At 72.3% G+C, this 95,786-nt stretch carries 88 protein-coding genes, 2 tRNA genes, 1 pseudogene and 1 riboswitch; of the genes and pseudogenes, 40 read left to right on the top strand and 51 right to left on the bottom strand.

Translation table 11 applies throughout. The features are described 5' to 3' along the window. Positions 1 to 144 precede the first annotated feature (144 nt). Complete coding sequence (locus DVR05_RS05100) at positions 145 to 774, bottom strand: transposase family protein (protein ID WP_232831989.1); 630 nt, start codon at positions 772 to 774, stop codon at positions 145 to 147. A gap of 162 nt (positions 775 to 936) precedes the next feature. Here DVR05_RS05100 and DVR05_RS05095 point away from each other — a divergent pair, with 162 nt between their 5' ends. Continuing rightward, the gene (locus tag DVR05_RS05095) at positions 937 to 2,064 is read left to right on the top strand and encodes a site-specific integrase (protein WP_116244644.1); all 1,128 of its coding nucleotides are present in this window, start codon (positions 937 to 939) and stop codon (positions 2,062 to 2,064) included. A gap of 202 nt (positions 2,065 to 2,266) precedes the next feature. On the opposite strand, the gene DVR05_RS05090 is transcribed toward DVR05_RS05095, so the two are convergent. The 3 genes from DVR05_RS05090 to DVR05_RS05080 all read right to left on the bottom strand — a co-directional run bounded on the left by DVR05_RS05090 (position 2,267) and on the right by DVR05_RS05080 (position 4,957). Then, a tRNA-Arg gene (locus tag DVR05_RS05090) sits at positions 2,267 to 2,342 on the bottom strand. A gap of 138 nt (positions 2,343 to 2,480) precedes the next feature. Further along, positions 2,481 to 3,623, bottom strand: coding sequence for a hypothetical protein (locus DVR05_RS05085; RefSeq protein ID WP_232831988.1), 1,143 nt, complete (start codon positions 3,621 to 3,623; stop codon positions 2,481 to 2,483). A gap of 77 nt (positions 3,624 to 3,700) precedes the next feature. Beyond that, positions 3,701 to 4,957 carry an aspartate aminotransferase family protein gene (locus DVR05_RS05080; RefSeq protein ID WP_116244643.1) on the bottom strand — a complete coding sequence of 419 codons (1,257 nt, stop codon included), beginning with the start codon at positions 4,955 to 4,957 and terminating at the stop codon, positions 3,701 to 3,703. A 159-nt stretch (positions 4,958 to 5,116) separates the two neighbouring features. On the opposite strand from DVR05_RS05080, the gene DVR05_RS05075 reads away from it, so the two are divergent. Beyond that, positions 5,117 to 6,580 carry an NAD-dependent succinate-semialdehyde dehydrogenase gene (locus DVR05_RS05075; protein ID WP_116244642.1) on the top strand — a complete coding sequence of 488 codons (1,464 nt, stop codon included), beginning with the start codon at positions 5,117 to 5,119 and terminating at the stop codon, positions 6,578 to 6,580. Positions 6,581 to 6,706: 126 nt separating this feature from the next. On the opposite strand, the gene DVR05_RS05070 is transcribed toward DVR05_RS05075, so the two are convergent. The 5 genes from DVR05_RS05070 to DVR05_RS05050 form a co-directional block, all read right to left on the bottom strand. Next, entirely contained in the window at positions 6,707 to 7,132 is a 426-nt protein-coding gene (locus tag DVR05_RS05070; RefSeq protein ID WP_116244641.1) for an Hsp20/alpha crystallin family protein, read from the bottom strand. A 193-nt stretch (positions 7,133 to 7,325) separates the two neighbouring features. Then, positions 7,326 to 8,003 (bottom strand): GntR family transcriptional regulator, encoded by a 678-nt coding sequence (locus tag DVR05_RS05065; RefSeq protein ID WP_116244640.1) that lies wholly within the window; start codon positions 8,001 to 8,003, stop codon positions 7,326 to 7,328. Positions 8,004 to 8,054: 51 nt separating this feature from the next. Next, complete coding sequence (locus DVR05_RS05060; RefSeq protein WP_116244639.1) at positions 8,055 to 8,804, bottom strand: maleate cis-trans isomerase; 750 nt, start codon at positions 8,802 to 8,804, stop codon at positions 8,055 to 8,057. 29 nt (positions 8,805 to 8,833) lie between these two features. Next, positions 8,834 to 9,640, bottom strand: a complete 807-nt coding sequence (locus DVR05_RS05055) for an Asp/Glu racemase (protein WP_116244638.1) — start codon at positions 9,638 to 9,640, stop codon at positions 8,834 to 8,836. Positions 9,641 to 9,718: 78 nt separating this feature from the next. After that, positions 9,719 to 10,201, bottom strand: coding sequence for a DUF3830 family protein (locus DVR05_RS05050; RefSeq protein WP_116244637.1), 483 nt, complete (start codon positions 10,199 to 10,201; stop codon positions 9,719 to 9,721). Between the two features lie 313 nt (positions 10,202 to 10,514). Here DVR05_RS05050 and DVR05_RS05045 point away from each other — a divergent pair, with 313 nt between their 5' ends. From DVR05_RS05045 to DVR05_RS05030, 4 genes are all read left to right on the top strand, one after another. After that, a complete protein-coding gene (locus DVR05_RS05045) occupies positions 10,515 to 11,534 on the top strand; it encodes a D-2-hydroxyacid dehydrogenase (protein WP_116244636.1) in 1,020 nt (339 codons plus the stop codon). A gap of 32 nt (positions 11,535 to 11,566) precedes the next feature. Then, positions 11,567 to 13,072: an amidase gene (locus DVR05_RS05040; RefSeq protein ID WP_116244635.1), complete on the top strand. Its 1,506-nt coding sequence runs from the start codon at positions 11,567 to 11,569 to the stop codon at positions 13,070 to 13,072. 178 nt (positions 13,073 to 13,250) lie between these two features. After that, entirely contained in the window at positions 13,251 to 13,922 is a 672-nt protein-coding gene (locus tag DVR05_RS05035; protein ID WP_116244634.1) for a response regulator transcription factor, read from the top strand. Between the two features lie 53 nt (positions 13,923 to 13,975). Further along, entirely contained in the window at positions 13,976 to 14,335 is a 360-nt protein-coding gene (locus DVR05_RS05030; RefSeq protein ID WP_116244633.1) for a VOC family protein, read from the top strand. Between the two features lie 372 nt (positions 14,336 to 14,707). Here the strand turns inward: DVR05_RS05030 and DVR05_RS05025 are convergent, their stop codons facing one another. Continuing rightward, the gene (locus tag DVR05_RS05025) at positions 14,708 to 16,456 is read right to left on the bottom strand and encodes a GAF domain-containing protein (protein WP_116244632.1); all 1,749 of its coding nucleotides are present in this window, start codon (positions 16,454 to 16,456) and stop codon (positions 14,708 to 14,710) included. A gap of 324 nt (positions 16,457 to 16,780) precedes the next feature. On the opposite strand from DVR05_RS05025, the gene DVR05_RS05020 reads away from it, so the two are divergent. Beyond that, positions 16,781 to 17,746 carry a hypothetical protein gene (locus DVR05_RS05020; RefSeq protein WP_116244631.1) on the top strand — a complete coding sequence of 322 codons (966 nt, stop codon included), beginning with the start codon at positions 16,781 to 16,783 and terminating at the stop codon, positions 17,744 to 17,746. A 349-nt stretch (positions 17,747 to 18,095) separates the two neighbouring features. Continuing rightward, the gene (locus tag DVR05_RS05015) at positions 18,096 to 19,040 is read left to right on the top strand and encodes a hypothetical protein (protein ID WP_116244630.1); all 945 of its coding nucleotides are present in this window, start codon (positions 18,096 to 18,098) and stop codon (positions 19,038 to 19,040) included. A gap of 209 nt (positions 19,041 to 19,249) precedes the next feature. Here DVR05_RS05015 and DVR05_RS05010 read toward each other — a convergent pair whose 3' ends face one another. The 3 genes from DVR05_RS05010 to DVR05_RS05000 all read right to left on the bottom strand — a co-directional run bounded on the left by DVR05_RS05010 (position 19,250) and on the right by DVR05_RS05000 (position 23,103). Then, entirely contained in the window at positions 19,250 to 20,494 is a 1,245-nt protein-coding gene (locus tag DVR05_RS05010) for an LCP family protein (RefSeq protein ID WP_116244629.1), read from the bottom strand. A gap of 459 nt (positions 20,495 to 20,953) precedes the next feature. Further along, positions 20,954 to 21,619: a hypothetical protein gene (locus DVR05_RS05005; protein ID WP_116244628.1), complete on the bottom strand. Its 666-nt coding sequence runs from the start codon at positions 21,617 to 21,619 to the stop codon at positions 20,954 to 20,956. Positions 21,620 to 21,915: 296 nt separating this feature from the next. Beyond that, positions 21,916 to 23,103: an ROK family transcriptional regulator gene (locus DVR05_RS05000; RefSeq protein WP_116244627.1), complete on the bottom strand. Its 1,188-nt coding sequence runs from the start codon at positions 23,101 to 23,103 to the stop codon at positions 21,916 to 21,918. Positions 23,104 to 23,315: 212 nt separating this feature from the next. Here DVR05_RS05000 and zwf point away from each other — a divergent pair, with 212 nt between their 5' ends. The 3 genes from zwf (at position 23,316) to eda (ending at position 27,338) form a co-directional block, all read left to right on the top strand. Continuing rightward, a complete protein-coding gene (gene zwf / locus DVR05_RS04995) occupies positions 23,316 to 24,797 on the top strand; it encodes a glucose-6-phosphate dehydrogenase (protein WP_116244626.1) in 1,482 nt (493 codons plus the stop codon). Continuing rightward, complete coding sequence (edd, locus tag DVR05_RS04990; RefSeq protein WP_116244625.1) at positions 24,794 to 26,614, top strand: phosphogluconate dehydratase; 1,821 nt, start codon at positions 24,794 to 24,796, stop codon at positions 26,612 to 26,614. Before zwf ends, edd begins: the two co-directional genes overlap by 4 nt. Positions 26,615 to 26,699: 85 nt before the next feature. Then, complete coding sequence (gene eda, locus DVR05_RS04985) at positions 26,700 to 27,338, top strand: bifunctional 4-hydroxy-2-oxoglutarate aldolase/2-dehydro-3-deoxy-phosphogluconate aldolase (protein WP_116244624.1); 639 nt, start codon at positions 26,700 to 26,702, stop codon at positions 27,336 to 27,338. 169 nt (positions 27,339 to 27,507) lie between these two features. On the opposite strand, the gene DVR05_RS26910 is transcribed toward eda, so the two are convergent. Together DVR05_RS26910 and DVR05_RS04975 are read right to left on the bottom strand one after the other, a co-directional pair. Further along, on the bottom strand, positions 27,508 to 27,684 hold the full coding sequence (locus tag DVR05_RS26910) for a hypothetical protein (protein ID WP_198659044.1): 177 nt from the start codon (positions 27,682 to 27,684) through the stop codon (positions 27,508 to 27,510). A 745-nt stretch (positions 27,685 to 28,429) separates the two neighbouring features. After that, positions 28,430 to 29,011 carry a DNA-3-methyladenine glycosylase I gene (locus tag DVR05_RS04975; RefSeq protein WP_116244623.1) on the bottom strand — a complete coding sequence of 194 codons (582 nt, stop codon included), beginning with the start codon at positions 29,009 to 29,011 and terminating at the stop codon, positions 28,430 to 28,432. 114 nt (positions 29,012 to 29,125) lie between these two features. Between DVR05_RS04975 and DVR05_RS04970 the strand changes: the two genes are divergently transcribed. Beyond that, the gene (locus DVR05_RS04970) at positions 29,126 to 29,707 is read left to right on the top strand and encodes a GNAT family N-acetyltransferase (RefSeq protein ID WP_232831987.1); all 582 of its coding nucleotides are present in this window, start codon (positions 29,126 to 29,128) and stop codon (positions 29,705 to 29,707) included. A gap of 36 nt (positions 29,708 to 29,743) precedes the next feature. Continuing rightward, positions 29,744 to 30,145 (top strand): glyoxalase, encoded by a 402-nt coding sequence (locus DVR05_RS04965; protein WP_116244621.1) that lies wholly within the window; start codon positions 29,744 to 29,746, stop codon positions 30,143 to 30,145. A 68-nt stretch (positions 30,146 to 30,213) separates the two neighbouring features. Here the strand turns inward: DVR05_RS04965 and DVR05_RS04960 are convergent, their stop codons facing one another. Both DVR05_RS04960 and DVR05_RS04955 read right to left on the bottom strand, forming a co-directional pair. After that, positions 30,214 to 32,196 (bottom strand): cell wall metabolism sensor histidine kinase WalK, encoded by a 1,983-nt coding sequence (locus DVR05_RS04960; protein WP_116244620.1) that lies wholly within the window; start codon positions 32,194 to 32,196, stop codon positions 30,214 to 30,216. Beyond that, entirely contained in the window at positions 32,183 to 32,884 is a 702-nt protein-coding gene (locus DVR05_RS04955) for a response regulator transcription factor (RefSeq protein ID WP_116244619.1), read from the bottom strand. The genes DVR05_RS04960 and DVR05_RS04955 overlap by 14 nt, the downstream gene beginning before the upstream one ends. 256 nt (positions 32,885 to 33,140) lie before the next feature. On the opposite strand from DVR05_RS04955, the gene DVR05_RS04950 reads away from it, so the two are divergent. Continuing rightward, the gene (locus tag DVR05_RS04950; protein WP_198659047.1) at positions 33,141 to 33,923 is read left to right on the top strand and encodes a L,D-transpeptidase; all 783 of its coding nucleotides are present in this window, start codon (positions 33,141 to 33,143) and stop codon (positions 33,921 to 33,923) included. 110 nt (positions 33,924 to 34,033) lie between these two features. Continuing rightward, positions 34,034 to 34,336, top strand: a complete 303-nt coding sequence (locus tag DVR05_RS04945) for a hypothetical protein (protein ID WP_116244618.1) — start codon at positions 34,034 to 34,036, stop codon at positions 34,334 to 34,336. Positions 34,337 to 34,469: 133 nt separating this feature from the next. Here DVR05_RS04945 and DVR05_RS04940 read toward each other — a convergent pair whose 3' ends face one another. The 4 genes from DVR05_RS04940 to DVR05_RS04925 form a co-directional block, all read right to left on the bottom strand. Then, on the bottom strand, positions 34,470 to 35,555 hold the full coding sequence (locus DVR05_RS04940) for an S-(hydroxymethyl)mycothiol dehydrogenase (protein WP_116244617.1): 1,086 nt from the start codon (positions 35,553 to 35,555) through the stop codon (positions 34,470 to 34,472). Between the two features lie 206 nt (positions 35,556 to 35,761). Beyond that, positions 35,762 to 36,460, bottom strand: coding sequence for a Crp/Fnr family transcriptional regulator (locus DVR05_RS04935; protein ID WP_116244651.1), 699 nt, complete (start codon positions 36,458 to 36,460; stop codon positions 35,762 to 35,764). Between the two features lie 55 nt (positions 36,461 to 36,515). Then, complete coding sequence (locus DVR05_RS04930; protein WP_116244616.1) at positions 36,516 to 36,950, bottom strand: hypothetical protein; 435 nt, start codon at positions 36,948 to 36,950, stop codon at positions 36,516 to 36,518. Positions 36,951 to 37,168: 218 nt separating this feature from the next. Further along, complete coding sequence (locus DVR05_RS04925; RefSeq protein WP_304598588.1) at positions 37,169 to 37,903, bottom strand: Crp/Fnr family transcriptional regulator; 735 nt, start codon at positions 37,901 to 37,903, stop codon at positions 37,169 to 37,171. Between the two features lie 223 nt (positions 37,904 to 38,126). Here DVR05_RS04925 and DVR05_RS04920 point away from each other — a divergent pair, with 223 nt between their 5' ends. Both DVR05_RS04920 and DVR05_RS04915 read left to right on the top strand, forming a co-directional pair. Next, complete coding sequence (locus tag DVR05_RS04920) at positions 38,127 to 38,561, top strand: hypothetical protein (protein ID WP_116244615.1); 435 nt, start codon at positions 38,127 to 38,129, stop codon at positions 38,559 to 38,561. Positions 38,562 to 38,563: 2 nt separating this feature from the next. Further along, complete coding sequence (locus tag DVR05_RS04915) at positions 38,564 to 38,824, top strand: thioredoxin family protein (protein ID WP_116244614.1); 261 nt, start codon at positions 38,564 to 38,566, stop codon at positions 38,822 to 38,824. Between the two features lie 35 nt (positions 38,825 to 38,859). On the opposite strand, the gene DVR05_RS04910 is transcribed toward DVR05_RS04915, so the two are convergent. The 3 genes and pseudogenes from DVR05_RS04910 to DVR05_RS04900 all read right to left on the bottom strand — a co-directional run bounded on the left by DVR05_RS04910 (position 38,860) and on the right by DVR05_RS04900 (position 41,492). Next, positions 38,860 to 39,750, bottom strand: coding sequence for a cytochrome c biogenesis CcdA family protein (locus DVR05_RS04910; protein ID WP_116244613.1), 891 nt, complete (start codon positions 39,748 to 39,750; stop codon positions 38,860 to 38,862). Next, positions 39,750 to 40,287: pseudogene (locus DVR05_RS04905) on the bottom strand (redoxin domain-containing protein). The gene DVR05_RS04910 and the pseudogene DVR05_RS04905 overlap by 1 nt, the downstream one beginning before the upstream one ends. A 2-nt stretch (positions 40,288 to 40,289) precedes the next feature. Then, positions 40,290 to 41,492, bottom strand: a complete 1,203-nt coding sequence (locus DVR05_RS04900) for a DUF3179 domain-containing protein (protein ID WP_232831985.1) — start codon at positions 41,490 to 41,492, stop codon at positions 40,290 to 40,292. A gap of 203 nt (positions 41,493 to 41,695) precedes the next feature. Here DVR05_RS04900 and DVR05_RS04895 point away from each other — a divergent pair, with 203 nt between their 5' ends. Both DVR05_RS04895 and DVR05_RS04890 read left to right on the top strand, forming a co-directional pair. Then, a complete protein-coding gene (locus tag DVR05_RS04895) occupies positions 41,696 to 43,306 on the top strand; it encodes a radical SAM protein (protein ID WP_198659043.1) in 1,611 nt (536 codons plus the stop codon). Beyond that, on the top strand, positions 43,303 to 44,136 hold the full coding sequence (locus DVR05_RS04890; protein ID WP_116244611.1) for a class I SAM-dependent methyltransferase: 834 nt from the start codon (positions 43,303 to 43,305) through the stop codon (positions 44,134 to 44,136). Before DVR05_RS04895 ends, DVR05_RS04890 begins: the two co-directional genes overlap by 4 nt. A gap of 94 nt (positions 44,137 to 44,230) precedes the next feature. Here DVR05_RS04890 and DVR05_RS04885 read toward each other — a convergent pair whose 3' ends face one another. Further along, complete coding sequence (locus tag DVR05_RS04885) at positions 44,231 to 44,626, bottom strand: hypothetical protein (protein WP_116244610.1); 396 nt, start codon at positions 44,624 to 44,626, stop codon at positions 44,231 to 44,233. Continuing rightward, positions 44,623 to 44,919: a DUF427 domain-containing protein gene (locus DVR05_RS04880; RefSeq protein ID WP_116244609.1), complete on the bottom strand. Its 297-nt coding sequence runs from the start codon at positions 44,917 to 44,919 to the stop codon at positions 44,623 to 44,625. Before DVR05_RS04880 ends, DVR05_RS04885 begins: the two co-directional genes overlap by 4 nt. Here DVR05_RS04880 and DVR05_RS04875 point away from each other — a divergent pair. Further along, positions 44,838 to 45,338: a zinc-binding dehydrogenase gene (locus tag DVR05_RS04875; protein ID WP_369974498.1), complete on the top strand. Its 501-nt coding sequence runs from the start codon at positions 44,838 to 44,840 to the stop codon at positions 45,336 to 45,338. The two genes, DVR05_RS04880 and DVR05_RS04875, sit on opposite strands and share 82 nt — an antisense overlap. After that, entirely contained in the window at positions 45,290 to 45,466 is a 177-nt protein-coding gene (locus tag DVR05_RS26905; protein WP_198659048.1) for a hypothetical protein, read from the top strand. The genes DVR05_RS04875 and DVR05_RS26905 overlap by 49 nt, the downstream gene beginning before the upstream one ends. Here DVR05_RS26905 and DVR05_RS04870 read toward each other — a convergent pair. The 3 genes from DVR05_RS04870 to DVR05_RS04860 form a co-directional block, all read right to left on the bottom strand. Beyond that, positions 45,453 to 45,755: a DsbA family protein gene (locus DVR05_RS04870; RefSeq protein ID WP_116244608.1), complete on the bottom strand. Its 303-nt coding sequence runs from the start codon at positions 45,753 to 45,755 to the stop codon at positions 45,453 to 45,455. The two genes, DVR05_RS26905 and DVR05_RS04870, sit on opposite strands and share 14 nt — an antisense overlap. A 557-nt stretch (positions 45,756 to 46,312) precedes the next feature. Further along, positions 46,313 to 46,401, bottom strand: a tRNA-Ser gene (locus DVR05_RS04865). Positions 46,402 to 46,469: 68 nt separating this feature from the next. Then, complete coding sequence (locus DVR05_RS04860; RefSeq protein ID WP_116244607.1) at positions 46,470 to 46,997, bottom strand: SigE family RNA polymerase sigma factor; 528 nt, start codon at positions 46,995 to 46,997, stop codon at positions 46,470 to 46,472. A gap of 307 nt (positions 46,998 to 47,304) precedes the next feature. Between DVR05_RS04860 and DVR05_RS04855 the strand changes: the two genes are divergently transcribed. Together DVR05_RS04855 and DVR05_RS04850 are read left to right on the top strand one after the other, a co-directional pair. Then, entirely contained in the window at positions 47,305 to 48,276 is a 972-nt protein-coding gene (locus DVR05_RS04855; protein ID WP_116244606.1) for a hypothetical protein, read from the top strand. Between the two features lie 2 nt (positions 48,277 to 48,278). After that, positions 48,279 to 49,268: a MauE/DoxX family redox-associated membrane protein gene (locus tag DVR05_RS04850; RefSeq protein ID WP_232831990.1), complete on the top strand. Its 990-nt coding sequence runs from the start codon at positions 48,279 to 48,281 to the stop codon at positions 49,266 to 49,268. Between the two features lie 27 nt (positions 49,269 to 49,295). On the opposite strand, the gene DVR05_RS04845 is transcribed toward DVR05_RS04850, so the two are convergent. After that, positions 49,296 to 49,964 carry a hypothetical protein gene (locus DVR05_RS04845; protein ID WP_116244604.1) on the bottom strand — a complete coding sequence of 223 codons (669 nt, stop codon included), beginning with the start codon at positions 49,962 to 49,964 and terminating at the stop codon, positions 49,296 to 49,298. A gap of 211 nt (positions 49,965 to 50,175) precedes the next feature. Between DVR05_RS04845 and hisC the strand changes: the two genes are divergently transcribed. After that, on the top strand, positions 50,176 to 51,258 hold the full coding sequence (hisC, locus tag DVR05_RS04840) for a histidinol-phosphate transaminase (protein ID WP_116244603.1): 1,083 nt from the start codon (positions 50,176 to 50,178) through the stop codon (positions 51,256 to 51,258). Positions 51,259 to 51,325: 67 nt separating this feature from the next. On the opposite strand, the gene DVR05_RS04835 is transcribed toward hisC, so the two are convergent. From DVR05_RS04835 to fbaA, 11 genes are all read right to left on the bottom strand, one after another. Further along, the gene (locus DVR05_RS04835; protein WP_116244602.1) at positions 51,326 to 52,591 is read right to left on the bottom strand and encodes a transcriptional regulator; all 1,266 of its coding nucleotides are present in this window, start codon (positions 52,589 to 52,591) and stop codon (positions 51,326 to 51,328) included. Between the two features lie 249 nt (positions 52,592 to 52,840). Continuing rightward, entirely contained in the window at positions 52,841 to 54,136 is a 1,296-nt protein-coding gene (murA, locus tag DVR05_RS04830; RefSeq protein ID WP_116244601.1) for a UDP-N-acetylglucosamine 1-carboxyvinyltransferase, read from the bottom strand. Between the two features lie 371 nt (positions 54,137 to 54,507). After that, the gene (locus DVR05_RS04825; RefSeq protein WP_116244600.1) at positions 54,508 to 55,413 is read right to left on the bottom strand and encodes a phosphoribosylaminoimidazolesuccinocarboxamide synthase; all 906 of its coding nucleotides are present in this window, start codon (positions 55,411 to 55,413) and stop codon (positions 54,508 to 54,510) included. A gap of 12 nt (positions 55,414 to 55,425) precedes the next feature. Next, complete coding sequence (gene purD, locus DVR05_RS04820) at positions 55,426 to 56,676, bottom strand: phosphoribosylamine--glycine ligase (RefSeq protein WP_116244599.1); 1,251 nt, start codon at positions 56,674 to 56,676, stop codon at positions 55,426 to 55,428. 48 nt (positions 56,677 to 56,724) lie between these two features. Beyond that, positions 56,725 to 58,008 carry an adenylosuccinate synthase gene (locus DVR05_RS04815; protein WP_116244598.1) on the bottom strand — a complete coding sequence of 428 codons (1,284 nt, stop codon included), beginning with the start codon at positions 58,006 to 58,008 and terminating at the stop codon, positions 56,725 to 56,727. 197 nt (positions 58,009 to 58,205) lie between these two features. Further along, complete coding sequence (locus DVR05_RS04810) at positions 58,206 to 58,622, bottom strand: DUF3151 domain-containing protein (protein ID WP_116244597.1); 417 nt, start codon at positions 58,620 to 58,622, stop codon at positions 58,206 to 58,208. Between the two features lie 234 nt (positions 58,623 to 58,856). Next, on the bottom strand, positions 58,857 to 59,516 hold the full coding sequence (locus tag DVR05_RS04805; protein ID WP_116244596.1) for a hypothetical protein: 660 nt from the start codon (positions 59,514 to 59,516) through the stop codon (positions 58,857 to 58,859). Next, positions 59,504 to 60,820: an ABC transporter permease gene (locus DVR05_RS04800; RefSeq protein ID WP_116244595.1), complete on the bottom strand. Its 1,317-nt coding sequence runs from the start codon at positions 60,818 to 60,820 to the stop codon at positions 59,504 to 59,506. Before DVR05_RS04800 ends, DVR05_RS04805 begins: the two co-directional genes overlap by 13 nt. Next, the gene (locus tag DVR05_RS04795) at positions 60,817 to 61,578 is read right to left on the bottom strand and encodes an ATP-binding cassette domain-containing protein (protein ID WP_116244594.1); all 762 of its coding nucleotides are present in this window, start codon (positions 61,576 to 61,578) and stop codon (positions 60,817 to 60,819) included. Before DVR05_RS04795 ends, DVR05_RS04800 begins: the two co-directional genes overlap by 4 nt. 63 nt (positions 61,579 to 61,641) lie before the next feature. Next, entirely contained in the window at positions 61,642 to 62,046 is a 405-nt protein-coding gene (locus DVR05_RS04790) for a hypothetical protein (RefSeq protein WP_232831983.1), read from the bottom strand. Positions 62,047 to 62,304: 258 nt separating this feature from the next. Beyond that, positions 62,305 to 63,327 (bottom strand): class II fructose-bisphosphate aldolase, encoded by a 1,023-nt coding sequence (gene fbaA, locus DVR05_RS04785; RefSeq protein WP_116244593.1) that lies wholly within the window; start codon positions 63,325 to 63,327, stop codon positions 62,305 to 62,307. A gap of 407 nt (positions 63,328 to 63,734) precedes the next feature. On the opposite strand from fbaA, the gene DVR05_RS04780 reads away from it, so the two are divergent. Then, positions 63,735 to 64,121 carry a RodZ domain-containing protein gene (locus DVR05_RS04780; RefSeq protein ID WP_116244592.1) on the top strand — a complete coding sequence of 129 codons (387 nt, stop codon included), beginning with the start codon at positions 63,735 to 63,737 and terminating at the stop codon, positions 64,119 to 64,121. 113 nt (positions 64,122 to 64,234) lie between these two features. Here the strand turns inward: DVR05_RS04780 and pyrE are convergent, their stop codons facing one another. Continuing rightward, positions 64,235 to 64,768, bottom strand: a complete 534-nt coding sequence (gene pyrE, locus DVR05_RS04775; protein WP_116244591.1) for an orotate phosphoribosyltransferase — start codon at positions 64,766 to 64,768, stop codon at positions 64,235 to 64,237. Between the two features lie 68 nt (positions 64,769 to 64,836). On the opposite strand from pyrE, the gene cutA reads away from it, so the two are divergent. From cutA to DVR05_RS04760, 3 genes are all read left to right on the top strand, one after another. Further along, positions 64,837 to 65,175 (top strand): divalent-cation tolerance protein CutA, encoded by a 339-nt coding sequence (gene cutA / locus DVR05_RS04770; RefSeq protein ID WP_116244647.1) that lies wholly within the window; start codon positions 64,837 to 64,839, stop codon positions 65,173 to 65,175. After that, on the top strand, positions 65,172 to 65,774 hold the full coding sequence (locus tag DVR05_RS04765; RefSeq protein WP_116244590.1) for a hypothetical protein: 603 nt from the start codon (positions 65,172 to 65,174) through the stop codon (positions 65,772 to 65,774). Before cutA ends, DVR05_RS04765 begins: the two co-directional genes overlap by 4 nt. An 83-nt stretch (positions 65,775 to 65,857) precedes the next feature. After that, the gene (locus DVR05_RS04760) at positions 65,858 to 66,511 is read left to right on the top strand and encodes a GNAT family N-acetyltransferase (protein WP_116244589.1); all 654 of its coding nucleotides are present in this window, start codon (positions 65,858 to 65,860) and stop codon (positions 66,509 to 66,511) included. Positions 66,512 to 66,562: 51 nt separating this feature from the next. Here the strand turns inward: DVR05_RS04760 and eccCa are convergent, their stop codons facing one another. The 8 genes from eccCa to DVR05_RS04720 all read right to left on the bottom strand — a co-directional run bounded on the left by eccCa (position 66,563) and on the right by DVR05_RS04720 (position 77,477). Further along, positions 66,563 to 70,561 (bottom strand): type VII secretion protein EccCa, encoded by a 3,999-nt coding sequence (gene eccCa / locus DVR05_RS04755; protein WP_116244588.1) that lies wholly within the window; start codon positions 70,559 to 70,561, stop codon positions 66,563 to 66,565. An 89-nt stretch (positions 70,562 to 70,650) separates the two neighbouring features. Continuing rightward, complete coding sequence (locus DVR05_RS04750; protein WP_116244587.1) at positions 70,651 to 72,105, bottom strand: DUF6177 family protein; 1,455 nt, start codon at positions 72,103 to 72,105, stop codon at positions 70,651 to 70,653. A 116-nt stretch (positions 72,106 to 72,221) separates the two neighbouring features. After that, the gene (locus DVR05_RS27275) at positions 72,222 to 72,683 is read right to left on the bottom strand and encodes a hypothetical protein (RefSeq protein WP_232831982.1); all 462 of its coding nucleotides are present in this window, start codon (positions 72,681 to 72,683) and stop codon (positions 72,222 to 72,224) included. A gap of 2 nt (positions 72,684 to 72,685) precedes the next feature. Continuing rightward, entirely contained in the window at positions 72,686 to 72,880 is a 195-nt protein-coding gene (locus DVR05_RS04740; protein WP_116244586.1) for a hypothetical protein, read from the bottom strand. 254 nt (positions 72,881 to 73,134) lie between these two features. Further along, a complete protein-coding gene (locus tag DVR05_RS04735; RefSeq protein WP_116244585.1) occupies positions 73,135 to 73,548 on the bottom strand; it encodes a toxin-antitoxin system YwqK family antitoxin in 414 nt (137 codons plus the stop codon). Between the two features lie 128 nt (positions 73,549 to 73,676). Next, positions 73,677 to 74,084 carry a toxin-antitoxin system YwqK family antitoxin gene (locus DVR05_RS04730; RefSeq protein ID WP_116244584.1) on the bottom strand — a complete coding sequence of 136 codons (408 nt, stop codon included), beginning with the start codon at positions 74,082 to 74,084 and terminating at the stop codon, positions 73,677 to 73,679. Beyond that, positions 74,084 to 76,921 carry a hypothetical protein gene (locus tag DVR05_RS04725; protein WP_116244583.1) on the bottom strand — a complete coding sequence of 946 codons (2,838 nt, stop codon included), beginning with the start codon at positions 76,919 to 76,921 and terminating at the stop codon, positions 74,084 to 74,086. Before DVR05_RS04725 ends, DVR05_RS04730 begins: the two co-directional genes overlap by 1 nt. Before the next feature lie 181 nt (positions 76,922 to 77,102). Next, the gene (locus DVR05_RS04720; RefSeq protein ID WP_116244582.1) at positions 77,103 to 77,477 is read right to left on the bottom strand and encodes a DUF6507 family protein; all 375 of its coding nucleotides are present in this window, start codon (positions 77,475 to 77,477) and stop codon (positions 77,103 to 77,105) included. A 362-nt stretch (positions 77,478 to 77,839) separates the two neighbouring features. Here DVR05_RS04720 and DVR05_RS04715 point away from each other — a divergent pair, with 362 nt between their 5' ends. The 6 genes from DVR05_RS04715 to DVR05_RS04690 all read left to right on the top strand — a co-directional run bounded on the left by DVR05_RS04715 (position 77,840) and on the right by DVR05_RS04690 (position 83,571). After that, the gene (locus DVR05_RS04715) at positions 77,840 to 78,169 is read left to right on the top strand and encodes a hypothetical protein (RefSeq protein WP_116244581.1); all 330 of its coding nucleotides are present in this window, start codon (positions 77,840 to 77,842) and stop codon (positions 78,167 to 78,169) included. Positions 78,170 to 78,196: 27 nt separating this feature from the next. Then, a complete protein-coding gene (locus DVR05_RS04710; RefSeq protein WP_116244580.1) occupies positions 78,197 to 78,499 on the top strand; it encodes a pore-forming ESAT-6 family protein in 303 nt (100 codons plus the stop codon). A gap of 80 nt (positions 78,500 to 78,579) precedes the next feature. After that, positions 78,580 to 79,557 (top strand): TNT domain-containing protein, encoded by a 978-nt coding sequence (locus DVR05_RS04705; RefSeq protein WP_116244645.1) that lies wholly within the window; start codon positions 78,580 to 78,582, stop codon positions 79,555 to 79,557. 66 nt (positions 79,558 to 79,623) lie between these two features. Next, entirely contained in the window at positions 79,624 to 80,949 is a 1,326-nt protein-coding gene (eccD, locus tag DVR05_RS04700) for a type VII secretion integral membrane protein EccD (RefSeq protein ID WP_116244579.1), read from the top strand. A 13-nt stretch (positions 80,950 to 80,962) separates the two neighbouring features. Then, on the top strand, positions 80,963 to 81,871 hold the full coding sequence (locus DVR05_RS04695) for an ATPase (RefSeq protein ID WP_116244578.1): 909 nt from the start codon (positions 80,963 to 80,965) through the stop codon (positions 81,869 to 81,871). Between the two features lie 1,202 nt (positions 81,872 to 83,073). Continuing rightward, positions 83,074 to 83,571, top strand: coding sequence for a hypothetical protein (locus DVR05_RS04690; RefSeq protein WP_157982386.1), 498 nt, complete (start codon positions 83,074 to 83,076; stop codon positions 83,569 to 83,571). 257 nt (positions 83,572 to 83,828) lie between these two features. Here DVR05_RS04690 and DVR05_RS04685 read toward each other — a convergent pair whose 3' ends face one another. Then, positions 83,829 to 84,572, bottom strand: a complete 744-nt coding sequence (locus DVR05_RS04685) for a hypothetical protein (protein ID WP_116244576.1) — start codon at positions 84,570 to 84,572, stop codon at positions 83,829 to 83,831. A gap of 210 nt (positions 84,573 to 84,782) precedes the next feature. Between DVR05_RS04685 and DVR05_RS04680 the strand changes: the two genes are divergently transcribed. From DVR05_RS04680 to DVR05_RS04655, 6 genes are all read left to right on the top strand, one after another. Beyond that, positions 84,783 to 87,716, top strand: coding sequence for a sigma-70 family RNA polymerase sigma factor (locus DVR05_RS04680; protein WP_116244575.1), 2,934 nt, complete (start codon positions 84,783 to 84,785; stop codon positions 87,714 to 87,716). Between the two features lie 198 nt (positions 87,717 to 87,914). Next, positions 87,915 to 89,666, top strand: coding sequence for an NYN domain-containing protein (locus tag DVR05_RS04675; protein ID WP_116244574.1), 1,752 nt, complete (start codon positions 87,915 to 87,917; stop codon positions 89,664 to 89,666). A gap of 26 nt (positions 89,667 to 89,692) precedes the next feature. Next, complete coding sequence (locus tag DVR05_RS04670; protein ID WP_116244573.1) at positions 89,693 to 90,265, top strand: hypothetical protein; 573 nt, start codon at positions 89,693 to 89,695, stop codon at positions 90,263 to 90,265. 303 nt (positions 90,266 to 90,568) lie between these two features. Further along, a riboswitch (cobalamin riboswitch) is annotated at positions 90,569 to 90,761 on the top strand. Positions 90,762 to 90,912: 151 nt separating this feature from the next. Further along, entirely contained in the window at positions 90,913 to 93,462 is a 2,550-nt protein-coding gene (locus DVR05_RS04665) for a ribonucleoside-diphosphate reductase subunit alpha (RefSeq protein ID WP_116244572.1), read from the top strand. Between the two features lie 128 nt (positions 93,463 to 93,590). Continuing rightward, entirely contained in the window at positions 93,591 to 94,673 is a 1,083-nt protein-coding gene (locus DVR05_RS04660) for a ribonucleotide-diphosphate reductase subunit beta (RefSeq protein ID WP_116244571.1), read from the top strand. Positions 94,674 to 95,473: 800 nt separating this feature from the next. Next, the gene (locus DVR05_RS04655) at positions 95,474 to 95,758 is read left to right on the top strand and encodes a DUF6507 family protein (RefSeq protein ID WP_157982385.1); all 285 of its coding nucleotides are present in this window, start codon (positions 95,474 to 95,476) and stop codon (positions 95,756 to 95,758) included. The last annotated feature ends 28 nt before the right edge of the window (positions 95,759 to 95,786 follow it).

Below are 95,786 nucleotides of genomic sequence, written 5' to 3'. Positions count from 1 at the left end.
GGAGAGATCACCCGGGCTGTGCTCGTGCTTCAACTCCGCGAGGCAGGATGAAAAACGCTCAGTGCGAACCCGCGCTCGCCCAGACAGCGCACGCCCCGTTGGAGCGTGTTGAGGGTGCGGTTGTCCAGGGCCAGCGGTGGCCCGTCACTCGGCTGCTTGACGGGGGTGATGATGCCGATGCCAGCACCCTGGTATCCCAGATCGGCCAGCGTTGGGCAGGCCTTGGGCCGCCCAGGCGTAGAGCGCGCCAAGCACGTGGGCACGGGCCGCGGGCAGATCATTCACTGATCCGGGCTCGACGTGGCTGATGAACACGGGAAACCCGTCCGGTTCCATGACGCCTTGGACGTTGCCTCCGTGGTGGTGGGCCTTTCCCGAATACCAGAGGTCGATGCTCTGGCCCCTGACGCTGGTCGTCTTCTCCGAACAGCGGTCGGTCGGGATCACCATGCCGTCGAGCACGAGGTGGGACACACCCGTGTCGTGGGCGTTGTTCAGTGCGTGGTGCAGGTCCGGGGCCTGGGCGGCCAGGACGTCGGTGGCTTCGTCGATGTAGCGGTAGCTGGTGGAGCGGCCGATGCCGTGGTCGCGGGCCAAGGTGGCGGGGTCGGTTCCGTCGCGGAAGTGGCGCAGGGCCAGCACTGCCTGGTGGAAGCAGGTCAGGGCACGGGTTCCCTTGCGGGTGCCGCGTAGCCTGCGTTCGGTGGCCAGGAGGTGGGAGAGGAAGAGAACGGCTTCCCTGGGGACGTCGAGGATGGCACGATAGGTGACCACGTGGAGCCTTTCACGGTAGCCCGGCAAGATTCGACACCTCGCCTTCTACCTGGGGCTCCACGTCTATGTCTGCGGAACGGACGTTCCTCCTCTCAGGTTCGGTTTGCCGTTTTCATCCAGCTTCAAAGTCGTTGGGATCACCTCAGTGGGAAGCGCAAGCCTGTGTACGGCAAGACGCAGGCAAAAGCGCGCGCGAAGCTCAAGGAGCTCCAGGCGAAGATCGATTCCGGAAAACCCATCATCACCGGCAAGGGCGTCACCCTGGAACGGTGGCTCACCAAGGAGTGGGTCGCCAAGATCCTGCCCGCGCGGGTGAAGGCCGAGAAGATCTCGCAGAACACGATGAACTCGTATGCGGACAACGTCCGGCTGCACATCGTCCCCCACCTCGGTCAGCACGAGATCGGCAAGCTCGCGCCCGCGCACCTGCGCACCTGGTTGAAGGAGCTGGAGACCAAGCCGTCCGGGCGCCAGAAGAAGCCCACCAAGGACAACCCCAACCCGCCCGTGGTGACCCTGTTCTCCCGCGCCCAGGCCTACGCGCACACCGTCCTGCGGATCGCCCTCAACGACGCGATGCGCGAGGAGATCGTCACCCGCAACGTCGCCACGCTCGTCGACCCCCCTTCGGGCAAGTCCTCGCGCGGCCGGGCGCTCACCCAGGAGGAGATCGACGCGGTCTTCGCCGAGGCTGCTGAGGACCGGTACGCCACGGTGTGGGTCACCATCCTCGTGCTGGGCCTTCGCCGCGGGGAAGCCCTCGCGCTGCGCTGGTCGCTGATCGATCTCGACGAGGGCCTGGCGGCCGTCGGCCCCTCCCTGCAACGTGTGCGCGACGCGGCCCCGGGCGAGGACGGGCGCCGGCGCGGCCGTCTGGAAGTCGTGAGGGGCAAGACGGAGAAGTCCGAGGCGACCATCCCCGTGCCGCCGGTCGTGGTCGACGCGCTTAAGGCGCACCGCGAAGCCCAGAAGGCCGAACGCGAGGACGCCGAGGTGTGGGTGGACGAGGACCTGGTGTTCGCCAGCGGCATCGGCACCCCGATCGAGCCGCGGAACCTGAACCGGGCGTGGACGGCGCTGTGCAAGCGGGCTGGGGTGGAGGATGCCCGGATCCACGATCTTCGGCACACGGCCGCCACGTGGCTGTACGAGGAGGGGGTGGAGCTCAAGGACATCCAGCACGCGCTGCGGCACTCGCGTTTGCAGACGACCTCGGAGGTGTACACCCACTTCACGAAGAAGACGCAGGCGCGCACGGCGACGGTGATGGCGGTGCCCTCAAGCGACTGAAGTCGTCGAAGCCGGACCCGGGCGCGGCTGCGGATTCCCCCGCCACATAGGCGTTGTGGCCTATGGCGACCCGTGGCGAACCATCACGGTTGCTACACCCGTTGCTACACCTGAGGCGCTACACTGGCCGGATGAGGCAGCACAAAAGAAAGCGCCCCGACCGCTTTCGCAGGTCAAGGGCACTTTCTCCACTGTCTCAAGGTGGCGCACTCGGGAGGACTCGAACCCCCAACCTTCTGATCCGTAGTCAGATGCTCTATCCATTGAGCTACGAGTGCAGGTCTTCAGTTGTGTGTCGCCCGGTTGGCGGTGCCTCCCTGGCGACGTCTCCGACTCTATCACGGTGTCGGGAGGGCTTCGTGCACTTTTCCGGTGTGACCCGCGACATGGGGGCGTTGCCCCGCCCGGCTCCCGACTCAGCCCCGCTCGTCGGGTTCCGGGGCCAGCGACCGTCCGGCGGCGAGCGCCCGGTCGATCAACTCGTCCCGGGCCTGTTTGGCCGCCACCGCGCCCAGCGCCTCGTCGCGCAGCGCGTTCACGTCGCCGCCGTCGGACGAGGCCCGGGCGCTCAACTCGGCGATTCGTTCCTCACGGGCCTCGGCCCGCTCGATCTGTTCCCACTCGGTGTGCGCCCGCAGTGCCTCCCCGACCGTCGTGCCGTACTCCATGATCGGCCGCACCTGAGCCGAGAGCTCCGCGAAGGCGGCTTCCTGTCGCGCCTCCTGCCCGACCAGCAGCGTTCGCACCCGATCTGAGGCGGTGGCGGCCAGTTCGTCCCGGTGTTCGGCGCGCAGACGTTGGTACCGGTACAGGGTCGATGCGATCCGCCACTCCTCGGCCCGCAGGATCTCCAGCGGCCGCGTGGCCTCGAACGAGGCGCCGAGCCGGTCCCGTGCCTCCTCCACGGCGTCGATCGTGCTCTGGACGACCAGGATCAGCTCGGCGCCGGGCCGGTCGAAGTCGTCCGGAACGAGGTAGTGCCGTGTGTGGGTCACGGCCAGCCGCTGGGGGCGGGTCCAGCCGAAGGCCACCCACAGGGGAACCGCGGCGTACACCGCGGGCTGGAGGTGCCAGACGAGGAGGAACAGCCGCTCCGGCAGGAGGCCGTAGGCGGTCCAGGCCGCCACCGTCGTCGGGATCACCGACAGGCAGAACACCGTCCACAGCGTCCGGCCGCGGGACCTGCGCAGCCAGGCGGGGAGCAGCGAGCTCGGAGCCGTGCGGACCGCGCCGAGCCCGGTGACCCCCACCAGCACGGACTGGGCCAGGACCCCGGGGAGGTAGAGGAACGGGGAGGAGAACAGCAGCGGTTCCCCGCCGGGCACGGCGCTGACCCCGACCAGCCAGAGGGTGTTGAGCGACGCGACCGCGAGACCGCCCACGAGCAGCCGCAGACGGGCCCCGGACCACGGGCGGGACGCCTCCGCCTCGGGAGGCAGGACGGACGGGTCCCGCCTCAGCCGTGCGCTGAGGCGGGACGGGAGCGCCGGGTCGAACACCGGCCTGAGACCGAGGGGACGCTCCGACGGGGGTTTGTCGCTCTTCCGGTGCCTGGCCATCCCTCACCTCCGGATACCCGGGGGCCCGTGCGGTGCCCCCGGGTACTCCGACGTAGGGGGCCGACACCCGGTTGCGGTCAGCCGCGGGTCGCCTCCTCCACGGAGGCCGCCCACAGGGAGACCGCCGTGTCGACCTGTTCGCCGTTGACCACCAGCGGGGGGATCATCCGGACGACGTTCCCGGCCGGGCCGCACGTCAGCAGGAGCAGCCCGTTCCCGGCGGCGGCCTGCTGGGCGCGCAGGGCGGTGGCCCCGTCGGGCGACCCGTCGGGCGCGGTGAACTCGTTGGCCAGCATCAGGCCGCGTCCGCGCACGTCACCGATGACCGGGTGGGCCCCCGCGACCTTCTCCAGGCCCTCCCGCAGCCGCTCACCCATCCGCGCCGCGTTCTCCACCAGGCCCTCCTCCTGGATCACGTCCAGAGTGGCGATCGCCGCCGCGCACGAGACCGCGTTGCCGCCGTAGGTGCCGCCCTGCGACCCCGGCCACGCCTTGGCCATGATCGACTCCGGCGCCGCGATCGCCGACAGCGGGAAGCCGCTCGCCAGCCCCTTGGCGGTGATGACGATGTCCGGCCGCACCCCCGAGGGCTCGTGGCCCCAGAAGGTGCCGGTCCGACCGAAACCGGTCTGCACCTCGTCCAGGACCAGCAGGAACCCGTGCTGGTCGGCGCGTTCGCGCAGCCCCTGGAGGAAGGCGTCCGGTGCGGGCAGGTAACCCCCCTCGCCCAGCACCGGCTCGATGAACACCGCCGCGGTGTCCTTCGGGGAACTCACCGTGGCCAACTGGTAGTCGAACTCCCGCAGCGCGTGGGCGACCGCCTCCTCCTCGGTCATCCCCAGGCGGTAGGCGTACGGGAACGGACTGACCACGACCCCGGGCGCGAGCGGGCCGATCCCCGCGCGGATCTTCACTCCGGAGGTGGTCAGCGACGCCGCACCCATCGTCCGCCCGTGGAAGGACCCCTGGAAGACGATCGCGTTCTGCCGCCCGGTCGCCTGCCGTGCCAGGCGGAGCGCCGCCTCGACGGCCTCGCTGCCGGAGTTGACGTAGAACAGCCGGTCGACGCCCTCGGGGAGGACGTCTCCGAGCCGCTCGGTGAGTCGCAGCAGCGGCCGGTGCATCACGGTGGTGTACTGGCCGTGGATGAGGGTGGCCACCTGCTCCTGGGCGGCGGCCACCACCCGGGGGTGGCAGTGTCCGGTGCTGGTGACGCCGATGCCCGCGGTGAAGTCGAGATAGCGGCGGTCGTCCTCGTCGTAGATGTAGGCGCCCTCGCCCCGGGCCGCGAGGACCGGGGTCGCCTGCTTGAGGATCGGGGAGAGCTCCGCCATGCGCTGGCCTCAATTCCGTGTTGCGCGTTCCGTAGGATTGTTGACAATCGACAGGGCTATGGAAACATCCGTGCCGGGCGGTGTCCAGAGGGCGCACGCCGGGCAGTTCTGACCACAGGCCGCCCGTCCGGGTCGGTGCGTGAGTGGAGAGTGGGGAACATGTCGGATCAGGAAGCACGGGTCGTCGCACAGGTGGACAAGCGGCTCTTCCTCGGGGGCCAGTGGCGTGACGCCGCGTCCGGGGCCACCTTCGCGGTGGAGGACCCCTCCACGGGGGAGGCGCTGTGCGAGGTCGCCGACGCGGGCAAGGAGGACGCCCTCGCCGCCCTCGACGTCGCCCACCGGACCCAGCGGGAGTGGGCCACGGTCGCCCCCCGCGCCCGCGGTGAGATCCTGCACCGGGGCTACGAGCTCCTGATGGAGCGACAGGAGGACCTGGCCGTCCTCATGACCCTGGAGATGGGCAAACCCCTGCCCGAGGCACGCGGCGAGATCGCCTACGCCGCCGAGTTCCTCCGGTGGTTCTCGGAGGAGGCCGTGCGGATCGAGGGCGGTTTCTCGACCTCGCCGGACGGCAAGTCGCGCTTCCTCATCATGCGGCAGCCCGTCGGCCCCTCCATGCTCATCACGCCCTGGAACTTCCCCATGGCGATGGGCACCCGCAAGATCGGGCCCGCGATCGCGGCCGGGTGCACGGCGATCCTCAAGCCCGCCCACCAGACCCCCCTGTGCGCCCTCGCCCTGGCGGGCATCCTGGCCGAGGCCGGGCTGCCCGAAGGGGTCCTCAGCGTCATCCCCACCACGTCGCCCGGGGCCGTCACCGAGCCCCTGCTGAGCGACGGCCGCATCCGCAAGCTCTCCTTCACCGGCTCCACGGCGGTCGGGCGCAAGCTCCTCGAACAGAGCGCCGGGCAGGTCCTGCGCACCTCCATGGAGCTCGGCGGCAACGCGCCGTTCCTGGTCTTCGACGACGCCGACCTCGACGCCGCCGTGGACGGCGCGATGCTCGCCAAGATGCGCAACATCGGTGAGGCGTGCACCGCCGCCAACCGCATCTACGCCCAGTCCGGGGTGGCCGCCGAGTTCGCCGCCCGGCTCAGCGAGCGGATGGGGGCGCTGCGGATGGGTCGTGGTGTGGACGAGGGCGTGCAGGTCGGTCCGCTGATCGACGACAAGGCCCGCCGGAAGGTCCAGGGGCTCGTGGACGACGCGGTCGGCAGGGGCGCGCGGGTGCTCGTCGGCGGCGGGGCCGCGGCGGGGGCCGGGCACTTCTACCAGCCCACCGTGCTCGCCGACGTACCGATGGACAGTGAGCTCTCCCGCACCGAGATCTTCGGGCCGGTCGCCCCCGTGCTCACCTTCGAGACGGAGCAGGAGGCGTTGGCCGCCGCCAACAACACCGAGTTCGGCCTGGTCAGCTACCTCTACACCCGCGACCTCAACCGGGCGCTCCGGGTCAGCGAGGAGCTGGAGGCGGGGATGGTCGGACTCAACCAGGGCATCGTCTCCAACCCCGCGGCGCCCTTCGGCGGGGTGAAGCACTCCGGGCTGGGCCGCGAGGGCGGCCGCGTGGGCATCGACGAGTTCCTCGACACGAAGTACGTGGGCATCGGCGGGATCTGACCGCGAAGCTCCGCGTTCCGCGGCCTCCGGAGGGACGGGGCCGCGGAACACGGGGGCTGAGGACACAGGGGAAGGGGCCGCACCCGCGGGTGCGGCCCCGAGTGATGGACGGTACGCCCGTTCCGGTCAGGCCTTGATGGCGGTCGCCTCCCGGTCGGCGCCGTGGCCGACGACGATCTTGCGTGCCTTGCTCTTCTCGGCCACCGGGATGCGCAGGGTGAGCACACCGTCGTCGTAGTGCGCGTCGATGTGCTCGGTGTCGAGGGCGTCGCCGAGGAAGACCTGGCGGGTGAACGTGCCGCTCGGGCGCTCGTTCACGATCGGCTCCACGTCGTCGCGGCGCGGGCCGGGGCGCTCGGCCTTGACGGTGAGCACGTTGCGCTCGACCTCCAGGTCGATGCTCTCGGGTGAGATGCCGGGCAGGTCGAAGTGGACCACGAAGTCGTCGCCCTCGCGGTAGGCGTCCATCGGCATGACCGCCGGGCGGCCGTGCTCCAGGAGCCGCTGGGCGAGACGGTCGAACTCACGGAACGAGTCGGTACGCATCAACATCACTCTTCACCTCCAGGCATCGTCGACGTCATCGTCGGTGACTTGATGCGAACACACTCAACTTTATTGATCGTTATTGCATTGTCAAGTCCTGGAGACGCGGAAGCGGGCGGGAACTTTCGAGTTCCCGCCCGCTTCCGCGTACGGTGTTCGGACACGCGCGGCCCCGGCGGCGCTCCGCCCGGGGAGGTCCCTAGACCCCCGCCACCGGAGGCTCCCCGTTGATGCGCTCGACCGTGTCCACCATGTGCGACTCGATCAGGTCGAGCAGCCGCTCCTCGGCCCCGTCGACGATGGCGTCGAGGATGCGCCGGTGCTCGTCGAGGATCTCCTCGGGCTCCGGGTACACGTCCTGCATGACCGTCAGGCACATGCGGGTCTCCACCAGCAGCGTCTGCGCCATCCGCTCCAGGCGGCTGTTGCCCGCACAGCTCACGAGCGTGTGGTGGAAGGCCTGGTCGGCGTCGCTCATCGCGTTCCGGTCCCGGCTCCGCGCGGCCTCGGCCAGCCGGTCCAGCGCGGGGGTGAGGCGGGCCAGCGCCTCTCCCCGGTTCCCCCGCATGATGAGTTCGCACGCGGTGCGCTCCACCGCGAGCCTGGCCACGTAGATGTCCCGTACGTCGTCCGCGGTGAGCTCCCGCACGAACAGGCCCCTGTGCCGTTCGCTGCGCAGGAGCCCCTCCTGGACGAGCCGCTGCATGGCCTCGCGGAGCGGACCGCGGCTCACCCCCAGCTGTCCCGCGAGTTCGGCCTCTCCGAGCTGGTCCCCCGGCGCCAGTGAGCCGTACATGATCGCCGATCTGAGCTGGTCGGCGATCAGTTCGGCGGTGGATCGCCGGGGCACGGGTCTCAGGTGACCTGGGGCGGACATGGGCGGTACTCCTCTCGTCGGGGACGGCGGGGGTCGGGTGCGTCGTCGAGGCTAACGGGCGGCCAGCGCGCTGGTGACCGCGGCGGCGCCGGAACGGAAGAGGGTGCCGGGCCCGGACCGGGCCTCCGTCACCCCCGCCAGCCGCAACCCCTCCCAGATGCTCACCTGGTTGGCGGTGAGCACGGTCTTGCCGATCAGGGCCTCCATCGGTTCGATGAGGTCGGCGCTGTGCAGCGCGGTGTCGGGGACCAGGATGGCCTCGGCCCGCGGGTGGTCGTTGGAGATGACGAAGTCCAGGACCTCGTCCGGATCGAGGTCGCCGACCTCGGCGGCGGTGACGATCCCGTGGCTGGCCAGGGAGAGCACCGTGATCCCCGCCTCGCCGAGGAAGTCGACGAAGCGCCGGGAGACGTCCTCCGGGTAGGTCGCGGCGATCGCCACCCGGGTCACCCGCAGCTGCCGGAGCGCGTGCACGAACGCGAAGGAGGTGCTCGACGACGGCACCCCGGCGGCGTTGCGCACCCCCTGCACCTGTTTGCGGGCGCCCTCCCAGCCGAAGACGAAACTGCCGCTGGTGCACGCCCAGACGACCGACTCCACGCGCGTGCGGGACAGTTCCCGCGCCCCCGTCGCCAGGACGTCCTCGCTCCCGACGTCGAGCAGGGCGTCCACCCGGTGGGCGTCCTCGCGCATGAGCGTGTGCACGACGGGAAGCTCGACCCCGCCGCCGAGCATGGCGGCGAACGCCGTGTAGTCGTCTTCGGCACTGTAGCCGGGGTAGAGGAATCCGACCCGGGTCATGGCGCTCCTTCGGTGGGTGTGGCCGGTGGTCACACGGCACTCGGTGCCGTGACGTCGAGCAGGCGCTGGCCCTGGGCGACGGCGTGTCTGTTGGCCGCACGCATCACCGCCCACATGGTCACCTGGTTGGCCGCGATGACCGGCTTGCCCAGTTCGCGCTCCAGCGGCGCGATGATGTCGTAGGTGAGGACGTTGGTGCAGCTGATGTAGACACCCTGGGCGTCGGGGCGGTCCACCGAGTGCACCGCCTGGGAGACCTCGGCGTAGGTGACCCGCCAGATGTGGCTGAGCAGCCCCAGCCCCACGCTGGACGTGACCTCGACGCCGTGCTCGCCCAGGAAGCCCAGGAGCCGGTCGGTCACGCTGTCCACGTACGGCGTGACCACGGCGATCCGGTCGAGCTCCAGCGCGCCGAGCGCCTGGACGAGCGCGCCCGAGGTCGTGACGGCGGCCGGGGCCCCGGCGGCCATCATGGTCCGGTGCAGTCGGCGTTCCCCCTCCGCTCCGTGCACGAAGCTGCCGGAGGCGCAGGCGTATCCGATGGCGAGCGGTTCGGGGGCGAGCAACGCGCGGACCGCGGGGTCGACGTTCTCCTCCATGCTCAGGGCCGCCGCCTGGTCCACCGTGACGGGAACGTGCACGTACGGCAACCGCGTGACGTGCAGCGAGACGTCGTCCGGCGTCCACCGCCAGAGCTCGCGGTCGAGGGCGAAGTCGTAGGGCGCGATGACTCCGACCCCCGACTGCCACGGGGTCAGCTTGGTCGCGGCCAGTTCGACGACCTCGTGCTCGGCGCCGGTGCCCTCAGCTGGTGTGGGTGTTCCATCGGTCCGCATCGGTCACTCACCTCCCGGAAGCGTGTTGTGTTCGTATGCGTGCGTACGGGGGAGCGGGTCGACCGGACCGTGGTCCGGTCAGCGTTCGAGACGCTCGTACAGGAGGCGTTCGCCGACGCTGCCGGAACGCCAGACGTCGTTACAGGCCTCGGCCATGGCGGGCAGGTTCTCCACGACCGTGGCGAACACGTTGCCCGGGACCCAGCCGACGTCGCCGTTGAGCAGCAGGTTGTTGCGCCCGTAGAAGAGGGCGAGGTCGATGACGCCCGGCAGGTGCTCGATGCCCTTGTCCTCCTTGAAGGCACGGTCGAGCATTCCGCCGTCGAAGGAGAAGTAGACGACGTCGCCGGGGATCGGGGTGACGGTGGGGTTCTCCTGGCCGGGCTCGGTCTCGGCGAACCGCGGCACCATGGTGTAGACCTCGTTGCGCGCGTACTTGGCGTGCTGGACGGCGTCTCCCTGGGGGAGCGCGTTCCAGACCGCGTCACAGGTGCGCGGCGCGTCCTTGTCCAGGAGTTCGGCCACGCAGGACACTCCGCGTTTGGCCAGCGTGATGGTCATGTACCTGGGCAATGTGTGGCGTCCCTTCGACGGCGGCGCTCGTGGTCGTGGTGTTGGGGACGAAGGCGCGACAACAGAGTTGTTGATTGTCGACAATCTTATGGTTTACATGTCTCATGCGGCAATAGGTGCGCGCGGGTCGGGTATCCCGACCACCTCGGGGTGGTCGAGAGGTCCTGTTTCACCGGAGAACGACCGCTTTGTGGATTGTTGACAATCCTATGTCGGCTCCCTAGCGTTTCTCGTGCGGGGCGGACCGTCACCACCTCGGACGACCACGTCCTAGCCACGTCGCCAAACGGAGTGCACGCCCGTGAACAGTCCCATCGCACCGCACCGGCCCCGACTCCTCGTCCTGCGCGGGGAGGACCTCCCGCCCGGCCACGAGCGGATCGACGACCACCCCGGCCTCGGCGGGGTCGACTACGTCACCGCCGACGAACTGCCCGCCCGCCTGCCCGGAGCGGACGCCCTCCTGGTCTGGGACCTGTTCTCCGAGGCGCTCGCCTCCGCCTGGCCCAAGGCCGACACGCTGACCTGGGTCCACGCCGCCACGACGGGGGTGGACAACCTGGTCTTCCCCGGCATCGTCGACAGCGACGTCGTGCTCACCAACTCGCGCGGCATCTTCGAGCAGCCCATCGCCGAGTACGTCGTCGGCCAGGTGATCGCCTTCGCCAAGGACTTCCACCACACGTGGGACCTGCAGCGCGCGCACCGCTGGCGGCACCGGGAGACCGAACGGGTGGCGGGGCGGCGGGCCCTGGTCGTGGGTACCGGCCCGATCGGCCGCGCCATCGCCCGCGGCCTCTCCGCGATGGGGCTGGAGGTCCACGCCTCCGGACGCCGCGCGCGTTCGGACGACCCCGACTTCCACTCCGTGGTCGAGTCCAGTCTCGCCGACCGTGGCGCCGACGGCGCCCCCACCCTGGTCTCCGCGCTGCCCGAGGCCGACTACGTGGTCATCGCGGCGCCGCTCACGGACGCCACCCGGGGCCTGGTCGACCGGCGCTTCCTGCGGCTGATGAGGCCGACCGCGCGCCTGCTGAACGTGGCGCGCGGGCCCATCGTCGTCCAGTCCGACCTCGTGTCCGCCCTCCGCGAGGGACGGATCGCGGGGGCCGCCCTGGACGTGTTCGAGGACGAGCCGCTGCCGACCGACTCCCCGCTCTGGGAGCTGCCCGGATCGGTGGTCTCGCCGCACATGTCCGGTGACGTCGTCGGCTGGCGCGACGACCTCGTCGACCTGTTCCTGGACAACCTCGCCCGCTACCTCGACGGGCGCGAACTGCTCAACGTCGTCGACAAGAGCCGCGGCTACGTGCCCGGCTGACCCCTGACCGCGGTGTGACCTGGGAGGCTGAAGTGACGATCCGTACCGATCGGACCGAGATCGACGGAAACGGTGCGGCTGTCGGCGCGAGCCGACCGTCCCCGGAGGTGCCACGCGCGCGCGGCGGCGTGCCCACCAGCCCGGCCGACCTGTCCGCCGAACAACTGCTCGCCGCCTACGCCTCCGGGGAGCTGTCCCCCGTGGAGGCCGTGGACGCGGTCCTGGAGCGCATCGAGCAGGACAACCCGGCGCTCAACGCGTTCTGCCTGGTGCTGCCGGAGGAGGCGCGGGCGGCGGCGGGGGCCTCCGCGGAGCGGTGGCGGAGGGGGGAGCCCGAGGGCGTCCTGGACGGGGTCCCGGCCTCGGTCAAGGACATCCACCTGACCCGCGGCTGGCCCACCCTCCGGGGGTCGGTCACCACCTCCCAGGCCGGGCCCTGGGACGAGGACTCCCCCGTGGTCGCCCGACTGCGCGAGCAGGGCGCCGTGTTCGTCGGCAAGACGACCACGCCGGAACTGGCGTGGAAGGGGGTCACCGACAGCCCCCTCACCGGGGTCACCCGCAACCCGTGGGACCTGTCCACCACCCCCGGCGGCTCCAGCGGGGGAGCGGCCGCGGCCGTTGCGGCCGGGATGGGACCGCTCGCCACCGGGACCGACGGGGGCGGCTCCATCCGCATCCCGGCGAGCTTCAGCGGGGTCTGCGGGATCAAGCCGACGTGGGGCCTGGTCCCGCACTACCCGGCCAGCCCGTTCGGCTCCCTCGCGCACACGGGGCCGCTGACCCGGACCGTCGGCGACATGGCCCTGATGCTGGAGTGCATCACCCGGCCCGACCCCCGTGACTGGGCCGCGCTGGCTCCCCCGGCCCCGGGCCTGGCCGACGTCCGCCTGCGCACCGACGCCGAGGAGCTCGTGCGCGGCATGCGCGTCGCCTACAGCCCCACGTTGGGCGGGCTCGACGTCGACCCGGAGGTGGCGCGGATCGTCGCGGACGCGGTGAAGGCGTTCGAGGAACTCGGCGCGCGGGTGGAGGAGGCCGACCCGGGCCTGCCGCCGTCGGTGGACGAGTTCCACGTGCTCTGGTACTCCGGGGCGGCCAAGGCGACGGAGGCGCTCACGGACCGGGAGCGCGACCTGCTCGATCCGGGGCTGCGGGAGATCGTCGAGGAGGGACTGACCTACTCCGCGCAGGACTACCTGACCGCGATGGCGCTGCGGATGTCCATGGGCGCCCGTATGGGACGCTTCCACACCGAGTACGACCTCCTCCTCACCCCTGCCACCCCGATCGTCGCCTTCGAGGCGGGGCTGGAGTCGCCGCCCGAGCTGGCCGGGCGCCGCTGGACGTCGTGGGCCGGGTTCAGCTACCCGTTCAACATGACGCAGCAGCCCGCCGCGAGCGTGCCGTGCGGCTTCTCCGAGGCGGGTCTGCCGGTCGGCCTCCAGATCGTCGGCCCCCGGCACTCCGACGCCCGGGTCCTGGCCGCCTGCCGTGCGTTCGAGCTGGCCCGCCCCTGGGCGGACCGGAGGCCGTAGCGGCGCCTTCACCGCACGTCACCAGGTGATCCGCTCCCCGAGCCGCGTGAATCGTCCCTTTCCGGGACTTTCGCCCGGGGAGTTTCGTGCCATAGGGCCCGTGCGCCGACCCCGGTAGGCGCTACCGTCTAGGTCGGAGTGGTGTCTGACCCGCGAGACGCAGGATGGGGATGGGCGGATGACGGGCGGTGGAACCGAGGGCGCTCGGGAGCGGATCAGGGTCTTCCTCGTGGACGACCACGAGGTGGTCCGCCGCGGTGTGGCGGCGCTCCTGGAGACCGAGGACGACATGACCGTGGTCGGCGAGGCGGGCACCGCCGAACAGGCGCTCTCCCGGATCCCGGTGGTCCTGCCGGACGTGGCCGTCCTCGACGTGCGGCTGCCCGGCGGATCGGGCGTCCAGGTGTGCCGGGAGATCCGCTCCGACCACCCGGAGATCGCCTGTCTCATGCTCACCTCGTTCGCCGACGAGGACGCGCTCTACGACGCGGTCATGGCGGGCGCCGCCGGGTACGTGCTCAAGCAGATTCACGGCGCCGACCTGGTCGGCGCCGTGCGGACGGTGGCCTCCGGAGGGTCGCTGCTGGACTCGGGCAGCACCGGCGCGATGCTGGAGCGCCTGCGTGGGGCCCAGGCCGAACCGGACCCCCTGGCCGAGCTGACGCCCCAGGAGCGCCAGATCCTCGACCTCATCGGCGAGGGCCTGACCAACCGGCAGATCGGGGAGCGGCTCTACCTGGCGGAGAAGACCGTCAAGAACTACGTGTCGGCGCTGCTGTCCAAGCTCGACCTCAAACGCCGCACCCAGGCCGCCGTCCTGGTCGCCGAGCTCCGGGGCAGGCGGTACTGAGCCCCTCCCCCCGGGTGGTTCCGCCCGCTCCCCGGCCGTTAGGCTCGCCTCCCATGACCGTGGGAACCGTCGACCAGTGGGTCGTGAACGCAGCAGCCCCCGCCGACCTCGCCCGGTTCTGGGCCTTCGTGCTGGGCGGTGAGCCGGTGGAGCGGAGCGACGGGTGGGCCTACGTCGAGGGCGCCGAGGGCCGCCCCCGGCTCTCGTTCCAGCCCGACCCCGCCCCCAGGACCGCGCCGAACCGCGTGCACCTCGACGTCCGCGTCGACGACATCCCCGCGGCCACCGAGGCGGTGGTCGCCAGGGGCGCCGTCGCGGTCGGCGGTGCGGTCACCGACGCTCAGGGGTCGTTCCAGGTCCTCCGTGATCCCGAGGGCAACGAGTTCTGCCTGGTGGTCCCGGCCGCCCGCTGAGGTGCCCCATCCGGTGCCGCCGGAGCCCGTTCCGTGGAACTCTGTGGAACGGTCGCCCCGGAGGGGGTCGCCGTTCGGGCGCAGGCAGGATGCTCATGGACAGGGCCGCGCCGCAGGCGTCCGTTGAGGGCGGTGGAGGGCGACGAAGTGGGGGGTGCCGCGCCGCAGGCGTCCGTTGAGGGCGGTGGAGGGCGACGAAGTGGGGGGTGCCGCGCCGCAGGCGTCCGTTGAGGGCGGTGGAGGGCGACGGGCGGGCCGAGGCGAGCCGCGTGGCGAGGAACGAGCGACAGGCGAAGCCGGGGAGGAGGCATCCCTGCCCTGAGTGCGCCCCACCCCGGTCCGAAGCGAAGCGGAGGACCCGAGAGACACTGCTCAGAAATCGTCCGGGGACCGGTCCTCGGTGTCGGGGACGGGAACCCTCCACGTGAGCACCGTGCCCGCGGTCTCCCCTCGGGCGGCGGTGAACCCCCCGCCCAGCGCCTGGGCGCGCTCGTCGAGGTTGCGCAGCCCGCTGCGGCGGCCCTCCTCGGGCAGGCCGACCCCGTTGTCGGTCACCGTCAGCGTGAGCGTGGCGGGCCGTCCGGTCGTCGCCGCCGTCTCCACGACCACGGACACGTGCACCTCCGTGGCCCGCGCGTGCCGGGCCACGTTGCTCAGCCCCTCCCCGAGCACCGCGAGCAGCTGCTCGCCGACCTCGTCGGGCACGGAGGCGTCGATCGGCCCGTCCAGACTCACCCCCGGGTGACAGCCGAGGGTGTGCGCGGAGTTCTCCGCCAGGCGCAGGATGCGTCCCCGCAACGAGGTGTCCTCGCGGCTCGGCGGGTTCTGGAGCGCGAAGATCGTCGACCGGATCTCGCGGATGGTGGAGTCCAGGTCGTCGATGGTGCGCTGGACGCGCTCCTCAGCCTCCGGCGAGTCGATCAGCCGCATGGTGCTCATCAGGGTCATGGCGGAGGCGAACAGCCGCTGGATCACCACGTCGTGCAGGTCCTTGGCGATGCGGTCGCGCTCCTCCAACACGACCAGCCGCTCGTTGTCGCCCCGCGCCTCGGCCAGCTCCAGGGCCACCCCGGCCTGGACGGAGAAGCCGTGGAGCATACGCCGTATGGTCGAGCCGAACGGCGCGCGGTCGTCCAGTTTCCCGAGCAGCAGCACGCCGCGGGTGTTGCCCGGTGTCCCCAGCGGCACCACCAACCCCGGTCCGTAACCGTGGTGGGCGAGCATCGGGCAGCCCGTCCGGGTCAGGTCGGGGACGCTCACGGGCTCGCCCGTCTCGAACACGTCGCCGTAGGGGGTGCCGTCGATCTCGACCGCGGTCCCCAGGATCTCCTGGGCGACGTGGCCGTCCGCGATCTCGGCGAACAGGTGGCCCCGCGCACGCGGGTCGGGCAGGAGGACGACGGAGACGTCGGCGTCGCCGATCTCCCGCGCCCGAGCGGCCATGTGTTCGAGGACCTCGCCGGAGTCGGCGCCCGACAGCAACCGCGTGGTGATCTCGGTCGAAGCGGCCAGCCAGCGCTCGCGCAGCCGCGCCTCCTCGTACAGCCGCGCGTTCTCGATCGCCACGCCCGCGGCGGTCGCGAGCGCCATGACGATCGTCTCGTCCTCCTCGTCGAAGGCCCCGCCGCCCGCCTTCTCCGTCAGGAACAGGTTGCCGAACACCTCGTCGCGCACCTGGATGGGGACGCCGAGGAAGCTCGTCATGGGCGGGTGCCCGTCCGGGAAGCCCGCGAAGTCGGGGTGGTCGCGCAGGTCGGCCAGGCGCAGCGGTTCGCGGTCGGCCAGGGGCGCGGCCAGTACGCCCTTCCCGTGCGGGAACCGGTGGATCCGCTCGGCCTGCTCCCGACTCATTCCCACGGGGATGAACTCGGTGAAGCCGCCGTCCTCGTCGACCACGCCCAGCCCGGCGTAGCGGGCACCGGCCAGCTCGGCCGCGGCCTCGGTGAGACGGCGGAGCACGGCGGCCAGGTCCAGGTCGCCCCCGATGGCCAGCACCGCCTGCAGGAGTGACCGTATCCGGCCCTGGGGGGACAGACCGGTGTCGAGCTGCGTGCGCACCTCGGTGAGCAGGTCGTCCAGGCGGGCGGAGGACGGCGGAGGGCTCTGGGGGATCTCGGTCATGTGGTGGTCAACCTCCGCAGAGCCGGTTCGGCGGTCTCTGTAGGCAATTGCGCGTTTCCCTTGGGCTTAATGGTCGAATTGTCGTGGGTTTTTCCCCGGTGCGCCACATCCCTCCCGTGGGATGCGGGCGCCGGGGCGGAGGAATTCCTGTGGAGTCCGGGTATCGGCCGCGCAATTCATGCTAACGTCGCGATCAGCGGACGGCAGGAGAGTCTTCCCAGACCCTGCGACGCTCGACCCGGAGTGCCCTGACCTCCGGTGTCGTACCCCATGACTCCGTTCACCCCACATACGACGGACGACCCCCTCGGCGGAAGGAACCCGGTGTCTGGATTCCACGGCTTCGCGAGCGCCCCCGGCGCTCGTTCCGCCGTGCTCTCCGCGCCGGTCCGGCGGGCTCTGCTGCTCGCCGCCCTCGTCGCCGGGGTCCTGGTCGCCACCTGGCTGGCGTCGGCCGGCCCCGCCCAGGCGGCGGCCGACCGCCCCTCCGGTGAGAGCCCGGTCGGGCAGACGGCGCGGGCCCACGGCCCCGCCGAGGCCGCCCAGAACCGGCCCGCCGCGGCCCCCCAGCAGGACCGGGGGCGTGCCGACGATCGGGCGCGGGGAGGCTCCCGGGAGCCGGCTTCGGCCCCGGCTGGCCCCGAACACGCGGGCCACACCCCCGTCGCCTCCCAGGTCGTCCCCGATCTGGCCACCCGCCCCCTGAGCGGAGCCGTCACCGGCGTGGGTGAGCGCACCTCGCAGACCGTGCGTCAGGCGTCCGACGCGGTCTCCGTGCGGACCTCCGACGGCCACGGCCGTCAGGTGGCCGAGCGGGTCCGCGAGGTGGTGCGTCCGGGCCAGCCCGAGCGCGCCCGCGGCCCCCGTTCCGTCTCCGAGGAGCAGCCGGACGGGTCCGGGGCGGACACGCCCCGGCGCGCGGCCGAGGAGACCCCGGAGGCGGACGTCGACGTCCTCCCCGAGTTCGTCGCCGACACGCACGAACACGCGGGGTCGGTGGACACCGCCGACACGGGCGGCCCCGAGGAGGCCGAGGACGCCGAGCGTCACCGCGCCGCCGAGGACGACCCCCGCCGCTCCGCCATCGACTCCGCGCGCTCGGCCGTGGCCTCGTCCACCAATGCGTCCTCCTCCGCGCCCGGCGGCGCGTTCGGCGGTACCGCCGTCGCGGGCTACCTGCCCTCCACGACGGCCCCCGCCCCCCTCCCCGGCCTGCTCCAGGCCGCCTGGCACGTCCTGCGCTCGGCTCCCGCCGACTCCGCCGACGAGCCGACCTTCTCGCCCGACTAGAGCGGCGTTCTCCGGTCGCCCAGCGATCCTCCCCTTCTGGCACCTCCTTGCCCAGACCCGGGACGTCCACCGTCGTGGACCCGGCCCCGGACACCGCTGGGGATTGACGTGAGCCGCGCACCTCGACGGCGAGGTTCACGTCAGTCAATGGTCAGCCAGACCAGGGACTGTCGACCGGCCAGCCCCTCCGCTCCCTCCATGAGCGACGGGCTCTCCGGGCACGCACGTTCGCACCACACGGAACGCGTCCCCCCGGCCAGGGGAGCGGACCGTGGGTCGGCGGGGTCCGACACCCGCTCCGCCGCCCGTCCACACAGCCGTACACCTACGTAGTTCCGGAAGGAATCCCATGTTCAAGACCGCGCGCACCACCGCCAGGACCGCGCTGATGGCCGCCAGCACCGCGGGCTTCGTCGCCCTCGGGGCCGGGATCGCGGGGGCCGACACACTCGGCGGTGTCACGGACGGGCTCCCGCTGGGCGACCTGGGCAGCCAGGTTCCCGCGCAGCTCACCGAGGGTGTCTCCTCCCCCGTCGGCGACCTGGTCAAGGTCGAGCCGGGGACGGTCTCGGCGACCCCCGAGATCGACCACCAGTCCCACCCGGTCGACACCGTCGGCGGTGTCGTCGGTGAGGGCGCCCCCGTCCACGCCCCGATCGGGGACGAGGACAACGCCGCGAACGTCGGCCCCCTGGACCTGGAGAGCGTCGAGGGCGCCGTTCCGTTGGCGAACGAGGTCGACCACCAGGCCGTTGCCGGAGACCCGGTCTCCGACCTGTTGGGCGGTGACGCGCTCGGCGGCCTGACCGGCCAGGAGGTGGTCGGCCAGGAGATGGTCGACCAGGGCACCGTCCGCCAGGCGGGCGGCGCCGTGGACCCGGTCTCCGGCCTGCTCGGCGGCGCCGGGAACCCCCTCTCCGGCCTGCTGGGCGGGGCCGGACCGCTGGAGGGCGTGGACGTGGGCGGCACCCTGCCGCTGGCGCACGCCGTCTCCGCGCCCGAGGCGCCCGCCGAGGCGCTGCCGATGGCCGGAGCCGACACCCCCGTCTCCCTGGACCCGGGAGAGAACGCGGACCTGACCGGGGGAGCCACCACCCTGCTTCCCGCGGCCGGACTGCCCGAGCCCACCGAGGTCCTGCCCATGGCGGCTCCCGAGGCCGCCTCACTGACCGACCTGGTGCCCGCGGACTCCGTCGGCGGCGACCTGGTCGGTGTCGAGGGGCTGCCCAGCGTGGGCGAGCCCGAGGTCGACCCGTCCCAGGTGACCGGACTGGTCACCGGCGGCCTGGTCTGACCCCCAGAACGTGCGCCCGTCGGTCGTGGCGGGCGCACGCGGCCTCGGGCGGTGAGCGGAACCCGTCCGCCGACGGAGGCGCCGGTCGAACTGTGGGGGTTCCCGGCGCATACCGGCGTAGACCGAGCGTTCCCGCCGTCCGAGGCGACGGCGGCCCCGGACTGGATCGTCCGGGGCCGCCCCCCGTTCCCGTCCGGGCCCGCCCCGGCTCAGCTCCGTGTGTCGGTACCGAACCCGAGGCCGTCCTCGCACGGGTCGGCGGTCGCGTCACGGCCCCCGCCGGGAGTGGGCGAGGGTTCGCCCTCCTCGCTCTCGGCCCCCCCCGAGACGCCGGACTCGTCGTCCTGTGGTGTGGGCGGCGCGGACTCGCCGGGCTGGCTCGGGGTTCCGGCCTCGTCGGCGGCGAACTGGGCGGGCAGCGAGCGGTCCTCGCGCACGGCGGTGAACAGCTCGGCGGCCCGGGCCTCGTCCCACAGGATCCGGTTGGGGTCGTAGGGCGCCGGATACCAGGGCACGGTGTGGAACCGGATGTCGGACAGATCGACGTCGGCGAGCGTGACCGCGATCGAGAGCATCCGGTCGAGGGTGAGGTCGCGGTCGGTGGCGCTGTTGTCCGCCACGGCGGTGAGGAGGTCGTTGAGCCGTGCGGGGCTGGTGAGGACCTCGCGCCGACCGACCTGGTCGGCGAGGGCGCCGAGGAACATCTGCTGTCGGTCGATGCGCCCGATGTCGCCGCCGTCGCCGATCTCGTAGCGGGCCCGTACGAAGGAGAGCGCCTCGTCACCGTCGAGGACCTGTTCCCCCGCCTCCAGGTCGAGTCCGGAGCGCCGGTCACGCATCGGCTCGGGGATGCACATCTCCACCCCGCCGATCGCGTCCACCACGTCGCGGAAGCTCATGAAGCTGAGGTGCACGAAGTGGTCGACGCGGATGTCGGTCAGCGTCTCGATCGTGTGCACCACGCAGGGCGGGCCGCCGTGGAACATCGCGGTGTTGATCATGCCGAAGTAGCCGCCGGTGCCCTCGGTCTGACCGTAGGGCGCGCACGCGGGGAGCATGACGAGGGAGTCGCGCGGGAAACTGATCACGGAGACGCGGTCGCCGTGGGGGGAGATGTGCGCGAGCATCAGCGCGTCGGAGCGCTCCCCCTCGAACTCCCGGCTGTAGGCGGTGGTGCCCTCCTCGTACCCGTCGGTCCCCATGAAGAGGATGTTGACGGCGTCGTTGAGCCGGTCGGGCCGGTCCTCCTCGTCGAGTACCGCGCCGAGATCGTGCTGGAGCATGCCGGAGCGCAGGTAGCTGTAGTAGCCGTAGGCGGTCCCCACCCCGGTGATCAGCACCAGGGCGAGCCCCGCGGCGGTCCACAGGAGGATCCGGCGCCAGCGGCGGCGCGGGCGGGTACGGACGGAGGGGGTGTCCGTCCCGGAGGCGGTGGAGGAGTCGTCGACGCGCATGGGCAACCTCGGTGAGTTCGGCCAGCGGCGGGTGTCGGGTACCCGCCCGCTGTGGGGCGCACGTCCGTGTCCGGGGGTGACGGAGAGCACACGGGAAGCGGGCGCGGGCCGCCGTGGGACTCCGGAGGGCCGTGGGGGCGGCCGACGGTCCGCAGGGAGGCGGCCGGGCCGGGCGGACGCCGGGACCCGGTGAACCCGCGCGTGGCTGAGATCCTAGGCGAAGTTTCCGTCGGTCGCGCGTTCGGGTTGTCCGCGCGCGGGAACCCTGACCACGAATGCGCCGCACAATTCCTTCACCGGGCGGTCATCCACTGACGCTTTCCGAATCCGACTTTCGCATCCGCGCCCGCAATAATCACGTCCGACCCGCCGAATGGGCGCGGGTTCGATGATCCGTGGACAGTTCCGGTGCAACGATCGGTCGCGCGGACGTCGGGTCGAGGCGTCGGCGGGCGACGCTCACTCGTCCCGGAACGAGCTCTCCTTCTCGTTCCCGGCGCCGTCGGCCGTGGTCGGGGCGGAGCCCTTGGCGGCCGAACGGGTGCCGCCGCTCCTCGCGCCGCCCTTGGTCCCCTTGCGCGCCGGTGCCGTGGAACCGGTGTGCCTCGGGCGGGAGGCGACCTGGCTCTTGGCGATCGGCTCGGTGGGCTTGGGGGTCTCGCCCGCGTGGATGCTCAGGGCCTCCTCCTCGATGGACAGCATCTTGCGGACCTGGGCGGGCACCTCGGGCAGCCGCTCGGCGCGCAGGTGGGCGCCGAGGATCTCCAGGGCGTGGTCGCACAGCAGTTGCCGGGCGCGGGCGGACCTGACGCCGCTGAGTTCCTCGACCTCGGGGAGGTCACGCTCGCGGAGCAGGCGGATGACGTCGCGGAGGCGGTCGCGCGTCTTGCGGTCGGTCATGGACATGACCGTCAGTTCGGCCTCGGCCAGGAAGCTCTGCTGGGGGTCCTGGGAGTCGCGCTCGGCGATGAACGCACTGGTCAGACTGCGTGCGGAAGCCCGGGAGGAGGCACGGACACCGTCGCGGCGGATCAGGCGGGCCTGGACGGCGGTCACGACGACACTCGTGACCAGGCTGATTCCGGCGCCCAACAGGATGAGCAGGAGCGGGTTGTCGTCGAACACGGTGGAGACCTTTCCGGGCGGGGGCCCGCGGTCACGGGGATGACGGGGGAGTGCGGGTGGGACCGGGTGCTGGGCGACTATTCGGCACGATGCGGGTCCTTGTCAAGTACCCATGCGTCGCGGACGCACGTGGTGAACGGCGTCTTCGCGGGTGAAACGGGTGGTCGCGGGGGCGGGGCGGGTGATGGAGGCGCGAGGGCGGGGGCGGGGAGCCCCTTCCTGGTGGTCTGCCCGGACGGGCGGGGGAGGCAAACCTTCCGTCCACAGCCTGTGGACGGGGGCGCGCCGGGACACGGTCACCCCGCCAGGAGTTTGTTCACCGCCTCCGGGGAGAGGATTCCCTCGATCACCATGGCGGCGCATCCGCGCACGCCCGCGTCGTCCCAGAGCGCGCTCGGCACCACGCGCAGCTGCCGGGTGGCCAGCGCCGTGCACTGCTGGAAGACGACCTCACGCACACCCGCGACCAGGTGGTCGTAGGCCTCGGACAGGTCGCCGCCCAGCACGATCACCTCCGGGTTGAGCAGGTTGACCGCCCCGGCGAGCGCCTCGCCCAGTCGGCGGCCCGCGTCCCGGACCAGGGTGACCGCCACGGGGTCGCCCTCGGCCGCCAGGGCCACCAGGTCCTTCAGACCGTTCAGTCGCCGTCCGCGCGCCGCGGCGCTCTCCAGCAGCCGTCGTCCTCCGGCGACCGCCTCCAGGCAGTCGGTGTTGCCGCAGCGGCAGGGCAGCCCGCCGCCGTCGCGGACGGGGATGTGTCCGATCTCCCCGGCCGCGCCCAGGGCGCCGCGCAGCATGTGCCCGCCGGACAGGAGCCCGGCGCCGATGCCGGTGGAGACCTTCACGAAGATCATGTCGTCGGTGTGGCCGTGCCCGCCCGCGATGTGCTCGCCCAGGGCCATCACGTTCACGTCGTTGTCCACCGTCACGGGGACGGGGAACCGTTCGGCGACCAGCGGTGCGAGGGGTACGCCGGCCCACTTGCCGAGGGAGGGCCGGTCCTCGGCGCGGCCCGCGTGGAACTCGACGGTGCCGGGCAGGCCGATGCCCACGCCGCGCACGTCGCCGGGGGCGCGCCCGAGCGCGGCGAGCTGGTCGGTCCACGTGTCGAGCAGCCAGGGCACCGTGACCTCCGGCCCCTGTTCCATGTCCGGGGAGCCGGGGGTGCGCACGAGCACCTCGCCGTCCAGGTCGCACACGGCCGCCTGGCTGCGGGCCATGCCCAGGGCGCCGGTGAGGATGAGTCCGCTCGCGGCGTTGAACTCCAGGAGCGTGGGCGGTCGGCCGCCGCTGGAGACCGCCCCCGTCCCCTCGACGACCAGGCCGCTGTCGATCAGCTCGGTGACGCGCAGGGCGACCGTCGGGCGGGAGAGCCCGGTCGCGCGCGCGATCTCCGACCGGCTGGTGGCCGTGCCGGTGCGGATCATCTCCAGGATGTGGCCGCTGGTGGCCGTCGAGGACAAGCGTCCGGGGGTTCTAGCCATGCCTCATTGAATCATTACGTTCCGGTGGCGACGGGATGGCTGGGAGGTTATGTAAAGAAGTGTTCTGAAGTGTGCTTGGTTTTTTACCATAGTCAGGCTTAAAGTCGGAAGGGCCGAGTGGAACCCGACACACGGACCACCGGAGGCCACTCCTCGCGCGCCCCGCACCGCGCGTCCACGTCCCGCCCTCCTCTCCGCTGGAGCAGCCCGAAATGTCGCAGCAGTCCGCGCCCAGACCGACCGACCTGGTGGTCTTCGGGGGTACCGGCGATCTGTCCATGCGCAAACTCCTCCCCTCCCTCTACCTGCTGGACCGCGACGGTCACCTGGACGGCGAGACACGCGTGGTCGCCGTCTCCCGCGACGGTCTCAGCGACGCCGACCTGCGCGACAAGGCCGCCGCCGCGGTACGCGGACACCACGCGGTCCAGGTCGCCGAACCCGACGTGCTCGCCCGCTTCCTCGGTCGCCTCTCCCACGTGACGGTCGACGTCGGCGGCGACCCCTCCGGCTGGTCCGACCTGGCCGACATCCTGGGCAGCGACCGCGACCGCGTCTTCTACCTCGCCGTCCCGCCGATGATCTCCGGCGCCATCTGCCGGGGCCTGGCCGACGCCGGTTTGGTCACCCCGCGCTCCCGCGTCGTCATGGAGAAGCCCCTCGGCCGCGACCTGGCCTCCTCCCAGGAGGTGAACGACGCCGTCGGCGCGGTCTTCGACGAGTCCCAGACCTACCGGATCGACCACTACCTGGGGAAGGAGACGGTACAGAACCTGCTCGTCCTGCGGTTCGCCAACGTCTTCCTCGAACCCCTGTGGAACTCCCGCTGGATCGACCACGTCCAGATCACCGCCGCCGAGACCGTCGGCGTCGGCGGGCGCCGCGGCTACTACGACACCTCCGGCGCCATGCGGGACATGGTCCAGAACCACCTGCTCCAGCTGCTGTGCCTGACCGCGATGGAGCCCCCCGCCAGCTACGACCGCGAGGCGGTCCGCGACGAGAAGCTCAAGGTCCTCCAGTCGCTGCGACCGCTCACGGGCGAGCGCGTCGCCGAGGACGCCGTCCGGGGCCAGTACGTCGCCGGCACGGTCCAGGGCGCCGAGGTTCCCGGATACCTGGACGAGCCGGGCGGATCGGCCACCAGCACCGCGGAGACCTTCGTCGCCCTGCGCGCCGAGATCGCCAACTGGCGGTGGGCGGGCGTCCCCTTCTACCTCCGCACGGGCAAGCGCCTGGCGCACAACCGCTCGGAGATCGTGATCCGCTTCCGCGAGGTCCCGCACACGATCTTCCCCGGCACCAACACCCTCCCCGGAGCGGGCAGCCTCGTCATCCGCCTCCAGCCGGACGAGGGCATACACCTCACCATGCTGGCCAAGACGCCCGGCGCCGGAGCGCTGCGGCTGCGCCCGGTCCCCCTGGAACTGAGCTTCGCCAACACCTTCGCCACCCGCTCTCCCGAGGCCTACGAGCGGCTGCTGATGGACGTGTTGGCGGGGGACTCCACCCTCTTCATGCGGCGTGACGAGGTCGAGGCCGCGTGGCGCTGGGTGGATCCCATCATCGAGGCCTGGAACGGCCAGAGCACCACCCCCGAGACCTATCCAGCCGGGAGCGCCGGCCCCGCGGGCGCGCACCGGCTCATCGGCCGCACCGGCCGGACGTGGTACGAAGAGGAGCAGCCCCGATGACCGCGCACACCCCCGCCGTACACCCCGTGATCGCCGACGTCACCGCACGCCTGGCCGAACGCAGTGCCCAGACCCGGTCGGCCTACCTGGCCAAGATCGCCGCGGCGGCCCAGGAAGGGCCCGCCCGGTCCGCCCTGGGCTGCGCGAACCTGGCGCACGGCTTCGCCGCCTGCGGTGTGTCCGACAAGCTCGCGCTCTCCGGTGACGTCACCCCCAACGTGGCGATCGTCTCCGCCTACAACGACATGCTCTCCGCGCACCAGCCGCTGGAGACCTATCCCGCGATCATCAAGGCCGCCGTGTCCGAGGCGGGCGGCGTCGCCCAGTTCGCGGGCGGGGTCCCCGCCATGTGCGACGGCGTCACCCAGGGCCGTCCGGGGATGGAGCTGTCCCTGTTCAGCCGGGACGTCATCGCGATGGCCACCGCGGTCGCGCTCTCGCACGAGATGTTCGACGCCGCCCTCATGCTGGGCGTGTGCGACAAGATCGTGCCCGGCCTGCTCATCGGAGCGCTGTCCTTCGGCCACCTGCCGGTGGCCTTCGTGCCCGCCGGACCGATGCCCTCGGGGCTGCCCAACAAGGACAAGGCCCGGGTCCGGCAGAAGTTCGCCGAGGGCAAGGTCGGCCGCAAGGAGCTGCTCCAGGCGGAGTCCGCCGCCTACCACGCGCCCGGCACCTGCACGTTCTACGGCACCGCGAACTCCAACCAGATGCTCATGGAGGTCATGGGCCTGCACCTGCCCGGGGCCAGCTTCGAGCAGCCGGGTACGCCGCTGCGCGAGGCGCTGACCGCCGAGGCCGGGCGCCGCGTCCTGGCGCACACCGCGCTCGGGGACGACTACACACCGGTCGGTGAGCAGATCGACGAGCGGGCGATCGTCAACGCCGTCGTCGCCCTGCTCGCCACGGGCGGGTCCACCAACCACACGCTGCACCTGGTGGCCATCGCCCGCGCCGCCGGGATCCAGTTGACCTGGGACGACTTCGCGGCGCTGTCCGAGGTCGTGCCGCTGCTCACCCGCATGTACCCCAACGGCGCCGCCGACGTGAACCGGTTCCACGAGGTGGGCGGGATGGCCTACCTCATCGGCTCCCTGCTGGACGCGGGGCTGCTCCACGAGGACGTGCGCACGGTGGCGGGGCCGGGCCTCGCCCGGTACCGGGAGACCCCGCGCCTGGGAGAGACCGGCCTGACCTGGGGCGAGGGCCCCAAGGAGAGCGCGGACACGACCGTCCTGCGCGGGGTGGAGGAGCCCTTCGCCCCCGACGGCGGACTGCGCATGCTGTCCGGCAACCTGGGCCGCGCCGTGATCAAGGTGTCGGCGGTCGCGCCCGAGCGCCACGTCGTCGAGGCCCCCGCCCGCGTCTTCGGTGACCAGGCCGAACTCCAGGCGGCCTTCTCCGCCGGTGAGCTGACCGGTGACTTCGTGGCCGTGGTCCGGTTCCAGGGGCCGCGCGCCAACGGCATGCCCGAACTCCACAAGCTGACCCCGCCGCTGGCGGTGCTCCAGGACCGGGGGCAGAAGGTGGCGCTGGTGACGGACGGACGGATGTCGGGCGCCTCGGGGAAGGTGCCCGCGGCCATCCACGTCTCCCCGGAGGCCGGGGCGGGCGGCGCGCTGGCACTCGTGCGCGACGGCGACGTCATCCGGCTCGACGCCGTCGCGGGCACACTGGAGGTGTTGGCCGACCTGAGCGGTCGCGAGCCCGCCCAGCCGACGGTGGACTCGTCCGTCGGGACCGGCCGTGAGCTGTTCGCCGCCCTGCGCGGCGCGGTCGGCCCGGCCGAGGCGGGCGCGGGCGTCTTCGGAGTCTGAGTCCCCCGCAGTGTCCTTCGGCGCCGCTGTCCGGCCACGGTCGGCGGCGCCGTGAACCCCGACGAACCGACCCTGGAGACGACACATGACGACGATCCCCCGCTCGGGAGCGGACGTGCTCGACCTCGCCCCGGTGATGCCGGTGGTGGTGGTCTCGGAGGCGGAGACCGCGGTGCCGCTGGCCCGCGCGCTGGTGGCGGGCGGGTTGCCCGGCATCGAGGTGACGCTGCGGACCCCGGCGGCGCTGGACGCGATCGAGCGGATCGCCGCCGAGGTGCCCGAGGCCGTGGTGGGCGCGGGCACCGTGGTCGGCGCGGAGCAGGCGGCCGCGGCCGCCGGGGCGGGGGCGCGGTTCCTCGTCAGCCCCGGCTGTACGCCCGATCTGGCGACGGCGATGGCCGACACCGGGCTGCCGTTCCTGCCCGGCGTGAGCACCGTGTCCGAGGCGATGGCGCTGCTGGAGCGCGGTGTCTCGGAGCTGAAGTTCTTCCCGGCGGAGGCGGCGGGCGGCGCGCCGTTCCTGAAGTCGCTGGGCGGCCCCCTGCCGCAGGTGCGGTTCTGCCCGACCGGCGGCATCACGGCCGCCTCGGCGCCGACCTACCTCGCCCTGCCCAACGTGGGGTGCGTGGGCGGTAGCTGGCTGACCCCGACCGACCTGGTGGCGGCCGGGAAGTGGGACGAAATCACCGCCCTGGCGCGGGAGGCCGCGGCCCTGCGCGGCTGACCCGGACGCTTCCGGGGGCGCCGCTCCCGAGGGCCCCGGTGCGCACGTGTCGCGCACCGGGGTCCGTCCGTGTGCCGTCAGCGGGTGGGCAGGCGCTCGACCGCGGCGCAGACCACGTCGAGGGCGGCTCGCGCGCGTTCCGTCTCGTCCGCGGGGTCCGTGGGGGCGATCAGATTCTGACGATCGCGTCGCAGAGCAGGTCGACGCAGGTCTGGGCGCGCCCCTGTTCGTCGAGGCTCTCCCCGACGTCCGGGGCCGCCGGGCGCACCTCGACCTCCACGATGAGGTGGTCCTGGCGGAACAGGGCGTAGCCGGCCGAGGCGCACACCGCTGAGGATCTCCGCACCGCCGGGGCAGGACGACGGGGCGACCCCGTCGTGCTCTGGCCGGTTCCCGTAGTAGAAGGTGGCGTTGACCGTGCCGTTCTCCTTCCGGACCCCGATCACCTCGGTGACGAAGCCGAGGCTGCGGAACCGCACCTCGTTCCCGGACTCGGCCTCCCAACCCGGGACGACGACGCATTCGAGCCCCTCGGCGTGGAACACGTAGTCGTGGTCCGAGTCGAAGACCTCCAGGTTGGGCCCGTTCCCGGCGATCTCGCGGGCGGTGTCGACGTCGAGGAGCTCACAGGGGTCGGGTGGGGGAGCGGCGTGGACGTCCCCCGGCCCGAACCAGCCCAGGAGGTGGGCGGCACCGGCACCGCCGCCGACGAGGGCGAGCAGGAGTACGCTCGCGCACCCGATGCCGAGCCACTTCAGGGCCTTGCCCGAGGACTTCGCCCGCGCCGTGGGCGGGTGCGGCGGCTGACCGGGATGGCCCGGTGGCGGCCCCTGGGCCCCTTGGCCGGGGTGCGTCGGCCAGGGGCCGGGCTGGCCGGGGGCGCCGTGGGGCGCGGCCCGGTGGCGGGGGTCGGGCCCCTGGCTGGGGGAAGGGGGCCGTGCTGGTGCATGGAGGTCAGCCTAACCAGTCGGTACGCGTCGTCCTCGGTCCGCTGTGCGGCGCCCCTGGGGTGACGAGTACGGCGGTGTGCTTGTTCGCACCCGTACGGGCGGACACCGGTGGACGGCGGAGACGGGCGGGGAGGCCGCGGATCAGGCGGGCTTGGCGGGGCAGCCGACCAGGTGGTCCTCGACCAGCCCGTTGGCCTGGAGGTAGGAGTAGGTGATCGTCGTGCCCACGAACGTGAACCCGAGCTTCCTCAGGTCCTTGCTGATCCGGTCGGAGAGCGGGGTGCTCGCCGGAACCTGGGAGGGGTCGGTGAAGCGGTTGACGACGGGGGTGTCGTCCACCCAGCCCCACAGGTAGTCGGCGAAGGAGCCGTACTCGTCGCGTACGCGCAGGAAGGCCCGGGCGTTGCGGACGACGGAGGCCACCTTGAGCCGGTTGCGGATGATCCCGGGGTTCTGGAGGAGGGCGTCCAGGCGGGACTGGTCGTAGGCGGCGACGGCCTCGGGGTCGAAGCCGTCGAGGGCCCGCCGGTAGTTCTCGCGCTTGTTGAGGACGGTGGCCCAGGACAGTCCGGCCTGGGCGCCCTCCAGGACGAGCATCTCGAACAGGTGCCGGTCGTCGCGGGACGGGCGGCCCCACTCGTCGTCGTGGTAGGCCGTCATCAGGTCCGACGCCCCCCGTGCCCAGGCGCAGCGCGGATCCGCGGAGGTGGTCGTGGCGGGCATGGTGCTCCTCGTCGGCGGCGGACACGGGCGTGCGGCCATTGTGCCCGAGGGGTGGGACACAGGACGGACGCGAACATCGTTGCGGGTGGTGCGGCGCGGGGGCAGGATCGGAGCGTGACGGATATCGAGACACGTTCGGCAGGCTCCGGGCCCGGTCCCCGGCGGGTGCGCCTGGTGGCCCTGACCACGCAGGTCCTGGCGGCGTTGGTCGACGGCGACCTGGTCAAGGCGGGTGAGCTGGCGGAGGTCGAGTTCGGCGCGGAGTTCCTGGCGGACCGTTGGCTGTGGGACTTCCGGCTGACCCAGCTCACGGAGGACCCCGGGAAGGCCGGATGGCTGGCCTACGCGATGGTCGACGCGGACGACACGGGCGACCAGCCGAGGGCGGTGGGCCACGGGGGGTTCCACGGGCCGCCCAACGACGACGGCATGGTCGAGATCGGGTACGCGGTCTTCCCGGAGCACCGCCGCCGCGGCTACGCGAAGGCGACCGTGGCCGAGCTGATCCGCCGTGCCGCGGCCTCCCCCGAGGTGACCACGGTGCGGGCGTCGATCCGTCCGGACAACGTCGCCTCCCTCGCCACCGTCGCCGGGTTCGGCTTCACGCACGTGGGCGAGCAGTGGGACGAGACCGACGGACTGGAGTACATCTACGAGCGCCCGGTGGCCCTTCCCCGGGGGAGGCCCGAGACATAGGATCGACTTATCTTGACATCAAGATAAGGAGCCAGCATGGCCGCCCCCGACACGACCACCGACCTCGGCTTCGCACCCCACCACGTCCTGGTGTGCATCCCCCTCGGGACCGAGAACGTCTGTCGCGCCTTCTACGTCGACACCCTCGGGCTGGTCGAGGTCCCCAAGCCGCCTGCCCTGGCCGCCCGGGGCGGACTGTGGCTCCGCGGCGACACCCTGGAGATCCACCTCGGGGTCGACCCCGAGTTCCGGCCCCAGCGCAAGGGGCACCCCGGGATCCTGGTCCGCGAGATCGACGCCCTGGCCCAGCGACTCACCGACGCCGGCCACGAGGTCGCGTGGGACCCCCACCTCCCGGGCTACCGGAGGTTCTACGTCGACGACGTCGTCGGCAACCGGCTGGAGTTCCTCGCCGCCGCCGACTCCGCGGCGGGGTGACCGCCGTCGGCCCCCGGAGGGGGACCAGCCCCGGGAACGGCCGTACGCCATCGGCGGAGGGGAGGCCCTCAGGGGCCGACCAGGGGGAGCCGGAGCGTGAACACGGTGCCCTCGCCGAGGGTGCTCTCGACCTCCGCCCGGCCACCGTGCAGCTCGGTCAGGTTGCGCACGATGGCCAGTCCCAGTCCGCTCCCGCCGGTCTGGCGGCTCCGTGACTTCTCCGCCCGCCAGAACCGGTCGAACACCTGGGGCAGGTCCTCGGCGGCGATGCCGACCCCCGTGTCGGCCACCTCGAACACCGCGTCGTCCCCGTCGGGCCGGACGCGGACGGTGACCGTGCCGGGCGCCGCCGTGTGCCGCAGGGCGTTGCCGACCAGGTTGCCCACGGCCTGGAAGAGCCGGGTGCGGTCGGCCCTGAGCACGACCTCGGCCGTCTCGGCGGCCAGCTCCAGCCCGGCCTCGTCCGCGCGGAGCCGGTAACTGGCCGCGACCTGTTCGACGAGCGCGTGGGCCTCCACCAACTCCAGGGACAGCCGCAGTCTGCCCGCGTCCGCCAACGCCAGGTCCCGCAGGTCGTCGATGATGTCCTGGAGCAGCAGGGTCTCGCCCACGAGCATCTCCATCCGCTCCGGCTCCAGCTCCGCGACACCGTCCTGGACGGCCTCCAGCCACCCGCGCAGGTTGCTCAGCGGCGTGCGCAGTTCATGGGACACGTCGCTGACCATGGCCTTGCGCTGGTCCTCCAGGCGCTCCAGGTGCTCGGACATCTCGTTGAACGCGGCGGCCAGTTCGCCGATCTCCCCGGAGTCGCTCACCTCGACCCGCGTCGCCCCCTGACCCTGGCGCATCCGCAGCACCGCGTCCGTCAGGGCGCGGACGGGACGCACCAGCCGGGTGGACACGGCCACACTCACCCCGACCGTCAACACCAGCACCAGCAGCACCACGCCGGAGACCCGCAGCAGGCCCTCGCGGTTCAGGGAGGGGCCGGACGCGGCGTCGGCGGAGGGGTCGTCGATGAAGAGCAGGGCGGCCGGTGCCACGTACGGGCGGAGCAGTTCGCGGTGGGCGGTGGCGACGCAGTCGGCGGTGTGCTGGTCGAGGACGGGCGACACCGCCCCGATGCCCGGACCCGCCGCGGGGCCGGGGCTCTCCGCCAACCGCCCCTCCGCCAGGGCCCGCTCCCGTGCGGCCCGCTCCTCCGCCTCCCCGACCGGGGCGCGTTCCTCATCGGACATCGTCGGGCCGCCGGCCGCATCCGGGGCCCACTCCTGCCCGGGGGGCGGATCCTCCTCCGGCCACCTGGGGACGGCCACGGCCGATCCCGTCGTACCGTCCATGCGGAACCGCACCTGCGGATCGTCGGTGTCCAGGCAGTCGCCGGTGAGTTCGGTCAGTCTCCCCAGGACCGTCCGCTCGCCGTCGGTGGGCTCGTCGAGCGCCGTCAGTCCGCAGTACGCCCAGAGGTACTCCTCGTTCTCCCCGGCCGCGGTCATGTCCACGTAGGGGCGTCCGCTCGGCGCGGTCTCCACCTCGGCGAGCTCTCCGAACTCGCTGAGGAGGCAGTCGACCCCCTCCTCCGCGATCTCCGTGAGGTTCTCACGCTCCGGTGGGTCGAGTTCGAACGGTCCGACCGCGCGGGCGTCCACGCGGTCGGACCCCTCCGACACCAGGGTCACGTCCACCGCGAGCGGGTCCACGACCGAGGAGGCGCGCGGGGGGAGCGGCGCCTCCGATCCGGGCTCCGAGTCGGCGAGGAGCTGACGGTTCTCCGTGGTCAGAACGATGCGCCGCCCGGTCTCCCCGGCGAGATCGTCGACGATCCCGCCGACGCCGTCCCAGTCGCGGTTGGTCGCGGCGTAGCCGACGAGCGTGTCGTGGATGCGGGTGTCGGCGGCCAGGGTCTCGCCCTGCTCCGAACCGATCGACTCCGAGGTCCCCTGCACCGCCAGCCACGCGGTCGCCGTGATGGAGCAGACCGCGACGAGCACGGAGCTCGCCAGCATGCGGGCGAGCAGGCTGTGCCGCAGCGCGCCCCTACGGCGCGCCATCGGCGGAGTTGTTCAGCTTGTACCCGACGCCGTAGACCGTGATGAGCAGAGTGGGTTCGCGGTGGTTCGGTTCGAGTTTGCGGCGCAGGTTCATCACGTGGACGTCGATCGTGCGCTCGGTGATGAAGCGGCTGACGCCGTGGATGCGCTCCAGCAGTTGCGCCCGGCTGAACACCCGCCCCGGGCGGGCGGCCAGCGCCGCGAGCAGCTGGAACTCGGCGGGGGTACAGTCGACGGGGACCCCGTGCAGGTGGACGGTGTGCTGGTCGGGGTCGATCGCGAGCGGTCCCGCGCGCATGACGCGGTCGGTCCGCTCGACGCGGCGGCGGGACCGCCGCAGCAGGGTGCGCACCCGTGCCATCAGTTCGCGCGGGCTGTAGGGCTTGGTGACGTAGTCGTCCGCACCGAGGTCGAGGCCGGTCAGCAGATCCTCCTCGGTGGAGCGGGCGGTGAGCATCAGGACCGCGACGTCCGACTCGGCGCGCAGCGCGCGGCAGGCGTCCAGCCCGCCCATGATCGGCATCATCACGTCCAGAATCACCAGGTCGGGGACATCGCGGTGGTGTTCGGCGACCGCGGCGCGGCCGTCGTGGACCACGCGCACGACGTGGCCCTCGTGCTCCAGATAACGCCGGATGAGGTCGGCCTGGTTCGCGTCGTCCTCGGCCACGAGCACATGGGCGCACACGGGGGTCCTCCGCTCGTTCGTGGGAACGCTGGCGCGGCTTGATCGTACGCCGCGCCGACCGGGGCGGGGACGCCCGCGGACGGGGCCCGGGCACGGCTCCCAGGTCAGAACACGGGTCCCACACGGCGAGCACACAGGATCCACACATTCGTGCGCCAGAGTTCATGACCGTCCGACCGGGTGACACCGGGCCGGACGAGTCCCGCACGCCTCCGGAGCGGACCACCGTCCGGGGGTGCCCGCCACACGAACCCGGATGGTTCCCATGCGTCGACCTTCGCTGCTCCCGCGCCTGGCCCGGTCCGGACCGCGCGCGGCCCCGCCGCCGCTGGTGACGACCGCGCTCCTGGTCGCCCTCACGGCGTGCTCGTCCACCGCCTCGCGGGAGGCGGGAGGGGAGTCCTCCGAGGGAGCCGTGGACACGGGTGCCGCCGAGGTGTCGGGCGTCCAGATCGCCACGGTCACCGGGGACTCGATCGACGTCCGGGTCGAACAGGGCGGGGACGAGGTGCTCGAGACGCTGGCGAACCCGAACGAGTTCGGCGCCGACCGCACCTTCCTCGTCGAGCGCGACGAGGGCCTGTGGCTGGAGGTGCTCCTGCCGGTCCGACCCAACGGCACCACCGGCTGGGTGCGCAGCGACGAGGTGACACTGACCAGCACCGACTACCGGGTGGAGGTCGACGTGTCGGAGTTCGCGTTCACCGTTCTGGAGGGAGAGGAGGAGGTGCGCTCGGGGGTCATCGGCACCGGGGAGAGCGAGACGCCCACCCCGGAGGGCCGCTACTACTTCACCGAGCTGCTCCAGCCGCCGGACCCCGAGGGGCCCTACGGCGTCTACGCCTTCGGCCTCAGCGGGTTCTCCGAGTCGCTGGAGACGTTCGCGGGCGGCCCCGGCCAGTTGGCGGTGCACGGCACCAACGACGAGAGCGCTCTGGGACAGCGGGTGAGCCACGGGTGCGTCCGCGTCTCCAACGAGGACATCACCTGGATGGCCGAGAACCTGCCGATCGGCACCCCGGTCGAGATCTCCGCGTGAGGGGCGGGACGGGTTCCGCGCGCACGGGGCGGAACCGGTCTGAGGCGGTTGGGGGAGACTCCGGCCGTCGCGAATCATCACAGACAACGCAACGTAACGAAAGGTCGATCATGCGACTGAAGTACGCCTTCCTCGCCGCCGGAGCCGCGGCGGCGACGTTCCTCGGAGCCTCCCCGGTCCTGGCCGACGCGGACGGGGTACCAGCGGAGCTCGGTGCGTGCCGGACGTCGGTCGCCTCGCTGGCGGAGTCCCTCGGCGTGGACCCCTCGAACTACGAGTTCGAGACGCTGGAGGAGTGCCAGGAGGCGGAGAGGGAACTCGACGCGGAGTACGACGAGGTGCTGGCCGAGCAAGGGGTGGATGTCGCACCGCCGGCCTCCCCCGTGCCCGCCGACCCGAACTACACCGGCTGACGCCGGTCACTCCAACGGCCGCGGTGGTCCTCTGCTCCTCCGGTCGTCGGGGGGCCTCCGCCCGAACGCCCCTCCGCCGCGGGACACGCCGTCCCGTGGCGGAGGGGCGCCGTGTCGGTCCCCGCCCGCGCGGTCACAGTCGCACCACCGACCGCAGCACCTCGCCGCGCCGCATGCGGGCGAACGCCGCCTCGACGTCGCCCAGCCCGATCTCCTCGGTGACGAACCCGTCCAGGTCCAGACGGCCCTGCAGGTAGAGGTCGACGAGCGTGGGGAAGTCGCGCGAGGGCAGGCAGTCGCCGTACCAGGAGGACTTCAGGGCGCCGCCGCGCCCGAACACGTCCGACAGCGGCAGGTCCAGGCGCGTGTCCGGGGTGGGCACGCCGACCAGGACGACGGTGCCCGCCAGGTCGCGGGCGTAGAAGGCCTGCTCGTAGGTTTCCGGCCGCCCGACGGCGTCGATGACCACGTCGGCGCCGAACCCGCCGGTGAGCTCGCGGATCGCCGCGACCGGGTCGGTGTCGCGGGCGTTGACGGTGTGTGTGGCGCCGAACCCCCGGGCCCAGTCGAGCTTGCGCTCCTCCAGGTCCACGGCGATGATCCGCGCGGCTCCGGCCAGGCGGGCCCCGGCCACCGCGGCGTTGCCCACGCCGCCGCATCCGATGACGGCCACCGAGTCGCCCCGGCCCACCCCGCCGGTGTTGACGGCGGCGCCGATGCCCGCCATGATCCCGCAGCCGAGCAGCCCGGCCGCGGCCGGGGAGGCGGCGGGATCCACCCGGGTGCACTGTCCGTCCGCCACGAGGGTCTTCTCGGCGAAGGCGCCGATCCCCAGGGCCGGGGAGAGCGCGGTGCCGTCCTCCAGGGTCATCGGCTGGGTGGCGTTGTGGGTGTCGAAGCAGTACTGGGGGTGTCCCCGGCGGCAGGCGCGGCAGTTCCCGCACACCGCCCGCCAGTTGAGGACCACGAAGTCCCCGGGGGAGACCGAGGTGACGTCCGGCCCGACGGACTCCACCACGCCGGCGGCCTCGTGGCCGAGCAAGAAGGGGAACTCGTCGTTGATACCGCCCTCGCGGTAGTGCAGGTCGGTGTGGCACACCCCGCAGGCCCGGACGGCGACCACGGCCTCGCCGGGGCCGGGGTCGGGGACGACGACCGTGGTCAGTTCGACGGGTTCTCCCCTGGTCCGGGAGATCACTCCGGGTACTCGCTGTGACATGGGCGGACGCTCCCAACGCGTGGCCGTTCCGCACGGCGCCGGTGCGCGCCGCCCGGGGCATCACCATGCATCATCCGAGGCGGGTGTGTCCATCATGTGAGACGGGTCCCGTGTCCGGGGCCGGGGGATCGGGTCGACCGGTTCGGGGAGGTTCCGCCGTGTCTCCGACGCGTCACCGACAGGCGGGACGACGAGGTCGTCGACCCTCACACCGTCCACACCTCGGAACGGTCCCGGTCGGCGAACGCCGACAGCCCCGGCCGGTCGAGGACCAGGAGCGTCCCCCGGCGCGGGCGCACCAGGCGCCGTCGCGCCAGCTCTCCCAGCGCCCGCGTGGTGCGTTCCCTGGTGGTGCCGGTCAGGCGGGCCAGCTGCTCGTGAGTCAGGCGCACCGCGACGGGACGGTGCCCGGGATCGAGCGGCTCGACGAGTCTGCACAGTGTCGCCGCGGTGCGTTCGGGGACGCTCTTGGCCACGGTGTCGGTCAGCCGCTCCTCCAGGTCCGTGATCCGCGCCCCCAGCTGTTCGATGAGCCGTACGGCCACCCGTGGATCCCACAGCAGGAGCCGCCGGACGTCGTCGGCGCTCATCACACACAGCCGGCCCTCGCCGACGGCCTCACACCACGTGCCGCTCATCCGCAGCCCCAGCAGGGCCATGTGGCCGAACACGGACCCGGGCCCGGCGATCGCGGTGGTGACGGTCCGCCCGTCCTCCAGGACCCGGAAGAGCCGGACGTGCCCGCGTTGGACGACGTAGAGGGCCTCCAACGTCTCGTCGGGGACGCGGACCACCTGGCCCGGCCAGATCGAGCGCGGGGGGACGCGGGCGCTGATCTGCTCCATCCGCTCCTGCTCCAGGTCCTGGAACAGCGCGCTCTCGGACAGGCACCAGTGGTCAGTCACGGCGGCTCCGTCCGTGTCCACCGCGGGCGGAGCCGCCGGTACGGGATCGGCCCACTCAGACCTCACTCCGGCTCAGTCCGTACAACGCCAGAGCCGCGACCAGGCCGTAGGCGAGGTGGCCCATGAGGCTCATCATCGCCGTCGCGTTCATCGGGAACAGGGGCATGCCGAGCATGGCGGGCATCAGGATCAGCGCGCCGAGGACCCACCACGCGGCGCCGTAGACCAGCCCCGCCGCGACGGTCACGCCCGCCCGGTCGGCGACGGCACCGGCCAGCAGTCCGAACACCAGACCGACGACGGCGGAGATCGCCAGGTGGACCACCGCGCCGACCAGGGCGCTCTGGCTGCCGACGAGCATGGCGACCATCGGGAGCATGCCGGACATGGCCATGAGCACGCCGAAGACCACACCTCCGGCGAGCCCGGCGACGACGCCCCGCCAGGCGTGGGTGAGCGCGTGCGAGCGCGCGTGCGCGATCGTCGACATGGCGACACCTCCATGAGTTCGGTCCGCACCAGGGGAGCGGAACGCTCACCCGCCAGCCCACCACGGCGTGCCGGGTACGGGGCGGAGGCTGTCAGCGGTCTGACACTCTCGGGCTCGCCCGCCCGGTGCCGGGCGCTCGCGCCACCATCCGGCTCAGGGGGAGGAGAGGGACACGACCGGGCACCGCCCCCGGGCCGGTGACCGCTCGGCCCCACGGGTCAGCCGCGGCCGTGCGCGCGGCGGGCCAGGGCGCGGCGGTCGACCAGGTCGATCGCCGCGTAGCGCACCCCGATCAGCCCGTCCTTCTCGAACTCCTTGAGGACCTTGTTCAACGAGGGTCGGCGCACACCCAGCATGGCGGCCAGGGTGCGCTGGGGAAGTTCGACGACGTCCCCGTCGGCCTCGTCCAGCAGCAGTTGCGCCGTCTGCTGGGTGAGGGAGCGGCCGAGCAGCCCGAGGATGCGCATGTGGCTGGTGTTGAGGCGTTCGGCCACACTCGACAGCCAGCGCCGGGCCACGGCCGGGTGCGTGGCCAGCAGGCGTTCGAACTCCTCGGGGTCCAGCTCCAGGATCTCGGCGTCCTCCAGCGCCCGGCCGGTGTAGGGCAGGGGCATGTCCAACAGGAGTTGGATGTCGCCGTCCACGTCCCCCGGGCGCAGGATCTGCACCACGACCCGGCCCGGGCCGGATCCGGCGGTCAGTTCGACGTGGCCCGAGCGCACGATCCACACCCCGGCCGTGTGCGGTTTGGCGCCGAACACCAGTCCGGCGCGGGGCACGCTGCGCCTGCGCAGGACCGACGCGAGCGCGGAGACGTCGTCGCCGCTCAGGGGCGTGGCGTGACCGCGGCCCACACAGCGGGCGACCCAGGCGGCCTGTTGCAGGCGGGGGTCCTCACGACCACCGAGCATGCTCAGCGCGCGGTTCATGGCCGCTGGTGTCTGTGGCGACATGGGGATCACGGTTCCTCGTCGTCGGAGGGCGTGCCCTTCGGCGGTGCGCGCCGTGCGGACGGTCGTCTCGGTTGGACGTTATCCCACGTTGGGGCGGCGTACGCGGTTTCCCGGGGGATTCGGCGTTGTGTGCCCGCGGGCACAGACGCGGTGCCGGCGCGGTCGGTTGTGTGGGGCCCGCAACGTTCGCTGGGGCTCTGCCCCGGACCCGACGGAGGTAGAGATGTCCACCATCGCCCAATCCCCCGCACCACTCGTGACGCGCGTGTGGCGGAGCGCCGTCTCCGGTGTCGGCGGCGGAATCGTGTTCGGAACGCTCATGGCCATGATGGGGATGCTGCCCATGATCGCCGGAATGGTGGGCAGCGACAGCGCCCTGGTCGGCATGGTGGTGCACCTGGCCATCTCGGCGATGATCGGTGCCGGGTTCGGCCTGGTCGCCGGATCGCTGGCCGACCGGGTCGGCGCGGTCCTCGCGGCCGGTGCGGGCTACGGGGTGCTGTGGTGGGTGCTCGGCCCGCTGGTGGCGATGCCCATGATGATGGGGATGCCGCTGTTCATGATCAATCAGATGACGATGATGAGCCTGATGGGCCACGTGATCTACGGTCTGGTGACGGCCGGGGTGCTGTTCGCGCTCAGCCGCCGCAAGAACTGAGGATGCCGCCGCCGCTGCGCGTGTTCGTGGCCCCGGGCTGTGCGGGCTGCGCACGCGCGCTGGAGCTGGCCGCGTTCGTGGTACGGCGACGTCCGACCCACACGGTGGAGATCGTCGATCTGAGCGACCCCCGGACTCGGGTCCCCGAAACGGTGGTGGGCACCCCCGCCTTCCTGATCGGAGACCGCCTGTTCTCCCTGGGCAACCCGGCTCCGGAACGGCTCCTGGCGGAGATCGACCGCGTCGCCGGGGCGACGGGGTGAGGTGTCCGCGCTGATCGGACCCCTCCTCGGCCCGATCAGCGCGGACCCGCCTCCTCCTCGGAGCGGTTCCGTTCCGCCGCGCGTGAGCGCCTGGTCCGGTGCGCTCCGACCACCGCGCCCAGGACCGGTACGGCCAGGGCGGCGAGGAGCCAGAGCGCACCGGCCCCCTGGAGGAGCCGGGACAGCTCGCCCTGCCAGCGCACGACGGTCTCCACTACCGGATCCGCTCCCGCCGTACCCGCCAGGACGCGCAGCTCGAACCAGCCGTAGTAGGCGACGTAGGCCCCGGCCACCACCAACAGGGCGCCGCCGGCCCGCGTCACGTAGGGCAGGGCACGGCGCAGGTGTGTGGTGACCGCGTCACGGGCCAGCGCGACCGAGACCGTCAGGACCCCGATCACCAGGGCCATCCCCAGCGCGTAGACGGCGAACACACCGAGCAGTCCGAGAACCCCGCCGCTGGCGGTGGCGCTCGTGGTCAGGGCCAGGAACGGCGCGACGGTGCACGACAGCGACGCGATCGCGTACGTGGCGCCGTAGACCGCCGCCCAGCGCAGCGACCGGGTCGGACGCCCGGGAGCGGGACGCGGCAGCAGGATCCCGACCTCGCGCCCGGTCAGGAGCCAGATCCCCAGTCCGACCAGGGCGGCGCCGATCACCAGGGTCGCCCAGGGAAGGTGCTGCTCCACCGACATCGCCAGCGGCACGACCGCCGCGCCGAAGAGCGCGAACACGGCGGTGAAGCCACCGGTCATCGCGGCGGTCGTGGCCAGGGCCCGACCGAGTGTCCGCAGCCGACCACCGGGGTGTCCGTCGGTGGAGGAGACCAGCAGACCGACGTATCCGGGCAGCATCGCGAAGCCGCACGGGTTGAGGACGGCGAGCACGCCCGCGGTCAGCGCGATGGCGTAGGGCAGTTGCTCCATCAGCCGCCGTCCCGCCCGGCCAGGACCTCCGTGCGCACGTGGTCGTCCAGATCGTCCTCGGTCAGGGTGCCGGTCACGGTGGTGAACGTGCCGTCCGGGCGCAGGAAGGCGAAGGCGGGCTGGCTGGAGACGCCGAACCCGGACCAGATGCCGCCGTCATCGTCGACGATGTGCGTCAGACCGTCCGTGGAGGTGTCGGCGGCGAACCGACGCATCGCGTCGACCTCCCCGCGTCCGGCGACGCCGACGAACTCCACCCGGCCGTCGAAGCGGTCGGCGGCCTCCAGCACGCCGGGAGCCTCGGACCGGCACACCACGCACCAGGGGGCCCAGAACCACAGCACGACCGGTTCGCCGCGCAGTTCCTCGCCCGCGAACTCATCGCCGTCCAGGGTCCGGGTCTCGAAGGCGAACGCGGATCCGGCCTCCCGTTCCGGATCCGGGCTCGGGCTCGGATCCGGTCGCCGCACAGGCGGACAGGCCCAGGGCCGCGGCGAGCACGGCCGCGGACAGGCGGAGACGCGGGGCGGTTCTCATCGTCACCTCAGAATCTCGGTCTCGGGGCTGAATCCCACCCAGGCGAACCAGAAGGTGTCCAGGTGGTCGACCGGGGTGAGCCGCCGTCCTTCGAGTTCGCCGTCCACGGCGTGTCCGAGGATGTTCCAGCGGCTGCCGGTCTGGTCGTCGGTGAAGCCGTCGCCGTCGGCCGTGAAGGTGAGCTCCCGTCCGTCCAGGTCGGGTCGGAACACGCCGGTGGCGGCGATCTCCCGCCCCTCGGCGACCAACGCGTCGTCCAGGGCCGAGGACGGGCCCGCCTGCGCCCACACGGTGACGGGTTCGCCGTCCGCCTCCGTCTCCACCACGCCCGACTCCAGGGCGCGGTCGACGGGAACGGCCAGCGCGGTGTCGTCGGAGCCGATGCCGATGACCCGCGCCTTGGCGGGCAGGCGCGGGTCGGCGTCGGTGTCGAGCAGGAAGGGGTCGGTGTCGGGGTCGTCGTAGCCGACGTAGGGGTTGTGCCCGTAGTCGCGCTCGTACCCGGTGTCCAGGCTGAGCACGGCGCCGTCGGGGTGGCTGTCCCGCCACCGGTCCCAGGAGACGACGGCCACGCTCACCCGGTCGAGTTCGGTGCCGGTCAGGGTTCCCGCCACGGCGCGGCCCTCGATCTGCGGCCACAGCGAGTGCGTCTGGCGGTCGAACATCACCAGGTCGGAGTGGTAGAGCATCCCCGACACCCCGAAGTCGAGGACCCGGTCGCCCACCCTGCGGTCGAAGGCGAGCGCCGAGTCGCACAGGGGGCAGTAGGTGACCGCCACCGGCACGCCGCCGACGGTGTCGTTGACGATCTCGTGCCAGATGAGGATCCGTACCGGGTAGGCCCGCTCCTCCCCGTTCACGGACACCCCCAGGACCGGGTCGGAGCCCTCCAGCCAGTCGACCCGGGCGACGTCCTCGAAGACGGGGTCGTTCAGCGCCGGGATCCCGTCCGGGGGAGGACCGCCGCTCATCAGCCGTTCCACGTCCACCAGGGGTTCGGGGAGTTCGGGGTCGGCGGGATCCTCCACCGCCGAGGGCACGTTCTCGTAGGGGCCCAGTCCGGGGGCGGCGGGCTCGGTGGCGGGCGGTCCGCCGTCGGACCGCTCGTCGGCGGGGCCGGTCTGGCAGGCGGTGGCCGTCAGGGCCAGGGCGACCGCCGCGGCCCACCGCCGCACCGTCGGTCTCGCCGACCCTTCACCCCGCACCGAATCCTCCTTTGGACGTCCCGTGGTCCCAGTCTGTGGAGGGGCCGGTCGATCGCCCGTGCATGTGTCAGCGCGCGGACAGTCTCGGCCGTGGGACCTCCGGTTTGGGATGGACTGCCGCGTGGCATGGGTCGGGCTGTCGTGGGGGAGAGGCGCCCGGCCCACCCCGCGCCGCATCATCGACAGGGAAGGCGGGTCCGTACGTGGCCGACCGAGCACGGGACCGGGGCGAGGTCTTCGTCGAGTACACCAAGAGCGTCTGTCCGGTGTGCAAGGTGGTGGTCGACGCCCAGGTCAACATCCGCGACAACAAGGTCTACCTGCGTAAACGCTGCAAGGAGCACGGCTGGTTCGAGGCGCTGGTCTACGGCGACGCCCAGCTGTACACGGACTCGACGCGGTTCAACAAGCCGGGTACCCTCCCGCTGGCCTTCCAGACCGAGGTCAAGGACGGGTGCCCCTCCGATTGCGGGCTGTGCCCCGAGCACAAACAGCACGCCTGCCTGGGCATCATCGAGGTCAACACCGGCTGCAACCTGGACTGTCCGATCTGCTTCGCCGACTCCGGACACCAACCGGACGGCTACTCCATCACCCGCGAACAGTGCGCGCGCATGCTCGACACCTTCGTCGAGGCCGAGGGCGAACCCGAGGTGGTGATGTTCTCCGGCGGGGAACCCACCATCCACAAGGACATCCTCACCTTCGTCGAGATGGCCACCGACCGGCCGATCAAGATCGTCAACATCAACACCAACGGCATCCGCCTGGCCACCGACAGGCGGTTCGTCGCCGCCCTGGCCGCCCTCAACGGCCGAGGCGGGACCACCGTCAACGTCTACCTCCAGTTCGACGGGTTCGACGAGGCCACCCACCGCGCCATTCGCGGCGGGGACCTGCGCGAACGCAAGAGGCGCGCCCTGGGCAACTGCGCCGAGGCCGGGCTGACCGTCACCCTGGTCGCGGCGGTCGAACGCGACCTCAACGACCACGAACTCGGCGACATCATCGAGTTCGGCATCGACCACCCCGCCGTCCACGCCGTCACGTTCCAGCCGGTCACCCACTCCGGTCGGCACGTGGAGTTCGCCCCGCTCACCCGGCTGACCAACTCCGACGTCATGGAGATGATCACCGAGCAGCGCCCCGACTGGTTCCGGCCCGGGGACTTCGTGCCCGTCCCCTGCTGCTTCCCCACCTGCCGGTCGGTCACCTACCTGCTCGTGGACCGCAAGGCCGACCGCACCGACGTCGTCCCCCTGCCGCGCCTGGTCGACGTGGACGACTACCTCGACTACGTCAGCAACCGCGTCCTGCCCGACCCCGGACTGCGCGCCTCCCTGGAACGGCTGTGGAGCGCCTCGGCGTTCATGAATGCCCCCGACACCATGGAGGGCCTGGCCGCGGCCACCGCCGACGCCGAGTGCGCGGCCTGCGGCATCGACCTTCCCCGGGCGGCCAAGGACCTGGGGGACAAGGTGTTCATGATCGTCGTCCAGGACTTCCTGGACCCCTACACCCTCAACGTCAAGCAGCTCATGAAGTGCTGCGTGGAGGAGATCACCCCGGACGGGCGGATCATCCCCTTCTGCGCCTACAACTCCGTGGGCTACCGCGAGCAGGTGCGCGCGCGGATGTCGGGGGTCGAGGTCGCCGACGTCGTCCCCAACGCCCGCCCACTGGCCGACGTCACCGTGGCGTCGCCCTACGGATCCCGGATCGCCCGTACGGAGCGCGCCCCCGAGCAGGACGACGAACCGGGTGTCGCCCCCGACCACACCAACGTCGGCCGCCGGGCGGTGGAGGAGCCGTGACCGAGCGCCCGCTCCCCGCGACACCGGCTCCCGTCTCCGACCCCGAGGAGGTGAAGTCCTGCTGTGCCACGGCCTACGGCAGCGACGCCGTGGCCCTGCTGCTCGGGGACTCCTACCACCCCGGGGGTCTCACCCTCACCCGCCGTCTCGCCGACGCCCTCGCCCTCACCGCCGGTTCCCGGGTGCTCGACGTCGCCTGCGGCCCCGGCACCACCGCCCGGCTGCTCGCCCTGGAGCACGACGCGCGGGTCGACGGCGTCGACCTCGGCGCGACCACCCTCGAAGCGGCCCGCGCGGCGACCGCGACGGTCGGGCTCTCCGACCGGGTGCGGTTCCTGCACGGGGACGCCGAGCGGCTCCCGGCCCCCGACGCCGCCTACGACGCCCTGGTGTGCGAGTGCGCCCTGTGCACCTTCCCCGACAAACCCGCCGCGGCCGCCGAGTTCGCGCGCGTGCTGCGTCCGGGCGGCCGGGTCGGGATCACGGACGTCACGGTGGCCGACGGCGGGCTCCCCGATGAGTTGGCCGGGATCGCCGGTTGGGTGGCGTGCGTCGCCGACGCCCTGCCCGCCGACGCGTACGCCGAGCTGCTGCGCGCGGCGGGGCTGCGCGTCCTGCGCGTGGCGGCCCACGACGGCGCCCTGGTGCGCATGATCGACCGGATCGACGCCCGGATCCGGCTCCTCGCCATGGCCTCGCCCGCGCGGATGGCGGAGGCGGGGGTGGACGCCGACGCGGTCGCCCCCTACCTGTCGGCGGCCCGCCGCGCCGCCGCGGCGGGGGACATCGGATACGCGCTCCTGGTCGCGGAGAGGCCCGGGCGCGGGTGATCCCTCCGCCGGGTGCGCGTCCCAGGAGCACGGGCCGTGTGCCCGGCCGACGGAGCGGAGAGCGGGGCGTCCGACCGGACCACCGCTTCGGGTCTCAGGCGAACGTCCCCAGCCAGGTGGTCACGCCGTAGAGCACACCGTAGGTGGCCACCGCGACGCCCAGCGCGAGCGCGATCTTCGCCTTGGCCCTGCGCGCGCCGTCCAGGGAGCACATCCGCTTCCGCCGCAGCGACCACCAGACCAGCGTCACCAGTACGGCCAGGCCCGCCAGCCGGAACCACCAGGCGTAGCCGTCGTAGAGGCCGGTGGCCCACACGAACGCGGTCCCGGCGCTGACCACGCCCAGGAGCGCCAGCACCGTCGGTCCCACGCAGCACAGGATCCCGACCAGCCCGGACACCAGACCGATGCGCACCGCCGCCAGCGGTCGGCGCCGCGTCCCGGTGCCGGCACCGGCACCGGGTTCCGGGCCGGGAGAGGCCGTGCTCATCGGTCACCGTCCTCCTCGACGCTCACGCCGGGCCAGAACGCCACGTGGTTCCTGATCCGGCGGGCCAACGGGCTGGGACGCGGGTAGTACCAGGCGGCGGCCTCGTAGGTCTGGCCGTGCACGGTGACGTCGTAGTAGCGCGCGACGCCCTTCCAGAGACACAGGCTCCGGGACCGGGACTCGGAGAAGTGCTCGCGGCGCAGGGACTCGGGTGGGAAGTAGTGGTTGCCCTCCACCATCACGGTGCTCGGTGCCTCGGCCAGCACCTCACCGTTCCAGACCGCTCGGATCATCTGAGCCCCTCCATGCCAGCGGAACCGGCCGCGACGGCGGCCGTGTTCCCAGTACACCCGTGGTCGCCGCGGGGGCGGCGGCGAGTGTCAGGCACGTGACAACCCGGGGAGAGGCCGGGAGGACGTCGCCCGTCGTCGACCGCGTCCACCCGCTCGATCGGGCCGCCGAGGCACTCGCCGACCAGGGCGCGGGCCACCGGCGCGGCAAGACGGTCCTGGCGGTCACCCCCGCCTCCCACCCCTCCTGGTCGCGACGCCCTTCGCCCTCCCACCACCGCAAGGAGCCCCTCATGGCGCCACCGCACGGAACACGTCCCGGGCGCACCCGACCACCGACGACAGGAGCCTCCCGCGCTGGGGCGGCCGTACCGTGGAGAACGGACCCTACCTCGCCATCCCGCTGGCGGGGCTGCTCATGATGCCGGTCGGTGTGATCCTGGTCGGCTTCGCCTGCGTCGGCTGCGCCCCCACCCCATCCCCGACCTCCGCGGGAACGGCGAGGGCCCGACCCGTACCACGGCTGGGGCGCGTGGTCACGCCTCGGTGAGCGCACGGACGAGCTGGTCCACGGTCGGGGCTCCGGCGAGCCCCTCAGATGTCGGGTAGACCCGGCAGGCGAGGCCGTGGGTCCCGCCGTGGGGAAACGGGTCGCGGCCGTTCACCCGGATCGTGGGCGAGCCGGGGAAACCCCGCTCCCGCGCCTCCTCCTCGGTGCGCACGGCGACCAGGTCGACCGCGTCGTCCAGGCGGCCGACGAGCGTGAGCGCCTGCCGCAGGCGTGCCTGGGCCAGGCGCCAGTTGGGGCAGCCGTCGAAGTAGAGCAGCGCTACGTTCATCTCCGCCTCCCTCTCTCCATCGTGCCTCGCCGTCCGCCGGTGTCGGCCGCGCGCACGCGGGCGATCGGCGGGGCGATCCGCCCAGAGGAGGGCGGCGCCGGGGTTCTCGGGTCAGGAATCCCCCGGCATGTGGGGAGGTGATCACACGAGATCCGGTCCGCACCCGCATCTGTCAGCGGGCAGACACACCCAGGCGTCGCGTAAGCACCATCCGGCCGATTTCCGAGGGTTGTCGGGCAAGGGCGGTGTCGGAGGCCGGTACCGGTGCGCGGACCCGCAGCGGGGGTCCCCGGTGGGGGTGGTGCCCCAGGGGTCCGATCCCTACGGCCGCGCGGTGCCCCCACGGGGGAGCGGTCGTCGAAGCGTTCCGGGTGGGTGCGCCGCGCGGTGCTGCCATCCGGGGCGGTGGTGCGGTCCGTCCCCGCGGCTCAGCGGTTTGCGGGTGGTCGGCCAGTGTACGCCTGACCGGTGTCCCCGGCACGGGGCCCGTGCCGGGGACACCCGGAAAACAAGACGGCCTGGGGCTTCCGCGATGCGATAAGCCCCAGGCCGGAGCGCGGAGGATCGGGGATTTGAACCCCGGAAGGCGTTGCCGCCTAACCGCATTAGCAGTGCGGCGCCATAGACCTGACTAGGCGAATCCTCCTGGCTGTGACAAGGGTACAGACCCCGGGGGGTGCTGCGCAAAACGAATCCCGGCTCTCCGGGCGGGCGTCAGCCGACGGCGCGCTCGATGATCAGGTCGGCGTCGCGGCGGAGCTTCTCCACCGCCCGGGACAGGGTGCTCTTGACCGTGCCGAGCGTCACCCCCATCCGCTGGGCGATCTGCGCCTCCGTCAGGTCGTCGTAGTACCTGAGCACGACCGTCGTGCGCTGGCGGTCGGGCAGCTTCTCGATGGCCCGCTCCACGACGTCGGCGAGGTCGCTGCGCCACGTCGGGTCGTCGACGCGCTGCTCGGGGATGTCGTCGGTCGGGTACACGTCCAGGTGGCTGCGGCGCCACTCGGAGATCTGCGTGTTGACCATCGCCCGGCGCACGTACCCGTCCCGCGCCCTCGGGTTCGCGATGCGGTCCCAGGCGAGGAAGGTCTTGACGAGCGCGGCCTGCAACAGGTCCTCGGCGTCCGCGTGGCTGTTGGTCAGCGATCTCGCCATCCGCAGCAGCGCGGGGCCGCGTTCCTCCACGTAGCGGCTGAACTCGTCGTACCGGGGCGTCCGGGTCGTTCCTCCCACACCGACCACCGACTTTCAGACGCGCTCGTGAGCTCAGTCACTTTTCTTCCTCTCACTCTCACACAGCAAACGCAAACATCCAGGAACTTCCATCCCATGTGCTGACAAACCGCACTAATGGCGCAATACGTCACATCGGCCTTGAGTGCCCGTGCCAGGTGGAACGCTGTTGCCACGGCCACCGCGACCGGGGCAATGACCTGGACATGTCACCGGCACGAACCGGTGCGGGTCGGCGTGTGAGCACCCGTACGGGGCCGCGAGCAGGACAATGGGCACTGAGTGACGAGTCGGGTGACAAGGGGGCGCGGACGACATGTCAGTGATGACTGGAAGGGGGAGCGACCGCAGGCGGCTCACCGCGGCGGTCCTCGGCCCCGACGCCGTTCCCGAACCCCTCCCGCTCAGCGACCGCGTCACCCGCGGCGTCGTCGTCGACGCCACCTCCTACATGCTGTGCCTGGCCACCAGGCGGGGAGAGGAGCGCTTCCTCTTCGAACGCGTGACCTCCTTCTGGAAGGGCGACGAGGTCGACCCCACCGACCTGAGCCCCGGTGACGACGCGGTCGTCCTGTGCTCCCACGACGGCCGCCTGGTGGCCGAACGGGTGTGGGCCCAGCCCGCCCGCGCCACCGGGGTCATCGTCGGACGCGAGGGCGAGGAGCTGGAGATCGACCCCGGCCACGGGCGCCCGCGCGTGCCCGTGGTCGTCCCCTACCGCTCCTCCGGCCGGATCGGCGTCCGCCACCCGCGCCTGGAACCCGGTTACGTCTTCGACGCCATCGGCGTGTGGCGCGACGGCGCGGTCTGGGCGACGCGCCCCGCCACCACCCAGCCCCCGTACCCGCTCCACGCCACGCCGCACCGGCCGCCCACGCTCCAGTACTCCGGCACCGTCAGCGGGATCGCCACGTGGTACGACCCCCTGCTGGGGCGCTCGTCCCACCTGGACCCCCGCGCTCTGGCCAACGCCGCCGCCTACCCGGCGATCGACCCCGTCGGGCACGGCCAGGGGTGCGACCGGCGGACCCCGTGCGCGCCCCTGCCGCTGCTGTCCACCGGCGCCACCCTGCGGCTGCGCAACGACTGCACCCGCGACGCCACGGTGGTGCCCGTGGTCGACTGCGCCGCCGCCGACAGTTGGATCTGCGACCTGTGCCCGGCCTGCGGAGGTCAGGGCGCGGGCCGGATCGCCTCCCTCACCATGACCGCGTTCGTCGCCCTCGGCGGGCGACTGGAGGACGGCTGCTTCAACGCGACCGTGACCGTCGCCCAGGGGGAGGGATGACCATGCTGCCCGAGATCGTCGACGTGGTCCGCGAGGTCCAGCTGCCACTGCTGGCGGCGCTCCTGCTGTTCGGCGCCGTCGCCAAGACCACCGCCGGGGGCGCCGCGTCCGGCCTGGCCGTCCTGTTGAACGAACGCCTGCGCCGCCCGGTCACGGTCGCCTCCGGGCTGCTGGAGGCCGTGCTCGCCACGGGGCTGCTGGCCCTGTCGGGCACGCCGGGCGGGCTGGCCCGGGCCGGTACGGCGGCCCTGTTCGCCGTGTCGGTCGGCGTGCTGATCCTCGCGCGCCGCCGCGACCCCGAGGCGGGCTGCGGGTGTTTCGGCGGGCTGAGCCGGGCCCCGATCGGCTGGCGCACGCTGACCCGCGCCGGGCTGCTCTCGGCCGCGGCCCTGTCCACGCTGGGTCTGGCCACGACGGGGTGGCGGGTCGTCACCGACCTCACCGCGACCCACGCCGTGGTCCTGGGCGTGGAGTTGGTCGTGCTGGCGGCGCTCAGCCCCGAACCGCGGGAGCTGGCGACGCGCCTCCTCAGCCGGGAGCCCTGCGCCCTGCGTCCGGTCTCGTCGCGCCGGACCATGATGCGGTTGCGCTCCAGCGACGTCTGGCGCACCAACCGGCCCGTCCTGCTCGGGACCGAGCCGGAGGACGTGTGGCGGCACGGCTGCTGGCGCTTCCTCCGCTACGACGGCATGCGGTACGGCCGCCGGGTGGACGTGGTCTTCGCGGTCCGGGCCGACGGGCGCGGGCGGACCGCCGTGCGGGCGGTGCTGGTGGACCGGGAGAGCGGGGCCGTGGCCGCCTCCTTCGGCGCCGTGACCACGCGCGAGTTGCAGGGGCCGCCCCGCAAGCTGCCGCGCCCGCGTGCGGCGGCCAAACGGGATGAGGCGGTCCGTGACGCCGAACGGCAGGCCCGGGCGCTGCGTGCGGCCCGGGAGCACCCCGCCGCACGGTCAGCCGGGGGGAGGGACGCCGACACGGGCCAGCTCGCGTGAGCGCGGTCCGGACCGCGCCTCCGGTGGTCAGCCGAGCATCTGGTCCTGCCGTGCGATGGCGGCCTCGGTGAACGCCGTCAGCATCTCCTCGTAGTCCGCCTCGTCGCCGCCGCCGAGGATGGAGGTCATGCCCAGCAGCGAGCCGTTGCGGTACATGACGCTGAGCATCCGGCTCTCCTCCTCGCCGGTGCGCACCTCGATCAGGAACGCGCGCGACTCGTCTCCCATCTCGGGCATGTCGAGGTCGCGCACCCCGTACTCCGAGGACGTACCGTCGGCGTAGGTGGCGTTGTAGGACTCGCAGGACGCCGGCGGTTCGATCGCCATCGCCTCGTCGGCGGTCTCCTCGTCGGTCTCGACCAGCATGCTGGACACCGAGCCCTCGGGCCACTCGTAGGCGGCCACCGAGGCGGGCGCCTCGCGCACGCCGTCCAGGTCGCCCCAGCGGTTGGCCGCGTCCACGCACTCGGGTTTGTCGATCTCGGTGGAGTCGCGGACCTGCTCGCTGTACTGCACGGTGGCGAGTTCGGCGTAGGTGCCGCTCTCGCTGCCCTCGGGCAGCAGGGTGGCGTCGCGGACGGACGTGGGCTGGGCCTCGTGCAGCCGGGCGGCCGCCTCGGCGTTGGGGTCGGCCGCGGGCTGGTCCTCCTCCGCGGAGCCGCACGCGGTGAGCGCGAGGCCGATGGACAGGGTCATGGGGAGGGCCAGTGAGCGGATGCATCGCCGACTCCTGTGCGCACCGGCGGCCTGACCTGCCAGGATTCGAGCGGAATCGGCGGGGCGATGACGCGAAAGCATGGTGCTATCTCCTCGTTTGTGCGATATTTCCGCTTGGGAGCGGTGATCAATCCGGGCGCGATATCGCTGATCGTGTCGCGGGGATAACACAAAGTATTGAGGAAGGACAATGGTGTCGGAGCCGAAATCGCCATATCTGCGGTCGGTGCTGGAGAGCATCCCCGCCTACAAGCCCGGCAGGAAGGTCGTCGGGCCCGACGGGCGGTCCATCAAGCTGTCCTCCAACGAGAGCCCCTTCGGACCGCTCCCCTCCGTGCGTGAGGCCGTCGCACAGGCCTCGGCGGAGCTGAACCGCTACCCCGACCCGGGAGCCACCGAGCTCGTGGCGGCGCTCGCCCGGCACCTCGGGGTCCCCGAGGAGCACGTGGCGCTGGGCGCCGGTTCGGTCGGTCTGCTCCAGCAGCTGCTGGAGGCCGTCGGTGAACCGGGCGTGGAGGTCGTCTACGCCTGGCGCTCCTTCGAGGCCTACCCCCTCCTGGCCGAACTGGCCGGGGTGGCCTCGGTGCGGGTGCCCCTCCGCGACGAGACCCACGACCTCGACGCGATCGCCGACGCGATCACCGAGAGCACCCGCATGGTGCTGGTGTGCAACCCGAACAATCCCACCGGCACGACCGTGCCCGAGGACGAGCTGACCGCCTTCCTCGACCGGGTCCCCGACCACGTCCTGGTCATCCTCGACGAGGCCTACCACGAGTACGTGCGCGACCCGCGGGTGCCGGACGGCGTCCGGCTGTACCGCGACCGCCCCAACGTCGCGGTGCTGCGGACGTTCTCCAAGGCCTACGGTCTGGCCGCCGTGCGCCTGGGCTACCTGGTCGCCCACCCGCACGTGGCCGCCGCCGCGCGCAAGACGCTGGTGCCGTTCGCCGTCAACCACCTCGCCCAGGCCGCCGGGATCGCCTCCCTCGCCGCCCGGGACGAGCTGATGGAGCGCGTCGAGGCCACGGTCGGGGAGCGGACCCGGGTGCGCGACGCGCTGATCGCCTCCGGGTGGACCGTCCCGCCGACCGAGGCCAACTTCGTGTGGCTGCGGGTCGGTGAGGACACGCTCGACTTCGCCGCCGAGTGCGCGAAGGTCGGCGTCTCGGTCCGGCCCTTCGACGGTGAGGGGGCGCGCGTCAGCCTCGGCACCCCCGAGGAGAACGACGTGTTCCTCTCCGTGGCCACCGCCTACGCCAGGCGCCGGTAGCCGGTAGGACGCCGTCGGGGGCGCCCCCACCGGAGGGCGCCCCCGAGAGGCGGGACGGGCCGCGCGGTTACTTGCCCGCGGCGTCCTTGTCGAGCTTCTCCACGATCAACCGGTACAGCTGGCGGGGCCGACCCGGCTGGAGGGTGCGGTTGGGCGGCAGCGGCCACGCCAGCCCCTCCTCCACCAGGGTTCGCAGGAGCCGCCGGGCGGTCCGCGAGGTGACACCGAGCATGCGGCCCGCGTTCTCCGCGTCGACGACCAGGGGGCCGTCCTCCTCGGCGATCTTCTCCGACAGCCGAATCAGCGTCTCCCGACCCTTGGTCCGCAGCGGTTCGGAGGACTGCCGTGCGGGCGCTCGCTGGGCGGGGACCAGGGAACGACCCTCGCGGTCCACGGCGAAGCTCTGACGCGACGCCTGAGCGCGGTTCAGGGCCGCGCGGGCGTGGGCCTCGGCGTCCTGGGTGGTGCGTCCCATGCCGATCCCGACCTCGATCGCGATCCCCAGCTCCGCCTTGATCCGCTCCACGAACGGCGGTTGCCGGAAGCCCTCGGTCGCGGTGACCAGGGAGCCGCGGGTCGCGGTGATCATGAACGAATGGTCGTCCAGCCGGTGCGCCGTCGCGTTGATCCGGTGGGCCTCCTGGAGCAGTATCCGGTGCAGCGACAGGCGCAGCTCCTCCCGCCAGTACCGGGGGGTGGAGCGACGCGAGGAGTCGCGCAGCGTGGGCACGTCCACCACGACCACGCCCAGCTGCGCCTCCTCCAGGCGGTGGTGCGCCCCCAGCAGCCCGGCGGTCTGGAGGGCGCTGCGCACGCCCGCGTTGGTGGGCCGCAGCCGGACCACGGGGACGCCGATCGCCTCCAGCCGCTCGGCCACGCCGCGCACGCACGTGATCGCCATCCTGGTGGCCTTGCGCCGCCACAGTCCCTCGTGGAAGGAGGTCAGCTGCGCGGTGTTGGTGAGTTCCTCGTGCACGTGGATCCCGTCCACGGGGAGGTCGACCTCGGAATAGGCCTCCACGACGTCGGCGCGGCTGAGCACGTCCAGGCTGGCTCTGGTCGGGTCGTAGCGGTCGTCGAGGGTCGCTCGGAGCAGGGCCTCGTGCAGGCTCGCCCCGCCGAGCGGCACGAAGGTGGCGGGCATCGTCAGGACCCCGGCCTTGCGTGCGAACTCGTAGGGGACAGGGCTGGCGAACAGATAGGCGTCGATCGCCGAACCCAGCCTGACGACCTTGTCCGTCGCCTCTTGCTCATCTCGGTACGCGGCGGCGATGAGTCTGGCGTTGAGGGGCCCCGTGGACCCCGGTCCCATGAGCATGACCCGTTCGACCACCTCATGGGGCCCTATGACGCCGATCGTCAAATCGCCAGTACGCTGGGCACTCACCTCGGGTTGCTCCCCGCTACCATTCCACGCTCTTCACTATGTGCGCCCACTGGTTTCCCGACCCGATCTCTGTCACGGCATGATTGCCGAGATCGTACCCATTGTGCGGGGCCAAAGAAGATCGTTTTCCATATCAACGCCGAAAGCCCGGGTGGGGACAGCCCCCCACCCCGGCTTGAACTGCGCCTTCGGCTCCTACGAGACGGTGACACGCTCCACGTCGCCGCCGAGCGCGGCGAGCCGCGTCGCGAACTGGGAGTGACCGCGGTCCACCAGATAACCAGGCGCCACGATTGTCTCACCTTCGGCGACCAGTCCGGCGAGGACCAGTGCCGCACCGGTGCGGAGGTCGTGGGCGATGACCTCGGCACCGCGCAGGTGGGTGGACCCGTGCACGATCGCGCGGGTGCCCTCCACCTCGATCTTGGCGCCCATCTTGTTGAGCTCGTCGGCCAGGGCGAAACGGCCGTCGTAGATGGCCTCGTGGATGTAGCTCTCGCCCTCGGCCAGCGTCGCCAGGGCCATCAGCGGCGACTGGAGGTCGGTCGCGAAGCCGGGGAACGGCGAGGTGACCGCGTTGATCGGGCGGAGCGGGACCGAGGGGTCCCGTTGGACGTGCAGGACGGCGCCCTCCTGGGAGAAGCCGACTCCCATCTGCTCGAGTTTCCAGCGGGCCACGCCGAGGTGGTCCAGCTGGGCGCCGACCAGGCTGACCTCGCCGCCGGTGGCGGCGACGGCCATCGCGAAGACGCCGGCGTCGATCCGGTCGGACATGATCGTGTGCTCGACGGCGGTGAGCTCCTCGACGCCCTCGACCGTGATCAGGCCGGTGCCGCCACCGGTGATCCTGGCGCCCATGGCGGTCAGGAACTCGATGACGTCCAGGACCTCGGGCTCCAGGGCCGCGTGCTCGATCACCGTGGTGCCGGGTGCCAGGACCGCGGCCATGATGAGGTTCTCGGTGCCCGTGTGGGACGGGGTGTCGAGGTAGAGGCGGCCGCCGCGCAGGTTGCTGGCCTCGACGTTGATGTGGTTGCGCTCGGGGTCCTCGGTGACCTCGGCGCCCAGGCGCGCGAAGCCCCGGTAGTGGAAGTCCAGGTTGCGGCTGCCCAGGTTGCAACCGCCCACACCCTCGATCCGGGCACGGCCGGTGCGGTGCATCAGCGCCGGGACGAAGAGCACGGAGCCGCGGAAGCGGGACGCGATGTCCGCGGGCAGGACGGCGCGCTCGGGGTCGTTCAGGCCGGAGGCGTCGATGACGACGGTCCGCTCGGCCTCATGGAACTCAACCTTGGCGCCCACGTGTTCGGCGAGCTCGAGTGCCCGGTAGACGTCCTCGATGACCGGGACGTTGCGCAGCACCGTACGGCCCTTCGCAGCGAGAAGGGCGGCGCCGATCATCGGCAGGACGGCGTTCTTCGCGCCCTGGATGAACGCCGTTCCGCTGAGGGGGCGTCCGCCGCGGACGCGGTAACGAACCTCCTGGCCCATGCTCTTGTGCTCCTTTGTGAGGCAGATGTGAAAAAGGGTCACCCTCGTCGGGCTTCGCTTGTATGCGGTTTGGACGCGGGTGGCCCCTCGAACGTTGCGACCATCGTGCGCGTGACCTGCGTGGCCAGTGAACCGGTGCTCGCGACGACTCTATAGCACCCACCCGCGTGTACCGGCCCAGAACGTGGTATACCCGCAGATCGCGGATAGAGTCCCGACAAAACATCAAAGTGGCATAAGTCTGACGGGAGAGACCAGGGTGGGGGCAGCGCCTCGGGCGATGTTCCAGCGCCCGGACGCGACCTCACCACCATACGTGCTCCGCGGGGCGGAAGCGGCGTCGCGTGCGCCGGATCACGCACGCGCGCGCCTCACAGCTCGGGTTTGGCGCCGGTCAGACGCTCGTGGATCTCGACGTAGCGGCCCAGGGTGCGCTCCACCACCTCGGCCGGGAGTGCCGGCGGCGGCGTGTCCGCCCCCCGGTCCCACCCGGAGGCGGGTGAGGCCAGCCAGTCGCGCAGGATCTGCTTGTCGAAGGAGGGCTGCGGTCTGCCCGGAGCCCACGCGTCGGCGGGCCAGTACCGGGAGGAGTCGGGGGTGAGGACCTCGTCCGCCAGCACCAGCCGGCCGTCGGAGTCCCGGCCGAACTCGAACTTGGTGTCGGCGAGGATGACGCCGCGGTCGCGGGCGACCTCCCGCCCCCGGCGGTACACCGCGAGGGTCAGGTCGCGCAGCTCGGCGGCGAGTTCCGCCCCGTGCCGCTCCGCCACGACCTCGAACGGGACGTTCTCGTCGTGGTCGCCGACCTCGGCCTTGGTGGCGGGGGTGAAGATCGGCTCGGGGAGCTCCGAGCCGTCCGTCAGCCCCTCGGGGAGGGGCACACCGCAGACCGTGCGGTCGGCGCGGTACTCGACCAGGCCGGAGCCGGCCAGGTAGCCGCGCGCCACGCACTCGACCGGGACCATGTCCAGCCGCTCGCACACCAGGGTCCGTCCGGCCCAGGACGCGGGCGCGCCCTCGGGCGGGACGTCGGAGACGACGTGGTTCGGGACCAGGTCCGCCAACTGGTCGAACCACCACAGGGACAGCTGCGTGAGCAGGCGTCCCTTGCCGGGGATCTCCGTGGGCAGGACCCAGTCGTAGGCCGAGACCCGGTCACTGGCGACCATGACGAGCCGGCCGTCGGCGGTCGCGTACAGGTCGCGGACCTTGCCGGTGTGCAGGTGGGTCAGTCCCGCCACCTCGACGTGCGGGGGCTGGACGACGAAGCCGCTCATTCGGTGTGCCTCCTACAGCTCCGCCGCGGCGCGCTCGGCGATGTCGGTCCGGTGGAACGAGCCGCGCAGCTCGATCCGGCTCACCGCCTCGTACGCCCGGTCACGGGCCTGCCGCAGGTCGGCGCCGGTGCCGACCACGTTGAGGACGCGTCCGCCGTTGGACTTGACGTCGTGGGCCCCGTCCCAGGCGGTGCCCGCGTGCAGGACGTAGGCGCCGTCCAGCGCGTCCGCCGCGTCCAGGCCGCCGATGACGTCGCCCTTGACCGGGTCGCCGGGGTAGTTCTCGGCCGCCACGACCACGGTCACCGCCGCGCCGGGCTTCCACTGCAGCGAGCCGATCGAGCCCAGGCCGCCCGTGTCGGTGGCCTGGAGGACCGCGCCGATCGGCGTCGCCAGACGGTCCAGCACGACCTGGGTCTCCGGGTCGCCGAAGCGCGCGTTGAACTCCACCACGCGCGGACCGCGCGAGGTGAGCGCCAGCCCCACGTACAGCAGACCCTGGTAGCGCATCCCGCGCCGGTTCATCTCCATGAGGGTCGGCCGCACGACCGACTCCATGACCTCGTCCACCAGCCCCGCCGGAGCCCAGGGCAGCGGCGCGTAGGCGCCCATACCGCCGGTGTTGGGGCCCCGGTCGCCGTCGTAGGCGCGCTTGAAGTCCTGGGCGGGCAGCAGCGGGAGCGCGTGGGCGCCGTCGCTGAGCACGAACAGCGACACCTCCGGACCGTCGAGGAACTCCTCGACGACCACGCGGCCGCACTCGCGCGCGTGCTGCTCGGCGGCGGCCCGGTCCTCGGTGACGACGACGCCCTTGCCCGCCGCCAGACCGTCGTTCTTGACGACGTAGGGGGCGCCGAACTCGTCGAGGGCCTCCGAGACCTGGCCCGCGTTGCGGCACACCCGCGCCCTGGCGGTGGGCACCCCGGCGGCCTCCATGACCTCCTTGGCGAACGCCTTGGAGCCCTCCAGTCGCGCGGCCTCCTGGTCGGGGCCGAACACCGGGATGCCGCGGTCGCGCAGCGCGTCCGCCACCCCGGCCACCAGCGGCGCCTCCGGGCCGATGACGACCAGTTCGGCGCGGATGCGCGCGGCCAGCTCGGTCACGGCCAGGCCGTCGGTCACGTTGATCACGTGGTTCTCGGCCAGGTCCGAGATGCCGGGGTTGCCCGGTGCGCAGTGAATACTGGTGACACCCGGGTCAAGGGACAGAGCGCGGACGAGTGCGTGCTCGCGGCCTCCGCCGCCGAGAACGAGGGCTTTCACTACAGGGGCCTCTTCGTGTTGAAGACGGACTGACTATGCGGCGTCGGATCAGACGAGGGAGCGCAGTTCGAGCGTCTCGTCGCGGCCCGGGCCGACACCGATGGCGGAGATCGGTGCTCCGGCCATCTCCTCAAGGGTACGCACGTACCGCTGGGCGTTCTTGGGCAGATCCTCGAAACTGCGGGCTCCCGTGATGTCCTCGGTCCAGCCGTCGAGGTACTCGTACACCGGGGTGGCGTGGTGGAAGTCGGTCTGGGTCATCGGGATCTCGTCGTGGCGCACCCCGTCGACGTCGTAGGCGACGCAGACCGGGATGCGGTCGAGTCCGGTGAGGACGTCGAGCTTGGTGAGGAAGAAGTCCGTGACGCCGTTGATCCGGGTGGCGTAGCGGGCGATCGGCGCGTCGAACCAGCCGCAGCGGCGGTCGCGGCCGGTGGTGACGCCGTACTCACCGCCCTGGGTACGCAGCCACTGGCCCTGCTCGTCGTGGAGCTCGGTGGGGAAGGGGCCGGAGCCGACGCGGGTGGTGTAGGCCTTGAGGATGCCGACGACCTTGGTGATGCGGGTGGGGCCGATACCCGCTCCTGCGGCCGCGCCGCCGGCGGTGGGGGAGGACGAGGTCACGAACGGGTAGGTGCCGTGGTCGATGTCCAGGAGCGTGCCCTGGGAGCCCTCCAGGTAGACCGTCTTGCCCTCGTCCAGCGCCCGGTTGAGGATGAGCGAGGTGTCGGCGACGAACGGGCGCAGCCGCTCGGCGTAGCCCAGATACTCCTCGATGATCGGCTCGACCTCCAGGCCGCGCCGGTTGAACACCTTGGTGAGGAGCTGGTTCTTGTCGTTGAGGGACAGCTCGATCTTCTTGCGCAGGATCTTGGGGTCGAACATGTCCTGCACGCGCACGCCCTGGCGGGAGACCTTGTCGGCGTAGGTCGGGCCGATGCCGCGGCCGGTGGTGCCGATCCGGGACTTGCCGAGGAAGCGTTCGCTGACCTTGTCGAGGGCCCGGTGGTAGGGCATGATCAGGTGCGCGTTGGCGGAGATGAGCAGCCGGGAGGTGTCCACGCCGCGCTCGTTGAGCCCTTCGAGTTCCTCCAGCAGGACGCCCGGGTCGATGACGACGCCGTTGGCGATGACGGGCACCACGTTCGGGGAGAGGATGCCGGACGGCAGGAGGTGCAGGGCGTACTTCTGGTCACCGATGACCACCGTGTGACCGGCGTTGTTGCCACCCTGGTAGCGCACCACGTAGTCCACGCGGTCGCCGACAAGGTCGGTCGCCTTGCCCTTGCCCTCGTCGCCCCACTGGGCCCCCACGAGCGTGATCGCCGGCATTGTCTCAACCTCTTCGCTCGACGCCTGACCGGGGCTTTCCCACCCCGAACATGGATGAACCCCTGGCGCAAGGCAGCGACAGGGGCCGTTGCGTATTGAGGGTACACGACCAGCGGTTCCGGGTTCGGAGCGGTGATGTCCACAGGGTGTGGACGGCGCGCAGGACCCCGGCGTCCACACCCTGTGGACGGGCGGGTTCAGGCGTTGAGCGCCTCGGCGGCCTCGGCGCTGGACTCGCGCAGGAAGGTCGAGCAGCGCTCGGCCTCCTCCGTCTCACCGATCTCCCCGGCGGCCGTGCCGAGCGCGTGCAGCGCGCGCAGGAAACCGCGGTTCGGCTCGTGGTCCCAGGGGATCGGCCCGTGGCCCTTCCACCCCGCGCGGCGGAGCTGGTCCAGGCCCCGGTGGTAGCCCGTGCGCGCGTACGCGTAGGCGGTCACCGGCTGGCCCTGGGCGAGGGCGTTCTCCGCGAGGAGCGCCCAGGCGGCGGAGTAGGACGGGAACCGGCCCGCCACCGGGGTGGGGTCGTCGGCCGCGGCCAGTGCATCGCGGGCCTCGGGGTCGTCGGGCAGGCGGGTGGCGGGCGGCTCGCCCAGCAGGTTCTGGTGCAGGTTCATGGGCCCATCCTGCCACCGGGCGGGGGCGGTCCGGGCGTCGGGAAGACGTGTCCCCCGACAGGTGGAGAAGGCCGCTCCCCCGTGGCTGGAGGATCCCGCCCGATGCCTCGGCCCGCGCGCCGCCGGGGCAGCGCAGGGCGGACCTCCGGGCGTTCGGGGCGGACCGAACGCCTCCCGGTCCAGGCTGTCGCCGTCCGTGGCGGACCTCCGCGTGTTCGGGGCGGACCCCGGGGCTCACCTCTCGGCCTCCCCGCCCAGGTGCACACGGGCGGTGGTGCCCCGGGTCGCGGCGTGGACGGCCACCGCCGCCAAGGCCACCGCGGCGGCCAGACCGGGCACCGCTCCCGCCGGCAGGAGGTCCGGGACGACCCACCCGTCGCCGCCCGCGTACGCGTACGGGACCACCCGGTTCAGCCCGGGGGCGAGGTTGCAGGCGACGGCGCCCGCGAACACGCCCGTCAGCGTGGCCGCCCCCGCGACCACGGGGCCGAGGAAGGGGGCCAGCAGGTACACGGCGGAGGCCGTGAACAGGACGTTGGTGACCATCAGCCACCGGTGCTCGGCCGCTGCCGCCGCGGGCAGGACGGCCAGGGCCGCCAGCACGGGGAGTGCCACGCCGACCGCGGCCACCGCCGCCGCCCGCAGCCGGGTGCGAGCGCCGCCCAGCCGCTCCCAGACCCACAGCCGGGGCCGGTTCCACCACGCGCCCGCCGAGGCCGCGCACACGCACCACAGCTCCGCGACGGGGATCCGCTGTTCCTCGTGCGGCCAGCCGACCACCGCCACCGGCACCACGACGCCCGCCGCCGCCAGCCCGAGCGCCGCCGCGACCAGGGCGGTGAGCACCGCACCGGCCATCGGCAGGAGGGAGGGCCGCGTGATCACGTGCGCCACGGCAGGTCCTCCGGGGCCACCTCGCACGCCGCCAGGCGTTCACGGTCACGCCGGATCCACTCCCGGACCTGGGCGGGGGCGGCCCCGGAGAACACCCCGTCCTCGACCGGGCCGCCGCCGTGGGCGCGGCTGACCAGCCAGGCTCGGAGGTCCTCCACCACGGCGGCCCGCCGCGCCTCGGGAGGTGCGTCCGCCGCCAGAGTGGCCACGCCGCCGGACCCGCAGCGGAACACGTCGGGCACCAGCCACTCCGCCGCCACCGAGGGGACCTCCTGCTCCGGCTCCCATCCCGGGGGTATGTCCACCCAGAGCGTGCCCTGTCGGCCCCTCCGCACCACCTCGGCGTCGCTCCGGGCCAGACTGAGGTCGCGGACCTCGGCGGGCGCCGCGTCCGCGAGGCCGTAGGCGTCGAAGACGGGAGCGGTGAGGCCGACGATCGTGGCGAGCTCGTCCTCGTGCCCCTCACGGACGCAGTAGCGGACGCCCCCGCGCTCCGTGCAGACCTCGGCGCCGCCCCCGTCGTACGCCAGGAGGGGGAACGGCCGCAGGTGCGGCAGGGCGACGGTCACCGCGACGGCCGCGACGGCCAGGCCGTGCCCGGTCGAGAACCGTCGCGGTGTCCGCAGCAGCGCCGCGACCGTCCACGCGAGCGCCACGGCCAGCAGCAGGAAGAACCCGAGCCGATAGGGGCCGACGGCCGTGCTCTCCCGGGTGCCCAGGGAGGGGGAGACGGGCAGTTGGAGGGAGAGCGCGCTCCAGGCGTCCGCGACCAGGGGCAGGCTGGCGAGGAGGAACACCAGGCCGACCGCGACGGGAACGGCGAGCGGACCGCGCAGGACGACGCCGCACAGGTAGCCGAACAGGGTCAGGGCGACGAAGCCCGCCAGGGCGCCCGCGATCGCGATCGGATCCGGCGTCCCCGCGCCGTGCGCGGCGACGGCGAGGGCGAGGGGGAGCAGTCCCAGCGCGTAGGCGGCCAGACACCATCCCGTCACCACCGCGCAGTGGCGCCAGGGGACGTCCCGTGCCACACGCGGCTGCCAGCGCTGGGCGAAGACCAGACCGGGACGGGTGAACCGGGCGGCCGCCAGGGCGGCGGCGCCCGCCGCCACCACGACGGGGAGCCGGGCCAGCGCGCCCACCTCGGCGGACAGGTACACCCAGTCGAGCGCCCGCCAGGACAGCTGGTTCCAGGTGTCGGCGAGGGTCAGGGCGAGGATGAGGGCGGCCGGAACGAGCGCGAACACCGGTGGCAGCGGCCAGAAGGGGGCCGAGATCCGGCTCCGGGGGTGCGTGGACCTCATGCGCGTTCCCCGATCCGTGTGATCAGCCGGTCGTAGGCCCGCTCGAACCCGGAACCGTGGGGGCTTCCCTCGGAGCCGTCCTCGATCATCGCCTCCAACTGGGGGAAGGTTCCGTGGAACTCGATCCGGCCGCCGGCCAGGACACCGACCCGCGAGCACAGGTGGGCGACGTCCTCGATGAGATGGGTGGAGACCAGGACGGTCCGGTCCCGTCCGAGCCGGGCGACGACCTCGCGGATCCGCAGCCGCTGCCCGGGGTCGAGCCCCGCCGTGGGCTCGTCCAGGACCAGGACCCCGGGATCGTGGGCGAGTGCCGCCGCGATCCCGACCCGTTGCCGCTGCCCCCCGGACAACGTCCGGGTGCGGTGATGGGCGAGGTCGGTGAGGTCGACCAGGTCCAGGGCCCGCAGCGCCGCGGCCCCGCACTCCCGACGGCCCAGCCCGTGCGCCCAGGCGGCGTAGGCGACCGTGTCCGCCACGGTGAGTTCACCGGCGAGGGAGAAGCGCTGGGGCACGAACCCCAACGCTCTCCGCGCGCCCGCCCGTCCACTCGCGGTGGCCAGGTCGTGGTCACCGACGAGCAGTCGTCCACTTCTGACCGGGAGCAGTGTCACCAGGAGCGACAACAGGGTGGTCTTGCCCGACCCGTTGGGCCCGAGCAGTCCGGTGACGCCGGGCTCGACGGTCCAGGAGAGGCCGTCCAGGACCCTCCTTCCGCGCCGGTACCCGAATTCCAGGTCCTCAGCGGTGACGCGCATGGGCTCGTCCGTTTCCACTCATCGAACTCACGTGCTGGTAGATGGGGATTTCGGTCGTGCCCTTCAGCAGCGTTTGACGCGTGCCGAGGAGACCTTGTTTCCGGTCGAACTCCGGGTTTCGGTGAAGTACGTTCCCATTCCGTCGCAGCCGCCGCGCGCCGTGAGGCTTCCGGTTGAGAAGTTGGTCCTGGTGGTTTCGGCCACGGCCAGGTCGGGCCAGGCTCGACGGTGCTTGCGGATCTCGACGGTGAGGGTCACCGTTCCACCGCACTCGGTACGCGATCCGCTACCGGAGATCATGTTCCCGTACTGGCTCGGGATGTTGGCCCCGAGGCCGCACGCGGCGACCGCGCGGCCGACCGCCGTCCCGGTTCCGGCCGACGCCGTCGCGGAGGTTCCGACGAGCGCGACGCCTGCCGCCAGTACGCCGACCGCCACGGTGCTCGCGATGCTGTTCCTGGTCTTCAATTTTCCTCATTCTCTGCTGAGGGGGAGGGGCGTTGAGGAGAATTCCCGGGCGTGCATCGCTGAAACGGGGGTGTGGACAACCTTCTTTCTGCTGGGTGATTGGTCATGTTTTGTTGGCTAATGTGCCCTCGGTGTGTGGTGAATTCGCGTCCGGGGCTGTGGAAAGCCTGTGGAAAACACGAAGGGGCGTCCGCGCGCTTTCCCGCGCCCGGACACCCCGTGGCGTACCGTGCCCGCCTGACGCGGGCACCGCCCCGACTACTTCATCTTGTTGCCGGCGGACTTCAGCTGCTGGGCCGCCTCCACGACGCGCGCGGCCATGCCCGCCTCGGCGGCCTTGCCGTAGGAGCGCGGGTCGTAGGCCTTCTTGCTGCCGATCTCGCCGTCGACCTTGAGCACGCCGTCGTAGTTGCGCATGATGTGGTCGACCACGGGGCGGGTGAAGGCGTACTGCGTGTCGGTGTCGATGTTCATCTTCACCACGCCGTACTCGATGGCCTCGTGGATCTCCTCCAGGGTCGAGCCGGACCCGCCGTGGAACACGAAGTCGAACGGCTTGGCCTTGCCGTACTTCTTGCCCACCGCGTCCTGGGCCTCCTTGAGGACCTCCGGGCGCAGCTTCACGAAGCCCGGCTTGTAGGAGCCGTGCACGTTGCCGAAGGTCAGGGCCGTCATGTAGTAGCCCTTCTCGCCCAGGCCCAGGGCCTCGGCGGTGCGCAGGGCGTCCTCGGGGGTGGTGTAGAGCTTCTCGTTGATCTCGCCGACGATACCGTCCTCCTCGCCGCCGACGACGCCGACCTCGATCTCCAGGATCGTGCGGGCGGCCTTCGACGCGGCGAGCAGCTCCTCCGCGATCTGGAGGTTCTCCTCCAGCTCGACGGCCGAGCCGTCCCACATGTGGGACTGGAACAGCGGCTCCTGGCCGCGGGCGACGCGCTCCTTGGAGATCTCCAGGAGCGGCCGGACGAAGCCGTCGAGCTTGTTCTTGGGGCAGTGGTCGGTGTGGAGGGCGACGTTCACGGGGTACTTGTCGGCGACCACGCGCGCGAACTCGGCGAAGGCGACGGAACCCGTGACCATGTCCTTGACCGAGGCTCCGGAGAGGAACTCGGCGCCGCCGGTGGAGATCTGGACGATGCCGTCGGTCTCCGCCTCCGCGAAGCCGCGGAGGGCGGCGTGGAGTGTCTGGCTCGAGGTCACGTTGATCGCCGGGTAGGCGAAGCCCTGGGACTTCGCGCGGCTCAGCATCTCGGTGTAGACCTCGGGGCTGGCGATGGGCATGCTTACTCTCCCTGGAGTCGGCCTTGAGCGAGCGGCCACCGGTCCTTCGCCCGGCGGCACCCCACGTGCGTTGCCCCGGTGGAGGCCGGCCGCCGGGGGATGACCCAAGGGGAGGGCCGCGTCCGGGGTGTCCACCAGGTGTGAATCCAGTATCCCGAATGTGCAGAGCCCTTCAACAGGTCTAGACCAAATTAACCCAGTGCGGGCGCGTATGTGCGTTTCGTGGTCGCGTTTTCCGGAAGTCCCACGGAACACTGCCTTCGGATCGTGCGCCATCCGTACATAAGTGCCCGGATTGATGATCACGTGAGGTAGTCGGGCATCTGCTGTCGCTTTTTTCCGTGATACACGCTACATTCAACGCCGTGGGAAGGCACAGGAATGATCCGCGCGGCGTTGGCCAGGTGATGGCCATCGTCGGAGCCGTCCTGCTCCTGGTCGCTCTGGTGGCCCTCGGGGGCTATTTCCTCTACCGGTCGCTGCCGAGCGACGGCGCCAGCGTCAGCGCCAACGCGTCAGGAGCCTCCTCCGACGGGGAGGAACCGGAGAACATGGGCGTGCTCTACGTGCGCGTCATCGGCGAGTCCAGCAACGTCTTCGTCCGGATACCCGGCGGGGACGTCCTGCACGACCAGGTGATCAGGCAGGGCAGCTCCATCACCTACGCCGAGGCGCCCGAGGGCGGACTCGAGGTCACCATCGAGGACCCGTCGGCGGTCGAGGTCTTCGTCAACGGCAACCAGCGCGACATCTCCGACCGCAGTGAGGGCTACACCTTCACCATCGACGGGTGACCACACACTGACGGCGGGGCCGTCGACCCCGCCGCCGAAACGCTCCGCACCGGGCACGGAGCCACCCCGTACCCGCCGATCCACCGCCGGGGCGACCGAACCGCCGCCCGCGCTCAGAGGTCCAGGTCGGAAGCCTCGAACACCGCCCGGTACTCCAGCCCCTCCTTGGTCACGCGATCGCGCGCGCCACGGTCCATGATCAGCGCGACCGCCACGACCTCGGCCCCCGCCTCCCGCAGCGCCTCCACGGCGGTCAGCACCGAGTTGCCCGTGGTCGAGGTGTCCTCCAGGGCGAGGACACGCCGCCCCTTCACGTCGGGGCCCTCGATCCGGCGCTGGAGACCGTGCGCCTTGCCCGCCTTGCGCACCACGAAGGCGTCCAACCTGCGGCCGCGCGCGTGCGCGGCGTGCAGCATCGCGGTGGCCACCGGGTCCGCGCCCAGGGTCAGCCCGCCCACGGCGTCGAACTCCAGGTCCGCGACGTTGTCCAACATGACCGAGCCGACCAGCGGCGCGGCCTCCCCGTCCAACGTCACCCGGCGCAGGTCGACGTAGTAGTCGGCCTCCATCCCGGAGGACAGGGTCACCTTCCCGCGGACGACCGCCTTATCGTTGATCTGACGCAGGAGTTCATCACGTTCGCTCATGATCAGTGAGCCTAGAACACCGGGCGGTCCGGCGCGGACGCCACCGTCCAGGTGAGGGAGGGGTGACCGTGCCAGGACCCGAGGACACCGTCCGGGTGGAGACCACCGTCGACAGCCGGGAGGGCGCGGAACGGGTGGCGCGGTCGCTGATCGAGCACCGCCTGGCCGCGTGTGCCCAGGTCGGGGGACCGATCACCAGTTTCTACCGCTGGGAGGGCGAGGTCCAGGCCGACGAGGAGTGGGTGGTGGTCGCCAAGACCTCCGCCGACCGGGTGGACGACCTCACCGCGCACGTGGTGGAGGTGCACCCCTACGACGTCCCCGAGGTCGTCGCCGTCCCGGTCAGCGGGGGCAACGCGTCGTACCTGGCGTGGGTGCGCGACGAGACGCGCGGCGGCGGCGCGTGATCGCCGTCCTCCTCCCCCCTCCCCTCGGACGCCCCTCACGTCTCCCCGGCCTCGCGGAGGAACTGGCCGACCGGGGCGTCATCCCCATCCGGCCCGAGGCGGGCGGAGACGAGGACCCGCCGCACGCGGCCCGGTACGTGGCGCGCGCCAGCATGGAGATCAACCGCCTGGTGGCCGCGGCGAGCCCGGTCGCCCTGGTCGGCGAGGGCGACGCGGGTCCGCTCGTCGGCGCGGTGGGGGCGGCGCAGCGGGCCGCGCACCGGCCGGTGTTCGGGTACGTCCTGGTGGACGCGCTCCTGCCCCAACCGGGCAGCCCCACCCGTGCGGAACTGGAGCGGGCCCAGAGCCCGGCGGGCGCGGAGGGTGAGGGGGGAGGAGACCGACGCCGGTCGGACGAGCCTCCCGCCTACCGGTCCGAGCGCCTGCCGATGGTCGCCGACTGGCCCGACGCCCCGTGCGGCTACCTGCTCACCGATCCGGCCCGCGCGCACGTGGCCCGGCTCGCCCGGATGCGCGGCTGGTCGGTGCGCGAGACCGCGCCGGAGGGGGCCGCCGAGGCGCTGGGGGAACTGCTGACCGAGCTGCGGGGCAGGGATTGAGCGCGGGCCCGCGCGGCGAGGCGGGCGGTCGGGCGCGCGAAAACCAGGTGACGCGTGTGTTCCGTGGGGCGGAGAATCGGCACATGCTGAGCACCTACTTCCCCCCGGCGGGACTGCGCCTGACCACGCCGCGCCTCGAACTCCGGCTGCCCGACACGGAGGACCTCGGCCGACTGGCGGAGACCGCGGCGGGGGGCGTCCACGAGCCGGACGCGATGCCGTTCGCCCACCCCTGGACCGACGGGACGCCCGCCGAGGTCGCGCTCCGCGCCGTGCAGTACAACCTGGCGCGGATGGCCGATATGGAGCCGCGGAGGTGGAGCCTGAACCTCGTCGTGGTCCACGAGGGCACCGTGCTCGGGGTCCAGGACATCGGGGCGCGGGACTTCGCGGTGACGCGTCAGGTGAGCACCGGGTCGTGGCTGGGGCGCCGTCACCAGGGGCGGGGGTTCGGGACCGAGATGCGCGCGGCCGTGCTGCACCTGGCGTTCGCTGAACTGGGCGCGGTGGCGGCGGAGACGGCGGTGCTGGAGGGGAACGCGGCCTCGGAACGGGTGTCGCGCAAACTCGGCTACCGCCCGAACGGCGCCTCGCTGACGGCGGTGCGCGGTGCGCCGGTCCAGGAGCACCGGTACCGGTTGACCAGACAGGACTGGGAGAGGCACCGCACCGTACCGGTCACCGTGACGGGGCTGGAGCCGTGCCTGCCGCTCCTCGGCCTGGCGCCGGAGGGATAGCCGGTGCCGGTGGTCGTCCGGCGCCGGACGACCACCCCCGGGCGTCCGGTCTCACCTCCGGCCGGAGCCGTCCGGCTCCCGCAGCGCGGTCTGCATCAGTCGCGCCGGACCGCCGCGCGCCACCCACGTGCCGCGCCCGGGCGGTTGCGGCGAGGCGTACAGCCGCGGCAGCAGCTGCCCCTCGCTGCGGTCGCCCGACATCACCAGGGCGCCCGTGCCGATCTCCCGGATCGCCTGCACCAGCGGGTCGAACAGACCGCGCCCCGCGCCGGCCACCCGGCGCGCCACCACGAAGTGCAGCCCGATGTCGCGCCCGTTGGACACGAACGGCACGAACGGGGCCAGCGGTTTCTGGCCCGCCGTCGTGAGCACGTCGTAGTCGTCGGCCATCACCACGATCCGCGGTCCCCTGATCGACCCCGGCTCCAGCGCGTCGAGGTCACCGTCCTCCGGGAGCCTGCCCTCCACCTCCTTGGCGACGCCGCCCGCCAGTCCCGCGCACACCCGCGGGCTGCTCGCGTACCCGCCCATGTACTCCTCGGGCACCACGTTGCGCAGGGTGCGCCGCGGATCCATCACCGCGAACACCACCTCGTCGGAGCTGTACCGCTCCACGAGCCCCTCCGCCACCAGGCGCAGCAGGTTGGTCTTCCCGCACCCGCCGTCGCCCAGGACCAGCAGGTTCTGGTCGTTGTCGAACAGGTCGAGCAGTACCGGCTCCAGCGCCCGTTCGTCCACCCCGATCGGCACCTTCTTGGGCTCGGTGTCCCGGGTGGGGAGGGTGCGCGCCGACAGCCGGTGCGGCAGGATGCGCACCTCGGGCGCCCGCTTGCCCTGCCACGCCCGGTCCACGGAGCGCACGGCGGCCTCCACGACCTCGCCCAGGTCCTCGTCACCGGCCACGCCGTCGAACCGGGGCAGCGCCACCTGCCCGAACAGCTCCGCGTCGGTGAGCACCCGGCCGGGCGCCCTGGCGCTGACGGTCTCCGCCAGCTTGCGGTCGATCGTCGACTCCGACGCGTCGTTCAGGTGCAGCTCCACCTTCTGCCCGAAATTGGACTGCACCGCGATGCGCACGTCGTTCCACCGCAGCATCCCCGCCACCACGTGGACGCCGTACCCGCCGCCGCGCTGCAACAGATCGGTGACCATCGTGTCGATGTCCTCGAAGTCCTTGCGGATGGCGCCGAACCCGTCCACGCACAGCACCACGTCGGCGCTGGCCAGCTCGGGAACCTCGCCGCGCGCGTGCATGCGCCGCAGCTGCTGCACCGAGTCGATCCCCCGGTCCCGGAACACCTCCTGCCGGTGGTCCAGCATGCCGCGCAGCTCCTCCACGGTGCGCCGCACGCGCTCGGAGTCGGTGCGCACGGCCACGCCGCCCACGTGCGGCAGCCCGGCCAGGGACTGCAACCCGCCGCCGACCAGGTCCAGGCAGTACACGGCCGCCTGCTGCGGCGTGTGGGTGAGCGCCAGGGACAGGACCAGCGTCCGCAGCAGGGTGGTCTTGCCGCTCTGCGGGCCGCCGATGATCGCCGCGTGCCCGCCCGACGCGGTCAGGTCCAGCTCCCACACGCCCTGCCACTGCTTGGCGGCGTCGTCCAGCAGCCCGACCGGGATCCGCAGGTACCCCCGCTCGCCGGGAAGCCGCAGCCCCCGCTCGGTCTCCTCCGGCTCCCCGACCACCGCGTCCAGCGTCGTCACGGACGGCAGCGGCGGCAGCCAGATCTCGCGCGTCCGCTCCCCGTGTCGGGAGAACTGGCCGACCATGACGTCCAGCAGCGTGGGCCCGACCGTGCGGGAGGGCATCGGCGCCTCCTCCGGCGCGGGCGCGCTCTCCTCCGTCGCGGAGGCGTCGTCCTGCTGGTTGTACGCGGTGTACGGGCGCACCGACGGCGCGGTGTCGTCCTCCTCCTCGGCCACCGGGCCGCGGTAGGGGCCGGACACGTAGCCCGCCTTGAACCGCTGGTAGACGCTGGTGTCCACCTTCAGGTAGCCGAAGCCGGGCAGTGACGGCAGATGGAAGGCGTCGGGGGTGTTGAGCACGGTGCGGCTCTCCTCCTCGGAGAAGGTCCGCAGACCGAGCCGGTAGGAGAGATAGGTGTCCAGACCGCGCAGCTTGCCGCCCTCGATGCGCTGGCTGGACAACAGCAGGTGCACGCCGATGCTCCGGCCGATCCGGCCGATGGACAGGAACAGTTCGATGAAGTCGGGGCGCGCGGTCAGCAGCTCGCCGAACTCGTCGATGATGACGAGCAGGTGCGGCAGCGGCGGCAGGCTCGGGTCGTGTTCGCGCTTGAACGTGTAGTCGCCGATGTTGGCCACGTTCCCCGCGTCGCGCAGCACCTGCTGGCGGCGCTGCACCTCACCCGAGAGGCTGGAGTACACGCGCTCGATCAGCGCGGCGTCGTCCTCCAGGTTGGTGATCACACCGGCCACGTGCGGCATGTCCTCGAACGGGGCGAAGGTGGCGCCGCCCTTGTAGTCGACCAGCACCATGCTCACCCGCTCGGGCGGGTGCGAGGCGGCGAGCGCCAGGACGAGGGTGCGCAGCATCTCGCTCTTGCCGGAACCCGTGGCTCCCACGCACAGCCCGTGCGGGCCCATACCCAGCTGCGCGGACTCCTTGAGGTCGAGGACGACGGGCTGGCCCATGTCGTCCACGCCGATCGGCACCCGCAGGAACGCGCGCTCGCTGCGCGGCGACCACAGGCGCTGCACGTCCATCGAACCCGGGTCCTGTACCCCCATCAGGGCGGGGAAGTCGACGTTGCCGCCCTCCTGGGCGCTCTCCTCGACCGACTCCGGGGAGAGCCGCAGCGGCGCGAGCATCCGCACCAGCCCCATGAGGGTGGCCGCGGAGACGTCGTCCACGGTGCCGGTGGTGACGACGGGGTCGGCCCCGCGCAGTTCCTCGACCCGGACCTGGTCCCCGGTCACCGTGACGCGGACGTTGACGTCGCCGGGCTCGTCGATCTGCCGCGACACCAGGTGCAGCACGGTCACGCCCAGGTCGGCCGGGTCGAGCGCGTGGTCGGGGCGGACCAGTTCGGCGGCGACCCTCCCGTGGGTGTCGTGGATGACGAGCAGGCGGCGGAGCATCCGGTACGCCTCGCGCTTGCCCATCCCCCGTCGCACCTCCGACGCGAAGTCGGTGCGCGAACGCAGCTCGTCGGCGAGCAGCCCGCCCAGCTTGCCGGGGTCCGGGGCGATGAGGCGGACCGCGGCGCCGCCCTCGCGCCGCTGCGGGTCCAGGACCTGCGGCAGCCACGGCAGCCAGGACCAGTCGTCGGCGTTGTCGGCGGGGTAGGAGACGGCCAGGCCCGCGTCCTCGGGCGCGTGGAAGGCGCCGAACTGGGCGGCCAGGGCGCGGACGAGGCGCATCACGTCGTCGCGTTCACCGATGACGCTGACGTTCCCGGCCATGTCCAGGGGGAGGGTGAGCGGCATCTCCGGGATCGACTCGAACCGCCGGATCGCGGCCTGGGCCTCGGAGAGCATGAAGGGGTCGGTGGGGGTGAGGGCGGTCCCCTGCTCGGCCAGCCGCAGCAGGCGTCCCTCGGTCAGCCCCGTCCCGACCCGCACCCGCAGGAAGTCGCGGTGCCTGCGGCGGCGCTCCCACAGCCGCGTGGGGTCGCGGATCACGTCGTAGAGGGCCTCGGGCGGGGGGTCGAGGAGCCGGGCGTGGGCCCGCGTGCGCTGCTCCCAGTCGCTGAGCTCCTCGCGCAGCTCCTCCAGGTACTGGAGGTAGAGCTCACGCTGGTTGCGGCGCTGCCGGGCGACCTGCCCGCGGCGGGAGAACAGCATGGCGAGCGCGCCCAGCAGTGCGACGCACAGGAGCACGCCGCCCAGGGCCATGAACGCCGGGTTGCGCATGACCATCATGATCGTCAGCGACGCCATCATGCCCACCATCGGCAGGATGGACATGAGGGGGTTTCCCTGCGCCTTGCCGTCGGGGAGGGTGGGCGGCGCCTCCACCTCGTGGGGTTCCTGAACCGGAGCGGGGTGGACGGTCCGTGTCGGCCGGTGCACGACGCGGAGGCTCATCGGCGTTCCTCTCGGCTCGGGCTGCGGGGGTGCGCGGGGCGGAGCGTGTCCGAGGGGGCGCGCTCCAGAGGCCACCGGACGCGGAAACCCTATCGAAGTCGCTCCGGGCGGGACGTTTCGGCGGAATTCGCGGAGCCGTCCGGGTGCAGGTGGGCCATGAGCGCGCGGAACCGGTCCCAGCCGTCGGGCTCGACCCCGTCACCGACGCGGTACCAGACCGAGGGGGTCAGGGGCGGGCCGAAGGGGACGCCGTCCACGGGCGCGGACAGGGCCCGCTCCCGTCCGATGTCGGAGACGGCGTCCGGACCGACCGCCATTCCGACGGGCACGGGCACACCCGACCAGCGCGGGGCGTAGGTCAGGTCGGCGCGTCCGGCCAGGCGCCGCACGACCATGGTCCGGAGCACCCCGCGCGAGGTGAGCTCCTCGACCAGGGGCGCCAACGCCTCCAGATCGGGTTCCTCGCCCGGCGCGTGGCCCACGGCGAGGGTGACGCTCTCCCGGACGCCGTGGGCGGTGCGGCTGACGCTCTGGGTGCCGCCGAAGGGCCGCACCCCCTCGTCGCGCACGCTCTCCGGAGGGCCGCTGAACACGGTCCAGGTCCGGCCGGGGGCACGGCGGCGGCAGATCGCGGTGAGCTCGGCGCGGTCCCAGGCCCGGGGGAGGGGCTCGCTGGTCCCCCACAGGGAGGGGAGGGCCCCGCCGAGGGCGCGCGTCAGGAGTTCGGTCGCCGCGCCCAGGAGCAGATCGTCCTCGGCGGGGTGCTCCACATGCAGGTCGACGAGCAGGTGGGCGGCGAGGTCGCGTCCCGACCCCCGGAAGGCCGCGTGGGGTCCGTCCTCGACGCGTGCGGCCGAGTCGACCACGAACCCGGCCTCGGGGTCCCAGACGAGGGGGACGCCGAGGAAGCCGTCGTAGTGGGCGCCGTCCGGGGCGCGCACCACCCAGCGGGCGGCGGGGTTGGCGAGCACCGAGCGCAGGGCGTGGGTGACGCGGCTGGTGGAGGGTGTGACGAGCTGGAGGCGGCGGCCCTGGCGTCCGTGGGCGGCGACGGCGTCGACGAGCCAGGGGGACATGGGCACGAGGGGGCGGTCCTGGACGACGACGAAGCTCGTGCGGGTGCTCGCCGCGACGGCCGGATGGTCGGTGGTCCCGTTCAGCGGGTCGCCGTCCCGGTCCAGGCGCGCCTCGGGCTCCCACACGGTGCCGCCGTGCCGGTCGGCCAGGGACCGGGCGAAACGGCGGGCGATCGCGGCGGTGTCGGTGTCGGCGAGGTCGGTCCCCCGGGCCTCCACCCAGTAGGGCTGCGCGGGCAGGTCGTCGCTGATCCCGTCGGTGAGGAGGCGGTCGGCCTCGGCGGACAGGGCCAGGCGCTGGGCGGCCTGGGCCGCGGCGACCAGCCGTCCGGAGTCGTCGCGCAGTTCGACCACCGCGCCGTCCGCGGCGAGTCTGACGCGTAGCTGGGGGCCCGCCTGGACCAGGGCCCTGACCAGCGAGTCCCGGCTGGGGGAGTTCGACAGCAGGGCGACCACGTCGTGGCTCACGGGATCTCCTCGGGGGTCGTGGCGGGTCCGGGGCGCGCCACGCGGACCGGCGGTACGGGGGTGGCGGGGGTGTTCGGGGCGGGACCGGTGACGGGCCTCTCCGTCCGGGAGGGCCGTCAGTTCGAGCCGCTCTCCTCGCGTTTGATGTCCTCGTTCGCCCGTGCCAGCTTCTCCCTGAGCCAGCCCGGCAGGCTCTCGAAGGGACGGGGGAAGCGGTCGGGGTCCTCGAAGAAGGTCCTGGGGTCGTCCTCGAATCCGAAGTCCGGTTCGGAGCCGTAGGCACAGTCGACGGAGAAGCTGCCCGGGCGCCGAATGGTGTACGTGGCCGTGTACCACGTGCCTTTCCCGTCGTCGTGCGTTCCCGCGCGGAGCTCGCTCATCAACGGGACCGCCCGGAGGGGGAATTCCCCCTTCCTCGTCCCACCGGTGTCCGTGGTCACGGTGAGATCCGTCGTCGACGTTCCGACGACGTCGGAGAACTCGGCCCTGCTCCCGGGCCGGTCATCCGGGACCGAGTCCAGGATCAGCCCTCCGACCTGCTGGAGGATCTCGTGCTGGTCGTCCGGCGGCATCGTCATCGTCAGCTGCTCGTTTCGCTCTCGGACGCCTCCGCGGCGATGCGCTCGGCGTAGGTCCGTGCGGTGGGGGAGTCGCTCCTGCGGTCCGGGACGTTCCGGTACGGGATCGGTTTCCGCGACTTCCCGTCGATGGAGTAGTTCACCGTCGACGACGGTGGGCAGGTCCCCTCGTCAGGGTAGACCGCGTCGAACGACACCCGGACGTCGTGGCCCGCGTCCGGTTGGTCGCGCCAGGACCGCCCCAGACTGAAGGAGTTCGTCCCCTTCGTCGTGCCCTTCTGGATCTGGTTGAGTTCGCGGATCTGGGGCGTAGAGGTTGATGGTGCGGCCGCTGCAGCCGAAGCCCGTGCCGAAGAAGTGCCCGCCGTCCCGGCCCGTCGGCGGCACCGTCATGACCGGGCTCGCTCCGGTGCCGAACGCGCCGGGGGCGGTGGGTTCCCGGGCGGAGGGGTCAGAGCCAGGGGGCGGGGGCGCGCTCCCCGGTCTCGGGGTCCTGACGGAGCCGTGTGGGGGCCGTCCTCTCCTCCTTGACGATGTTCCCGGAACGGTCCAGTTCCCTGGTCATGACCTGGTTGCCGAGGGCGTCGTAGACCGTCTCGCGCAGCAGCCGTCCCTCCTCGTCCCATTCGTGCCAGGGGCCGACGGCGCCGTGAGGGTGCTTCCTGCTTCCCTGAACGATCAGTTTTCCGCTCGGGGACCATCGGAGCACGGGGCCGTCCTCGTAGCCCTCGATGAAGGTCCTCAGTTCGACGCGGCGTCCGTCGGCGTGGCGGACGGCCTCTCCGGTGAACGGCTTTCCGTCCAGCAGGGCGGCGCCGGAGGAGTCACCCGGGAATTCCAGTTCGTCGATGTCGATCTGGCGCATACGGTGTCCTTGCTTCGTGCTCCGGACTCGCCGGTTTCGGGGAGCGTGGATTTCATCTCCTGACTCCGATCGCCGGGTGTCCGGTGGGAAGGGTGTTCAGTGTCGGTCGAGAGCGCTTCCGGAGGTTTTCAGCGCCAGCGCAGCGTCCTTTTCTCCCCCGTTTCGGGGTCCTTGTCTCCCCAGAGCGGGTCATGGGTTTCCTCACCCGTGAGGTTTCCGTGTTCGTCCCATTCCCTGACGATGCGGATGTTGCCCTTCTCGTCGAAGATGTTCTCCCGGATGAGCCTCCCCTCCTCGTCCCAGAAGTGCCACGGCCCCACGGCGCCGTACGGCTGCCGGACGTTGCCCTGGATGAGGAGCTGCCCGCTCGGACTCCACTTGAGCTGCGGACCCTCCACCGTGCCGGCCACGTACGTGGTCAACTCGACGGGCTGTCCGTCCTCGTACTCGATCCCCTGTCCGGTGAACGGTTCCCCGTCCAGGAGGGCCGTGAGTTCGTCCGGGTAGTCGAGATCGTCCTCGTCGACCTGTCGCATCAGTTGTCCTCGAAGGTGTGCGTGTTGTTCGGGTCCCAGGGGAGGTGGGAGTACTTACCCACTCTCGGGGCGGGAGCGTCCCTTGTCATCCTAGTGCAGTTCGCGCAGCAGGGAGCTTTCGCCGCGTCGTCCGTCTTGAACGTGAATTGATTGTCGAGCTGGAATTCACTGACCCGTGCGTCCGGGCGTTCCAGGAGGAGTTCGTTGATGGCTTTGACCTCGGCGTGCCGAAGCGGATTGTCGCCGTGCGGGAATTCCTCCATCGCGGTGGGGGTGCCGTCCTTGTCGACGTGCTGGTAGGGGCCGTCCCTCCGCATCCGTTCGAGACGGTCCAGCATTTCCGGGTGGAGGGAGCCCGGCCTGATGGAGACGGTACCGGAACGCCCGTTCACGCCCTCGGCGACGGCGCCCGTAACCCGGTCGATGACGATCGAGTTGACCGATCCCCGCTTGCCGCCGAGGTCGCCCTTGCTCAGCTGGACGTCCTTGATCGTGGATTCCCCCGGTTTCGGGGCGTGCATGGGGTTCTCCAGCGTCGAGCGGTCGACCGGAACCCGGATCTTCTCCTTCGTGATCCTGACCATGTCCGCGGCCCGCTGGGTCACCAGGTCGTGCAGGTAGGTGTCGAGGGGCTTTCCGTCGATCGTGTCGATGAGCCCGTCGTCCCCGCGCGTCACCCTGTCCTCGGACACCCGCTCCAGGATGCTGCCCCTGGAGAGGTCGGTCGGGGTCGGCCTCGGGTCCCCGGGCGGTGTCTCCTGGGGTGAGGGGAGGTCCCGTTCGGCGGTGTCCGCGGTGTCGGACCCCCCTTCCGTGCCCTCACCGGTCTCCGGAACGGTGTCCTCGGAGGCGTCAGTGGCGGGGTCGGTGGTGTCCTCGGTGGCCGGGTCCTCGGCGGAATCCCGGGTGGAGTCCTTCGGATCATCCACGCGTTCGGGCGCGTCCTCGTCCGCGGGGCGCCCCGGAGCCCGGTCCTGGTCCCAGCCGGACGGTCGTCCCGGTGCCTCGTCGGGGCGGGGACCGCCGGAGGGCGACCGGTCCCCGGGGGCCGTGGGCCGGCCGCCTTCGGCGACCCCGTCGTGGTGGGTGGCGCCGCCGTCGCCGGTACTGCCGGTGACCGTCCCGCGGGGGGTGGCGCCGCCGTTGTCGACGCTGTTGGTGACCACGGGGCCGCGGTGGGCGGCGTCGGCGTCGGGTGCGCGGTCGCCGTCGAGGCCGTCGGGGAGGTCGCCGTCGCCGGTGCCGGTGAGGTCCCACCGGTTCCGCTCGGGGCCGCCGTGCTCCGCGGTGTCCGCGCGGGAGACCGCGCCGACGGGCACCTTCGGCTGGGGCGTGTCGGCGGAGGTCTCGGGGGTCTGCGACATCTCCCAGGCGGGGTAGTCCCCGGCCGTGGCGTCCATGTCGTCGAGGGTCCGGCCCAGGGAGGGATCCAGGCCGAGTTCCCGGAGCAGACGCCCGTTCTCCGAGACCTGTTCGACCGTGGGGTCCGGTGCGCCGTCGCCGGTGCCGACCGTCCGGTTCCGGTCGCCGGCGTCGGGGGTCTGGCCGTCGTGGGTGTTCAGGTGCAGGAGCCGGTCGATCGTGCTCCGCAGGTTCGGCAGCCGTCCCAGGTCCACGTTCCGCAGCGGGTTCAGACCGCTCAGGTCGACGCTGATCCCGGGCATCCGCGGATTGCCGTAGGCGGGCAGGCCGTGCGACAGGTCGATCCCGTCCGGTGTCACGTCCGGGACGCGCGACCCGCCCATCTTGTCGAGTATCGCGGCGCCGCGCCAGGCCATGAGCGGGACGCCGACCGCGGCGCCCACACCGGTCGCGGTCAGGACCGCCCCGCCGACGGTCGCGCCGATGTTGAGCAGGGCGGTGCCGATCACGTACCCGGGTCGTTCGCTCCACTCCTCCCAGGGCACGACCGCGTGCGCGGCGTCCTTCCACGCCGAGCCGACGCTGTCCCAGCCGGACCAGCCCCAGCTGTCGCCCTCGGCGTCGTACATGCCCACCAGCGACGCTGCGGACTGGACCGTGCCCTCCCAGTGCTCCCACATGGCGTCGCCCCAGGATGCCTCGAACCAGCCCTCGGAGCTGTAGGCGCCGACCATGCCGCCCAGGCCCTCGACCGCGCCCACGCCGTAGTCCCACACCGCGTGGCCCGCGTCCACCCACCAGCCGTGGTCGGTCTCCACGGGGGCGCCCCAGGCCATGGGCACGTCGGACAGGTCGCCCTCGTAGCCGTGGACGTAGTCGTTCTCGCCCAGCTCCTGTTCCCCGCTGAGGTCGCCGGCGACGAAGTTGGTGCGGCCCGCGACACCGGCGTTGATCGCGTTGGCGCAGTCCCGCTCGGCCTCCTCGTACTCCTGCTGGAGCGCGGCCGCCTCGGCGTGGAGTTCGTTGTTCCGGCCGACGTTGCCGCTCTCCTTGCCCCAGAGCCGGTCCCACCAGCCCTCCGCCTGACGCCACTCGTCGGTACTGGTGTCGATGGTGGCGAGGAAGGCGTTGGCCTCCGCCTTCAGGGTGTTCCACCGTCCCTTGATGTCCCGCGCCCGCTCGGCGAAGTCCTCCAGGGCGGTGGCGACGTCGTCCATCGACCGCTCGACCTCGTCGCCGTCGGTGGCGACGGGGTCGAGCACCGCGAACAGCGTCTCGGCCTCGGGCGCCGAGTAGCACGACGAGAGCCCCGCCCACTGGGACTTGATGTCCTGTCCCACACCGGCCAGTTCGGAGCCGTGGGCCCGGAGCCGGGAGGCGAGCCCCTCCAACGCGTCGGGTGAGACGGTCGGGATCGGCCAGGCTTCGGGGTTGACGGCGCCACCGGGGTTGGGTGTGCACATGTCAGCGGTCACTGGAGACTCTCCATCTGAACTGGGGGCAGTCAGTGATCCGGGCACGGGTGCAGGGCCCGACGGTCACGGGGTGGACGGGTCAAGGGTGCGGGGGAGCGGGCGGACGGGGTTCACCGGGGATGATGCCGAACGGCACGGGAAGGTTCCCCGTGTGCGCGATCACACGCGGGGCCGGGGCGGCTCAGAGGTACCGCGCGCCGCCGGAGGGCTGGGGGGCCGGTTCCGGCTCGGGGACCTCGCCCGCTCCCGCCTGCGCCTCGGCGGCCATGTCCAGTTGGCCGTTCACGTAGTGGGTGGTGGCGTCGCTGGCGCCCTGGATGGCGCTGACCGTCAGGCTGGCCATACCGCCCATGAGGCCGAACTGCTCCGCGGCGAACTCGCCCAGGGCGATGGAGATCGGACCGCTGTCCGCCTCCTCGCCGATCTCCATGATGCGGTCCTCGATCTTCTCCATGCATCCGACGAGGCCCTCGGAGCCGCCCTCCTCGCCGATGAGTCCGGCGACGGAGGACAGGACGCCGCCGACCTCACTCGGCTGGATGTCCCATGTCGACATGGCGGTCGCTTCCCTTCGTGGTGTCGGTGCGGGGTCTGGGGCGGCCCCGACGCGCGGCCGGGGCGCGCGTCAGCGGAGTCTGCGGACGACCCGCCCCGGGGTCGGGAGAGGCCGCGGACGTCCGGCGAGCCGTGGGGCCGTGGCCGGTTCCGGCCGCCTCCCAGCTCGTGTCCTCCCCTTTTCCACAGGCGCGGATTCACGCTTTTTCCGTCATTATCCACCGCTGTAGTATTCGGAATTCCCACCAGTGGGATGACTACGGCCCCCGATCGGTTCCCCGAACCCGGAACCGCGGTGGCACCGCACGCGTCTCCCCCCTTGGAGGCGACCGCCTCGCGAGGACCCCGAGGAAAGGTGAACGGATGTCACGCTGGGACGTCGGCGAGTCGACGCTGACCACCCTGTCGCAGAACACCGCGGGTAGCGGTGACGAACTGTCCACCCTCATCAGCCAGCTCATCCAGGCGGCCGAGCCCCTGGCCGGCAAGTTCGACGGGCCCGGTAAGGCCGCCTTCGACTCCTTCAAGAGCCGGGCCGACGCGATCACCGCCGACCTGCGTGCCGGACTCGGCTCCATCCAGGAGGGGCAGTCGGGCATGAACGCGGCGTTTCAGACCGGTGCCCAGACCATGGCCGACGACGCCAACCAGAACATGTCCGCGGCCAACTTCGACGCCGCCAAGTTCAAGTAGTCCACCCCCACCGGAAGGAGCCCCCAGATGTCCTACGGACGCAACGCCTTCGACACCGGTGCCTCCGCGGAGGTGCAGGGCGACATCAACGCCATCACCAACCGCCTCGAGGCGATCATCGGCGAGCACGACACCGACGTCAGCCAGGCCCTCGCCGACTTCGAGGCCGACGGCGTCTCCGAGGAGTACAGCGCGAAGGAGCTCAAGTGGCACCAGGCCGCCAACGAGGTTCGTGACATCATTCGCCTGGTGCGTTCCACACTGGAGTCCAACGACGCCACCGCCCAGGAGTCCCTGAGCCGCGCCAGCGCCGCCGTCGCCAACATCTGACCGGACGCGGCGGGACAGGCAGCGGACGGGGCCGCCCCCTCCCCCGGGGAGCAGCCCATGAGCAGAACTGAGGAGTGCTGTTGGCCCGCGACTACGACAGCCAGCTGCTTGAGTCCATCGCGGTCCGCCGCCAACGCCTGCGTGAGGCGGTTCTCTTCGGCGGCCAACGGACCCGGCGCCGCCTCGACGAGAACATCGGCAAGGTGGCGATCAGCGCCTGTCTCGCCGCCGTGGTCTGCGGGGCCACGGTCGGCTGGTCGTTCGTCACCACCACGCTCAGCAACCAGCGGATCGAACAGGAGCAGGCCGCGTCCGGCCCAGCGAGCAACGCGATCCCGCAGCTCCCCGGGGACTGGGTTGGCACCGAGGTCACCCTGGAGATGGCCCGTGAGGAGCTGACGGCGGCGGGCGTCCCCGAGTCCCTCTACGTCATCCCCGGCGAGGAACGGCCGGAACCGGGGACGGTCGACAGCTACTACCTCCTCACCGAGGACGACGAGGGCTACCTGGACTCCTCCGTCATCGACTTCGACCAGGGCCGTCCCGGGACCCAGTTCAGAACCGAGGACGAGGCGGCCCGCTGGCTGTTCCGCGAGCTGGCCACCACCGAGCCCGACCCCTCCCCGCTGACCGCGGCCGAGGAGGAGGCCATCGCCGCGTCCGCGGCGGAGCTGACCGCCGAGGTGCGCGAGAACCTGGAGGAGCGCAGCGGCGACTCCTACCGCCACACGCTGGAGGTCGGCGACGTCGTCGACGCCTTCGGTCAGGAGAGCGGCCGGTTCCTCTTCCCCGACGGCACCCCCTTCCCCGACCGGGGCCTGCCCGAGCACGCCCGTACCGGCCTCGACGGTACGGACCTCTACCACCGCTACCGGGTCATCCACCCCTTCCAGGTGGCCGCCACCACCGCTCCCGCCAACGGCGCCAGCCCGGGCGGGGGCGTCCGGTTCAGCCTCGACAGCGGCGGGTTCGCCGAGGCGCCGCGGATACCCACCGTGCGCTGGCTGATCGGCAATGGCTACCTTGAACGCGTCGCCGTGGGCGACGTGCCCTCCTGACCACCCACGGGGGCGGATCCGAACCTGGCGTGACCCCCGCCAGCAACGCAGCACGATTGGAAGGCCATGACCGCTTGGAGCCGGGTGACGCTCGTCGGCGAGGAGCGACGCGTCGACGCCGTCCTGCCCGCGTCGGAACCCGTGGGCGCGCTCATGCCCGAGGTACTCGACCTCCTCGGTGACCAGGTGAGCAACCCGGCGCGGTTGCGACACCTGGTCACGGCCTCCGGGTCGGTCCTGGCGGGCGACACCACCCTCGCGGACCGGCAGATCGCCGACGGCGCGGTCCTGCGTCTGGTCAGCGCGGAGGAACCCGTCCCGGCGCCCGTCGTGCACGAGGTGCCCGAGGCGGTGTCCATGGCCCTCGACGGGCACAGGGGGCGGTGGACGCCCGACGCGGCCCGGTGGACGGCCACACTGGCGCTGGTCGTCCTGACCCTGAGCACGGGCTGGGTGGTCCGGGACTTCGCGCCCGGAGGCGCCGCGCTCGGCGCGATCGGCGCCGCGGCGGCCCTGCTGGTGGCCGTGGGCGCGGCGGTCGGACCCACGTGGCGCGAGCCCCTCGGCACGGCGCTGGTGATGAGCGGCGCGGCGATGGGCGGGCTGGGTCTGTGGCTCGCCTGCGACCTGTTCGACTGGCCCCAGTGGGTGCGCTGGGGCGGGCTGGCCGCCCTCGTCGCCGGACTGGTGCTGCTGCTCGGCCTGACCTCCGGGCTGGGCCGGGGCGGGTTGACGGGGGGCGGCGTCGGTCTCGCGTTGGCCGCCGTGTGGTCGGTGTCCGCCGCGCTCGGGCTGCCCCACCACCAGGTGGCCGCGATCATGACGGTGGCCTGCGTGATCCTGCTGAGCGTGCTGCTGCGCCTGGCCCTGATGTTCTCCGGGCTCGCCGTCCTGGACGACAACCGCAGCTCGGGTGACGCGGTCACACGCGCGGACGTGCTCACCTCCGTGGCCGGCGCGCACCGCAGCCTGGTCATCGCGACCGTCGCGGTCGCCGTCGCCGCCGCGACGGCGGGTATCGGACTGGCCTCGCAGTTCAACCCCTGGACGGTGGGGTTGTCGGCGGTTCTCGCCATCGTGATCGCCAGCCGGGCGCGGCTGTTCCCTCTGATCGCCCAGAAGTCCGTGCTCATCGTCGCGAGCCTCGTGGTCCTGGTGAGCGCCCTGTTCTCGCTGGTGGACGCCGTTTCGTGGGGGGTGTGGCCGGCGCTGGGGGCGGCGGTCGCCGTGGCGGCCGTTCCCACCGTGGTCCTGTCCATCGAGCAGCCCGAGCACGTGCGGGCCCGCCTGCGCGGTGTCACCAGCAGGTTCGAGGCGATCGCCGTCGTCGTGCTGATCCCGCTGGCGGTCGGTGCGTTCGGAACCTACGAGCGGCTTCTCGCCACGTTCTGACTTTGGAGGGACGATGAGCGTCACGCAGACAGCGGTCGCATCCGGCGGTCGGGCGGTTCCGGGTGACAGCCTGCCCCGCAGGGTCGGGCGCGCCGCGCTGCGCCCCTTCCGGTCGGCGGACGAGGTGGCCAGAGCGGTCGAGGTCGGCCGACGGCTGCAGCGGTCCACCGCCACGGGGCGGCGGATCGTCGTGGACGACCTCGGGACGGGGGCGGACACGGCGGTGGTGACCGCCCTGCTCGCACGGTCCTACGCCCACTACCGGCACGACCGCGTGCTCGCCGTCGACGCGACCGGCCGGTCACCGTCGCTGGGGACGCGGCTGGGCGCGGAGGAGACACCGGACCTGGGGGCGGGGGCGGACGGCGCCACCTTCGAGACCGCCCGTGAGGGGCTGGCGGAGGCCGGCGACGGCCTGTGGACGGTCACGGCGGCGGGGGACGACGTCGGGATCCACGCGTCCCGCCTGCTCCCGCTGTCCCGGTTCTTCGGGGTGACCCTCGTGGCGGGTGGGACGGGTGCGGCCTTCACCGACGCGGTGGGTGAGTCGGCGCACTCCCGGGTGTGGGTCGTGCGCGCGACCCGCGCCGCGGCGGCCCGGGTGGGCCGGGCCCTGGACTCGTTCGTGCAGAGCGGGCGCGAGGGCGAGGCACGGCGGACGGTGGTGGTCCTGTTCGACGAACGGCGGGGCGAGGACCCGGGGCTCGACGCGGTGCGCGTCGGGCGGATCATGGCGGAGAGCGGGGCCGGGGTGCTGTGTCTGGCGCACGACCGTCACCTGGCTCAGGGGGGAGAGGTGCGGGCGCGCCGGATCGCCGAGGCCACGCACCGCACCGTTCTCGACGTGGCGGCCGAGGCGTTGAACAGGGCGGTCGACGGCGACCGACCGTACCCGCAGACGCGGAAGGGAGAGCGTCCGTGAACCGACGGGACCCACACGACCCCGAGAACCCGGAACGGCCGGCCGGACCGGAGAACGACCAGCGTCCGGGGCCGCCTCCCTACGGTGCGCCCGGGCGGCAGGGGCCCGCGGTCGGTGGCGACCGGCCGTACATTCCGCCGAGCCCGTACGCGATCGAACGGCCGGGGCCGCACGAGCCGACCGGCCCGAACCAGGCTCCCTGGGAGGCCGCCTCGGGGCCGAACCAGCCGTGGTTCGCCGATTCTGGACCCCACCAGACCCAGCGGCCGCAGGGTTCGGGACCGCAGCGGCCCCCCACACCTCCCGGGGGGACGCCGCCGTCCTCGCGTGTCGTCGCCCAGGACTCGGTGGCCGAGGCGTTCCTGGAGGGTTCGCCCAGGCCACCGAACCCGACGGCGGACCCCGCCCCTCCTCCGACGCCACCGGGCGCCCCGGCGCCGTGGCCCCCGCGCGGGGGCGCGCCCGTACCCCCCTGGACGCCGCCGCCCGCACCGGGTCCGGCCGGGCGGGGCACGCCCGCGTCTGGTGCACCCGGCCCGGGTGTTCCTTCGGTACCCGTGTCGGGTGAGCGGGGCCGGGGGGTTCCCGCCTCGGCTACGCCCGCTCGTGGGACCGCGGCTCCTGGAGTGCATCCGTCGGGGACGCCCGGGCAGGGGATGCCCGCGCCAGGTACACCCGGGCAGGGTGTTCCGGGCTCGCCCGCTCCCGGTGCGCCTGATCCTGGTGCTCCTTCGGCACCCGGTTCCGCGCCGGTGCCGCCCTGGGCGCCGCCGTCCCCTCCCGGGCCGCCCGGGCGGGGGACCCCCGCATCCGCCCCACCCGGTCCCGTCACCCCGGCCCCGGGTACGTCCGACCGGAGCGGGACGGCGTCCGGTACATCGGGCTCCGACACCTCCCCGGAGCCCGCCTCGGGCGGCCCCGGTCAGCCCGAAGCGGACGCTTCGGACCGGGGCGGGGCCGGACACCCGTCGCCCGAGTCCGAAACCGTGACACTGGCCCGCGGTGACCTCGTACCGAACCCTCCCGGCCAGGGGGAGGCCACGGCGCCGGAACCCGGCGAGCCCTCACCACCGGACTCCGGACCCCAGGCGTCCGGGGCGTCCGCACCGGCGCGGGTGTGGTTCGGGGCGGCGTCCCCACCGCGCTCCCCCCAGCGGGCTCCGGAGCCGTCCCGGCCTCCGGTCGCCCGGCAGCCCCGTGAGGTGGGCGCACCGCACCCCGCCGTCGGCGCTCCGGGGACGGAGGACCCCCCGAACCCCGACGCGGAGGAGACGGACGTCTTCGTCGTCCTCGGTTCCGAGCGCAGGGCACGCAAGGAGAAGAGACGGGAGGAGGGCCCGGAGCCGGGCGCGTCCACTCCGGAGACCGGCGAGGAGCCGGGGAGGGACCACTCCGACGCTGTGCCGTCGGTCCCCGAGGTGCCGTCCCCCGCGGAGGCGGTGAGAGCTCCGGACACGGCGGTCTCCGGCATGCTGACGGCTCCGGAACCCGTGGCGGCCCCCGTGACCGCCGCCCCACCCCTTCCGGACGAGGAGGCGGCGGGCGCCCCGGAACCGGCCGACGGCGGGTTCCTCACCGCCTCCTCCACGGCGGTCCCCGGCGGGTACGAGGCGCGCATCACCGCGGTCAGGCCCGTCCCGGCCGCGCGCCTGCGCCGGGCCGTCTTCGCGGTGACCGGGGGCCGGGTCAACCTCGGTTGATCCCGTGATCGGACATGCGGGGAGGCGCGCCCGCCTCCCCTTGCGAACGCGCCTCCGGGGGCGCCGCACGGCGGCGCTCCCCTCACCGGTCGGTTCCGCGGGCCGCCCCTCACCGGGGCCAGAAGACCCGGGAACCGTTCCGGCTGGCCGACCCTCCAGCGCCCCTCCCCTCAGCGGGGCGGGAGGTCGGCCGACCGCCCGTGCCGGGTCTCGCCTCCCTCCTGGCGGACCGCGCGGCACCGGGCGGTGTCATGTGGTCATCGGTCCGACCTCCCCAGCCCGTCGATCAGGGTCAGCGCCTCCCTGAGGGTCCGGGGCAGCGGGATCGCCCACACCCCGGCGCCGTGTTCCCAGCCCGACCCCCGGCGCAGCTCGCTGAGCCGTCCGTCCAGCTCCTCCGCCTCCTGCGCGATCACCGCGATCCGGCCGCGGCTGAGCAGGCACACCGACTCGCCGCGGTCGAAGAACCGGCGCAGTTCGTAACCGAGCACGATCAGCCGTGCCGCGCGCCGCCACGGATCGATCGTCGGGTCGAGCGTCAGCACGACCAGCCGGTGCGCCACGGCGGGCGGTTCGTCGTCACCGAACGGATACAGCTCCCCCAGCCGTGTGCGCAGGTAGGCCGGGGTCGCCAGCCCGGTCAGCGCGTCCTGGCAGGTGTCGGTGGACCGCCCTCCCCCAACCCACCCCTCGGCCAGGGCGCGCACCAGCCCCAGCGGGGGCTCCCCCCACCCGACGACCTCCGTGAACGCGGCCAGGTCCGCCAGGCTCTGCCCGACCCCGATCCCCGCCCGGGCCCGCGCCGCGCCCAGACGCCCGGACGCGTCGGCCAGGTCGGCGCCGGTCGCGAAGGCCGCGCACACCGCGTCCACGGCGGGCGTCCACCAGTCCTCCGCCTGGTCCCAGACCTGTGCCCGGCTCCGCCTTCCCCACAGGGCGCGGAGTTCCCGGGTGCGAACCCCGTGGTCGCACGCCCCGGCTCCCCGTCCGTCGTCGCCCATGGCACCGCTCCCCCCTGTCGTCCGGACCCTCGGTTCGCGGTCGGGGTCCGCGCCTCCGCGGTGGGCCCCTTCCGCTCGCCTCTGTCTCGGATTACGGAGAACGGTGGCGGTCATGACGCCGATCGGGGATATTTTTTTCGGGGACCTGTGAGTTCGACGCCGATCCGGCGTTTCTCCCAGCTGGCAGAGGATGTCGAGAAAGGACGCCGGGTGACCGACGCCGACGGCCATCACACAGAGGTACTGACTGGTGACGAAGAATTCATCAGGCGTGTACGCGGTGGCGACACCGCGGCCTACGGTGTGCTCTACGAACGCCACGCGGCCGCCGCTCGCGGTCTCGCCCGTCAGCTCCTGCGCGGTGAGGCCGAGGTCGAGGACGCCGTCGCGGAGGCCTTCACCAGGGTGCTCAGCGTCATCCAGCGGGGACGGGGCCCCAGCGACTCCTTCCGCCCGTACCTGCTGACCGCCGTCCGCAACGCCGCCTACGACCGGGGGCGCGGTGAGAAGCGCCAGGTCGTCACGGGCGACATGGAGAGCCTCGACCCCGGACAGCCCTTCGTCGACCCCGCCCTGGCGGGGCTCGAACGCTCCCTCATCGCCCGCGCCTTCCTCTCACTCCCGGAACGCTGGCAGGCGGTGCTGTGGCACACCGAGATCGAGGGGGCCAAGCCCTCGGAGGCCGCCCCCATCCTCGGGATGAACGCGAACGGCGTCGCCGCCCTCGCCTACCGTGCCAGGGAGGGTCTGCGGCAGGCCTACCTCCAGATGCACCTGGCGGGTGGAGGCGCCGCCGAGCCGTGCCGTCCCACCCTCGGCTTGCTCGGCGCCTACGTCCGGGGCGGGCTGGCCAAACGCGACACCGCCAAGGTCGGCGCGCATCTGGACGAGTGCGCCGACTGCCGTGAGGTGTACGCGGAGCTGATGGACGTCAACGTCGGACTGCGCGGGACTATCCTGCCCCTCGTGGCCGGGGCCGGAGCCGCGGGCTACCTCGCCTCCGTCCCGGGCGGCGCCGCCACCGGCGCCTGGTGGGGGAGGATGTCGCGCGGTCAGCAGCAGGCGTCGGTGGGCGCCACGTCCGCGGCCGGGGTCGCCGCCGCGGTCGCCCTCGCGCTCATCGGCGGACAGGAGCCCCTTCCCGACCCGCCGACCGCGGCGCCCCCGGTCCAGCCCGCCCCCCAGGAGGACCCCCCGCCCGCGGACCCGCCGCCGGCCGCGCCGGTCACCGCCCCCTCCCCGCCGGAGGAGACCGAACCGGACCCCGTTCCCGAGGTCGTGCCGCCCGCCGACGTTCCGGAGGCCGAGGTGCCCGGGGAGGAGGCGCCGCGACCCCTGTTCACCGCGGGCATCGACCCGGTCGGCTCCCTGGTCCCCGGCGGCGACGGGATCATGGTCATGGACGTGCGCAACATCGGCGCGGCCACCGTGGACGAGGTCGTCGCCCTCATCACGCTGCCGCCCGGTGTCGAGATGATCTCCTCCGGCGGCGCGGGCAACGCACTGCCCGGAGCGGCCGGGCACGGGGACTGGAGCTGCTCGGCGGGCAGCAACGGGGGCCGCTGCGTGCATCCGGGCCTGGACGCCGGGCAGGACAGCACACAGTTCTTCGACGTCCGCGTGGCAGGGGACGCCGACACCGGGATCCCCGCCACGGTCGCCCTGTCGGCCGGGGACGTCTCCGTCACCGCGACGGGGGAGCGGGGGGTGAGCACCGACGGGGTGGCCGCGCGTTACGCGACGGCCGGCCGGGTCCGGACGGAGACCGTCGGCAACGCCCTGATGACGTGTGTCGAACCGGAACTCCCCGAGCCCCCGGGGATCCCCTGGCCGTGGCCCTGGCCCGAGCATCCGCACGACCACGGGCACGGGCACGGGCACGTGCACGACGACGATCACGGCCGCCTGGGCGGCCACCCCGACCAGGCCCCGGGCGGGGACGTCTCGGAGGAGCCCGGCCCGTCGCCCGAGGCCGACACCCGTCGCGTTCCGGGCGACGCACCCCTCGACCTGGGGCTGGAGTCGCCGTTCGAGGAGGCCGAGGACGACGAGAACGACGGGGACGGAGGGGATGACGGGAACGGTGAGCCCCCGGCGAAGACCGACGTGACCGAGGGTGACCTCTCCCCGGGTGACGGGGAGCTCGGTGGCCCGGCGGTCACCGGCGGCGACACCGGTGCACCGGACACCCCGGGCGTTCCCGCACCCCCCGCCGCCCCCGGGGGACCCGAGGCCGCCCAGGGGACGGGCGCCCCGGAGGACCCGGGCGCCTCCGAGGATTCGGTGGGGCCGGAACCCGCGCCCCATGCCGAGGAGGAGTCCGCCGAGTCCACCGTGGCGGGGTCCTGCGCGCGGGCCAGGAACCGGGAGGGGTACCTGCTCGACAACGACCACTGGGAGATGGGCCCCCTCGACCGGGACCGGAACCCCGACACCACCTCCTCCAGCTCCGCGGTCTGGGACCTCCCCGAGGGCGGGGACGTGCGCTGGGCGGGCCTGTACTTCTCCGCGGCGGGGCGGCCGCAGGCGCCGACCGCGCGGATCAAGGGGCCCGCGGCGGACGGGTACCGGACCGTCGCGGCGGACGAGGTCAGCGTCGTCGACCTGCCCGGATACCCCGCCTACCATGCCTTCGCCGACGTCACCGACATCGTGCGCGCCCAGGGCGGCGGTGAGTGGTGGGTCGCCGACGTCCCCGCGGTCGAGGGGCGGGGCGTCTACGCGGGGTGGAGCCTGGTCGTGGTGCTGGAGGACCCCGGGGTCCGGTCCTACGACCAGGCGATGGTCCTGGACCACACCGACGTCGTCTTCCAGGGAGGCGAGTCGGGCTTCCCGGTGTCCGGGCTGCTGCCCGCGGCGGTGTCCTCCACCGTGGACGTCGTCGCCTGGGAGGGGGACGCGGGCCTGGCCGGGGACTCGGTCGCGGTGGACGGGACGGTCCTCGCGCCGCGCGGCGGGCGCGCGGGCGCGGACAACGCCTTCGTCAGCTCCGCGCGCGGATCGGTGGGGGACCCCGCCGTCTTCGGAACGGACGTCGTCCGATTCGACGCGGTACTCGGGAGGGAATCGGACATCCGAATCCGGTCCCACCAGGACGCCGTGCTGGTCGGTGCGATCGTCCTGACCGCACCCATGCGGACCTGAGGCCCGACTCGGTATGACGTCCCGGTCACGCTGTGTGGGGTCGGGAAGGCCCGGGTCACCTCGGACTCTCCGTCTGTGCGTCGCGTGACCGTAACCGTGGGTGTTCGCGGCTGGCACGCAAAACGAGACAGACTTGGCTAGGCTGTGGCCCGGTCATGGGTATGGCCCCAGAATCAACAGGGAAGGGGGCGGTGTCACGTGGACCGCTGCGCGTTGTTCGTCGACGCGGGATACCTTCTCGCGGACGGCGCGATGGCCGTACACGGAACCCGCAACCGGGACTCCGTCTCCTGGGACTACTCCGGTCTGGTCCAGTTCCTCAACGAGGTGGCGCGGGACCGCACCGGCCTGCCGCTCCTACGCTGCTACTGGTACGAGGCCGTCGCCGACGACCGGCGCACCCAGGAACAGGACGGCATCGCCGACATCCCCGGCATCAAGTTCCGCGCGGCCCGGATACGGCCGGGCCGCCGCGAGGGTGTGGAGAGCTACGTCCAGCGCGACCTCACCACCCTGGCCCGCACCGGTGTGCTGTGCGACGCCGTCCTGGTCAGCGGGGACGAGGACATGGCGGCCGTCGTCGCGGACGTGCAGGACCTGGGCGTCCGCGTCACCGTCGTGCACATCTCCGTCGAGGGCAACTGGACCATCTCCCGCGCCCTGCGCCGGGAGTGCGACGACCTCATCGAGATCGGCGCCGGTCACCTGCGCCCGCACGTCAACCTGCTCACCGGCGGGGGCTCCTCCCAGGAGAACGCGGCCAAGACCACGACCCCGTTCGCCAACGGCCGCGCCCGGTCGGCCCCCGAGACCCCCCGCCAGCCGGTCGAGGCCCAGCCCGGGGGCAGCCGGGTCGAACCCGCCGGAACCACGGGCGGCGGTCTGGAGGGGATCTTCGCGGGGACCGGGCCCCAGCACGTACCGCAGGGCAACGCCATGGAGCAGCTGCGCGCGATGCGGCGGTCCCTCGCCCAGCAGCGCGGCGACCACCTCGCCGGTCCGGCCTCCGACACCCCCTCGCCCGGCCCGATCGACGCCAACGGCTTCCCCTCGGGGGGCCAGACGCCGATGGGCGGCAACAGCGCCTACCCGGGCGCGACGACGCCGGCCACCGGATCCGGGGGGCAGAGCGGCCAGGGGGCCTACCCCTCCGGGGACCAGCCGGTGCGGGGCGCGGAGCAGAACGGATACGGCCTGCCCGGTAGATCGGCGCCCGTCCAGCCCGGCTCCGGTACCCACGCCGCGACCGGCCCCCAGCGCGCCTTCACGGGCGGCACCGGGCCGCAGCAGTCGTTCGCCGGGGCGACGGGATCCCAGCAGTCCTTCACCGGCGGCACCGGACCGCAGCAGTCGTTCGGCGGTGGGACGGGTCCCCAGCAGTCCTTCACCGGCGGCACCGGACCGCAGCGCTCGTTCGCCTCCGACAGTCCCCAAGGCCACCCGCCGCCGCAGAGAAGCGGGCCGCCGCCCCAGGCCGACCCACGGTTCGGGCCGGGGGACAGCTCGGGTTTCGGGGGTGCGAACGACGCAAACCCTACCTATGGGACCAGTACGGAAACTGACGCCGCACGCCGCGGCGGGGCGGCTCCCGGATACGGGGGTCCGCCGCGTACTGGTCCCGAGCACGACGAACGTTTCGATCCCCGGGGACACCAGGAATCCGGCTCCAGTCCTGGATATCCCCAACAGACGCGCGCCGCCGCGCATACCGTTGACGATGCGGTGCATGTCGCACGCAAAGAAGGGAACGACTTCGCGGAGTCGATCGCGCGCGAGGCGCCCGCCCTGTGGGTGGAGGCGGTCCTCGCCCGGAGACCCCGGATGCCCTCCGACCTGGAGGCGCGTCTGCTCCAGGGCTCTTCGCTGCCGATCGACCACCTGTTGAGGGACGAGGTCCGGGACGGACTGCGCCAGGGGTTCTGGCAGGCACTGGAGCGCGCCAGGCCCTGATCGGCGAGCGGGAGCGCGAGTAGGGGATGGGGGCGATGCGGTTGACCCACGTGACGACGGCAGATCTCGACCGTATGGAGTTCCATGCCGTCCGGTCGGGTGAGCACGGCCCCGTCGCCGCCCAGTTGCAGGACCTGGCCAACCGGGTGGACGCCGGGAGCGAGATCACCCGGGCCGAACTCTTCGTGCGGGCCGGGGAGCAGTGGGAGATCGCCCAGGAGTACGAGCACGCGTGCGCGGCCTACCAGCGGGCGATCGACGACGGCGGCCCGACGGTGATCGACGCGCGTGCCCTGAGAGCGGGCGCCCTGCTGCAGCTGGACGAGATCGAGCGGGCCTACACGCAGCTCAAACGCCTGGAGGGCGAGCCGCTGCTCGGGTTGCCCACCCACGTGCACATCGCCGAGGTGCTCTACGCCCACGACGACCTCGGGGGCGCCGAGCGCTGGGCGACCGCCGGGATCCGCGCGCACCTGGACGCCGCCGCCTCCCCGTACACGCGGGACCTGCTGGAGGAACTCCTGCGGATCCGGTTCCGCATCCGCACCGACCTGGGGCTGGGAGAGGACGACCTGGACCGCCTGCTGGACGGCGACTGACCCCCTGGCGGGTCCGGTCGGGCGGCGGCCCGGCCCGGCCCGGGAGCCCGTCCCCGACGTGACTCGCGACGCTGTCGTGAGCTTTCTGACGCGCCTGGTGTGTCACACCCTCCGAGGGCCCCTAGGCTGTGTCCGGTCGCGGTCGCGAACACCTCCGGATCGGTGCGTGAAAACCCCGCGGAGCGGATGGATCGGCGCGCCCCATACCACGTCTCAGGTGTGCCCTCAGCCATGATCGCCACGCCGAAAAATCGGTGACACGCCATCATCTTGCGGTGTTCCAACGCCCCATCCCCTAGATGTAGTATCTCTCCCGCTGGTGGTTCACCCCCCAGGGGTGAGGCAAGAGGGAACCCGGTGTGCATCCGGGACTGCCCCGCATCGGTGAGCGGGATCGAACTGCGTCGCACACAGGACTCCCCCGAGTGACCCCCGGGGAGCGACGCCAGGTGGGCGCCCGCGAGCCCGGGGACCTGCCGCCAGCGCGCACCGACCGTGCGCCGATGACGGGGCTTCGAGAGCGGGCCACCGCGACCCACCGGTCACGTGACCACGCGCACTCAGCGTGTCGGCCCACCGGTGTGCCGTGGCCGTGTTTCTCGTGTCCCTCCCCGCCGGGACTCTTCTACCGAGGTTGGAGCCGCTGTATGACCCTTGACGTCGAGGCCGTGCCCGCATCCGTTCGGCCCGAGCCGACCCACGACGGCGCGCCCCCCGCCGCCGTCGACCGGATCGAGCACGTCGTAACCGAGGCCTGCGAGCGGCTCACCGGTGTTTCGGCGGACAAGGTCCTCACCGAGGCGCGTCGCGGGTTCTACCCCGGCATCTCGGACGCCGAGGTGGAGCTCGCCCTGGTCATGGCTGCCCGCAGCTTCGTGGAGGTCGACCCCGACTACTCCTACGTGGCCGCCCGGCTGCTCCTGGACAAGCTCCGCCGTGAGGCGCTCACCTTCATCGCGGGCGCCCCGCAGGCCGCCAGCCAGTCCGAGATGGCCGAGCGCTACGCCGCCTACCTGGCCGCCTACGTCGGCCGCGGCATCGACCTCGGCCAGCTCGACCCGGCCCTGGCCACGTTCGACCTGGAGCGTCTGGGCGCCGCCCTGCGCCCCGAGCGGGACGAGAACTTCACCTTCCTCGGCCTCCAGACCCTCTACGACCGCTACTTCCTGCACAGCGACGAGGTCCGCTACGAGCTGCCGCAGGCGTTCTTCATGCGCGTCGCCATGGGCCTGGCCCTGAACGAGGACGACCGCGACGCCCGCGCCATCGAGTTCTACGAGCTGCTGTCCTCGTTCGACTTCATGGCCTCCACGCCGACCCTGTTCAACTCCGGCACGGTGCGCGCGCAGCTCTCGTCCTGCTTCCTCACCACCGTCGGCGACGACCTCCAGTCGATCTTCCACGGCATCAGCAACAACGCGATGCTGTCCAAGTACTCGGGCGGCCTCGGCAACGACTGGACGCCGGTGCGCGGACTGGGCTCGCACATCCGCGGCACCAACGGCAAGAGCCAGGGCGTCGTCCCGTTCCTGAAGATCGCCAACGACACCGCCGTCGCGGTCAACCAGGGCGGCAAGCGCAAGGGCGCGGTCTGCGCCTACCTGGAGACCTGGCACATCGACATCGAGGAGTTCCTCGACCTCCGCAAGAACACCGGTGACGAGCGTCGCCGCACCCACGACATGAACACCGCGAACTGGGTTCCGGACCTGTTCATGAAGCGCGTGGAGGAGGACGGCTCCTGGATGCTGTTCTCGCCGGACGAGGTCCCCGACCTGCACGACAAGTACGGGACCGAGTTCGCCGAGGCCTACACCCGCTACGAGGCCGCCGCCGAGGCGGGCCGGATCCGCGTCTTCAAGAAGGTCCGGGCCGTGGACCTGTGGCGCCGCATGCTCACCATGCTGTTCGAGACCGGCCACCCGTGGATCACGTTCAAGGACCCGTGCAACCTGCGCTCGCCGCAGCAGCACGCGGGTGTCGTGCACTCGTCCAACCTGTGCACCGAGATCACGCTGAACACCAGCGCCGACGAGGTCGCCGTCTGCAACCTGGGCTCGGTCAACCTGGCCCAGCACACCGGCCCCGACGGCCTGGACGCCGAGCGCCTGCGCCGCACCGTGCGCACCGCCGTGCGGATGCTCGACAACGTCATCGACGTGAACTTCTACACGATCCCCGAGGCGCGCCGCGCGAACATGCGCCACCGCCCCGTGGGTCTGGGCCTCATGGGCTTCCAGGACGCGCTGTTCAAGCTGCGCACCCCCTTCGCCTCCGAGGGCGCCGTCGACTTCGCCGACGAGAGCATGGAGCTGATCAGCTACTACGCCATCGAGGCGTCCATGGAGCTGGCGGCCGAGCGCGGTTCCTACGAGTCCTTCGACGGGTCGCTGTGGAGCAAGGGCGTGCTGCCGATCGACTCGCTGCGCACGCTCGCCGAGGCGCGCGGCGGCGACCTGGACGTCGACCGGGGCGAGACCCTGGACTGGGACTCGCTGCGTGAGCGCGTGCGCACCACCGGGATGCGTAACTCCAACGTGATGGCGATCGCCCCGACCGCGACCATCGCCAACATCACCGGTGTGAGTCAGTCGATCGAGCCGGTCTACCGCAACCTGTTCGTCAAGTCGAACATGTCCGGCGACTTCACCGTCGTCAACCCGTACCTGGTCCGCGACCTCAAGGAGCGCGGCCTGTGGGACGAGGACATGGTCTCGCAGCTGAAGATGCACGACGGCAGCCTGGGCGCCATCGACCGGGTTCCGGACGACCTCAAGGCCCTGTACGCCACGGCCTTCGAGATCGACCCGAACTGGCTGGTCGACGCCGGGTCGCGCCGTCAGAAGTGGATCGACCAGGCCCAGTCGCTGAACCTGTACATGGCCGCTCCGAGCGGTCGCAAGCTCGACGCCCTGTACCGTCGGGCGTGGCGTTCGGGTCTGAAGACCACCTACTACCTGCGTTCGCAGAGCGCCACCCACGTGGAGAAGAGCACGCTCAAGGGAACGGACGGCCGTCTCAACGCCGTGTCCGCCACCCCGGTTCCGGCCCCGTCGCCGAGCCCGTCGCCGTCCCCCTCGCCGAGCCCCACCCCCGCTCCGAGCCCCGCGCCCACCGCCGCCGGTGAGGACGAGTTCGAGATCGTGGACGGCCAGGCCTGCTCCATCGACGACCCCGAGTGCGAGGCCTGCCAGTAGGCCCGCCCGTCCGGGAGTCCCGTGCCGAGGGGCCGTCCGCGCACGTCGCGGGCGGCCCCGCCCCGGCCCCCCAGACATCACGCAACACCAACGTCCGGCCCGGCCGGAGAACGGAAAGCGACCCCAGCATGACCACAGCAGCCGACAACAGCGCCAGCGCCGCCAGCGGCCTCGGGGAGATCGAGCGCGACGCCGCGCGCGTCAACGTCGACGACAAGGCGATGATCAACGCCCGCGCCGACGTCAACCAGCTGCTCCCGCTCAAGTACACGTGGGCGTGGGAGAAGTACCTGGCGGGCTGCAACAACCACTGGATGCCGACCGAGGTCGCGATGCAGGCCGACATCGCGCTGTGGAAGTCCAAGGACGGCCTGACCGAGGACGAGCGCCTGATGCTCAAGCGCAACCTCGGTTTCTTCGCCACCGCCGAGTCGCTGGTGGCCAACAACATCGTCCTGGCCGTGTACCGCCAGCTGACCAATCCGGAGTGCCGCCAGTACCTGCTGCGCCAGGCCTTCGAGGAGGCCGTGCACACGCACACCTTCCAGTACATCTGCGAGAGCCTGGGCCTGGACGAGGGCGAGCTCTTCAACATGTACCGGGAGATCCCGTCGATCACGGCCAAGGACGCGTGGGCGCTCAAGTACACGCAGAACCTGGAGGACCCGGACTTCCGCACCGGCACGCCCGAGGCCGACCAGGCGTTCCTGCGGGACCTGGTCGCGTTCTACGTGATCTTCGAGGGCATGTGGTTCTACACCGGCTTCGCGCAGATCCTGTCGCTGGGCCGCCGCAACAAGATGGTCGGCATCGCTGAGCAGTACCAGTACATCCTGCGCGACGAGTCGATCCACCTGAACTTCGGCATCGACGTGATCAACCAGATCAAGATCGAGAACCCGCACCTGTGGACCGAGGAGTTCCAGGCCGAGGTCCGCACGATGCTCGCCGAGGCCTGTGAGCTGGAGGTCGCCTACGGTCGCGAGACCATGCCGCGCGGTGTGCTGGGCCTCAACGCCGAGCTGTGCGAGAAGTACATGCACTTCATCACCGACCGCCGCGCCGAGCAGATCGGTCTGGCGCCCATCTTCGGGGAGACGGAGAACCCGTTCCCGTGGATGTCGGAGATGATGGACCTGCAGAAGGAGAAGAACTTCTTCGAGACTCGCGTGATCGAGTACCAGACCGGCGGCGGCCTGGACTGGGACTGATCCGTGCCGACCCGGCCCTTCCTCCCCGTCGGCGGAGGGGCGGAGGGCCGATGCGAGAGGAGGCCCGGTAGGCGCGACCGGGCCTCCCCCGCCCCACGGGCGGACGCGAAAAGGGTGCCCTGCCTCCGCGGAGGCAGGGCACCCTTTTCGCCTGTCCGGAGGCTGCCGTGGCCCGCGTCAGAGCAGGGGGATGCGTGGTGGCTTCCCTCCCTCGTGAGCGGGGGCGGGGAGCCGGTCGGCCGTGTCGCTCAGTGTGGCCGGTCGCCGTGCCCGGAGTCGGGGAACCCGCCGGGACCGGCGGCTCGGAGTACGGCCTGGAGGCGGCCGATCGGATCGGTGGTCGCGCGGGGCGCGCACACCAGCGCGAGGCCGACGTGGCTTCCCCCCGATGTATGGACACACTCCGATCAGGCAGCGAGCTTCGGGCTATCCGCCCGCTACTCGTAGACGAGCGGGCTGAGCTGCCCGTTCGCCGAATGCCGCCGTCGGGTGTTGCAGCGGCCGATCCAGGACATACTCCTCTCCTGGACTCTCATCCAGTGTCCGGTATTCCACTACTCGGGGGGACGTCCCTGACCGGAACCGGTCACTCTCGCGCTGAGTAGAAGGTCCTGTCAGCCCACGGAGTCAATGACCAGGAACGTTCGCTCCACGATCACAGACCCGGCCCTTGCATCGCTGGGCGGACGATCCCCCGCTCCGATGGTCGCCTTGAGCGCCAGGGAACCATAGCGTTACATTCAGCGTCCAAAACGACGCAGATCCCCTGTCACGACTTCCAGGGTCGAAGGGAGACCACCGTGCCCGCATGGAGTATTCAGCCCCAGGAAGTGTTCGGTGTGCTGTCCTCCGTCTCCGAGCATGTTGGTGACGAGGATGGCACCGAGGGCCTCACCGGCCATATGACATCGCTGGAAACACATCTGAACGAGGCCAACAGCGCGGCGAACAGCGACCCCATCGGCACCGCGCTCGCCGAGTTCGCCGAACACTACTTTGGCGAGATCGGCGGCATGGTCAGCAAGAGCGCCAGCGCGGTGAGCGGTGCAGGGGGGCTTAACCCCGGATCTTGGACACGGGGGTGATTGACTACGCCGCGATCGCCAGCGTAGA

The sequence above is a fragment of the Nocardiopsis sp. FIRDI 009 genome (assembly GCF_003386285.1).
GTDB lineage: Bacteria > Actinomycetota > Actinomycetes > Streptosporangiales > Streptosporangiaceae > Nocardiopsis.
The sequence above is the reverse complement of the archived record's forward strand: the minus strand, read 5'-3'. Positions and strand labels throughout refer to the sequence as shown.

What these genes read in the sequence shown, in the direction of transcription:
- DVR05_RS05080 (WP_116244643.1), bottom strand. Translation starts at nt 4,957, where the DNA reads ATGGCGGAGCTCTCCCCGATCCTCAAGCAGGCGACCCCGGTCCTCGCG.
- DVR05_RS05010 (WP_116244629.1), bottom strand. Translation starts at nt 20,494, where the DNA reads ATGCGCGTCGACGACTCCTCCACCGCCTCCGGGACGGACACCCCCTCC.
- DVR05_RS04780 (WP_116244592.1), top strand. Translation starts at nt 63,735, where the DNA reads ATGGCCATCGTCGGAGCCGTCCTGCTCCTGGTCGCTCTGGTGGCCCTC.
- DVR05_RS04960 (WP_116244620.1), bottom strand. Translation starts at nt 32,196, where the DNA reads ATGGCGCGCCGTAGGGGCGCGCTGCGGCACAGCCTGCTCGCCCGCATG.
- DVR05_RS04885 (WP_116244610.1), bottom strand. Translation starts at nt 44,626, where the DNA reads ATGAGCACGGCCTCTCCCGGCCCGGAACCCGGTGCCGGTGCCGGCACC.
- zwf (WP_116244626.1), top strand. Translation starts at nt 23,316, where the DNA reads ATGTCGCAGCAGTCCGCGCCCAGACCGACCGACCTGGTGGTCTTCGGG.
- edd (WP_116244625.1), top strand. Translation starts at nt 24,794, where the DNA reads ATGACCGCGCACACCCCCGCCGTACACCCCGTGATCGCCGACGTCACC.
- pyrE (WP_116244591.1), bottom strand. Translation starts at nt 64,768, where the DNA reads ATGAGCGAACGTGATGAACTCCTGCGTCAGATCAACGATAAGGCGGTC.
- DVR05_RS04965 (WP_116244621.1), top strand. Translation starts at nt 29,744, where the DNA reads ATGGCCGCCCCCGACACGACCACCGACCTCGGCTTCGCACCCCACCAC.
- DVR05_RS04810 (WP_116244597.1), bottom strand. Translation starts at nt 58,622, where the DNA reads ATGAACCTGCACCAGAACCTGCTGGGCGAGCCGCCCGCCACCCGCCTG.
- DVR05_RS04670 (WP_116244573.1), top strand. Translation starts at nt 89,693, where the DNA reads ATGGGGGCGATGCGGTTGACCCACGTGACGACGGCAGATCTCGACCGT.
- DVR05_RS04940 (WP_116244617.1), bottom strand. Translation starts at nt 35,555, where the DNA reads ATGTCACAGCGAGTACCCGGAGTGATCTCCCGGACCAGGGGAGAACCC.
- DVR05_RS05030 (WP_116244633.1), top strand. Translation starts at nt 13,976, where the DNA reads ATGACCGTGGGAACCGTCGACCAGTGGGTCGTGAACGCAGCAGCCCCC.
- DVR05_RS04930 (WP_116244616.1), bottom strand. Translation starts at nt 36,950, where the DNA reads ATGTCGACGATCGCGCACGCGCGCTCGCACGCGCTCACCCACGCCTGG.
- DVR05_RS05000 (WP_116244627.1), bottom strand. Translation starts at nt 23,103, where the DNA reads ATGGCTAGAACCCCCGGACGCTTGTCCTCGACGGCCACCAGCGGCCAC.
- DVR05_RS04845 (WP_116244604.1), bottom strand. Translation starts at nt 49,964, where the DNA reads ATGACCCTGTCCATCGGCCTCGCGCTCACCGCGTGCGGCTCCGCGGAG.
- DVR05_RS05075 (WP_116244642.1), top strand. Translation starts at nt 5,117, where the DNA reads ATGTCGGATCAGGAAGCACGGGTCGTCGCACAGGTGGACAAGCGGCTC.
- DVR05_RS04685 (WP_116244576.1), bottom strand. Translation starts at nt 84,572, where the DNA reads ATGGGCGACGACGGACGGGGAGCCGGGGCGTGCGACCACGGGGTTCGC.
- DVR05_RS05025 (WP_116244632.1), bottom strand. Translation starts at nt 16,456, where the DNA reads ATGACCGAGATCCCCCAGAGCCCTCCGCCGTCCTCCGCCCGCCTGGAC.
- DVR05_RS27275 (WP_232831982.1), bottom strand. Translation starts at nt 72,683, where the DNA reads ATGACGATGCCGCCGGACGACCAGCACGAGATCCTCCAGCAGGTCGGA.
- DVR05_RS04945 (WP_116244618.1), top strand. Translation starts at nt 34,034, where the DNA reads ATGCGACTGAAGTACGCCTTCCTCGCCGCCGGAGCCGCGGCGGCGACG.
- DVR05_RS04855 (WP_116244606.1), top strand. Translation starts at nt 47,305, where the DNA reads ATGTCAGTGATGACTGGAAGGGGGAGCGACCGCAGGCGGCTCACCGCG.
- eccCa (WP_116244588.1), bottom strand. Translation starts at nt 70,561, where the DNA reads ATGAGCCTCCGCGTCGTGCACCGGCCGACACGGACCGTCCACCCCGCT.
- DVR05_RS04925 (WP_304598588.1), bottom strand. Translation starts at nt 37,903, where the DNA reads ATGTCGCCACAGACACCAGCGGCCATGAACCGCGCGCTGAGCATGCTC.
- DVR05_RS04880 (WP_116244609.1), bottom strand. Translation starts at nt 44,919, where the DNA reads ATGATCCGAGCGGTCTGGAACGGTGAGGTGCTGGCCGAGGCACCGAGC.
- DVR05_RS04735 (WP_116244585.1), bottom strand. Translation starts at nt 73,548, where the DNA reads ATGCGCCAGATCGACATCGACGAACTGGAATTCCCGGGTGACTCCTCC.
- DVR05_RS04720 (WP_116244582.1), bottom strand. Translation starts at nt 77,477, where the DNA reads ATGTCGACATGGGACATCCAGCCGAGTGAGGTCGGCGGCGTCCTGTCC.
- DVR05_RS04815 (WP_116244598.1), bottom strand. Translation starts at nt 58,008, where the DNA reads ATGCCGGCGATCACGCTCGTGGGGGCCCAGTGGGGCGACGAGGGCAAG.
- DVR05_RS04695 (WP_116244578.1), top strand. Translation starts at nt 80,963, where the DNA reads ATGAGCGTCACGCAGACAGCGGTCGCATCCGGCGGTCGGGCGGTTCCG.
- DVR05_RS04915 (WP_116244614.1), top strand. Translation starts at nt 38,564, where the DNA reads ATGCCGCCGCCGCTGCGCGTGTTCGTGGCCCCGGGCTGTGCGGGCTGC.
- DVR05_RS05015 (WP_116244630.1), top strand. Translation starts at nt 18,096, where the DNA reads ATGTTCAAGACCGCGCGCACCACCGCCAGGACCGCGCTGATGGCCGCC.
- DVR05_RS04850 (WP_232831990.1), top strand. Translation starts at nt 48,279, where the DNA reads ATGCTGCCCGAGATCGTCGACGTGGTCCGCGAGGTCCAGCTGCCACTG.
- DVR05_RS04760 (WP_116244589.1), top strand. Translation starts at nt 65,858, where the DNA reads ATGCTGAGCACCTACTTCCCCCCGGCGGGACTGCGCCTGACCACGCCG.
- DVR05_RS04800 (WP_116244595.1), bottom strand. Translation starts at nt 60,820, where the DNA reads ATGAGGTCCACGCACCCCCGGAGCCGGATCTCGGCCCCCTTCTGGCCG.
- DVR05_RS05085 (WP_232831988.1), bottom strand. Translation starts at nt 3,623, where the DNA reads ATGGCCAGGCACCGGAAGAGCGACAAACCCCCGTCGGAGCGTCCCCTC.
- DVR05_RS04825 (WP_116244600.1), bottom strand. Translation starts at nt 55,413, where the DNA reads ATGAGCGGCTTCGTCGTCCAGCCCCCGCACGTCGAGGTGGCGGGACTG.
- DVR05_RS05050 (WP_116244637.1), bottom strand. Translation starts at nt 10,201, where the DNA reads ATGACCATCACGCTGGCCAAACGCGGAGTGTCCTGCGTGGCCGAACTC.
- DVR05_RS05065 (WP_116244640.1), bottom strand. Translation starts at nt 8,003, where the DNA reads ATGTCCGCCCCAGGTCACCTGAGACCCGTGCCCCGGCGATCCACCGCC.
- DVR05_RS04920 (WP_116244615.1), top strand. Translation starts at nt 38,127, where the DNA reads ATGTCCACCATCGCCCAATCCCCCGCACCACTCGTGACGCGCGTGTGG.
- DVR05_RS05035 (WP_116244634.1), top strand. Translation starts at nt 13,251, where the DNA reads ATGACGGGCGGTGGAACCGAGGGCGCTCGGGAGCGGATCAGGGTCTTC.
- DVR05_RS05070 (WP_116244641.1), bottom strand. Translation starts at nt 7,132, where the DNA reads ATGTTGATGCGTACCGACTCGTTCCGTGAGTTCGACCGTCTCGCCCAG.
- fbaA (WP_116244593.1), bottom strand. Translation starts at nt 63,327, where the DNA reads ATGCCCATCGCCAGCCCCGAGGTCTACACCGAGATGCTGAGCCGCGCG.
- hisC (WP_116244603.1), top strand. Translation starts at nt 50,176, where the DNA reads ATGGTGTCGGAGCCGAAATCGCCATATCTGCGGTCGGTGCTGGAGAGC.
- DVR05_RS04710 (WP_116244580.1), top strand. Translation starts at nt 78,197, where the DNA reads ATGTCCTACGGACGCAACGCCTTCGACACCGGTGCCTCCGCGGAGGTG.
- DVR05_RS04795 (WP_116244594.1), bottom strand. Translation starts at nt 61,578, where the DNA reads ATGCGCGTCACCGCTGAGGACCTGGAATTCGGGTACCGGCGCGGAAGG.
- DVR05_RS04870 (WP_116244608.1), bottom strand. Translation starts at nt 45,755, where the DNA reads ATGAACGTAGCGCTGCTCTACTTCGACGGCTGCCCCAACTGGCGCCTG.
- DVR05_RS04910 (WP_116244613.1), bottom strand. Translation starts at nt 39,750, where the DNA reads ATGGAGCAACTGCCCTACGCCATCGCGCTGACCGCGGGCGTGCTCGCC.
- eccD (WP_116244579.1), top strand. Translation starts at nt 79,624, where the DNA reads ATGACCGCTTGGAGCCGGGTGACGCTCGTCGGCGAGGAGCGACGCGTC.
- murA (WP_116244601.1), bottom strand. Translation starts at nt 54,136, where the DNA reads ATGGGCCAGGAGGTTCGTTACCGCGTCCGCGGCGGACGCCCCCTCAGC.
- eda (WP_116244624.1), top strand. Translation starts at nt 26,700, where the DNA reads ATGACGACGATCCCCCGCTCGGGAGCGGACGTGCTCGACCTCGCCCCG.
- DVR05_RS05060 (WP_116244639.1), bottom strand. Translation starts at nt 8,804, where the DNA reads ATGACCCGGGTCGGATTCCTCTACCCCGGCTACAGTGCCGAAGACGAC.
- DVR05_RS04665 (WP_116244572.1), top strand. Translation starts at nt 90,913, where the DNA reads ATGACCCTTGACGTCGAGGCCGTGCCCGCATCCGTTCGGCCCGAGCCG.
- DVR05_RS04730 (WP_116244584.1), bottom strand. Translation starts at nt 74,084, where the DNA reads ATGCGACAGGTCGACGAGGACGATCTCGACTACCCGGACGAACTCACG.
- DVR05_RS04950 (WP_198659047.1), top strand. Translation starts at nt 33,141, where the DNA reads ATGGTTCCCATGCGTCGACCTTCGCTGCTCCCGCGCCTGGCCCGGTCC.
- DVR05_RS04660 (WP_116244571.1), top strand. Translation starts at nt 93,591, where the DNA reads ATGACCACAGCAGCCGACAACAGCGCCAGCGCCGCCAGCGGCCTCGGG.
- DVR05_RS04715 (WP_116244581.1), top strand. Translation starts at nt 77,840, where the DNA reads ATGTCACGCTGGGACGTCGGCGAGTCGACGCTGACCACCCTGTCGCAG.
- DVR05_RS04975 (WP_116244623.1), bottom strand. Translation starts at nt 29,011, where the DNA reads ATGCCCGCCACGACCACCTCCGCGGATCCGCGCTGCGCCTGGGCACGG.
- DVR05_RS05055 (WP_116244638.1), bottom strand. Translation starts at nt 9,640, where the DNA reads ATGCGGACCGATGGAACACCCACACCAGCTGAGGGCACCGGCGCCGAG.